The 115,343-nt window shown below is 33.0% G+C and carries 121 protein-coding genes, 1 other RNA gene, 1 pseudogene and 1 riboswitch (2 of these 124 running past the window's edge); of the genes and pseudogenes, 10 read left to right on the top strand and 113 right to left on the bottom strand.

Features of this window, described 5'->3' with window-relative positions; translation table 11 throughout:
- Window positions 1-1,122, top strand: the 3' portion of a protein-coding gene (gene zwf / locus QMO72_RS07040) for a glucose-6-phosphate dehydrogenase (protein WP_073504416.1). Its footprint begins 363 nt before the window's first position; only the last 1,122 of its 1,485 coding nucleotides appear in the window; its start codon lies off the left edge, out of view; the stop codon is at window positions 1,120-1,122.
- 280 nt (window positions 1,123-1,402) lie between these two features.
- A complete protein-coding gene (locus QMO72_RS07035; RefSeq protein ID WP_103267435.1) occupies window positions 1,403-2,275 on the top strand; it encodes an AraC family transcriptional regulator in 873 nt (290 codons plus the stop codon).
- A gap of 71 nt (window positions 2,276-2,346) precedes the next feature.
- On the opposite strand, the gene QMO72_RS07030 is transcribed toward QMO72_RS07035, so the two are convergent.
- From QMO72_RS07030 to QMO72_RS07015, 4 genes are all read right to left on the bottom strand, one after another.
- Entirely contained in the window at window positions 2,347-4,002 is a 1,656-nt protein-coding gene (locus QMO72_RS07030) for a glycoside hydrolase family 13 protein (protein WP_103267434.1), read from the bottom strand.
- Complete coding sequence (locus QMO72_RS07025; protein WP_103267433.1) at window positions 3,995-5,020, bottom strand: LacI family DNA-binding transcriptional regulator; 1,026 nt, start codon at window positions 5,018-5,020, stop codon at window positions 3,995-3,997. The genes QMO72_RS07030 and QMO72_RS07025 overlap by 8 nt, the downstream gene beginning before the upstream one ends.
- Before the next feature lie 171 nt (window positions 5,021-5,191).
- Window positions 5,192-6,601, bottom strand: coding sequence for an NADP-dependent phosphogluconate dehydrogenase (gene gnd, locus QMO72_RS07020; protein ID WP_103267432.1), 1,410 nt, complete (start codon window positions 6,599-6,601; stop codon window positions 5,192-5,194).
- A 68-nt stretch (window positions 6,602-6,669) separates the two neighbouring features.
- The gene (locus QMO72_RS07015) at window positions 6,670-7,806 is read right to left on the bottom strand and encodes a M20/M25/M40 family metallo-hydrolase (protein ID WP_103267431.1); all 1,137 of its coding nucleotides are present in this window, start codon (window positions 7,804-7,806) and stop codon (window positions 6,670-6,672) included.
- A 220-nt stretch (window positions 7,807-8,026) separates the two neighbouring features.
- Between QMO72_RS07015 and prli42 the strand changes: the two genes are divergently transcribed.
- The gene (prli42, locus tag QMO72_RS07010; protein ID WP_153019309.1) at window positions 8,027-8,125 is read left to right on the top strand and encodes a stressosome-associated protein Prli42; all 99 of its coding nucleotides are present in this window, start codon (window positions 8,027-8,029) and stop codon (window positions 8,123-8,125) included.
- Between the two features lie 240 nt (window positions 8,126-8,365).
- On the opposite strand, the gene QMO72_RS07005 is transcribed toward prli42, so the two are convergent.
- The 19 genes and pseudogenes from QMO72_RS07005 to QMO72_RS06920 form a co-directional block, all read right to left on the bottom strand.
- The gene (locus tag QMO72_RS07005; RefSeq protein WP_103267430.1) at window positions 8,366-9,358 is read right to left on the bottom strand and encodes an aromatic acid exporter family protein; all 993 of its coding nucleotides are present in this window, start codon (window positions 9,356-9,358) and stop codon (window positions 8,366-8,368) included.
- 9 nt (window positions 9,359-9,367) lie between these two features.
- On the bottom strand, window positions 9,368-9,805 hold the full coding sequence (brxB, locus tag QMO72_RS07000; protein ID WP_046836513.1) for a bacilliredoxin BrxB: 438 nt from the start codon (window positions 9,803-9,805) through the stop codon (window positions 9,368-9,370).
- 387 nt (window positions 9,806-10,192) lie between these two features.
- Window positions 10,193-11,449, bottom strand: a complete 1,257-nt coding sequence (locus QMO72_RS06995) for a dihydrolipoamide acetyltransferase family protein (protein ID WP_103266302.1) — start codon at window positions 11,447-11,449, stop codon at window positions 10,193-10,195.
- 12 nt (window positions 11,450-11,461) lie between these two features.
- A complete protein-coding gene (locus tag QMO72_RS06990; protein WP_046836515.1) occupies window positions 11,462-12,445 on the bottom strand; it encodes an alpha-ketoacid dehydrogenase subunit beta in 984 nt (327 codons plus the stop codon).
- Window positions 12,438-13,436: a thiamine pyrophosphate-dependent dehydrogenase E1 component subunit alpha gene (locus QMO72_RS06985; protein WP_103266301.1), complete on the bottom strand. Its 999-nt coding sequence runs from the start codon at window positions 13,434-13,436 to the stop codon at window positions 12,438-12,440. The genes QMO72_RS06990 and QMO72_RS06985 overlap by 8 nt, the downstream gene beginning before the upstream one ends.
- Window positions 13,437-13,452: 16 nt before the next feature.
- On the bottom strand, window positions 13,453-14,874 hold the full coding sequence (gene lpdA, locus QMO72_RS06980) for a dihydrolipoyl dehydrogenase (protein WP_103266300.1): 1,422 nt from the start codon (window positions 14,872-14,874) through the stop codon (window positions 13,453-13,455).
- Between the two features lie 447 nt (window positions 14,875-15,321).
- Window positions 15,322-16,218: a phosphate acyltransferase gene (locus QMO72_RS06975; RefSeq protein WP_103266299.1), complete on the bottom strand. Its 897-nt coding sequence runs from the start codon at window positions 16,216-16,218 to the stop codon at window positions 15,322-15,324.
- Window positions 16,219-16,287: 69 nt separating this feature from the next.
- Window positions 16,288-17,970, bottom strand: a complete 1,683-nt coding sequence (recN, locus tag QMO72_RS06970; RefSeq protein ID WP_103266298.1) for a DNA repair protein RecN — start codon at window positions 17,968-17,970, stop codon at window positions 16,288-16,290.
- A 21-nt stretch (window positions 17,971-17,991) separates the two neighbouring features.
- On the bottom strand, window positions 17,992-18,444 hold the full coding sequence (gene ahrC / locus QMO72_RS06965; protein WP_046836520.1) for a transcriptional regulator AhrC/ArgR: 453 nt from the start codon (window positions 18,442-18,444) through the stop codon (window positions 17,992-17,994).
- Between the two features lie 327 nt (window positions 18,445-18,771).
- Window positions 18,772-19,650 (bottom strand): polyprenyl synthetase family protein, encoded by an 879-nt coding sequence (locus QMO72_RS06960; protein ID WP_103266297.1) that lies wholly within the window; start codon window positions 19,648-19,650, stop codon window positions 18,772-18,774.
- On the bottom strand, window positions 19,634-19,870 hold the full coding sequence (locus QMO72_RS06955) for an exodeoxyribonuclease VII small subunit (protein ID WP_069823980.1): 237 nt from the start codon (window positions 19,868-19,870) through the stop codon (window positions 19,634-19,636). Before QMO72_RS06955 ends, QMO72_RS06960 begins: the two co-directional genes overlap by 17 nt.
- Complete coding sequence (xseA, locus tag QMO72_RS06950; protein ID WP_103266296.1) at window positions 19,863-21,200, bottom strand: exodeoxyribonuclease VII large subunit; 1,338 nt, start codon at window positions 21,198-21,200, stop codon at window positions 19,863-19,865. The genes QMO72_RS06955 and xseA overlap by 8 nt, the downstream gene beginning before the upstream one ends.
- Before the next feature lie 14 nt (window positions 21,201-21,214).
- The gene (gene nusB / locus QMO72_RS06945; RefSeq protein ID WP_046836524.1) at window positions 21,215-21,601 is read right to left on the bottom strand and encodes a transcription antitermination factor NusB; all 387 of its coding nucleotides are present in this window, start codon (window positions 21,599-21,601) and stop codon (window positions 21,215-21,217) included.
- Between the two features lie 24 nt (window positions 21,602-21,625).
- A pseudogene (locus QMO72_RS14100) lies at window positions 21,626-21,691 on the bottom strand (hypothetical protein); the annotation flags it as partial.
- A gap of 31 nt (window positions 21,692-21,722) precedes the next feature.
- On the bottom strand, window positions 21,723-22,085 hold the full coding sequence (locus tag QMO72_RS06940; RefSeq protein WP_103266295.1) for an Asp23/Gls24 family envelope stress response protein: 363 nt from the start codon (window positions 22,083-22,085) through the stop codon (window positions 21,723-21,725).
- Window positions 22,086-22,097: 12 nt separating this feature from the next.
- Window positions 22,098-23,456, bottom strand: coding sequence for an acetyl-CoA carboxylase biotin carboxylase subunit (gene accC / locus QMO72_RS06935; protein ID WP_069823977.1), 1,359 nt, complete (start codon window positions 23,454-23,456; stop codon window positions 22,098-22,100).
- Window positions 23,456-23,929 (bottom strand): acetyl-CoA carboxylase biotin carboxyl carrier protein, encoded by a 474-nt coding sequence (gene accB, locus QMO72_RS06930; RefSeq protein WP_103266294.1) that lies wholly within the window; start codon window positions 23,927-23,929, stop codon window positions 23,456-23,458. The genes accC and accB overlap by 1 nt, the downstream gene beginning before the upstream one ends.
- 454 nt (window positions 23,930-24,383) lie before the next feature.
- On the bottom strand, window positions 24,384-24,941 hold the full coding sequence (gene efp / locus QMO72_RS06925; RefSeq protein ID WP_103266293.1) for an elongation factor P: 558 nt from the start codon (window positions 24,939-24,941) through the stop codon (window positions 24,384-24,386).
- Between the two features lie 28 nt (window positions 24,942-24,969).
- Window positions 24,970-26,028 (bottom strand): M24 family metallopeptidase, encoded by a 1,059-nt coding sequence (locus QMO72_RS06920; RefSeq protein WP_103266292.1) that lies wholly within the window; start codon window positions 26,026-26,028, stop codon window positions 24,970-24,972.
- Window positions 26,029-26,135: 107 nt separating this feature from the next.
- Here QMO72_RS06920 and QMO72_RS06915 point away from each other — a divergent pair, with 107 nt between their 5' ends.
- Together QMO72_RS06915 and QMO72_RS06910 are read left to right on the top strand one after the other, a co-directional pair.
- Window positions 26,136-26,717, top strand: a complete 582-nt coding sequence (locus QMO72_RS06915) for a hypothetical protein (RefSeq protein WP_103266291.1) — start codon at window positions 26,136-26,138, stop codon at window positions 26,715-26,717.
- A gap of 28 nt (window positions 26,718-26,745) precedes the next feature.
- The gene (locus tag QMO72_RS06910; protein WP_046836531.1) at window positions 26,746-26,964 is read left to right on the top strand and encodes an SA1362 family protein; all 219 of its coding nucleotides are present in this window, start codon (window positions 26,746-26,748) and stop codon (window positions 26,962-26,964) included.
- A gap of 78 nt (window positions 26,965-27,042) precedes the next feature.
- Here QMO72_RS06910 and QMO72_RS06905 read toward each other — a convergent pair whose 3' ends face one another.
- Window positions 27,043-27,873 (bottom strand): lipoate--protein ligase family protein, encoded by an 831-nt coding sequence (locus QMO72_RS06905; RefSeq protein ID WP_103266290.1) that lies wholly within the window; start codon window positions 27,871-27,873, stop codon window positions 27,043-27,045.
- A 171-nt stretch (window positions 27,874-28,044) separates the two neighbouring features.
- Here QMO72_RS06905 and QMO72_RS06900 point away from each other — a divergent pair, with 171 nt between their 5' ends.
- Window positions 28,045-28,431, top strand: coding sequence for a rhodanese-like domain-containing protein (locus tag QMO72_RS06900; protein WP_046836533.1), 387 nt, complete (start codon window positions 28,045-28,047; stop codon window positions 28,429-28,431).
- A 234-nt stretch (window positions 28,432-28,665) separates the two neighbouring features.
- On the opposite strand, the gene gcvPB is transcribed toward QMO72_RS06900, so the two are convergent.
- The 32 genes from gcvPB to ccpN form a co-directional block, all read right to left on the bottom strand.
- Window positions 28,666-30,144 (bottom strand): aminomethyl-transferring glycine dehydrogenase subunit GcvPB, encoded by a 1,479-nt coding sequence (gene gcvPB / locus QMO72_RS06895; RefSeq protein ID WP_103266289.1) that lies wholly within the window; start codon window positions 30,142-30,144, stop codon window positions 28,666-28,668.
- The gene (gene gcvPA, locus QMO72_RS06890; RefSeq protein ID WP_103266288.1) at window positions 30,131-31,483 is read right to left on the bottom strand and encodes an aminomethyl-transferring glycine dehydrogenase subunit GcvPA; all 1,353 of its coding nucleotides are present in this window, start codon (window positions 31,481-31,483) and stop codon (window positions 30,131-30,133) included. Before gcvPA ends, gcvPB begins: the two co-directional genes overlap by 14 nt.
- A 17-nt stretch (window positions 31,484-31,500) precedes the next feature.
- Complete coding sequence (gene gcvT / locus QMO72_RS06885; protein WP_103266287.1) at window positions 31,501-32,592, bottom strand: glycine cleavage system aminomethyltransferase GcvT; 1,092 nt, start codon at window positions 32,590-32,592, stop codon at window positions 31,501-31,503.
- 77 nt (window positions 32,593-32,669) lie between these two features.
- Window positions 32,670-32,777, bottom strand: a riboswitch (glycine riboswitch).
- Window positions 32,774-33,289 carry a shikimate kinase gene (locus tag QMO72_RS06880; protein ID WP_103266286.1) on the bottom strand — a complete coding sequence of 172 codons (516 nt, stop codon included), beginning with the start codon at window positions 33,287-33,289 and terminating at the stop codon, window positions 32,774-32,776. Its footprint overlaps the riboswitch before it by 4 nt.
- A gap of 164 nt (window positions 33,290-33,453) precedes the next feature.
- A complete protein-coding gene (comGF, locus tag QMO72_RS06875) occupies window positions 33,454-33,897 on the bottom strand; it encodes a competence type IV pilus minor pilin ComGF (RefSeq protein ID WP_286093165.1) in 444 nt (147 codons plus the stop codon).
- Window positions 33,869-34,168, bottom strand: coding sequence for a hypothetical protein (locus QMO72_RS06870; RefSeq protein WP_103266285.1), 300 nt, complete (start codon window positions 34,166-34,168; stop codon window positions 33,869-33,871). The genes comGF and QMO72_RS06870 overlap by 29 nt, the downstream gene beginning before the upstream one ends.
- Window positions 34,155-34,598: a competence type IV pilus minor pilin ComGD gene (gene comGD, locus QMO72_RS06865; protein ID WP_286093269.1), complete on the bottom strand. Its 444-nt coding sequence runs from the start codon at window positions 34,596-34,598 to the stop codon at window positions 34,155-34,157. Before comGD ends, QMO72_RS06870 begins: the two co-directional genes overlap by 14 nt.
- Window positions 34,579-34,896 carry a competence type IV pilus major pilin ComGC gene (comGC, locus tag QMO72_RS06860; protein ID WP_107554245.1) on the bottom strand — a complete coding sequence of 106 codons (318 nt, stop codon included), beginning with the start codon at window positions 34,894-34,896 and terminating at the stop codon, window positions 34,579-34,581. Before comGC ends, comGD begins: the two co-directional genes overlap by 20 nt.
- Window positions 34,897-34,919: 23 nt before the next feature.
- Complete coding sequence (comGB, locus tag QMO72_RS06855; protein WP_103267791.1) at window positions 34,920-35,987, bottom strand: competence type IV pilus assembly protein ComGB; 1,068 nt, start codon at window positions 35,985-35,987, stop codon at window positions 34,920-34,922.
- A complete protein-coding gene (gene comGA / locus QMO72_RS06850; RefSeq protein WP_103267790.1) occupies window positions 35,959-36,933 on the bottom strand; it encodes a competence type IV pilus ATPase ComGA in 975 nt (324 codons plus the stop codon). Before comGA ends, comGB begins: the two co-directional genes overlap by 29 nt.
- A 133-nt stretch (window positions 36,934-37,066) precedes the next feature.
- Window positions 37,067-37,690, bottom strand: coding sequence for an MBL fold metallo-hydrolase (locus QMO72_RS06845; RefSeq protein ID WP_103267789.1), 624 nt, complete (start codon window positions 37,688-37,690; stop codon window positions 37,067-37,069).
- Window position 37,691: 1 nt separating this feature from the next.
- Window positions 37,692-38,015 carry an MTH1187 family thiamine-binding protein gene (locus tag QMO72_RS06840; protein ID WP_046836546.1) on the bottom strand — a complete coding sequence of 108 codons (324 nt, stop codon included), beginning with the start codon at window positions 38,013-38,015 and terminating at the stop codon, window positions 37,692-37,694.
- Window positions 38,015-39,001: a glucokinase gene (locus tag QMO72_RS06835; protein WP_103267788.1), complete on the bottom strand. Its 987-nt coding sequence runs from the start codon at window positions 38,999-39,001 to the stop codon at window positions 38,015-38,017. The genes QMO72_RS06840 and QMO72_RS06835 overlap by 1 nt, the downstream gene beginning before the upstream one ends.
- Window positions 39,002-39,682: 681 nt before the next feature.
- Window positions 39,683-40,507, bottom strand: a complete 825-nt coding sequence (locus QMO72_RS06830; protein ID WP_103267787.1) for an N-acyl homoserine lactonase family protein — start codon at window positions 40,505-40,507, stop codon at window positions 39,683-39,685.
- Window positions 40,500-40,943 (bottom strand): MarR family winged helix-turn-helix transcriptional regulator, encoded by a 444-nt coding sequence (locus tag QMO72_RS06825; RefSeq protein ID WP_103267786.1) that lies wholly within the window; start codon window positions 40,941-40,943, stop codon window positions 40,500-40,502. The genes QMO72_RS06830 and QMO72_RS06825 overlap by 8 nt, the downstream gene beginning before the upstream one ends.
- Before the next feature lie 255 nt (window positions 40,944-41,198).
- On the bottom strand, window positions 41,199-41,399 hold the full coding sequence (locus tag QMO72_RS06820; RefSeq protein ID WP_069824404.1) for a YqgQ family protein: 201 nt from the start codon (window positions 41,397-41,399) through the stop codon (window positions 41,199-41,201).
- Window positions 41,383-42,840, bottom strand: a complete 1,458-nt coding sequence (locus QMO72_RS06815) for a rhomboid family intramembrane serine protease (RefSeq protein WP_103267785.1) — start codon at window positions 42,838-42,840, stop codon at window positions 41,383-41,385. Before QMO72_RS06815 ends, QMO72_RS06820 begins: the two co-directional genes overlap by 17 nt.
- Window positions 42,841-42,851: 11 nt before the next feature.
- Window positions 42,852-43,394 carry a 5-formyltetrahydrofolate cyclo-ligase gene (locus QMO72_RS06810; RefSeq protein WP_103267784.1) on the bottom strand — a complete coding sequence of 181 codons (543 nt, stop codon included), beginning with the start codon at window positions 43,392-43,394 and terminating at the stop codon, window positions 42,852-42,854.
- A 149-nt stretch (window positions 43,395-43,543) separates the two neighbouring features.
- On the bottom strand, window positions 43,544-43,693 hold the full coding sequence (gene rpmG, locus QMO72_RS06805) for a 50S ribosomal protein L33 (protein ID WP_069823953.1): 150 nt from the start codon (window positions 43,691-43,693) through the stop codon (window positions 43,544-43,546).
- 132 nt (window positions 43,694-43,825) lie between these two features.
- A complete protein-coding gene (locus tag QMO72_RS06800; RefSeq protein ID WP_069823952.1) occupies window positions 43,826-45,877 on the bottom strand; it encodes a peptidoglycan D,D-transpeptidase FtsI family protein in 2,052 nt (683 codons plus the stop codon).
- Between the two features lie 121 nt (window positions 45,878-45,998).
- On the bottom strand, window positions 45,999-46,598 hold the full coding sequence (locus tag QMO72_RS06795) for a superoxide dismutase (RefSeq protein WP_046836552.1): 600 nt from the start codon (window positions 46,596-46,598) through the stop codon (window positions 45,999-46,001).
- A gap of 279 nt (window positions 46,599-46,877) precedes the next feature.
- Window positions 46,878-47,291 (bottom strand): Fur family transcriptional regulator, encoded by a 414-nt coding sequence (locus QMO72_RS06790; protein ID WP_069823951.1) that lies wholly within the window; start codon window positions 47,289-47,291, stop codon window positions 46,878-46,880.
- Window positions 47,269-48,141 (bottom strand): metal ABC transporter permease, encoded by an 873-nt coding sequence (locus QMO72_RS06785; RefSeq protein WP_069823950.1) that lies wholly within the window; start codon window positions 48,139-48,141, stop codon window positions 47,269-47,271. The genes QMO72_RS06790 and QMO72_RS06785 overlap by 23 nt, the downstream gene beginning before the upstream one ends.
- The gene (locus QMO72_RS06780; protein WP_103267783.1) at window positions 48,138-48,911 is read right to left on the bottom strand and encodes a metal ABC transporter ATP-binding protein; all 774 of its coding nucleotides are present in this window, start codon (window positions 48,909-48,911) and stop codon (window positions 48,138-48,140) included. Before QMO72_RS06780 ends, QMO72_RS06785 begins: the two co-directional genes overlap by 4 nt.
- A 120-nt stretch (window positions 48,912-49,031) precedes the next feature.
- Window positions 49,032-49,922, bottom strand: coding sequence for a deoxyribonuclease IV (locus QMO72_RS06775; protein WP_103267782.1), 891 nt, complete (start codon window positions 49,920-49,922; stop codon window positions 49,032-49,034).
- 9 nt (window positions 49,923-49,931) lie between these two features.
- Complete coding sequence (locus QMO72_RS06770) at window positions 49,932-51,272, bottom strand: DEAD/DEAH box helicase (protein ID WP_073504323.1); 1,341 nt, start codon at window positions 51,270-51,272, stop codon at window positions 49,932-49,934.
- Window positions 51,273-51,427: 155 nt separating this feature from the next.
- The gene (locus QMO72_RS06765) at window positions 51,428-52,531 is read right to left on the bottom strand and encodes a Nif3-like dinuclear metal center hexameric protein (RefSeq protein WP_103267781.1); all 1,104 of its coding nucleotides are present in this window, start codon (window positions 52,529-52,531) and stop codon (window positions 51,428-51,430) included.
- Window positions 52,532-53,209 (bottom strand): tRNA (adenine(22)-N(1))-methyltransferase, encoded by a 678-nt coding sequence (locus QMO72_RS06760; RefSeq protein ID WP_103267780.1) that lies wholly within the window; start codon window positions 53,207-53,209, stop codon window positions 52,532-52,534.
- A 66-nt stretch (window positions 53,210-53,275) separates the two neighbouring features.
- Window positions 53,276-54,382 carry an RNA polymerase sigma factor RpoD gene (gene rpoD, locus QMO72_RS06755; protein ID WP_069823945.1) on the bottom strand — a complete coding sequence of 369 codons (1,107 nt, stop codon included), beginning with the start codon at window positions 54,380-54,382 and terminating at the stop codon, window positions 53,276-53,278.
- Between the two features lie 135 nt (window positions 54,383-54,517).
- On the bottom strand, window positions 54,518-56,302 hold the full coding sequence (gene dnaG / locus QMO72_RS06750; RefSeq protein WP_069823944.1) for a DNA primase: 1,785 nt from the start codon (window positions 56,300-56,302) through the stop codon (window positions 54,518-54,520).
- A gap of 46 nt (window positions 56,303-56,348) precedes the next feature.
- On the bottom strand, window positions 56,349-57,170 hold the full coding sequence (locus tag QMO72_RS06745) for a pyruvate, water dikinase regulatory protein (protein WP_069823943.1): 822 nt from the start codon (window positions 57,168-57,170) through the stop codon (window positions 56,349-56,351).
- Window positions 57,171-57,182: 12 nt separating this feature from the next.
- Complete coding sequence (gene ccpN, locus QMO72_RS06740) at window positions 57,183-57,806, bottom strand: transcriptional regulator CcpN (protein WP_073504318.1); 624 nt, start codon at window positions 57,804-57,806, stop codon at window positions 57,183-57,185.
- A gap of 347 nt (window positions 57,807-58,153) precedes the next feature.
- Between ccpN and QMO72_RS06735 the strand changes: the two genes are divergently transcribed.
- Window positions 58,154-59,545 (top strand): glycine--tRNA ligase, encoded by a 1,392-nt coding sequence (locus tag QMO72_RS06735; RefSeq protein WP_103267965.1) that lies wholly within the window; start codon window positions 58,154-58,156, stop codon window positions 59,543-59,545.
- Between the two features lie 199 nt (window positions 59,546-59,744).
- Here the strand turns inward: QMO72_RS06735 and recO are convergent, their stop codons facing one another.
- The 18 genes from recO to lepA form a co-directional block, all read right to left on the bottom strand.
- Window positions 59,745-60,503, bottom strand: a complete 759-nt coding sequence (recO, locus tag QMO72_RS06730) for a DNA repair protein RecO (RefSeq protein WP_103267966.1) — start codon at window positions 60,501-60,503, stop codon at window positions 59,745-59,747.
- A 21-nt stretch (window positions 60,504-60,524) separates the two neighbouring features.
- Window positions 60,525-61,424, bottom strand: a complete 900-nt coding sequence (era, locus tag QMO72_RS06725; protein ID WP_069823939.1) for a GTPase Era — start codon at window positions 61,422-61,424, stop codon at window positions 60,525-60,527.
- On the bottom strand, window positions 61,424-61,885 hold the full coding sequence (cdd, locus tag QMO72_RS06720) for a cytidine deaminase (RefSeq protein ID WP_411848594.1): 462 nt from the start codon (window positions 61,883-61,885) through the stop codon (window positions 61,424-61,426). Before cdd ends, era begins: the two co-directional genes overlap by 1 nt.
- Before the next feature lie 22 nt (window positions 61,886-61,907).
- On the bottom strand, window positions 61,908-62,243 hold the full coding sequence (locus tag QMO72_RS06715; protein ID WP_103267968.1) for a diacylglycerol kinase family protein: 336 nt from the start codon (window positions 62,241-62,243) through the stop codon (window positions 61,908-61,910).
- A gap of 7 nt (window positions 62,244-62,250) precedes the next feature.
- Window positions 62,251-62,712, bottom strand: a complete 462-nt coding sequence (ybeY, locus tag QMO72_RS06710; RefSeq protein ID WP_103267969.1) for an rRNA maturation RNase YbeY — start codon at window positions 62,710-62,712, stop codon at window positions 62,251-62,253.
- Window positions 62,713-63,660 carry a PhoH family protein gene (locus tag QMO72_RS06705; RefSeq protein WP_046836570.1) on the bottom strand — a complete coding sequence of 316 codons (948 nt, stop codon included), beginning with the start codon at window positions 63,658-63,660 and terminating at the stop codon, window positions 62,713-62,715.
- Window positions 63,661-64,042: 382 nt separating this feature from the next.
- Window positions 64,043-64,711 (bottom strand): hypothetical protein, encoded by a 669-nt coding sequence (locus QMO72_RS06700; protein ID WP_069823935.1) that lies wholly within the window; start codon window positions 64,709-64,711, stop codon window positions 64,043-64,045.
- A 14-nt stretch (window positions 64,712-64,725) separates the two neighbouring features.
- On the bottom strand, window positions 64,726-65,709 hold the full coding sequence (gene floA / locus QMO72_RS06695; RefSeq protein WP_069823934.1) for a flotillin-like protein FloA: 984 nt from the start codon (window positions 65,707-65,709) through the stop codon (window positions 64,726-64,728).
- 12 nt (window positions 65,710-65,721) lie between these two features.
- On the bottom strand, window positions 65,722-66,432 hold the full coding sequence (locus tag QMO72_RS06690; protein ID WP_103267330.1) for an NfeD family protein: 711 nt from the start codon (window positions 66,430-66,432) through the stop codon (window positions 65,722-65,724).
- 387 nt (window positions 66,433-66,819) lie between these two features.
- A complete protein-coding gene (gene rpsU / locus QMO72_RS06685; RefSeq protein WP_046836574.1) occupies window positions 66,820-66,996 on the bottom strand; it encodes a 30S ribosomal protein S21 in 177 nt (58 codons plus the stop codon).
- Window positions 66,997-67,238: 242 nt separating this feature from the next.
- The gene (locus QMO72_RS06680) at window positions 67,239-67,991 is read right to left on the bottom strand and encodes a 16S rRNA (uracil(1498)-N(3))-methyltransferase (RefSeq protein ID WP_103267855.1); all 753 of its coding nucleotides are present in this window, start codon (window positions 67,989-67,991) and stop codon (window positions 67,239-67,241) included.
- 2 nt (window positions 67,992-67,993) lie between these two features.
- Window positions 67,994-68,932: a 50S ribosomal protein L11 methyltransferase gene (gene prmA / locus QMO72_RS06675; protein WP_069823931.1), complete on the bottom strand. Its 939-nt coding sequence runs from the start codon at window positions 68,930-68,932 to the stop codon at window positions 67,994-67,996.
- Between the two features lie 3 nt (window positions 68,933-68,935).
- Entirely contained in the window at window positions 68,936-70,069 is a 1,134-nt protein-coding gene (gene dnaJ / locus QMO72_RS06670; protein ID WP_069823930.1) for a molecular chaperone DnaJ, read from the bottom strand.
- A 146-nt stretch (window positions 70,070-70,215) separates the two neighbouring features.
- A complete protein-coding gene (gene dnaK / locus QMO72_RS06665; protein WP_069823929.1) occupies window positions 70,216-72,060 on the bottom strand; it encodes a molecular chaperone DnaK in 1,845 nt (614 codons plus the stop codon).
- Between the two features lie 59 nt (window positions 72,061-72,119).
- Window positions 72,120-72,749: a nucleotide exchange factor GrpE gene (grpE, locus tag QMO72_RS06660; RefSeq protein ID WP_103267856.1), complete on the bottom strand. Its 630-nt coding sequence runs from the start codon at window positions 72,747-72,749 to the stop codon at window positions 72,120-72,122.
- 26 nt (window positions 72,750-72,775) lie between these two features.
- Entirely contained in the window at window positions 72,776-73,756 is a 981-nt protein-coding gene (gene hrcA / locus QMO72_RS06655; protein WP_103267857.1) for a heat-inducible transcriptional repressor HrcA, read from the bottom strand.
- Between the two features lie 99 nt (window positions 73,757-73,855).
- Window positions 73,856-74,980 (bottom strand): radical SAM family heme chaperone HemW, encoded by a 1,125-nt coding sequence (gene hemW, locus QMO72_RS06650; RefSeq protein ID WP_069823926.1) that lies wholly within the window; start codon window positions 74,978-74,980, stop codon window positions 73,856-73,858.
- 98 nt (window positions 74,981-75,078) lie between these two features.
- Entirely contained in the window at window positions 75,079-76,902 is a 1,824-nt protein-coding gene (gene lepA / locus QMO72_RS06645) for a translation elongation factor 4 (RefSeq protein ID WP_069823925.1), read from the bottom strand.
- 319 nt (window positions 76,903-77,221) lie between these two features.
- Here lepA and rpsT point away from each other — a divergent pair, with 319 nt between their 5' ends.
- A complete protein-coding gene (rpsT, locus tag QMO72_RS06640) occupies window positions 77,222-77,473 on the top strand; it encodes a 30S ribosomal protein S20 (protein ID WP_046836583.1) in 252 nt (83 codons plus the stop codon).
- Window positions 77,474-77,557: 84 nt separating this feature from the next.
- Here rpsT and holA read toward each other — a convergent pair whose 3' ends face one another.
- The 33 genes from holA to sal all read right to left on the bottom strand — a co-directional run bounded on the left by holA (window position 77,558) and on the right by sal (window position 109,523).
- The gene (gene holA, locus QMO72_RS06635; RefSeq protein ID WP_103267858.1) at window positions 77,558-78,532 is read right to left on the bottom strand and encodes a DNA polymerase III subunit delta; all 975 of its coding nucleotides are present in this window, start codon (window positions 78,530-78,532) and stop codon (window positions 77,558-77,560) included.
- Between the two features lie 75 nt (window positions 78,533-78,607).
- Window positions 78,608-80,785: a DNA internalization-related competence protein ComEC/Rec2 gene (locus tag QMO72_RS06630; RefSeq protein WP_286093259.1), complete on the bottom strand. Its 2,178-nt coding sequence runs from the start codon at window positions 80,783-80,785 to the stop codon at window positions 78,608-78,610.
- A 36-nt stretch (window positions 80,786-80,821) separates the two neighbouring features.
- A complete protein-coding gene (locus QMO72_RS06625; protein WP_046836585.1) occupies window positions 80,822-81,283 on the bottom strand; it encodes a ComE operon protein 2 in 462 nt (153 codons plus the stop codon).
- A gap of 71 nt (window positions 81,284-81,354) precedes the next feature.
- Window positions 81,355-82,062 carry a helix-hairpin-helix domain-containing protein gene (locus QMO72_RS06620; RefSeq protein ID WP_103267859.1) on the bottom strand — a complete coding sequence of 236 codons (708 nt, stop codon included), beginning with the start codon at window positions 82,060-82,062 and terminating at the stop codon, window positions 81,355-81,357.
- Window positions 82,063-82,111: 49 nt separating this feature from the next.
- Window positions 82,112-82,828, bottom strand: coding sequence for a class I SAM-dependent DNA methyltransferase (locus tag QMO72_RS06615; RefSeq protein WP_103267860.1), 717 nt, complete (start codon window positions 82,826-82,828; stop codon window positions 82,112-82,114).
- A 2-nt stretch (window positions 82,829-82,830) separates the two neighbouring features.
- Complete coding sequence (gene rsfS / locus QMO72_RS06610; protein ID WP_069823920.1) at window positions 82,831-83,184, bottom strand: ribosome silencing factor; 354 nt, start codon at window positions 83,182-83,184, stop codon at window positions 82,831-82,833.
- Window positions 83,185-83,769 carry a bis(5'-nucleosyl)-tetraphosphatase (symmetrical) YqeK gene (gene yqeK, locus QMO72_RS06605; RefSeq protein WP_103267861.1) on the bottom strand — a complete coding sequence of 195 codons (585 nt, stop codon included), beginning with the start codon at window positions 83,767-83,769 and terminating at the stop codon, window positions 83,185-83,187. It abuts the gene before it with no gap.
- Window positions 83,759-84,331, bottom strand: coding sequence for a nicotinate (nicotinamide) nucleotide adenylyltransferase (gene nadD / locus QMO72_RS06600; protein WP_103267862.1), 573 nt, complete (start codon window positions 84,329-84,331; stop codon window positions 83,759-83,761). The genes yqeK and nadD overlap by 11 nt, the downstream gene beginning before the upstream one ends.
- On the bottom strand, window positions 84,331-84,621 hold the full coding sequence (yhbY, locus tag QMO72_RS06595) for a ribosome assembly RNA-binding protein YhbY (protein ID WP_046836591.1): 291 nt from the start codon (window positions 84,619-84,621) through the stop codon (window positions 84,331-84,333). The genes nadD and yhbY overlap by 1 nt, the downstream gene beginning before the upstream one ends.
- 13 nt (window positions 84,622-84,634) lie before the next feature.
- Window positions 84,635-85,432 (bottom strand): shikimate dehydrogenase, encoded by a 798-nt coding sequence (gene aroE, locus QMO72_RS06590; RefSeq protein ID WP_103267863.1) that lies wholly within the window; start codon window positions 85,430-85,432, stop codon window positions 84,635-84,637.
- 12 nt (window positions 85,433-85,444) lie between these two features.
- Window positions 85,445-86,551 carry a ribosome biogenesis GTPase YqeH gene (gene yqeH, locus QMO72_RS06585; protein ID WP_103267864.1) on the bottom strand — a complete coding sequence of 369 codons (1,107 nt, stop codon included), beginning with the start codon at window positions 86,549-86,551 and terminating at the stop codon, window positions 85,445-85,447.
- Window positions 86,552-87,079: a YqeG family HAD IIIA-type phosphatase gene (locus tag QMO72_RS06580; RefSeq protein WP_069823915.1), complete on the bottom strand. Its 528-nt coding sequence runs from the start codon at window positions 87,077-87,079 to the stop codon at window positions 86,552-86,554.
- A gap of 17 nt (window positions 87,080-87,096) precedes the next feature.
- Window positions 87,097-87,783 carry a 5'-methylthioadenosine/S-adenosylhomocysteine nucleosidase gene (mtnN, locus tag QMO72_RS06575; RefSeq protein WP_069823914.1) on the bottom strand — a complete coding sequence of 229 codons (687 nt, stop codon included), beginning with the start codon at window positions 87,781-87,783 and terminating at the stop codon, window positions 87,097-87,099.
- A 271-nt stretch (window positions 87,784-88,054) separates the two neighbouring features.
- On the bottom strand, window positions 88,055-89,287 hold the full coding sequence (locus QMO72_RS06570; RefSeq protein ID WP_103267865.1) for an NRAMP family divalent metal transporter: 1,233 nt from the start codon (window positions 89,285-89,287) through the stop codon (window positions 88,055-88,057).
- A 7-nt stretch (window positions 89,288-89,294) separates the two neighbouring features.
- Entirely contained in the window at window positions 89,295-90,053 is a 759-nt protein-coding gene (gene pxpA, locus QMO72_RS06565) for a 5-oxoprolinase subunit PxpA (protein WP_103267866.1), read from the bottom strand.
- Entirely contained in the window at window positions 90,053-91,411 is a 1,359-nt protein-coding gene (locus tag QMO72_RS06560) for an acetyl-CoA carboxylase biotin carboxylase subunit (RefSeq protein WP_103267867.1), read from the bottom strand. Before QMO72_RS06560 ends, pxpA begins: the two co-directional genes overlap by 1 nt.
- Window positions 91,412-91,434: 23 nt before the next feature.
- On the bottom strand, window positions 91,435-91,887 hold the full coding sequence (locus tag QMO72_RS06555) for an acetyl-CoA carboxylase biotin carboxyl carrier protein (RefSeq protein WP_103267868.1): 453 nt from the start codon (window positions 91,885-91,887) through the stop codon (window positions 91,435-91,437).
- Complete coding sequence (locus QMO72_RS06550) at window positions 91,884-92,894, bottom strand: 5-oxoprolinase subunit C family protein (RefSeq protein WP_103267869.1); 1,011 nt, start codon at window positions 92,892-92,894, stop codon at window positions 91,884-91,886. Before QMO72_RS06550 ends, QMO72_RS06555 begins: the two co-directional genes overlap by 4 nt.
- A gap of 1 nt (window position 92,895) precedes the next feature.
- A complete protein-coding gene (gene pxpB, locus QMO72_RS06545; protein WP_103267871.1) occupies window positions 92,896-93,618 on the bottom strand; it encodes a 5-oxoprolinase subunit PxpB in 723 nt (240 codons plus the stop codon).
- A 299-nt stretch (window positions 93,619-93,917) separates the two neighbouring features.
- Window positions 93,918-94,394: a transcription elongation factor GreA gene (gene greA, locus QMO72_RS06540; protein ID WP_069823908.1), complete on the bottom strand. Its 477-nt coding sequence runs from the start codon at window positions 94,392-94,394 to the stop codon at window positions 93,918-93,920.
- A 27-nt stretch (window positions 94,395-94,421) separates the two neighbouring features.
- Entirely contained in the window at window positions 94,422-95,045 is a 624-nt protein-coding gene (gene udk, locus QMO72_RS06535) for a uridine kinase (protein WP_046836603.1), read from the bottom strand.
- Entirely contained in the window at window positions 95,045-96,271 is a 1,227-nt protein-coding gene (locus QMO72_RS06530) for a peptidase U32 family protein (RefSeq protein ID WP_103267839.1), read from the bottom strand. The genes udk and QMO72_RS06530 overlap by 1 nt, the downstream gene beginning before the upstream one ends.
- Window positions 96,272-96,326: 55 nt before the next feature.
- A complete protein-coding gene (locus QMO72_RS06525) occupies window positions 96,327-97,250 on the bottom strand; it encodes a peptidase U32 family protein (protein WP_103267830.1) in 924 nt (307 codons plus the stop codon).
- Entirely contained in the window at window positions 97,247-97,888 is a 642-nt protein-coding gene (locus QMO72_RS06520; protein WP_103267831.1) for an O-methyltransferase, read from the bottom strand. Before QMO72_RS06520 ends, QMO72_RS06525 begins: the two co-directional genes overlap by 4 nt.
- A gap of 403 nt (window positions 97,889-98,291) precedes the next feature.
- Window positions 98,292-98,618 carry a DUF1292 domain-containing protein gene (locus QMO72_RS06515; RefSeq protein WP_069823904.1) on the bottom strand — a complete coding sequence of 109 codons (327 nt, stop codon included), beginning with the start codon at window positions 98,616-98,618 and terminating at the stop codon, window positions 98,292-98,294.
- A gap of 16 nt (window positions 98,619-98,634) precedes the next feature.
- On the bottom strand, window positions 98,635-99,063 hold the full coding sequence (gene ruvX / locus QMO72_RS06510) for a Holliday junction resolvase RuvX (RefSeq protein WP_046836608.1): 429 nt from the start codon (window positions 99,061-99,063) through the stop codon (window positions 98,635-98,637).
- 3 nt (window positions 99,064-99,066) lie between these two features.
- On the bottom strand, window positions 99,067-99,327 hold the full coding sequence (locus QMO72_RS06505) for an IreB family regulatory phosphoprotein (RefSeq protein ID WP_046836609.1): 261 nt from the start codon (window positions 99,325-99,327) through the stop codon (window positions 99,067-99,069).
- Between the two features lie 68 nt (window positions 99,328-99,395).
- A complete protein-coding gene (gene alaS, locus QMO72_RS06500; protein ID WP_103267832.1) occupies window positions 99,396-102,026 on the bottom strand; it encodes an alanine--tRNA ligase in 2,631 nt (876 codons plus the stop codon).
- 353 nt (window positions 102,027-102,379) lie between these two features.
- Window positions 102,380-104,767: an SF1B family DNA helicase RecD2 gene (gene recD2, locus QMO72_RS06495; RefSeq protein ID WP_103267833.1), complete on the bottom strand. Its 2,388-nt coding sequence runs from the start codon at window positions 104,765-104,767 to the stop codon at window positions 102,380-102,382.
- A gap of 3 nt (window positions 104,768-104,770) precedes the next feature.
- Complete coding sequence (locus tag QMO72_RS06490; RefSeq protein WP_103267834.1) at window positions 104,771-105,436, bottom strand: tetratricopeptide repeat protein; 666 nt, start codon at window positions 105,434-105,436, stop codon at window positions 104,771-104,773.
- A gap of 138 nt (window positions 105,437-105,574) precedes the next feature.
- Window positions 105,575-106,687 carry a tRNA 2-thiouridine(34) synthase MnmA gene (gene mnmA / locus QMO72_RS06485; protein ID WP_103267835.1) on the bottom strand — a complete coding sequence of 371 codons (1,113 nt, stop codon included), beginning with the start codon at window positions 106,685-106,687 and terminating at the stop codon, window positions 105,575-105,577.
- Complete coding sequence (locus QMO72_RS06480) at window positions 106,688-107,830, bottom strand: cysteine desulfurase family protein (RefSeq protein ID WP_103267836.1); 1,143 nt, start codon at window positions 107,828-107,830, stop codon at window positions 106,688-106,690.
- Window positions 107,831-107,891: 61 nt separating this feature from the next.
- Entirely contained in the window at window positions 107,892-109,523 is a 1,632-nt protein-coding gene (gene sal / locus QMO72_RS06475; RefSeq protein ID WP_103267837.1) for a Sal family ABC-F type ribosomal protection protein, read from the bottom strand.
- 290 nt (window positions 109,524-109,813) lie between these two features.
- Between sal and QMO72_RS06470 the strand changes: the two genes are divergently transcribed.
- Window positions 109,814-110,818: an LLM class flavin-dependent oxidoreductase gene (locus tag QMO72_RS06470; RefSeq protein ID WP_103267838.1), complete on the top strand. Its 1,005-nt coding sequence runs from the start codon at window positions 109,814-109,816 to the stop codon at window positions 110,816-110,818.
- Between the two features lie 124 nt (window positions 110,819-110,942).
- Here QMO72_RS06470 and QMO72_RS06465 read toward each other — a convergent pair whose 3' ends face one another.
- The 3 genes from QMO72_RS06465 to cymR form a co-directional block, all read right to left on the bottom strand.
- Window positions 110,943-111,104: a hypothetical protein gene (locus tag QMO72_RS06465; RefSeq protein WP_167693325.1), complete on the bottom strand. Its 162-nt coding sequence runs from the start codon at window positions 111,102-111,104 to the stop codon at window positions 110,943-110,945.
- Between the two features lie 32 nt (window positions 111,105-111,136).
- The gene (locus tag QMO72_RS06460; protein WP_046836616.1) at window positions 111,137-111,319 is read right to left on the bottom strand and encodes a CsbD family protein; all 183 of its coding nucleotides are present in this window, start codon (window positions 111,317-111,319) and stop codon (window positions 111,137-111,139) included.
- Between the two features lie 116 nt (window positions 111,320-111,435).
- Window positions 111,436-111,855: a cysteine metabolism transcriptional regulator CymR gene (gene cymR / locus QMO72_RS06455; protein WP_069823897.1), complete on the bottom strand. Its 420-nt coding sequence runs from the start codon at window positions 111,853-111,855 to the stop codon at window positions 111,436-111,438.
- An 86-nt stretch (window positions 111,856-111,941) separates the two neighbouring features.
- Between cymR and QMO72_RS06450 the strand changes: the two genes are divergently transcribed.
- The gene (locus QMO72_RS06450) at window positions 111,942-113,219 is read left to right on the top strand and encodes a replication-associated recombination protein A (protein ID WP_199196651.1); all 1,278 of its coding nucleotides are present in this window, start codon (window positions 111,942-111,944) and stop codon (window positions 113,217-113,219) included.
- A 297-nt stretch (window positions 113,220-113,516) separates the two neighbouring features.
- On the opposite strand, the gene QMO72_RS06445 is transcribed toward QMO72_RS06450, so the two are convergent.
- From QMO72_RS06445 to aspS, 3 genes are all read right to left on the bottom strand, one after another.
- Complete coding sequence (locus QMO72_RS06445; RefSeq protein ID WP_046836619.1) at window positions 113,517-114,287, bottom strand: tRNA threonylcarbamoyladenosine dehydratase; 771 nt, start codon at window positions 114,285-114,287, stop codon at window positions 113,517-113,519.
- Window positions 114,288-114,450: 163 nt separating this feature from the next.
- Window positions 114,451-114,641: non-coding RNA, 6S RNA (ssrS, locus tag QMO72_RS06440), on the bottom strand.
- Between the two features lie 62 nt (window positions 114,642-114,703).
- On the bottom strand, window positions 114,704-115,343 hold the 3' portion of the coding sequence (aspS, locus tag QMO72_RS06435) for an aspartate--tRNA ligase (protein ID WP_103267625.1). The gene runs 1,127 nt beyond the window's last position; 640 of the gene's 1,767 nt are visible here — the last part of the coding sequence; its start codon lies off the right edge, out of view; its stop codon occupies window positions 114,704-114,706.

The raw sequence follows: 115,343 nt of genomic DNA, 5'->3' as shown, positions 1-115,343 counted from the left end.
ATGGCACCGAAATTCTTTGGTGAAATTTCTGATTACTTAAAATCTTCTGGATTAACAAATACAGATGGTTTTAAACGTTTGGTTATTGAAAAACCATTTGGTAGTGATCTTGAATCCGCAGAACAATTAAATGAACAATTACGCCGTTCTTTTAAAGAAGAAGAAATTTACCGTATTGATCATTATTTAGGTAAAGATATGGTTCAAAATATAGAAGTACTTCGCTTTGCTAATGCAATGTTTGAACCACTATGGAATAATAAATACATTTCTAATATCCAAGTAACATCTTCAGAGGTCTTAGGTGTTGAAGATAGAGGTGGCTATTATGAATCTAGTGGCGCTTTAAAAGATATGGTTCAAAATCATATGCTACAAATGGTTGCACTTTTAGCTATGGAAGCTCCTATTAGTCTAAATAGTGCAGATATTAGAGCTGAAAAAGTAAAAGCATTAAAATCATTACGTAAGTTAGAAGCTGAAGAAGTTAGACAAAACTTTGTTCGCGGTCAATACGATGAAGGTACGATTAAAGGTGAAACAGTTAAGCGTTATAGAGACGAAGATCGTGTTTCGGAAGATTCAACGACGCCTACTTTTGTTGCTGGTAAATTAACGATTGATAACTTCAGATGGGCCGGCGTACCTTTCTATATTAGAACTGGTAAACGAATGAAGAGCAAGACCATACAAGTTGTAGTTGAATTTAAAGAAGTTCCTATGAATTTATACTATGAAACTGAGAAAAAATTAGACTCTAACTTACTTGTAATCAATATCCAGCCAAATGAAGGCGTTTCATTACATTTAAATGCGAAGAAAAATGTTCAAGGTATCGAAACAGAACCTGTTCAATTATCTTATGCTATGAGTGCTCAAGATAAGATGAATACTGTTGATGCATATGAAAATTTATTGTTTGATTGTTTAAATGGTGATGCAACAAACTTTACACATTGGGAAGAATTGAAATCTACATGGAAATTTGTAGACGCAATACAAGAAGAATGGGATCAAAATGAACCTGAATTCCCGAACTATCAATCCGGTTCTAATGGCCCACTCGAAAGTGATTTACTCTTAAGTAGAGATGGCTTTCATTGGTGGGATGATATTCATTAAACTACTATTTTAGTGAATATCATCATAGCAACAACACATGTGTAAAAATACATTCGTGTTGTTGCTTTTTTCTTATCCTAATTTTGTGTTATGATTTAATCTATTCAGTATCTATACTACATATCAAGGGATTTGTATTTACATTTTACCCTATTCAACTTTATTAGATGTAAGCAACACAATAATAATGTAAAATAAAATTACTTAAGTAATACTTAAATTAAAGGTATAAAGTTAAAAGATAGTTATAATAGTAATTGTAAAATTAGGAGTGAAAGTTTTGGACGTTATCAAGCAAATACAACAGGCAATTGTTTATATTGAAGATCATTTGCTAGAGCCTTTTCATTTGCAAAAACTCAGTGATTACGTTGGTCTTTCACCTTATCACCTCGATCAATCGTTTAAGATGATTGTAGGACAATCTCCAAGTGAATATGCAAGAGCGCGTCGTATGACGGTGGCTGCTAAGGAGATTATTAGTGGCTCAAGTCGTTTGATTGATATAGCTAAAAAATATCATTATAGTGATGCGAACGAATTTGCTAATGATTTTAGTGATTTTCATGGCGTTTCACCTATTCAAGTAAATACAAAACGCGAAGATCTTCACATGTTGCCTAGACTCTATATCAAACTGACTACCACAGAAAAACCACCATACCCCTATCGTTTGGAGCATACACCAAATCTTTCGCTTGTTGGTTACGCGCAATTTATCAATGCGAACGAGTTAGAAAATCCATTTAAAGTACCTGATATATTAGAAGACTTATTAATTGAAGGTAAGATAGAGGAGTTACAACACTATAATGATGTGAGTCCTCATGAATTATTTGTTGTGAATTGTCCTTTGGATCAAGGCATGGAAGTATTTGTAGGCGTTCCTAGCGAAAGATATCCAGATCATTTGGAAAATCGAATGCTTCCTGAAAGACAATACGCTAAGTTTAATTTACAAGGTGATATAGATTATGTCATCAATGAAGCTTGGTATTATATTGAAACAAGCCTACAAATGACACTTCCTTATGAGCGTGATAGTTTATATGTAGAAGTTTATCCCTTTAATTTATCTTTTGACCACAGTTTTACTAAAGTTCAATTATGGATGCCTGTAGACCAGGAACAGTATGATTATTATGATGAATAAAACATCCCTCTAACAAATGATAATGCGCTTAGAATTATATATGTTAGAGGGATGTTTTATATAGAATTGGATTACAAAGCCAGCATAAAGGCTTCATATGGTCTTAATCCATTTATATGAATAATGCTATCGTTATAATTATGAAGTAATACGCAGTTTGATGAGAAAATGAGTGTCTCCGGTAAGTTGAGTGTTGCCGTTTGTCCTGTTAAATTACCTACAATTAACATACGTTCACCATTGAATTCTCTTAAGTAAGCAAATACGTGTTCATTTTCCTCATCGACAAGTGTAAATGAACCATACGTTAAGATATCATGCGTTTTTTTGACTTGTATCATCGATCTATAAAAATTTAAAATTGAATTTGGATTTTGTTGTTGTGCTGCTACATTTATCTTTCTATAGTTTGGGTTAACTGGAAACCATGGTTCATGGTTAGAAAATCCAGCGAATGAACTATCATCCCATTGCATGGGTGTGCGTGAATTATCCCGGTTTTCCATCTTATGTTTTTCTAATAATGCATTAACATCACCGTTTTGAGCCTTAACAATGTTATATTCATTAACTACTGCAACATCATTAAATGTTTCTATATTTTCAAAAGGATAGTTTGTCATACCAATCTCTTGACCTTGGTAAATAAAGGGCGTTCCCTTTTGTAAGAAGTATACTAAGGCATGACTTGTAGCAGATTCATACCAAAAATTTTTATCATCCCCCCATGTTGAAACGCGACGAGGCTGATCGTGGTTTTCGATAAATAAAGCATTCCATCCTATGTCTTCTAAATTATTTTGCCAAGCATTCAAAACCGCTTTGTATGCTCTAACATCAAATTGTACATCTCCAGTGTTCCATAACCCTAAGTGTTCAAATTGGAAAATCATATTAAATTTCCCCTTTTCTTCGCCCACCCATGCTTCAGCATTGTTAGGCGTCACACCATTAGCTTCGCCTACAGTCATAATGTCATATTTACTCAATGATTTATCTTTCATTTCTTGAAGCCACGTTTGAATACCAGGTTGATTCATATCTACGTCAAATGCAGGGGCATACGTTTTCCCTTCAGGCACAGGCAGGTCACCAGCTTCAAACGTTTTTTTAATATGCGTAATAGCATCAACTCTAAAGCCATCTATACCTTTATCGAACCACCAGTTCATCATTTTATATATTGCTTCTCTTACATCAGGGTTAGACCAATTTAAATCAGGTTGTTTTTTACTAAATAGATGGAAATAATATTGTTCTGTTTGTGCATCATATTCCCATGTTGAACCATTAAATATACTTTCCCAATTATTGGGTTCTGAGCCATCTTCTTTTGGATCTTGCCATATATACCAATCTCTTTTAGGATTATTTTTATCAGATTTAGATTCTATAAACCATGGATGTTCATCAGATGTATGATTCACAACTAAGTCTAATATTAATTTCATCCCTCTTTGATGAATACCTGCTAATAATTGGTCAAAGTCATCCATAGTGCCAAATTCTGTCATGATGGCCTGATAATCACTAATATCATATCCATTATCATCATTAGGGGACTGATACATAGGGCTCAGCCAAATAACATCAATACCTAATGCTTCGATATAATCTAATTTTTCAATGAGACCTGGTATATCGCCAATACCATCATTATTGGAATCATTAAAACTACGAGGGTAAACTTGATATGCTACTGCTTCTTTCCACCATTGTTTATTCATCATATATCTCCTTCATTCGATTTTTTGTTGAAATTCGATGAACTATATTTGTTTTTATGAATCTATTGTATTGTTCTATAGGATGTCCTTGTATAAGATCGATAACTGACGCCCCGGCCACTTCTCCTAATAGTTTAGGGTTAATATTCACAGCAGTTTGAGGAGGAGAAGCAAATTCATTTAAATAGGAATCATTAAACGTCGCTGTGTGTAGATCATCTGGTATATTGATTTTTAATTCATATAACACGCTTAATACCATATGGTTCAGCATCGTATCAGATGTGATTATAGCAGTTGGTAACTGATTAGCGCTGCGTAATTTTTTAAAGTGTGTCAGTATATCATCGCGTTGCATATCAAAATGAATAATATTTGAAGTAATGTCATTTTGCTGAACAATATCTTTAAATCCCTCTATACGATCATTCACAACCTCATAATCGCCCTTTTCAGCGATAAATAGTATATTTGAATGCCTAGACTCAATCAACGATTGTGTGAGTTCTCTTGAAGCCTGTATATTATCATTATCAATATGTATTGCTTTATTTTTTCCAAGTGCTTTACCTATCACAACATAGGGGATTTCCTGTTCAATAAGAATATTTTCAATCTCATCATTTTGTTTAGAATATAATAAAATAAACCCATCTAAAGAATGATAATTAATCATCCGATCAACTTCATTTTGCAAATCTTCATAAGCTTCGCTAGTCGTAGATATTGTCGCATAGTTACACGCTTTGCATTTATTATAAATCCCAATAAGCACATCAATCATAAATGGGTTTTGTTTTATTTCATTATGTCCACTTTTTTGTATAATGCCTATTGTATTGGACTGTTTTGTAACTAAGGTCCTAGCCGCATTATTAGGTTGATAATCTAATTTTTTCATGGCAGCTTTAACCTTAATTTTAGTTTTCTTACTTATATGAGGATTATCACTCATTACACGCGAAACAGTAGATGGAGCTACGTTGGCAGCTTTTGCAACATCTTTAATTGTAACCAATAGAATCATCCTTTATCATTAATTTTAAAGCGCTTTCTTTTAACTATATTAGAGTGAAAGTATAATGTCAAAAGATAAATGCAAACGTTTGCAGTTATCTTTAAATTTTTTTAAAATAATTCATAAAAAAAGACCCGAAATAAATTTCGAGTCTTGAATAATACCTATAGTTTATTCTTCAATCCATTGCGTGTGGAATACGCCTTCACGATCTTTACGTTCATAAGTATGAGCACCAAAGTAATCGCGTTGTGCTTGAATTAAGTTTGCTGGTAAGTCCTCTGAACGATAACTATCATAGTAGTTGATACTTGCAGAGAAACCAGGTGTTGGTACACCATTTTGTACACCAGTTGCCACTACATCACGTAATGCATCTTGATAATTTGTAACGATATCTTTGAAGTAAGGATCTAATAATAAATTCTTTAATTCAGTATCATTGTCATACGCTTCTTTAATTTTTTGTAAGAATTGCGCACGAATAATACAACCTTCACGCCAAATCATTGCTAATTCTCCAAGTTTTAAATTCCATTCATTGTCATCACTAGCTTTTCTCATTTGAGCAAAACCTTGTGCATATGAACAAATTTTACTCATATAAAGTGCTTTACGAATTTTTTCTAAGAATTCTTCTTTATTACCTTCGAATTTAGAAGATGGTCCATTTAATTGTTTTGAAGCATTTACACGTTCTTCTTTAATTGATGAGATGAAACGAGCAAATACAGATTCAGTAATAATTGTTAATGGAATACCTAATTCTAAAGCGTTAATTGAAGTCCATTTACCTGTACCTTTTTGTCCAGCAGTATCTAAAATCTTTTCAACTAAAGGACCATTTGTTTCATCATCCAATTTAGTAAAGATATCACCAGTTATTTCAATTAGGTAACTTGAAAGTTCACCAGCATTCCAATCTTTAAAAGTTTTAGATATTTCTTCATGAGACATACCAAGTAAATCTTTCATCATAGCGTAACTTTCTGCAATTAATTGCATATCCGCATATTCAATACCGTTGTGCACCATTTTGACATAGTGTCCAGCACCGTTTGGACCAATATAAGCTACGCATGAAGCGCCATCTTTAGCTTTAGCTGAAATAGCTTCTAATATATCGCTTACTTTATCGAACGCTTCTTGTTGTCCACCTGGCATTAATGAAGGACCAGTTAAGGCACCAACTTCTCCGCCTGATACACCCATGCCGATAAAGTTCACACCACTTTCAGCTAATGCTTTATTACGTCTGATTGTATCTTGATAATTAGTGTTACCACCATCGATTAAGATATCATCATTATCTAATAATGGTAATAAGCTTTCTATTGTAGCATCCGTTGCAGGACCTGCTTTTACCATTAATAAAATCTTGCGGGGTTTTTCTAAAGAATTTACAAACTCCTCAATAGAGTATGTTGGATGGATATGCTTCCCTTCAGATTCTTTAACCATTTCATCTGTTTTTTCAGAAGAACGGTTAAAGACTGAAACGTTATATCCACGTGATTCAATATTCCAAGCAAGGTTCTTGCCCATTACAGCTAAACCTACTACACCAATTTGTTGTGCCATTATACTAACCTCTCTTATTAAAGTTTTCTAGTACATTGTATCATAAAGCGTATATAATAATCACTAAATCAGTTTTCAGATTTTTTTGTAATAATTTCTACTATTTTTAAAAGCTGTTCTGCCAACAGATTTAACGACTCGATTGGCATACGTTCATGTGTTGTATGAATATGCTCATATCCCACACCTAAGATTACTGTAGGTATACCTAAACTATTAATTATATTACCATCTGAACCACCACCTGCGACTGTTGTTTTAGGATTTAATCCTAATGAGACTGCGCTAGCTTTGGCAATATTTGTAACTGTTTCTGTATCTGATACTGTGAAACCAGGATAGCTTTTAGTAATTTGAACTTCTGCAGAGCCACCATATTTATTTGCTGCTTTTTCGAATACAGCTTTCATATGTTCGACTTGCGCTTGTATACTTTCATCCGAATGTGAACGAGCTTCAGCATTAAGGGTAACTTTATCAGCTACAATATTTGTAGCTGAACCTCCTTCAAAGCGCCCAATATTGGCCGTCGTATATTCATCAATTTTACCTAATTTCATTTCACTTACTGCTTTAGATGCAATATTAATTGCACTCACGCCTTTATCTGGCATACTAGCATGTGCTTTTTTACCATAAATGGTTGCATCAATCTTCATCTGTGTCGGCGCTCCAACTACAGTAGTGCCAACGGGCATGCTGGCATCAACTGCATATCCAAAATCAGCATCTAATAATGATTGATTTAAATGCTTAGCACCCTCTAATCCTATTTCTTCAGCTACAGTAATAACAAATTGGATTTGTCCATGTGAGATCTCCTGTTCATTAAGTGTTTGAACCATCTCTAATATAGACGCTAAACCAGCTTTATCATCTGCACCTAATATCGTTGTGCCGTCAGAATAAATGTAACCATCTTCTTTAATAATAGGTTTGACATCAATACCTGGTACAACTGTATCCATATGGCTAGTAAAATAAATTTTATTTATGTATGCATCATTAACATTGGATTTTAAAGTGCAAATTAAATTATTAGCACCAAGCCCTTCATATTCTCCTGCTTGATCTTCTACGACATCTAATCCTAATGCTGTGAATTTTGCTTTAAGTACTTTTTGTATTTCATTTTCATTACCACTTTCAGAATTAATTTGAACTAATTCTAAAAATGTATCTAATAGTCGCTGTTTATTTATCATGTATATCCCCCATCAATTATGTAAAATGATATAATCTCTTTTTTAAATTTTAAGTCATACCTTTAAGTATATCGAAATATCGAATAAATCAAAACTAATCTGTTTCTAATTTAACTTCATCCTATGATATAATACAATGGTAAATGCTGTATAGATAAGTAAATAATATTGCCATTAATGTACTATTATCTAATATATTTAGGATTTGGAGGAATAACCTTTGAGTAATAACAAAGTGTTGAGAGTTATTATCGTAGTGATGTTAATAGCTGTTATACTTGCCTTAGTTTTAACAAGTGTAGTTCCATTGGTAAACTAAGTATTAAATTTTATAAGTATACATCGAATCGAGTCTTTTTATTAATTAAATAACTTAACAATAACCACATTTTATTCTATTACTGTAAAGATGCATCTTATTAAATATTGATGTTTCGTTTACTCCTATGAATGATTTGTGGTTTTAATTCTTTCTTCTCTTAATATGCTAACCCCTATTTTCTTCTTAACCAATAAAAAAAGTAACCTCGAAATGATAATCGAAGTTACTTTTTATTTATTATAAGTAAGTTGCTTTAGCATCATTATGCAAAACTAGTGAACCAAATTGTGATTTTATGACTAAGTACTCTTCAAGTTCGTTAATAAGCTGTATTAAGCTAGCACGGGTCCTAAATGATGCATGAGAGTCAGGTAGTTCAAGGTCATTCATTTCTAACCGTATTTCATATAATGAGTGTAACCTTAAGACAGTATAATCATTGCTATTCACATTACTTGCAACTTCTGCAAACAAAGCAGATAGCTTGGATAATAGGCAATCCTTCGTTTCTATATTTTGAATCATTAAAGCCATTCTGCGTAATAATTCTAACTGTTCTTCTCTCATATCAAAATAATGATAATAAGAATTTTCATTACGGACAAAGTGATTTTTAACATCTCTAAATGCTATAGATTTCGCTTTTCTAATTGTGAATTTTAAATTTTCAAAAGATATATCTAAAGTTTGACTTGGATTTTGACAAGTCTTACTATATGTTTCAAAAATAGATGTAAATTGATCTTCAATTTGTTGTTTATATTGTTTTAAGGTGCTATCTAAACTTGGCATAATTAAATTCATTAAAAATGCAATCCCTAAACCTATGACCAATAATAGAATTTCATTAAAAATTAAGTGCATATCTATGATTTTAGCGTTAAAGACATGTAGTAAAATGACACAACTAGTGACTACACCTTCTTGTACATTAAAAACGACTGTAAGTGGGATAAATAATAATACGATTAGCCCTAAAACAATCGCATGTTGCCCTAATAAATTAAAAATTAATGAACCGAGAGCGAGTATCATAAGGCAAGATACAAAACGAGACACAATCGCTTGGACAGAATGCACTTTTGTATGTTTAATACAAAGCACAACTAATATTGCACTAGAAGCAAAATTATCTAGCCCTATTAATTTTGCAATAATGATCCCTAGTGCCATACCGATTGCAGTCTTGATCGTTCTAAATCCGATTCGATATGGATTTAAACGCTTCATATTCACTCCCTATCTTTCGTCACAATATGAATCAAATAAGTTTTGTAATTGTGAAATAACATCCATTACATCATGACCTTCAATTTGATGACGTTCAATCATTTGTGCAATTTTGCCGTCTTTAATTAATGCGAATGATGGGCTAGATGGTGCATAACCCTCAAAATAATCTCTAGCTTGTTGCGTTGCTTCTTTGTCTTGTCCCGCAAAAACTGTAACAAGACGGTCTGGTAATTTATCATAATGTAAGGCATGCGTAGCTGCTGGTCTTGCAATACCTCCAGCACAACCACATACAGAATTCACCATTACTAATGTAGTTCCTTGTTGTTGTAATACTTTATCAACTTCATCAGCAGTTGTTAATTGCTCATAACCTGCTTCTTCAATTTCATTTCGTGCTTGATTAACAACATCAGTCATATATAAATCAAAATTCAAATCCATAATAACGTCACCTTTCATTTCATAATTATTACTTTAATTCTACTAATATATATACAATAGTTCAACATGTGTGTTTAGTCTGATTAAATAAATTTGCAATTGATTTAAAAATTAAAGATAATCCACGTGAAAATTGTTCATTCTAGTCATGTCTTCACTAGAAAAAATTTTGAATTTAAAATCGAAAATTAAAGGTTAATAATTTGTATTTTTATCATTGAATGAACTGTCCTTAATAAAAGTTTTTGTTTTAAATATTTAACTATTAAGGGTAACATAACATAAATATAGGTAACTAATATCATTTAAAAAATACGCGCTTCGACTTATTTATCGAAGCGCGTATTTTAATATGGGTTAGATTGTGCTATAAAAACGTAAAATAATTTAATAAATACTTGTATGCTCAACTGAATATTGTTCAATACGTGTTTTGACAAAATTCATGAATCTACCTGCTTGTAAACCATCTAATATACGATGATCAATCGATAGACATAAATTGACCATATTGCGAATTGCGATCATATCATCAATTACAACGGGTTTCTTGATCACTGACTCAATTTGTAAAATTGCAGCTTGAGGATGATTGATGATACCCATTGATGATACAGAACCAAAAGTTCCAGTGTTATTTACTGTAAATGTACCGCCTTGCATGTCCTCCGAACGTAATTTTTTGTTACGTGCTTTCTGCGCAAGTTCATTAATTTCGCGTGCAATACCTTTAATTGATTTTTCATCTGCATTTTTAATCACTGGCACATATAATTTATCTTCATCTGCCACTGCAATAGAAACATTCACATCTTTATGCATAATAATTTCTGAATCCTGCCAACTACTATTTAGTAATGGATATGCTTTTAATGCTTCAGCGACAGCTTTAACGAAGAATGCAAAGAAAGTTAAGTTATATCCTTCACTTTCTTTGAAACTCTGTTTGTGATGATTACGTGTTTTTACTAGGTTTGTTGCATCAGCTTCAACCATCATCCAAGCATGTGGAATTTCATTCACACTGTTCACCATATTTTGAGCGATTTGTTTACGTACACCATTAACTGGTATTGAAGAGCCAGGAGAAGGTTCATTGTATTTTGCTTGATGCGTCACTTTCGGTGAATCTTTAGGCGCAACTGCTGTTGATGGTGTCTTATTTGTACCTTCTTTGATTACTTTCTCAATATCCTTTTTAGTTACGCGTCCTTCAAAGCCTGTACCTATAACTTGGGATAAATCAATTTGATTTTCCGAAGCAAGTTTAAAGACTACTGGCGAATATCGGCCATTATTTTTAGCTTCATTTCCATTCGCTGCGCTTTTGTGTTCAGATGAAGTATCAGTTGGTGTTGTTTCTTTAGGTGTGTCATTGTTATCATCTGTTGTGCTATCTTTTACGGGTTCTTCACCAGTATCAAGATGGCATATTACGCGTCCTACTTCAACAGTTGTACCTTCTTCTACTACAATTTCTTTGATTGTTCCAGCGTAAGATGATGGTACCTCTGCTGTCACTTTATCTGTAATAACTTCACATAAAGGGTCGTATTCTTCAACAGTATCGCCTACAGAGACAAGCCATTGTTCGATTGTACCTTCATGCACACTTTCGCCAAGTTTAGGCATTTTAATTTCCATGATTGTGCCTCCTTAGAATTCTGCAAGTTCTCGCATTTTAATTTTTATCTTATCGGGATTAATCATAAACTCGTCTTCAAGTGTCGGTGCAAAAGGCATTGAAGGTACATCAGGTCCTGCAAGCCTCATAATTGGTGCATCTAAATCAAACAAACAATTTTCAGAAATAATGGCAGAAACTTCCGAAATAATACTGCCTTCTAAATTATCTTCAGTTACAAGCAACACTTTACCTGTTAATTTGGCTCTTTCAATAATTGTTTCCTTATCTAATGGATAGACAGTACGTAAATCAACCACTTCAACATTGATACCATCTTCCGACAACATATCAGCAGCTTGGATGCAATAATTCACGCATAATCCATATGTAAATACTGTGATGTCATCACCTTCACGTTTCACATCTGCTTTTCCAATTGGTACCGTATAGTATGCTTCCGGAACTTCTTCTTTAAGCAAGCGATAAGCTTTTTTATGTTCAAAGTATAATACTGGGTCATTTGACTCAATAGATGCAAGAAGTAACCCTTTAGCATCATATGGTGATGATGGAATTACAATTGTTAAGCCTGGTGTAGAGGCAAAAATGGATTCTACACTTTGAGAATGATAAAGTGCACCATGAATACCTCCTCCAAATGGCGAACGAATCGTAATTGGACTATGGAAATCGTTATTAGAGCGATAACGCATTTTTGCAGCTTCACTCATGATTTGATTAGTAGCTGGCAAAATGTACTCTGCAAATTGAATTTCTGCAACTGGTCGCTTGCCTAACATTGCAGCACCAATACTCGTACCTACAATATTAGATTCTGCCAATGGTGTATCTAGCACACGTGCTTCTCCATACTTTTCTTGTAAGCCTAAAGTAACACCAAATACGCCACCTTTTTTACCTACATCTTCTCCTAAGATAAATACATCATTATCCTTTTCCATTGCTTGGTCTAAGCCTTGATGGATAGCGTCTAAGTAAGATAATTTAGCCATTATTTATGCTCCCTTCTTCATATACATGTGTATATGTTTCTTCTGGCGATGGATAAGGTGCTTTTTCAGCTTCTTTGGTAGCTTGATTAATAATATCTTTGTGTTCTTTTTCAATTTCTGATAACCAATTATTATCAATAATTCCTTCTTCAAGTAAAAATTCTTTGAATCTAAGATTACAATCTAAAGATTTTAATTCATCTCTTTCTTCTTTCGTACGATATTTGTCATCATCATCAGAAGAGTGTGCGGTCATTCTCGTACACATTGCTTCAATAAGTGTTGATCCACCACCATTTAAGCCACGTTCTCTCGCTTCTTTCATCGCTTTATACATTGCAATAGGGTCATTTCCATCCACTGTTTCACCATGCATACCATAACCGATAGCTCGATCTGATAGTTTTTCTGCACCATATTGTAATGAATTAGGAACTGAAATTGCATATTTATTGTTCTCAATCACACATATGAATGGTAAATTGTGAACACCAGCAAAATTTAAACCTTCATGAAAATCACCTTGATTTGAGCTTCCTTCACCCACTGTTGTCATTGCGATATTGGATTTATTATCCATTTTTAAAGCCAATGCAGCGCCAACAGCATGTACAATTTGTGTACCTACTGGTGAACTTTGTGAAAGTATACCTTTTTCTCTTTTACTAAAATGTGATGGCATTTGTTTACCACCCGAGCTAATATCATCTCGCTTACCAAACGCAGACAACATTGTTTCCAGAGGTGTCATGCCTAAATAAGTTACAAGCGCTAAATCTCGGTAATATGGTGAAGAAATATCTCCTTCTTCCATTGCATATGCCATGCCTATTTGGGCTGCTTCTTGGCCCTGACAGCTTATAACAAAGGGTATTTTGCCCGCGCGGTTTAATAACCACATACGTTCATCAATTTTTCGTCCTAAATCCATCCATTTATACATTGCTTGTAAGTCTGCTTTGTCAAGACCTACTGATTTATAATCAAACATGCTGATTCCTCCTTAATTAAACATGAATCGATCTATTTTCCACTTTCAAGCCTAATTCCATCAATACTTCAGATAGAGAAGGATGTGCGTGTGTTGTTAATCCAAGTTCTAATGTTGAACCATTCATAAACTGGAGTAAAGATACTTCATTGATAAGTTCTGTAACATGTGGTCCTATCATATTAAGTCCCAATACAGTATCCGTTTCTTGATCGATTACAATTTCACAAAAACCGCTTTGGTTTTTCGTATCTTCAATGACAGCTTTTCCTATTGCTTTAAATGGCACTTTAACAGAACGTGCCTTACTGTTTTCCGCTTTAGCTTGCTCAATATTTTTACCGATGCTTGCTACTTCCGGTTGAGTATATATACATCTAGGCATTTTATTATAATCAATTGGCAACGGGGATGCATCAAACATATGCTCAATTGCGATAATACCTTCTTTTGAACCTACATGTGCCAATTGTAACTGACCAATACAATCACCAGCAGCATATATATGAGCATCTTCAGTTTGTTGATATTCATTTACAATAATATGCTGTTTATCTGTTAACTTAATCTTAGTATTATTTAAACCAATATCATCTGTGTTAGGTTTACGACCAATTGAAACTAAGGCCTTTTCAAAAATCACATCGCTATCATTTAAAGTGATTGTAATTTGGTTGTCTTCCACTTTGATATGATCTGCTGACAACTGAGTATTTTCATAAAAAGTAACACCACGTTTAGTTAAGTCCTTTTTCAATGTTTGTGCAACTGATTTACTCTCCGTTGGTAAAATACGCTCGCCTGCTTCTATGATTGAAACTTCAACGCCAAAATCACTCATCAATGATGCAAATTCTAAACCTATAACTCCGCCACCGATAATTGCAAGGGATTGTGGTAGTTTTTCAATTTTTAAAATGTCATCACTAGATAACACTACATTATGGTCGAATGGTAAAAATGGTAGTGCCATTGGTGTAGAACCAGTACAAATTAATACATTATTGTTAGGTATTAATTCTGATTCTCCATCTTCATACTCTACTGAAATCGTTCCACTTTGGGGTGAAAAAATGGATGGCCCTAAAATACGTCCTGTTCCATTAAATACATCAATTTTATTATGTTTCATTAAATGATTCACACCATTATACATTTGGTTAACCACTTCATTTTTACGTTCTTGTATACGCGCAAAATTTAATTTGAACGCATCTATATCTATACCATATTCACTAGCTTTCGTTACTGTTTGCATCACTTCTGCTGATTTTAAAAGTGCTTTTGTAGGTATACATCCTTTATGTAAGCAAGTACCACCCAGCAGTGAATTTTCAACAAGCGCAACCTTTTTTCCAAGTTGCGACGCCCTAATTGCAGATACATAGCCTGCTGTACCACCACCAAGTATTACTAAGTCATATTGTTCTTCTGACATGTTTTGACTCCTAACTATTTGTTTTAGCTTAGTCATATGCATTTTTTATAAATAATATGCGGACTGCTAAAGTTATATTTCTTACTCACCGAGAAACATGATTACTCATCTATATAGAATGAATAATATCACTTATTTAACGTTAAAAAATAAGCGCTCAGTCATACTACGATCATTGTTTCATCTTAAAACGTAGCCGCTTTTAGTACATTACGTTTAAACATATGATACATTTCAGTATCATAATGGAATAGTTTGTCACCGGATTATTACACCAAGGTCAGTAATCCATTTATTTTAAACATAGCAATGAAACCACCTTCTATAATCAAAAAGTGATTCATTGATCTATTATATCCTCTTATAGTTTACATCAAATAACTGAGTTATAAAATTAAAAACCTATTTTTAATTAAAATTATTAACTATTTTAAATTTAACTAAAAACTAACTAATCACTCTAAGTGCTAATAATAAAGACTCTAATTTATTTTGCTTACTATCTGCCCTAGAAGTAAGTACAATTGGAAATTTTGCGCCTAACACTAGACTTGCAACACTTGCATTACCAAAGTATATGAAAGATTTATATAATGCATTCCCAACATCTATGTGGGGAACGATCAAAGCATCCACATCCCCAGCTACAGAGGATTTTACATTTTTCTTAATAACACTTTCCATACTTATAGCGTTATCAAATGCTAGTGGACCGTCCACAATAAGATGAGTACTATTGTCCCTATTAAACGTATACTTAATTTTTTCCGCATCTGTAGAGGAAGGGATTTTTCTTGATGGTGTTTCCACAGAAGATAATAAGCCCACTTTGAACTGTTGATAGCCTAAATCTTCACTGAATTTCGCTAAATTTTTTATAATTTGCTTTTTTTCCTCTACTGTTGGCATATGATTAAGTGCTACATCACTCAGCATCAAAGTCTTATGATAATTTGGAATATTAAAACACGCAACATGGTTTATAAAACCACGATCGCTTATAAAATTTCGATTACTCAGGATAAATGATAACATCGTTGAGGATTTCAAATTACCTTTCATAAGTAAATTAACCTTACCTCTTGATAAATCTTCAGCACAGGCTTTAAACATGTGATATTCATCTTCATACGTTAAGATATGAATTCTATTGAGGAGCTGTGCATCTACATCAAATGATCTAATGATTTCAGTCGGGTCTTGTGTATCATAAAGAAAAACGTCTATTTTTGTCATAGTGAGTGCCGACATAACGACGGATAGCATTTTTTCATCATTGGCATAAATTATAGCTACGTTACCGTCTAATGTCTCGGAATGTTCAATTAAATGTTGGTATTGCATTTAAATCAACACCTTTCTAATTTTATAAAGCAACTGCTAGACTAAATTTTATAGCGCTGTTGAGTACACCTATTGATTTTGCAAATGATTTTGATCAATCATCTCTTTCGCATTTTGGCGCGTTAATTTTGTGACGCTCGCACCAGATATCATTCTTGCTACTTCATCAATTCTTTCTTCTCCCGTAAGTTCTTTAACTTGCGTCGTCGTCCTATCATGATGAGCTGCCTTACTAATCAGTAAATGATGGTCACTCATTGTTGCAACTTGCGGTAAGTGAGAGATACAAATTACTTGAATATGTTGAGCTAAGTCTTTCATTTTTTCAGCCATTTTCTGAGCAGCTTGGCCCGAAACACCTGAATCTACTTCATCAAAAAGTATTGCTGTCTGTCCTCTTGATTTAACAAATATAGATTTAAGTGCAAGCATAATCCTAGAAAGTTCCCCGCCAGACGCTATTTTATTTAAACTTTTAAGTGGTTCTCCTTTGTTAGGACTAATTAAAAACTCTACATATTCAATACCTTCACGGTTAGGCTGATCTAAAGGTTGGAACGAAATTTCTAAATTAGCATCTTTCATTTGAAGATTCTGTATTTCATCAACAATATGGTCACGAAGGGTTTTGGCAACAATTTTCCTCTGTTGTGACAATTGTTGCCCTATCTCCATAATTTCATTGTAGAGTGTGTCAATTTCATCTCTCAATTGTGAGGTACTTTCTTCGTAATTCTCTATTTTATTAATTTCATTTTCTAATTTATCTTGGTAAGTAATCAGTTCATTAACATCTTTACCATATTTTCTTTTAAGGTTGTTTAAGACGTTCATTCTTTCTTCTAATTCATTGAGATACTGTTCATCAAATTCTGTATTCGTTATTTCATCGTACAACTGATGTTTGGCATCCTCTAATGTATAGTAGAATTGATCAACATCTTCTTTTAAGCGATCATATTTATCTGGTAAAATTTCACTCACTGACTGTAATTGATTACTCAATTCATATAAGCGATCTGTAATTGCGTGTTCATCTGTTAAAGTGAGATGCGCGTTATTCAATGCTAAGCTTAAATTTTCAGAGTTTTGAATTCGCTTGATGTCAGCTTCTAGCTTATCCACTTCCCCATCAATTAATTGTGCCTCTTTAATTTCTTCATGTTGAAATTTAAGCAAATCCAATCTTTGAAGCAACGCTTGATCTGCTGTTTCTAAATCTTCAAGTTCTTTCTTTTTAGCTTTATATTTATCAAAAGTCATAACATAAGTACTTAATATTGATGTATACGTATTTTCAGCGTAATTATCAAGTAACTGTAAATGATATTTTTGCTTTAGTAAAGATTGTGTCTCATGCTGCCCATGAATATCTAATAATTCTTGCATGATTTTCCTTAAATCATGCAAGGTTACGATTTGATTATTGATTCTACAAATACTCTTGCCTGAACTAAATATTTCTCTTTTTACTAATAAAAAGTCTTCATCTACATCTATTGATAAATCATGCAAGAGTGAAATAGCCTCTTTACTTTCATCAATATCAAATACGCCCTCAATAACAGCTTTTTTTTCACCATGTCTTACATAATTAGAAGAAGCACGCATTCCAATTAATTGGCCAATAGCATCGATGATGATAGATTTTCCTGAACCAGTTTCACCACTTAAGACGGTTAAACCGTCGCCAAAGTGTATTTCCAGCTCATCAATGATTGCAAATTGTTTAATGGATAAGGTCTGCAACATCCTTAAATCACTTCCTTATATTTATAATAAATTAAAGATGCGTGTTTTAATATTTTCACTTGCTGTTTCGTCTCTACAAATAATTAGACATGTATCGTCGCCACAAATCGTTCCTAAGACTTCTTCCCAGTCAATTTGATCTAAAATTGCACCGATAGACTGTGCGTTACCCGGTAATGTTTTTAATACTAATAAATTTCCTGTACCATCGATATTAACAAAAGAATCCATTAAATAACGCCCTAATTTTTCTAGAGGGTGATATTTTCTATCATTAGGTAAACTGTAAACATATTGTCCGGCTGGAGTTGGGACTTTTATGAGTTGAAGTTCTTTAATATCTCTAGATACTGTAGCTTGTGTCACATTCAATTCATATTCATTTAAACGTTTTACTAATTCATCTTGAGTTTCTATTTTTTCATTCGAGATTATTTCTCGTATTTTTATATGTCTTACTGATTTCTTAGCCATGTCATACACCTCTGTAAACGAATATTTATACATTGATTTTAACACATGGTTTTTAATACTACTACTAAAGTTCATCTGTAATTTTACTCAACACAAACTGTTATTACGCATATTATTGGTGAATAGAGGTGCTTATTAACTAGATAAAAGTACCATAACTGCACTGAAATTTAAGAATTTTTAGAAAATTGATGAATAATTATTAAATCATTTATAAATTACAAACAATAAAAAACCATACTACATTGACGCAGTATGATTTTCACTTGATGGATATATGTTTAAACCAAACATATCTTCGATTATAAATGATGCATATCAAACGTTTTAAGATTCTCTGTTATTAAAAAGTTGTATAATAGCTTCTAAATTTTCTGTATTATAACAATCAGGTAATTGGGCTAAGCACTGATGTGCCGCTTGAGTATGGTATGCTAATTTATCTTCTGCACCACTACGACCTAATAATGATACATACGTACTTTTATCATTCTCAATGTCACTACCTACTGCTTTACCTAATTTTTGCTCATCACCATAGATATCGAGCAAATCATCTTTAATTTGAAACATTAAACCTAAATGCTCACTATATTGTTCTAAAGCAGTAGCCACTAAATTTTCTGGTTCAGCAATATCAACTGCTGCCATGACAGCAAATTTGAGTAATGCACCTGTTTTAGCATTGTGTATTTGTTCTAGCGTAGTAAGATCAATTGCAGAACCTTCACTTTGCATGTCTAATGTTTGACCACCAACCATACCTAAATGTCCACTAGCAAATGATAAGCGTCGGATAAGCTTAACTTTAATCGCATCATTCAGTGTTGTATCATTTATAATCACATCAAACGCTTTAGTTAATAATGCGTCGCCAGCTAGAATCGCTTTCCACTCACCAAACACTTTATGATTTGTGAGTTTTCCTCTACGATAATCATCATCATCCATGGCCGGCAAATCGTCATGTATCAGCGAATACGTATGAATCATTTCTAAACCGAGCGCTGATGAAACCCCTAATTTATAATCCTTGGATAACATATCTAAAGTTAAAAGTAATAATACAGGTCTAATTCTTTTACCACCTGCATTTAATGAATAACGCATACTCTCTTCTAAATTAGTATCAAGTAAAGATGCTTCTATCGATGTTGCAAGTAGCTGATTAATTTCTTCTGTTAAATGATTAATCTTTTGATTCATCGTTATCTACTTCTTTCTCGGCATCATCGTCAGACATGAGTTCGTTTACTTTTTTTTCAGCGTCTCTCAAAGTTTCATCGCAAGTAGCTGATAATTTCATTCCACGTTGATATAAATTTAAAGATTCTTCTAATGATACATTTTCGTTATCAAGTTTTTGAACAATATCTTCCAGTTCTTTCATCATTTCTTCAAAACTTTGGGTATTACTATTACTCATCATTACACCTTACTTTCTTAACCTGTGCATCAACAACGCCATCTTTCATTGTTAATACAATGTTATCATTTTCACTTAAATCGTTTGTACTCGTAATTACATCGTCACCTTTATTCACAATCGTATAACCACGTAACATTGTATTTGTAGGACTTAGGTTATTTAATCCTTCTAGTTTCCTAGCCAAGTCATTTTTTTGATTGATAAAATAATTATGCATCACTTTATTTAATTCATTATATCTTTGCTTTGTTGTTAACTGTTCTCTGTTAATACTAGCTTTAAATTTTTTTAAATTAAACTGATTTTTCAACAATTCTAAACGCTGTTGCTCATTATTAATATTTTGATTAATTGTTAGCTTTAATTGTTTTTCCAAATCATCTCGTTTTTGTATTTGTTGGTCATACAACAATGTCGGTGTTTTAAATTTATAATAAGAGGATACATGCTCTAAGTGCTTTCGCTGTTGGTGTAAGTGTTGTTTAATAAAGCGTGTAAGCGATAAATTTGTTTGCTTTAAGTATTGACGTAGTTCGTATTGATCGGGCGTTGCAATGACTGCTGCTTGTGTTGGCGTAGCAGCTCTGACATCAGCCACAAAATCACTTAATGTATAATCTGTTTCATGGCCGACTGCAGAAATAACTGGTGTCCCACAATTATAGATTGCCTTAACAACGTCCTCTTCATTAAAATTCCACAAATCTTCTATAGAACCACCACCGCGGCCGATAATAATTGTATCAACATTTAATTCATCCGCTTGTTGAATCTTATCAATAATGTCATTCTTGGCTTGAGCCCCTTGAACTAATGTATTGATTTGTATTTGTTCAGCTAAAGGATATCTACTATTAATTGTAGTATGAATATCTCTAATAGCTGCACCAGTTCCTGCTGTTAAAACAGCTATTTTTTTAGGAAACTTAGGAATTAATTGCTTTTGACTTTGGTCAAAAAAGCCTTCTTTAGTTAACTTTTTCTTAAGTTGTTCTAATTTTTGATATAAGTTTCCTACACCATCTATATGCATTTTATTAACATAAATTTGATAATTACCTCTACGCTCATACACAGAAACACGTGCTTCCAAGAGAACTTCGTCACCTTCTTTAGGATCAAAGTCCATTTTAGAAGCATTACCTTTAAACATCATTGCACTAATGACGCTATTTTTATCTTTGACATTAAAGTATAAATGACCACTGCTGTGTTTTTTAAAGTTAGATAACTCACCTTTAATTAATACTGACTGAAGATGCGGGTCTTGATCAAACTTATACTTTATATATTTAGTTATTGCTGAAACACTTAAATAATCTGACATATTGTATCACTCTTTTATTCAATATTGCTCAATACACCATTGATAAATTTATAATGATCATCATCGCTGAATTGTTTTGCTAATTCAACAGCTTCATTTATGATTACTTTTTGTGGTGTTGAACTATGTAACAATTCAAATGTTGACATACGTAAAATAATACGGTCTGTTTTTAATAAACGCTCTAATTTCCAATCTTTTAAATGCGGTTGGATTTTTTCATCTAAAACTGTTTCGTGATCTTTAACACCTGTGACTAACCAATTAATAAATTCTAAATCTAAATCTTTATTTTCTTCTTTAATGAAACTAATCGCTTCTTCAATTGTTAAATCACTATTCATCATTTCAAGTTGAAATAGAGTTTGAAAGGCTTGCATTCTGGATTCTTTTCGACTCATTATAAACTCCTTCAAGCATTGTATTATTTGTAAATCATTAGTGAAGTCAACGATATATAAATAATCATTATATACTGATACTTCACTCAATGACTTTAAAGTAAATTTGCTTTATTTAATTTTAATTTTCTGGTTCTATATGTGTAATATGGACATTGATTTGACTTGGTTCGATTGTAGTCATTGTTGTTAAAGAGTTGAAAATAGCTTGTTGTATATTTTTAGCTGTAGCGGATATATTAACTCCGTAACTCAAAGCACAATACACATCAATAAAAATACCATTTTCTCTAGCATCAACTTTTACGCCTTTATTGAGTTGCTTTTTACTAATACTCTCAATATTCATATCTCGTAATTCTTTAAAATGACCTTGTATGCCTTTAACTTCTGCTGTTGCAATACTAGCTATAACTGCCAATACTTCTGGCGCTATTTCTATTTTTCCCAAGTTGGAATGTGAGGTTTCAGAAACTTTGACCATGTCACACGCCTCCTATTCAGTTTGTTCATCCATAATATTATAAGTTTCTAAAAACTTAGTATTAAACTCTCCGCTTCTAAAAATATCATTGTTTAATAGACGGATATGGAATGGAATTGTAGTATCAATACCTAATACTAGAAATTCATTTAATGCACGCAAACCTGTCATAATTGATTCGTCTCTAGTTGGTTCATGAACGATTAATTTTGCTACCATAGAATCATAATATGGAGGAATCGTATAATTAGTATAACATGCAGATTCAATTCTGACTCCAAAACCACCTGGAGCTAAATATTGTGTGATCTGCCCTGGAGATGGCATAAAGTTCTTATATGGATTCTCCGCATTAATTCGGAATTCAATAGCATGTCCGTTGATTTGAATATCTTGTTGTTTAAACGGTAACTTTTCACCCATAGCAACTTTTAGTTGTAATTTCACTAAGTCTATCCCTGTTACCATTTCTGTTACCGGATGCTCTACTTGGATTCGAGTATTCATTTCCATAAAGTAGAAGTCATTGGTATTCAAATCATAAATAAATTCTATCGTACCTGCATTTTCATAGTTAACAGCTTTTGCTGCTCTTACAGCCGCGTTACCCATTTCTTGGCGTTGCTCTGACGATAATATAGGAGATGGCGCTTCTTCCACAAGCTTTTGCATACGACGTTGAATCGTACAATCACGTTCTCCTAAATGTACAACATTACCAAAGCTGTCGCCAATCACTTGTATTTCGATATGTCTAAAGTTTTCTATGAATTTTTCTAGATAAAGCCCACCATTACCAAATGCTGTTTCAGCCTCTTGCTGGGTCATTTTAAAGCCGGTTTCTAATTCTTTTTCATCTCTAGCTACGCGGATACCTTTCCCACCACCACCAGCTGTTGCTTTGATGATAACTGGATAACCAATCTTGTTGGCAATGTTTTTAGCGTCTTGAATATCAACAACTAAACCTTCACTACCTGGCACAACGGGTACTTCTGCACGTTTCATTTCTTCTTTAGCTACATCTTTAATCCCCATTTTTTGAATGGATTCATAACTTGGACCGATAAATTTCAGTTGACAAGCATCACACAATTCTGCAAAATCACCATTTTCAGCTAAAAATCCGTATCCTGGATGGATACCATCACAACCCGTAGAAGTAGCAATAGACAATATGTTTGGGATATTAAGATAAGAATCTTTGGATTGAGTCGGGCCAACGCAATATGCTTCATCAGCAATTTGAGTATGTAACGCGTCTTTATCTCCTTCTGAGTAGATGGCCACAGTTTGTATTCCTAAGTCATGACATGCACGAATGATTCTTACCGCAATTTCTCCTCTATTTGCAATTAAAATTTTATTCATTATTTCACCTTAAATAACGGTTGGCCATACTCTACCATTTGACCGTCTTCTACTAAAATTTCAGTGATTTCTCCAGTTACTTCGGCTTGTATTTCATTAAATAGTTTCATTGCTTCTAAGATACATACCGTAGATTCATTAGTAACGGAATCACCTACTTGTACATAAGCACTTTCTTCTGGAGAAGGAGATTTATAAAATGTTCCAACCATCGGTGCATTTATTGTTTGTGAATCATCTGCAGTACTACTTTTTTGTGTATTGTCTGATTCTTGTGATCCAACAGGAGCTGATGCTACACCTTGTTGAGTTGCAACTTGTTGCATTGGTTGTTGATTAATTTGTGGTGTGATTATTTCAGTTTCTTTTTGTTTTTTTAAATTAACGACATTACCTTTATCTTCTATATTAATTTCAGTCAAGCTAGATTGATCAAGAATTTCTATTAATTCTTTAATTTCTTTAAAATTCATAAATTCTGACTCCTTTAGATTGTTATCATTTACCTATTTTATTTTACTTTAGTGAAATGTTCAATTCAAGCATATACATACTTTCTATAATAAAGAGATTATCTTAAATAGCGTTCTATTTATAAGTGTTTCATTAATTTTACTGTTAACGTTAACAAATATTATTATATTTGGCCTTACTTTCGTTTTGATTTAGTGATATACATGATAACCTGGAGTAGTTTATTTCAATCATTGCTTTGGAATTTATCAACATATATCAGTAGGTCGTAATGAAGTAATATCTATTATGACGCGTATTTACCATAATAGTCGTTTATTAATCTAAACATATGTCACTTTGAGTGAGATTGTCATAAAATAAAAACCTTTCCAAAACACATGTAATTGGAAAGGTTTAATACTCTTACTATTAACTCAAAGCGCTAACCAAATATTCAAATAAACTTTATGATTAAGCTCTTGAAATGTAACTACCGTCACCTGTGTTAATTAAAAGTACGTCACCTTCGTTAACAAACAAAGGTACGTTTAGTGAATAACCAGTTTCAACCGTTGCGGATTTAGTTGCCCCGTTAGCAGTATCACCTTTGATACCAGGTTCAGTTTCTGTAACTTCCAGTTCAACTGTTTTAGGTAATTCAATACCAATTGTTTCACCTTCATAAGTTTGAATTTGAACTTCCATATTAGCTTTTAAATATTTCAATTCATTTTCTAAGTAATCTTCTGGTAGCTCAGTTTGGTCAAAAGTTTGATTGTCCATAAATACATGAACATCTCCGTCAGCATAAAGGTATTGCATACGACGGTTTTCAATCATTGCTGGCTCAACTTTTTCCCCAGCTCTAAAAGTTTTTTCTTGAATCGCACCAGTTCTTAAATTACGTAATTTTGAACGCACAAATGCTGATCCTTTACCTGGTTTTACATGTTGGAAGTCTATAACTTTCCAAATTGCATTATCTACTGATATTGTTAAGCCTGTTTTAAAATCATTCACCGAAATCATTCAGTTTCCTCCTCGATTATAAGGTCTTCTATAAAATAATAAGGTTTTTAGAGCATTTAGTAAAGCATTCACAGCCATTTTCTGTAATTAAAATATCATCTTCTATACGAACGCCGCCTAAACCATCTAAATAAATGCCGGGTTCAATTGTAACACAGTTGTTTATTTCTAATTTAGACTCTGATTTTTTCGATAAATTAGGCCCTTCGTGAACATCTAAACCGATGCCATGTCCTAATGAGTGACCAAACGCATCACCATATCCTTGTGACGCTATATAATCTCTAGCCACAGCATCTAATTGTTTTCCTGTAATTCCCTTTTTAGCCGCCGCTATACCTTTCATATTAGCTTCTAATACTATATTATATATCTCTTTAAGTTTAGGGTCTGGTTCACCTATTGCGAACGTACGTGTTATATCTGAAGAATATCCTTTGTAATAAGCTCCAAAATCTAAAGTGATAAGTTCGCCTGTATTAATGACTTTTTCACTGGCAACACCATGTGGTAAAGCTCCTCTATGTCCAGAAGCGACAATTGTGTCAAAAGATGTGCCTTCAGCGCCAAGTTCTAGTAACTTGCTTTCTAATTTCGCTTTAAGTTGTTGCTCTGTCATGCCTGCTTGTGCAACTGTTAAAATATATTCATATGTTTCATCTACTATCTCGGAAGCTTTTTGTATAAGCTCAATTTCAGAATCATCTTTAACTTCTCTGATTTTTTCAATCAATCCAGAAATGCTTATTAAACTGATGTATGACTTACTTAATTGTAAATAGGTATCATAGCTCACAAGATGACCTTCAAACCCCACATTTTGCACATTCAAGCTTTCTAGTTGCGCTTTCACCTCATCGATTAAAGCACCACTTTGTTTGATAATTTCAAATCCTGGCGCTTGAGTAGTGGCTTGCTCTATGTATCTAAAATCTGTAATCAATAATTTATGCTCTTTTGTAATAATTAGCGCACCACTTGTGCCTGTAAAACCTGATAAATATCTTCTATTAAAATCCGTTAATACTACTACAGCTTCTAAATGTTTTGCTTCTAAGGCAGAATTTAGTTTTTCTATTCTAGTCATCTGTCTTCCTCCTATTCAATTAATTTGTACATTTTCCTTATATACATTAAAATGATAGCATATATATAATAAAAAATTATAGTTTTTGAATTAGGAGAATATATATAATGAAGAAAAAAATTGTAGCTATAATGAGTGCTTCATGTTTATTAGTTGGTTGTGGGAGTCAAAATTTAGGGCCATTAGAAGAAAAAACAACCAAACTACGTGATGATAATCATAAGCTAAAAAGTAATATTCAGGACTTAAAGCAAAATATCAGTAAAGAAAAAACAAATCTGAATTCCTTACAGAAAGATAAAGACAATTTAAGTAAAGCCAAAAGTAATAAAAAGAAAGTTACAAATTTGAAAGCTGCTTCTACATATTACCAAAATATAGCTAAAGCACTTGATCAATATAATCAGATTGAAAGTGATGTCACGCAAAACAAAGGTAATAAAGAGATTCAAAACAAACTCACTGATATTACGAATAAGATTGACACTGCAAAAACAACTTATAGCAACGACATCGACAAAGAAAAAATGAGTGCTGATGACAAAGCAAAAAACAAAAACATCAGTAAATTGAACAAAGAACTTAACTCTGCAATGACAGATATTCGTGATGGCTATAATGCTAAAGATAAGAAAAAGATTGAAAAAGGCCAAAAGTCATTATCATCTATCAGTATGACAAATGGATAAAGGTAACAATTAAATAGGAGTGTTAGAAGTGAAACAGGTTTTATTTTATATAGTGATTGCGATTGCTATAGTAGGCTTAGTGCTTAATTTAGATGCGTTTTTATTTAGCTTTGTGAGTATGGCAATTAGTTTCGCAATTTTTGCAGGAATTATATATTTAATATACTATTTCTTCTTTTTAACAGAAGATCAGAGGAAATATAAACGCGCACAAAGAAAATATAGAAAACAAAATAAAAAAAGATAATCCATATCATATAAAAAGTGGTCGAAGTCATGTATACTTCGACCACTTTTTATAATGTCACAGATTTTTATAACATCTTTATTTACGATAGTTCCATTCGTCAGCTTTATATTTCTCAGTCAATTCCTTGATTTCATTCTGTTGTTGTTGTGTTAATTCAAGCGGCTTAAAATCTATATTCAACCCTTTTCTAAATCCTTCTTCAAAAGCCACTTCCATATCTTCAATGGTGATATGACGATTAGAAATATCATTGATGGCAACAGCTTTTTCTACAAACGCTTGTTTCATTTTATCTTTCAGACGGTCATTTTTAAATTTAAACATATCGAACAAATCATCTACATCTACATCTTGAAGTAATGAGCCATGTTGAAGAATAACGCCTTTTTGACGTACTTGAGCACTACCAGCGATTTTTCTACCTTCTACAACTAATTCATACCAACTTGGCGCATCAAAACACACTGCACTTCGAGGCTGCTTTAATTTTTCTCGTTCTTCTTTAGAACGTGGAATAGCAAAGTAAGTATCGAAGCCCAATAATTTGAATCCTTCTAACAGCCCTTCCGAAATAACTCTATATGCTTCTGTAACGGTAGATGGCATCTCCGGGTGTGATTCTGGAACAATAACACTATATGTGAGTTCCTTATCGTGTAGCACGCCTCTACCGCCCGTTTGACGTCTAACCATGCCATAACCTTTTGCTTTTACTTTTTCAATATCTATTTCTTTAGTCAATCTTTGGAAATAACCAACAGATAAAGTTGCAGGATTCCATGTGTAGAACCTTATTACTGGGTCAATTTCACCTCTTGATACGAAATTGAGTAACGCTTCATCCATCGCCATATTATAATATGGATCATTGCTTCCTGTATTTATAAAATTCCATGTCTCAGTCACACTAAAAACTCCAATCGAAAAATTAAATTGTTATAATTGCTATTTTATGTTATCGTTTGCAATAATTGTCAAGTTTGTCAGCATTACCTTGGGTATCAGAATAAAATATTTTGATAAATTGTGCTAACAGTCTTATAATATATAATATCGGTTAATTAGGGAGGATGCAAGATGAGTAATTTTTGGTTTATAGCGTTAGCAGTTTTAATAATAATCATCGCTTACATGCTAATCAATTATCTTCTTAACAAGAGAGCAGTCACAGAATTAAACCAAAATGAATTCCATAATGGTTTGCGCAAAGCTCAAGTTATTGATGTAAGAGAAAAGGTTGATTATGAATACGGACACATTAATGGTGCTCGTAACATTCCAATCACTATGTTTAAACAAAGATATCAAGGTTTGAGAACAGATCAACCTATATACCTTTGTGATGCCAATGGAATTTCCAGTTATCGTGCCGCTCGTACGTTAAAGAAAAATGGTTATACAGACATTTACATGTTAAAAGGCGGTTACAAAAAATGGACTGGTAAAATTAAGTCAAAAAAATAAGTTATATCAATTTATTATAATTGAATGATATATGACGATAGTATTACAGTCTAATAGCGATAGGTTTCCTAGTAAATGGAAACCTATCGCTTTTTGCTATATGTAACTGTCTTTTCAGTTGAACAGTGTATCAAACCATTATCCTAAACTAGCCCAACTCAAACAGGGTGTATTCAGTTGAAGATTGAATACACCCTGTTTGAGTTGGATTAATCATTATATAGAGTTAAACTATCACTCTTTTTCAGAACGTAAATTTTCAAATTTCAATATTGGTTGACGTGCAGCTTTTGTCTCATCTAAACGATCAATAATTGTCGTGTGAGGCGCTTCCAGTACCTTGTCTGGATCCTCTTGTGCTTCGTTAGCAATTTGAATCATTGTATCGCAAAAGTAATCTAATGTCTCTTTAGATTCCGTTTCTGTTGGTTCTATCATCATACCTTCCTCAACATTTAATGGGAAATATATTGTAGGTGGATGAACACCAAAATCTAATAAGCGTTTCGCCATATCTAACGTACGCACACCATACTCTTTTTGTTTAGATCCGCTAAGTACAAATTCATGTTTGCAATATTGTTCATACGGAATTTCAAAGTGATCTTTCAAACGTGCTTTAATATAGTTTGCATTCAATACAGCCGCTTCCGATACTTCTTCTAAGCCTTTATTACCCATGGAACGTATATAAGTGTATGCTCTTAAGTAAATCCCGAAATTACCATAAAATGGTTTGACGCGACCAATTGAATTTTCAATATCATTATCGTATTTAAATTCATTATTTTCTTTAATAACCATCGGCTTTGGTAAATAACTGGCAAGTTCTTTTTTAACGCCTACCGGTCCAGATCCAGGGCCTCCACCGCCATGTGGCCCTGTAAATGTTTTGTGTAAATTTAAATGAACTGCATCAAATCCCATGTCCCCTGGTCTAACTTTATCCATAATTGCATTCAGATTTGCACCATCATAGTAAAGTAAGCCACCAGCTTCATGAACAATGTTACGTATATCCATAATGTTCTTTTCGAAAATACCTAATGTATTGGGATTTGTGAGCATAATTGCAGCTGTATGGTCATTGACTACGCGTTTTAAATCATCTATGTCGACTTCACCACGCTCATTTGACTTCACCGTAACTGCTTTAAATCCTGCAAAAGCAGCAGATGCTGGATTAGTACCATGTGCTGAATCAGGTACGATAACTTCATCTCTATGCCCTTCTCCAATTTTTTCATGATATGCTTTAAAAATCATTAAAGCAGTCCACTCACCGTGTGCGCCTGCAGCAGGTTGTAAAGTAACCTCATCCATTCCTGTAATTTCTTTTAACTCTTCTTGTAAGCTATAAATAATTTCTAACGACCCTTGAACTTGTGATTCATCCTGCAGTGGATGTGACTCAGCAAATCCAGGTATTCTAGCAATTTTTTCATTTATTTTTGGATTATATTTCATTGTACATGAACCCAATGGATAAAAACCTGAATCTACACCAAAGTTTTTATTAGAAAGCTCTGTATAATGGCGAACTAAATCTAATTCCGATACTTCGGGCAATTCTGCTTTATTTTTTCGAATGAATTTTTCATCTAATAAATGATTGACTGCATCATTTTCAATTTCCTTCTTAGGTAACGAATACGCATAACGATCTTTTTTAGAACGTTCAAAAATTAATGGACTCGATTTACTTACTACCATTTATTTCACCCGCTTTCTTCACAAATGTATCGATTTCATCTTTTGTTCTTAATTCTGTCACAGCAATGAGCATTTGGCTTTCAAATTCAGGTACAACTTCACCTAAATCAAATCCACCAATAATGCCCTCATCAAGTAACGCATCATTAACTTCTTTCACTGGCTTGTCATATTTCACAATAAATTCATTAAATGATGTTTCTTCTGACACTTCAAAACCTGCTTTTCTAAATTGATCTTTAGTATAATTAGCGTTTTCAAAATTTTGCTCAGCTATTTCATATATTCCCTGTTTGCCTAATGCAGACATACAAATAGACGAAGCTAAAGCATTTAATGCTTGATTCGAACAAATATTTGAAGTCGCTTTATCTCGTCGAATATGTTGTTCGCGCGCTTGTAAAGTAAGTACAAACCCTCTATGCCCATCAGCGTCTTCTGTTTGACCAACTAAACGACCCGGTATTTTTCTCATTAATTTCTTAGTCGTTGCAAAGAATCCACAGTGTGGCCCGCCAAATTGTGCTGGAATACCAAACGGTTGTGTATCTCCAACAACGATATCAGCACCGAAACTACCTGGTGGTGTTAATAAACCTAATGCTAGAGGATTACTATACACAATAAATAATGCTTTTTTATTTTCTATAAATGATTGGATTTTCTCTAAGTCTTCAATTGATCCATAAAAATTAGGATATTGTACAGCAACTGCGGCTGTATCATCGTCGATTGCTTTTTCTAATTTATCTAAATCCGTGATTGTACCATCTAAATCAACTTCTACTACTTCAAATTCGTCACGTGTTTTCACATAAGTGTGTAATACTTGCAAAGCTTGATAATGCAGCGCTTTAGATACTACAATTTTATTTTTACGCGTTTGATTGAATGCTAAAATACATGCTTCAGCAAAACTTGTGATACCGTCATACATTGAAGAATTTGCGATATCCATGTCAGTTAATTCACATATTAATGTTTGAAACTCAAAAATTGCCTGTAATTCGCCTTGTGAGATTTCTGGTTGATATGGCGTATATGCAGTATAGAATTCTGAGCGTGAAATCATTGCATCTACAACTGATGGTGTATAGTGATCATATACACCTGCCCCTAAGAATGATGTATGCGTCTCTTTAGTAATGTTTTTACTTGCAATTCTATTCAATCGTTTAGTTAGTGTCGTTTCAGCTTCTCCATCTGGAATTGCTAATTCTCTATCTAACAATATTTCTTTTGGCACATCTCCAAAAAGCTCACTAATAGAATTTGCGCCAATCGTATTTAACATTTCTTTTTTGTCTTGTTCAGTTAACGGTATATATCGATGACTCACAGTAACACCCCTTTGAATTATTTAGCGATTTGATTTTTCTTAACAATTTTTGCTTTAACTTTTCTTTTTCTTACTTGTACAATGACTTCTTTCCCCATTTCAAAAGCTTCACGATCAATTAAAGCTAATCCAATAGACTTGCCAGACAATGGAGATTGCGTACCAGAAGTGACTTCTCCTATTTCATTTTCTTCTGAATCATAAACGATATAGCCTGTTCTCGGTATACCTTTTTCTATCATTTCTATTCCAACAGTTCTGCGGTTTGAACCATTTTCTTTTTGATCTTTCAACACTTCTTTTCCAATGAAATCAGCCTCTATGAGTGGTTTAGCAGCAAAACCTATACCAGCTTCATAGGGTGAGATACTTTCATTCAAATCTTGTCCGTGCAATGGTAATCCGGCTTCTAATCGCAATGTGTCTCTTGCACCTAAACCACAAGGTTGAATATTATTTTCCAATAATTTTCCCCATAAATGTGGCGTATCTTCTGCTTTACAATAAATTTCAAATCCATCTTCACCTGTATAACCAGATTGTGAAAGCATTATATTTTTATCAAAAAACTTAACACCTTGTTTAAAATCAAAAGGCTTCATATCTGTTACTTCAACATCAACATGCGCTTTAACAAATTCACGAGTGGCTGGTCCTTGAATTGCTAGTTGGCCATATTCATTTGAAACATTGATAACTTCAACATCAAATTCAGTTGCATGCTGCTTCATCCATTCAAAATCTTTTTCAGTATTACCTGCATTAACAACTAATAAATACGTATCTTCTTCAAGCATATATGTAATTAAATCATCAATGATACCGCCACTTTCATTACATAATGCAGTATATTGCGCTTTGGTTGTCGTTAATTGCTCAGTATCATTCGAAAGCAAATATTGTACCAAGTGTTTGGCATCAGGGCCTTTTATAAGAATTTCTCCCATGTGACTGACATCAAATACGCCCATTTCAGTTCTAACAGCATTATGTTCTTCCTTAATACTTGAAAATTGAACTGGCATGGCCCAGCCACCAAATTCTACAATTTTAGCCCCAGCATCAACAAAGTTTTGATAAAGTGGTGTTCGTTTTAGTTCGTTAGACATGAAGAAACCTCCTAATATTTATAATAAAAAAACAGGGTAGACAACGTAGTCTACCCTGTTTAAATTTTCCAGGAATGCGTCACAATATTATCCTTTTGCCTGAGAGTTTCGTTAAACTTGCACCTTCGGCGATGGCATTATGTCATAATGAATTACAACATACCATTCTCTCTAATATTGATCATTCGCACATTAACTCTTCCATAATCCCATGTTGCAACTCTGAAAGAGGCTTATTACTATTCAATTTGATGAATGCGATTTCATTATATCTTGAAACTCTAGATGAATACAAGCTTTTTAATTCAAAAAGAGATTTATTATTTGCATTTGGTCGATTACTATCATTTTTTATTCTGTCATAGATGACTTCCAAATCACAATCTAACCAAATCACATGTTTTAAATGCTTTAAAAGATCAAAAGAATCATTTCCTTCAATGATACCACCACCTGTAGAGATGATATCAAAATGTGAAATACATTCTTTTAAGCAATGATGCTCTAATTTCCGAAAACCACTTTCTCCACTTTGTTCAAATATTTCAGGTATTGTTTTCTGTTGTTGTTGTACAATATAGGCATCTAAATCAACATAAGAAAGGTTATTATTTTTAGCAAGATATTCACCTAATGTTGTTTTACCAGTTCCCATAAAACCTACTAGTATTAATGGGTCTAAATTATCATTTTTCAAAAATATCTTCCTTTTTAATTAATATATTAATCTGTCTATCATAATAATGTTCAAGGTTGTCTAATGTTTTCAAGAACATAGTATTATGAAATAAATATGTAGCTATTAAAGATAAATATAGCATAAAAATTCCCAGTACAAAAGGATATAAATAAGCTGGAATATTATAAATATATTTCTTTTTCAATAACATAACCTTCTTCAAAGATTTTCAACGTTATCTTTATTGTTTTCAGCTTTAATATTTCAAAGTTGATTGCTGTTACATTATTTAACATTGTAATATTACCTCGCCCCTGAATTGTTTTAATAATTTTATTATTTTTCAACTCATAGCTTATTTCTTTTTCACCATTTGAAAACAGTAAATGTTTTCCATTTGCCTTTGTATGCATCGTTCCACTTCTTAATGCTATTAAATCGTTAGTTAAATCTCTTGCAAAGAATTCAATTTCAGTATTTATATGATATAGGTGCTGAGGTTTTAATAATGTAGTTGTTTTAATTAAACTTGGAATAGCAGATAAAATAATAACTGTAATCATTAGCGAAAATAGTAATTCAATATAGGTAAATGCTTTAATATTGTACTTGATAACAAATCTCACTTTTAGATGCCTTCTTTGTTATACATAATTTTTTATTACTCAGTATCAGGTAGTAATCATCTACTAATATACCGCGACTTAACGCTTTATAGTTATTATGATATAACGTATTAAGTAAAATGCGTTTCATTTCAATTTCATTCAATTTGTCCTTAACAGTATCATTCAATTGAAGTAATAGAGGTAAAAAGATTAAGCATATACTTGTAACAAGTGAAAAGGATATTAATGCATCTAGTAATAAAGAAGCTTCTAACTTAAACTTCTTCATAATGAACACGACCTTTTTCAATGTGAAATATAATTTTATAAAGTTGGTCATTACATGCTATATACACAGTTCCAAATTTATTTATATGACCATTTTTATCAAAGGTTAAATACTTTATATTAGTGCGGGGGTGTATAAAGCTGTTTTCTTTTAACTTTATAGTAGTACGAGGATGATTGGGTTCATTCAAAATGATTTCTTTTGAGAAATCATTGAAGATTAAAGTTATTGGTAAATTATCTTTTATTGCTTTAGCCTTCAAATAATTAAACTGCATGATTAAATTGTTTAAAAATTTATGGTTTGTAAAAGTCACTGTTTGATTAGTGGGAATATATTTGAATTGTAAAATAAGTAATATACTTACGATAGCAAGTACAAACACCATTTCTATATAAGTAAATGCTTTGCTAGTTCGCAATAGCTTCACCATTACTAATTGTTATCATAGCACCTGACTTACATTGTTTCTGATTTTCTTTTATGTAGCCTTCAGTGACCAAATCGTCTATAGATGTAGGTTTTTTATTGAATTTTAATGTATAAGCTTCTATTTGGCTGTCTATCATTTTAAGTTGCGCTTCACAACCTGTAGCTTGTATATGTTTAGATTGTTTTGCAATATTTGGAATAATTAAAATTAATAATAAACTAATAATGAGTAGTACTAGCAACATTTCAATTAATGTAAAAGCATCTTTGTTAAAAATTTTAAATTGTTTTTTCATATTCCAATACTCCTTGCCTTTATTTACTTGATTGTTTGCATTAAATCAAACATAGGTAACATAATGACTAAATACAAAGATATAATAAAAAAAGCTAATAACGTAAAAATACAAGGCTGTATAAATTTTATAAGAAATTGAAGATATTTTTCTATTTTAGATAATATCATTTCACTGTATAGTTTCAATTCAATATCAAGTCGCCCTTTCTTCTCCCCTTCTTTTATAAATAAAATGAGTTCTTTTTCAAAACAAGATACACGAGTCAATGTTTCACTAAGGTTGTATCCTTTTTGCGTTCCAATTTTAATTTCATTTGCTAAATATTTTAAAAATGCATCATCACTTTGATGCGTATATATATCCACTATTTTTTGTAAATTAATGCCATTTTTATAGAATAAAGAAAATTCTGACGCAATACGGTATGTCTTATAAAGTTTAAATATTTTACTTAATATAGGGACAGTTAAAACAAATTGATGTTTATACTTTATTGGCAATTTACGATATAGGATTTTTACTATCACAATAATCAATAATACCATGAATATAAAGTAGCATAGGATAGAGGGTAAATTAACAATAGTTTGAGTTAAATAAAATTGTACAGTTGATATTTGAACATCCATACTTTCATATAGGTCGTGAAATTCTGGAATGATAGTATGGTTTAAGACTACAAGCATAGTTATAAATACTGTCATTAATACTACAGGATATTGCACAGTCTTGATTAATGACTGTTTTGCTTTATAATTTCTAGCAAGATAATCTTGCGCATACATTAAGCTTTCACTTAAATCACTAAACATTTCAGCAAAGTATATTAGCATGACAACAGTATTGGGATACTTTAGTATTTTTAGTATTTGATAACAATTTGCTCCATTTCTTAATTCCGTGAGAATAGTTTGTGAGACTAATGCAGATTTTATCTTTATATGTTTAAATAAAAACTCAAATGATTCCGACAAGGTAAATCCATGATTCAGCAAGTCATATAACCTGTGGATTAATTCTATTTGATCCTTATCATTAAGCCTCTGAAATCTTGATAAGTTAAATATATCGATCCACGGTCTCTTCACAAATAACACCTGCTCTCGACATTCTGTTTAAGTAATAAGATAAGTTATTGAAATCTTTAGGTAATGAGTGATTGTTGTCAAAAAAATAATTAATATCTTGTTGGTTTAGCTGCTCATATATTAACTTTCTATTATGTTGCGATGTGGTAACCAGTCTTTGGTTAATGATGCTTTTTATAGATTGGCAGATTTCCTGAACACTGATATTCATTTCTCTTAACCTTAATAAGGCGCCTTTACAGTCATTAGCATGAATTGTGGATAGTACTAAATGCCCACTTAAACTCGCTTGAATAACATATTTCGCTATGGAGGCATCTCTTATCTCACCAATAAGAATCACATCTGGATCACACCTTAATATCGCTTTAAAAGACGTTTCATAATTAATACCAGCCTTTTCATTTATTGAAACCTGTGTCACACCTTTGATTAGCTGCTCTACTGGGTCTTCCACCGTGATGATATTTAAGTCTAATTGTTCTTTTGCGTACATTACCATGTGATACATTAACGTACTTTTTCCTGATCCAGTAGGACCACTAAATAAAATAAGTCCTTGTTTCTTATTCATTAACCTATACAAACTTTTAATACCACTACCGTGACTTTGCTTTTGAAAATATTGAGGGATGATTCTAATTACACAGCTTTCATTTCCTAAAGACAAAGGTAATGTCGAGATTCTTAAGTAAAATAATTGCTTCATTTTGTAGATATATCTTCCACTTTGTGCTGTATTATGATTGGAAACATCTAAGCCAGCTTGATATTTCATGTAAGTGAGTAACTTTCTATAAAGTTCTAATTGAATTGTGTCCTGTAATATTAAATTGTCTTGTATTCTAAACTTGATATAGACCTCCTGTTCGGAAGGAATGAAATGAACATCAGTCGTCTCGCTATCTATTGCTTTATTAATTACGTTTTTAAACAATAGCTTCAAAAAATCACCTCCTACATTTATACACGCAGGAGGTGATGCAATTACTTTATATAAAATTATATTATTTAATACTTAGCTATTATGCTGAATAGATTTGCGCTAGGTATAGGATTATAAAGTGAAGCTAGTAATGTTAACCATGCAAATAAGGGTTTAATTGCTCATCTTCAACGGTTGTATAATCTCCATGTCCTGGGAATAATGGTAAATCATCTTCAAGCGAAAATAATTTATCTTGTATCGCATCTACCAATGTCTCATAATCACCTTTATATAAATCCGTTCTACCAATACCTTGTTTAAACAAAGTATCTCCAACCACTGCAAATTCATCGAATACAAATGTTAAACTACCAGGAGAATGACCAGGTGTATGTAATACTTGAAATTCAAAGTTTGCAACCTGTGCTTGTCCTTCATCTAATGCTGTCGGAGTAACGTTACTAACCATTGACGGCATCCCATATTGTTTGAATTTCGAAGAACCATTTTTTTCAGTATCAGTTAAAAAATCAAATTCTGATTTATGCATATATACAGGAACATTATATTTATTAACGATATCATCTAAAGCGCCTATGTGATCGAAATGTGCATGTGTCAACAACACTGCTTGTAATGGTTTATTGATTTGATTTAACTTTTTAATGATTTGTTCGCTTTCACTAGCTGGATCTATGAGAATGACTTGTTCATCATTCTCGATAAAATACGCATTCGTATCAACTAGCCCTAATGTTAAACTGGAAATTCTCATTTTATTTGCCTCCATCAGTGAGATGGTCTTGCACAGCTTTAACTTTATCGTTCATCTTACGTGATTTATCACGGCGGTCATCAATTCTGATATTCGTACAAACACGATCCAATCCCTTATCAAACGGAAGCTCATGTATCGCTTGTACAACTTCGAATAAATCTTTTAATTCGCCTTCTATAAGTGTGTTCATCGGTGTTAGTTGATAATCAATCTTGCCTTGCGCTTTAAACTCTTTTAATTTTGTTTGTATTTCTGCAATATATTTACTAACACTCGGTCCATCTGTACCTACAGGTATAACAACAACATCAACAATAGCCATTACTTAACACCTTCCTTTTCAATAATATAAGTATAAATCAATCCTGCTGCGCCGGTAATACCAGCATCATTTCCAAGTTGCGCTTGAACAATTTCAGTTTCATCTTGTGCTGGTGTAAATGTTAAATTATGATATTCAGTTTTGATATTTTCAATTAAAATCAATCCTGCTGTAGACATACCGCCACCTAAAACAATATATTTAGGATTACTTGTAACACTAATGATACTACATAAGTAAGCTATATAATTGGCTACACGTTCAGTGATAAAGATACAGAACTGGTCACCCGCTTTAGCTGCATCAAATACTGCTTTAGCCGAAACTTTATTATCTTTAATCAACTGCAAGATAGATGATTTAAATGTTAACTTCGGATAATAAAAATTAACCAAATTAACTACACCAGTTGCAGAAGCTACGGTTTCGATACAGCCTGACTTACCACAATTACATTTAAAACGTTGGTCATGATCTACTCTAAAATGACCAATTTCAGCACCAGATCCATTGTGACCATGTACGATTTCTCCATTAGAAATAATACCACCACCAAGGCCTGTACCTAATGTAATCGCAACAACATCATCGGCGCCTTGTCCAGCTCCTTTATGTTTTTCCCCTAATGCAGCTACATTAGCATCATTATCTACATAGACAGGACAATCCACAAATTGTTTGAATATACTTCTCACATCTACATTGTCACTCCAATATAAATTGACTGCACCATGTACAATACCTGATTCAAAGTCTACTGGACCTGGTACGCCAATACCCACGCCTAAAACATCTGAAAAAGTATATTCTGAATCATCTACTTGTTGTACGAAAGAATCGTAAATATTTTTCAAAAGTAAATATCCTGTCGAATCAGATGTATCAGTATCTATAGTCCATTTAGATATGCGCTCTAGATTTCCATCAAAGATACCTAATTTACATGTTGTTCCACCAATATCTGCTGCTAATATAATTTTTTTCATTTATTTACTCATCCTTCTCTATTTTTAAATTGGATTTTATAGTATTTCACTACAGTTTAATTAAAGCTATCAAATCAACGTTTTGAGAAGCTTTCTCTATATATACATTTCATTGCTTTTAACTGTTTTAGAATATTTCACTTCTTAATTTGCCTTTAAAATCAATTTCATTTTAATAATGACAAAATTGTTTATGTCTCCTACTATAAGCTATTATTAAGACAATAACAAAGTAAGTTCATTGTAATAAGGCATATACATCTATTTTAATATTATTTGTTTCATAATTGCAATAATAATAGATTCTAATATTATGTTTTCAATAAATTAAAGTGACCTTTGTGATGAAAAAAACATCTTTGTAGTTGAACTGGCTCCAATTTATTGAAAATGACTATAAGTATCGTTAAAATTTAGAAATTATGTAAAAAAGCAAATCATTATTGCATGGTTGAAAGTACTATTGAACTATGTAATGAAATAATCATTAACTAATAAAGTCAACTAGGTAATATTCTATGTAAATAACGCGCTTAGCTAATCTAACTATTGTTTAAAAAATCAAAAATTAAGCTGCTTCTCTCCCGTAATATCCAGGAAATAAGCAGCTAGTAAATAGTGATTTTACTTCGTTTAGATTTTAATAAATCATTCCGTAAGTTGGTATTTTTATGTCATTCACTATATTTCAATAACATGTGGTGTAATATTTGGATCGTGATTGGCAATAGCTTCTCTACAATTTGGATCGTCAATTGTATGTCTTACCCAATCTAATGAGTGTTGTGCTTCTTTCTTATCAACTAAGACGCCTGGTGTAACATTCTTTTTCCAAGACTCAGCAGCATAACCAACATCTGAAGCTAACAATATAAATTCATCGCTATCCAAGCTTTTTACAATAGTAGAAGAAAGCCCTTTACTATGACCTGGTGCCCAAACCATCTGAATACTGCCATCTTCAAACAAATCAAATGATTTATTTTGGGGGCCTATATCAGATTTTTTTAAACTAAATGTTTGTATATCAACACCTTTCCATTCATGCGGTAAGTAATGTAACTTATCTTTTTTAATTGCGTCATACTCTTCTTCACTAAGTAATATATTTTTGGCATCTTTTACATGTCGTAAACCGTCTGCATGGTCACAGTGCATATGACTCATTAATACATAATCAATATCGCTCGTTTGATAGCCTAATTTTTCTAATTGCTCATGAACAGCTGCGCCTTTGGGTAATTCAGCTTTATTAACCGGATATTGAAACAACAAATTCCTAATTTGCTTAGTTCTGTTATCGGTATGCCACCCTGTATCTATCAATATTAACCCTTTAGGATGCTCAATCAAATAAACAGAAACAGGTAATTTTACTAAATGTTTCTTCGAACGGAATAACCCAGTCCATGCTAAGGGTCTATTATCCGAATAACCAAATGGCAATGCTTCATCAACTATAACACTGCCAGTATGCAAAATATGAATTTTTATTTTTTTATTCATTTTTTGTCTCCTTTATTTTTATTATATTATTGATTTCTTCTAAATACTTACTTAACTCATCTACTTCTTCATCACTAATATCTAATTTTTTAGCCATTCCTTCATAAAGTAGTTTTTGTCTACTTTCATAAAACTGGTACCCTTCTTCTGTCAATTCTATTAACTTTTCTCTTTTATCATCAGAGTTTATTTTTTTTATGAAACCTTTTTCTTCTAATTTTCTTACTCTTTTAGTAATAGCTGTCTTAAAGACGCCCTGCTTTTCTGCAATATCTTTTAATGTCATTGTTTTATGTTTCATTAACAATTTAAATACCCCAAGCTGTTCTCTTGAAATATTAATGTTCTGTTCTTCTATCACGTCATTAATCAGTTGGTTAATACGAATAAAAGCATGGTGGAATTGATTAAATTGCTCAAATGTTTTACTATTCATTGCATCACCTCCATTAAATAGTACACCTAGGTGTACTATTTTTCAAGTATTTCTTACTTTATTCTCAAATACCTAATAAGATCAAACTGTCATAATTGACGCTTCAATGCTATATAGTTATTTAAGAATCATCGATAAAATAATTTTGAAGTTAGTTGCTGCTTCTAGATCAATACGCTGTACTGTTACATATTTACAAACAAGCATCATAATAAAAACCCTCATAACCGTCGTAGCTATGAGGGAGGTTTAACTTTATTTACTTATCTTTCTTTGATTAATGATTAATCTACACTTCAAATAATCATCTTTAGATAATAACTCATATTGATATAGCGTTTTTATCTCTTGTTCCATCATTTCATACATATCTTTTTTATCTTTAAAATAAATAATAAATCCAAATTGCTTTAAAAGTTGAAGTACATCATAAAAATTGTCAATCTTTCGGTTCACTGTCATCGCTCAATTCTTTATCTAAATTGATATAATCATTATTTCCAGGATCTACCTTAAGCGCAGCTTTAATGTATTTTTTAGCTTTATCTTTATCACTTAAAGACCGATTAGCAATTGCAAGTTGATAATTCAATATCGCTGAGTCTGGATAGTATCTTAAGCCTCTCTCCCAATCAGAGATGCCTTCAGCTTTAGAACTTAATGTCGTAGTAATTAAGCCATTTAAATAATACGTTTCATCATCAGCATATTTCTTTTTTATCGTCTGTTTAACCATGGTCTTTGCTTCTTTATAATTTCCGTTTTTCATTTCATTAGAAATAATCGTATTATAAATATTATCTTCTTTAATTGTAAAAATTCTAATTTGTGAAGCTACAAATAGTGCAAGTGTAATTATAATTAAAATCCAAAAGCGATTTTGATTTCTCTTATAATAATATCCAATTAAAGTTATGAGTATACCACCCATAAAACCACCGATATGAGCTACAATGTTAATGTTTTGCATAAACAATGAAAGTCCAATCATAATGACAAGCACCATTAGTAGCTGACCAATCATTTTGCGATTAAATTGCTGACTCACATACATAAATGCAAAGATGGCGCCTATCAATCCAAATATGGCACCACTAGCGCCAGCTGAAACGGTATCAGTATTAAATGATAGTGAAGCAAAGTTACCAAATATGCCTGCTACAATATAAATCGTAAACATCCGCCAATGACCAACAATAGATTCTACAATCTTACCAAAAATAAATAAACTTAACATATTCATCAATATATGCTCAAAATTATAGTGTAAAAAGATTGAAGTAATCAGTCTATACCATTCTCCGTGAACAACATTAAAATGAACCAGTCCACCCACATCTAATAATTTTAAATCCGAAAAACGATTTAAAAATAATACCATAGATAACCAAATCAATATATTAATAACAATTAATGCATATGTAACTGGTGCAAATTTTATCATGTGCTTTTCTATCGGATTATTATTTAAAGCACGTTCTTTAAAATATGTTTTCGTTTGCTTGTGATTCCGATTATATATTTTCTTCATCACAAAGTTAGGCATGATTTTTTCTATTTGCTTGTCGTCCCGAATGATTTTCACTTTGAATTTCCGTGGATGTAATTCATCTAAATTCTCATCAGTAAAGGTTTTATCTGTAAATATATATAATTCATAACTTTTAGGCTGATAACCTAAAAAAGTAGTAATGTCTGCTTGATGATCTTGAATTCTACTCTTATCAAATCTAACTTCTTGAGTTGAATTCGCACCGTATTTAAATATGGTTATTGTCTGCTTTTTCTTATTTGATAACCATATTTCGTTATCGTCTTTATTACGATGCACGACATGATAGTTTAGATACTTGACCCAAGTATATATACACTTCCAAAAATGTTTCTCTGTAATCATTTCTGCCTCCATTATTTAGTTGTCGCAATTATTAATTTTTCAACAGGTTCATCGTGTGACTCTACCTCAAAGTCATCGAGTTGAAAGTCATAAAGCAAACTAATGGTGGATTGCTTATAAAAGCTTAAAAATTTATCAAAATAGCCACCACCATATCCTATGCGATATCCGATTGTATTAAACACTACGCCAGGTACGACTAACAAATCTAGTTGGTTTGTTATATCTGCTTCTACAGTCACATGATTAATGCCTTTTACATCTGGGCCAATACTTTCAAGGTGACTGAGTGCTTTAAACGACATCCTGCAATGCTCGTAATCCGTTTCTGGAACAAAAACGATTTTCCTATCATTTAACATATGCTCAATAATAGAATATGTATCTACTTCATGTGGCATTGATAACACAATGCCTATACGTTTTGCATTTTTATATTCACTAGTTTGATAAAGATGCTCAGCAAGATAGTGGTCTGATTCAACTTTATAACTATTTGATTGAAATGATTTCATTAATTTTAATTTCTCTTGGCGTAATGATTGTTTAGTCACAAAAACACCTTCCCATGGTTCATACTATTCTCATTATAACGTTATTAAATTATAATGTCATTAAACTGCAATCTTTTAAAGTGAACTAAACTCATATATTACGAAAAAAATAACCAGATTCTAAAATAGAATCTGGTTTAAAATAATCATTATTTTGTTTCACGGTGTATTGTGTGTTTGTTGTCACGAGCACAGTGTTTTTTCATTTCTATACGTTCAGGATTAGTACGTTTATTTTTTTTAGTAATGTAGTTTCTTTCTCCACACTCTGTGCAAGCTAGTGTTACGTTTACGCGCATGCTAATTCCTCCTTACCTTTTCAAAATACGACTTATTAATCATACCATTTACTCTTAAAATTGAAAAGTATTAATTTTTCAATAAAAGCCACTATATCAGTATTTCATTAAATTCAGTGGATAAAAACTTAATTAGTCTTTCTTTTCATCTTTAAAATAATAGTTAATAACATCTCTACCTAAATCTCCACCATTCAACCATGGTTCCGGTACAGGTTGGTTTGTATATACGATTGAAAAAGCAAGTTTAGGATTTTTAATTGGAGCATAGCCTATATAAGTTGAGTTAACTCTAGGTTCTCCATCTTGAAAGACTTCAGCTGTCCCTGTCTTACCAGCTGATGGTACGACAGTATCTTTAAAGCTTTGATATCCTGTACCATCCGCTTTATTAAATGCCATGTCGAATCCACCTTTCACTTCGTCAATTTCATCTTGCGAATTATTAACTTTATTCAATACTGTGCCCTTAACTTTTTCTTTAACAGGGCCTAACGTATCTTTATTCGTTGCTTTTCTGACTTCTAATCCAATATGTGGTTGAACTCTATAACCATTGTTACCTATTGTAGAAACATATTGAGATAACTGCATCGGCGTATAAGTGTCATACTGACCAATAGCTAAATCAAGGTAGTTACCAGGATTATTAGTAAGTGGTTCAGTCTGACCACTTGTTTCGTTCGGTAAGTCTATACCCGTTTTAACGCCAAGGCCGACTTGATTTAAGCCTTTGCGTAGTTTTTGACCAGCAGTAGTAATATCTGATGGTAATGTCATATTGGGCGTATAAGGTGTGCCTGCCATTTTCAACGCAGTTTTAAACATATAAACGTTTGATGAATGCATTAAAGCTTCTTTATCATTAATTCTTACTTTTCCATCTTGGTTAAAGTATGAATGTTTTGATAGACCACCAGCAAATTTCAATGGCTCATCAATCATTTCTTCGCCTATTTTAATTGCATTATTTTGATAGCCCGCTAATAATGTGCCACCTTTTACAGATGAGCCAACAGCATATTGTGCTGTAAATGTACCAATATCATAATCAGTTAAATCACCGTTCTTGTCGATTTGTTTACCAGCCATGGCTAAAATATCACCATTATTAGGATTTTGAACAACTATTAAAGCATTATCCATATCCTTCGCGCCTTCACTACGTAATTTTTGAATTTGTTCCTCTAAATATTTTTCAGTTTTTTTCTGAAGGTCAATGTCTATACTTAACACAAGATCATCACCGCGAGAACCTGGGTTAATTACTTTTGAATCAATGACATCTCCTGATTTATCCGTTGTGTATTTCATTTCTTTCTTTTTTCCTTTTAAAATATCATCATATTGATACTCTAAGTAAGATTTACCGACACGATCATTTCTTGAATATCCTTTAGATAAGTACTTTTCGGTTAACTCTTTAGGTATACCTTCTTCAGTGGTTGACACATCGCCGAAAATGCCTCTCAATGTATCGTCATAAGGATATTTTCGATCCCAATCTGTTGTGGTATTTACGCCTGGCAAATCAGAAAGTTTTTGTGAAACTGCCGCATATTCTTCATTGCTCACATCTTCATTTTTAATCGTTTGTGGGTCTAAAGTTGAGCCTGCCATCATCTCTCTATAAATTGCTAATATTTGTAAATCCTTATTAGTCAGGCTGTCCGTTTGTTTGGCACCCACTTTTTTATAAAGTGCTTTATCGTAATCATCTTGAGAAATGCTACCATCGTCAAGCAGTTGTTGCTCGGATTGCATCAAACTTTTGGCTTTATTAGGATGAATTTGTATCCAATAATCTTGTTTATCTCTGTCTGTAATTTTAATAGTATCCATTTTGATTAGTTTCGACAGATCCTTTGCGGTTTTCAACACTTCAGATTGTGACGTTTTTCTACCACGTGTATATGTAATTGCCTTTTTCGACGCATTGTCTACGAGCACTTTACCATTTCTATCTAAAATGCGTCCTCTAGGCACGGCTTCATTTACGGTTAAGTTTTCACTATTTTTTATAAGTTGTTTGTAATGAGAACCTTGTGCAATTTGCAAATAGCCTAATCTTAAAACAATTACTGCGAATATAAATACAATAACGCCAAATATAAAACCAATTCTCTTATTCATTGTATTACTAATTTTTTCGTCATTTGATTTCTCTTTTAATCTTTTCAACACAATAACATACCTCTATTCAAAAGTTCTCACTACAAATGATAAATGAAATTAGTGAATATTTCTATTATTTTACTAAAAAAAATGACGACCTTTGATAAGGCCGTCATAATCGCTTACTTAATTATTTAGCAGCGTTATATAATTCATCAACTTTTTCCCAATTTACTACATTCCAGAAAGCACCGATATAATCTGGACGTTTGTTTTGGTATTTAAGGTAATAAGCATGTTCCCAAACGTCTAAGCCTAGGATAGGTGTTTTACCTTCTGTTAATGGGTTGTCTTGGTTTGGTGTAGTAACGATTTCTAAGTTACCGTTATTTACTACTAACCATGCCCAACCTGAACCGAAACGTGCTGCAGCTTTATTCGCAAATTCTTCTTTAAATGCGTCTAAAGAACCCCATTGTTCTTTAATTTTATCTACTACAGTACCTTTTTCTTCAGAGTTAGGAGTTAATAATTCCCAGAATAATGAGTGGTTTAAGTGACCTCCACCATTATTGCGAACAGCTGTTTGAATGTTTTCTGGTACACTGTCTAAGTTAGCAACAATTTCTTCTATTGATTTAGATTCTAAATCAGTTCCTTCAACTGCTGCGTTTAATTTAGTTACATAAGTGTTATGGTGTTTGCCATGGTGAATTTCCATAGTTTCTTTGTCAATATGTGGTTCCAATGCATCGAAACCATAAGGTAAGTTTGGTAATTCAAAAGCCATAAATAATCATCCTCCTAATTAATCTTTAAATAAAGCATAACAAGTAATATGAATGACAACAATCAATATGCTTAAAAGCATTAAACTAAATTGTCATAAAATAATGTTTGTCATCTTTAGTTACTATATTAGTATATCTCAAATTAGTTATTTTTAAACATCATAAGCTAACAATTTCAAAAATTCTAACTAATTCATACTATTGACCTATGTTTAATTAACTCATCTAAAGTAGAAAGGATGTATTTGTGTATTTTCACACCCAAACATAATACACGCTTATGCTTGCTGACAAGATTCACACACGCCATAAACTTCCAATTTATGAGTATGAATAGCCACTTCTGGCAGATATTTTTTAACTTCTTCAATTGGACAAAAATCAATAACTTTAGTATCCCCACACGACTCACATATAAAATGGTGATGATGATGATCCTTACATGCAATTCTAAATTTCATTTCACCATCCATCTCAGTACCTTCAACAATACCTAAACTCTTAAACAAATGTAAATTACGATAAATTGTATCAAAAGAAATACCTGGGTAATTTTTATCCATACTTTGTTGAATATGTTTCGCATTAATATATTTATCTTCTGCTACGAATATATCTAACATTTCGCGTCTTTTATTCGTATATTTATGTCCATGTTCTTTAATAATGTTAATTGCTTCTTCTGTTTTCATTTTTAACATCACCTTTCATCGAGCTTACTTTGAACTTTTGATACATCATCGTAATCGCAAGAATAAGAACAAGTAATACTACAATTACACCACCCGGAGATATATTCATGTAAAACGCTAGCACTAAACCACCAACGACAGATAATTCTCCAATAATTACACTTAGAATAATAAGTTGTTTAAATCCTTTTGTAATTCTCATAGAAATTGCAACAGGCAAGGTAATTAAAGCACTAACCAACAGAATTCCTACTACACGCATAGATGCTGATATCACCATAGCAACTATGATAATAAACAAGAACTGTATCCATTTAGGTATGCCAATAACCTTACTGTATTCTTCATCGAATGATAGAATAAACATTTCTTTGTAAAGCGAAAGGATGAATATAAGTACAATTACAACGATAATGATAATTGTCGTTAAATCACTCTTTGTCACCGCACTAATAGATCCAAATAGTAAACCCACAATTTCTTGGTTAAAGCCATCTGCAAGTGATATAAAAATCGCACTTAATGCGATACCAGCACTCATAATAATCGGTATAGCAATCTCCTGATAATTACTATACGATGTTCTAAGATTTTCAATCAGTAACGCTCCTATAATTGCGAATAATATACCAAACCACATCGGGTTGATAAACGTAAGCATTGGAAATACAGTCACAACGAACATCCCGAATGATATACCTCCAAGTGTAACGTGACTGAGTGCATCTGCTATTAACGATAACCTTCGTACGACAATAAAAGCACCTATAAGTGGTGCAATGAGCCCAATAAGCACACCACTAATAAGAGAGTAGCGCATGAAATCAAAATTCATTAATGCATCTATCATGATGAACAACACTCCCTACTATGCTGATGATCAACAAATTGAATTGGATGTCCGTATATTTTAGAAATTTCAACTTCATCCAATGACTTGAAATCTTCCGTTGAACCATGAAAATGTAAATGTTTATTTAAACAAGCTACTTCTGTAGCTGTGTCAGCCACTACTCCAATATCATGAGTCACTAATATAATGGTTACCCCTTCATGTTTAAGTGTCTCTAATGTTTCATAAAATTCACTCACATGCTTTGCATCAATACCGCTGGTTGGTTCATCAAGAATGAGTACAGATGGATTACTAATCAATGCTCTTGCAATCAGCACACGTTGCTGTTGTCCTCCTGATAGTTCTGCTATATTTTTATCAATCAAATGTTCTATATTTAATCGTTTTAATACAGTATTCACTTTGGAAATATCTTTTTTGTTAAACCATTGCAATAATTTTTTGCGCTTTGTTAGTCCACTTAAGACCACTTCTTTAACACTTGCAGGAAAACCAGATTTAAATGCCTGTGCTTTTTGAGAAACATAACTAATTTTTAGTGTGGATTGTCTCCCGTTGTAATCCGTACCATCAACATAAATTTGGCCTTTTTGTATAGGCAATAATCCAAGTATAATTTTCAACAAAGTCGACTTACCGGCGCCATTAGGTCCAACAATTGCTAAAAATTCACCACGATTGATTTTTATGTTTATATTTTCTAGTACTTGTTTGTTGTCAAAATAATAATCAATATTTTTTAATTCGAATACTGGTGTAGACATGTTTTCACCTCGTTTAATACTATACAACGTGAAAACCATTATGTAAATAGTAATGTTTACGACTTAACAAAAAAACTAATCACTTTATACATATAGTAAAAGTGATTAGTTTTAAATATATTATTCTGCTAATAATTTGTTTTTTAATTCTGGATCGAATTGTTGCTGTTTTAACATTTCAATTTCTAGTTTGTAAGGAGGCTTTTTATTCTTTTTGTCTTCTCCTACAAACGGTGTTTCTAATATTTTAGGAATATCTTTAAAGGCATCGTGATGAACTACATAATTCAAAGCATCAAAGCCAATATATCCAAACCCTATGTTTTCATGTCTGTCTTTGTGCGCACCAATATCATTTTTACTATCGTTAACGTGAACAACCTTTATTCGATCTATGCCCACAATTTTATCAAATTCATTCAATACGCCATCAAAGTCTTCTTTGACATTATAACCAGCATCATGTGTATGACATGTGTCAAAACATACTGATAAGCGCTCGTTGTGGTTGACACCATCAATAATTTGAGCGATTTCTTCAAAGGTTCTTCCAATTTCAGAACCTTTGCCTGCCATAGTTTCTAAAGCAATTCTAACATTATTATCATTAGTTAAAACTTCATTAAGACCTTCAATAATTTTTTTTATGCCTACTTCTGATCCTTCACCTACATGAGAACCTGGATGGAGTACGATATCTTTTGCTCCAAGTGCTTGCGTGCGCTCGATTTCGCTTTGTAGGAATTCGACTCCAAGTTCAAATACATGTGGCTTTAACGTATTTGCAATATTAATAATGTAAGGCGCATGAACTACAATATTAGATAGTCCATGTGCCTCCATGATTTCATGACCTTTTGCAATATTTAATTCTTCGATTGGTTTTCTTCTAGTGTTTTGAGGAGCACCTGTATAAATCATGAAAGTAGATTCGCCGAGTCTATGTGCTTCTTCAGCAGAACCTTGCAACATTTTCTTACCATTCATAGATACATGAGAGCCTAATAACATAAAGGTCACCTATCCTTTTTTATTTTTTCTTTCTTGTCGATTTTGACGTTTGCTAAATTGCTTACGTTCTTTTTGTTTCAAATCATCTAATTCGCGTTTGAATTTCTTTTTATAACCAGGTTTAACTTTTTTCTTGTTACTTTTCACTTTATATTTTAATTGATTTGTTAAATGATCGTCTTTATTTTTACGTGTTTGACGTGTGTTATGTGCTTTAATTGGTTTTAGCTCATTATCTTTTATGTCAACGTTCTCAAAATGATATCCTTGTTGCTCAATTAAAGCTACATGTGCTTCTTCATCCGGACTATATAGTGTAATAGCTACACCTTTATATTGTCCACGTCCTGTACGTCCAACGCGATGCGTGAAAAAGTCTATATCTTTTGGCACGTCAAAATTAATTACATGACTCACACCATCTATATCAATACCACGAGAAGCGAGATCACTTGCGATTACAAACTGAAACTCTAAATTTCTGATACGTTTCATTTGTTGTTTACGTTCCCTTGGTGTAAGTCCACCATGAATCATACCCAGTTTAACTCCAGCAGCATTAAGTTGTTTCGCTAATTCATCCGCACTGTCTCTACTATTACAGAAAATAATACATAAATATGGATTTAGCACATCCATTAATTTTAAAGTTTTTTCTACTTTAGCTTCACCTTTAGTTGGTATTAAATAAAATTCAATGTTTTTCTTATTTTTCTCAGTATTTTCTATTTCAATAAACTCTGGATTTTCTAAATACTTTGTTAAAAATGGATGCAATGATCTTGGAATGGTAGCACTGAACACTGCGATATTTGTATTTTCATCTAATCTTGAAGCGATATGGTCTACTTCTTCAATTAAACCTAAGTCAATCATTAGATCGGCTTCATCAATGACTAAATAAGAAGCTAAGTGGACATGTAAATCACCATGTTTAGCTAAATCATTAATACGTGTTGGTGTGCCAATAATAAGTTGTGGTTGGCTCTTAGCACGTTGACGATCTTTCTCTATATCTGTTCCACCAATAAACAATTTCACAGACACTTCTTTTTTGAACTTAGCTAAATGACTTGCTACATCAAATAATTGCTGTGCTAATTCCCTAGTAGGCGCCACAATTATCGCTTGGGGTTCTTTTACATTAATATCAATAGAATGCATTAATGGTAATAAAAATGCATGTGATTTACCAGTACCTGTTTGCGATTGACCTATCAAACTTGCTTGTTTTATTATTTTTGGAATTACTCGCGTTTGAATTTCAGTCGGTTGACTAAAATTCAAGTCCTTCACAGCATCTATCAGACTTGGTTCTAAATTAAAATTCTCAAATGGGTGATTCGCCATGTCTTGGCCTCCTTAAATCTTCATCTTTACTATTATAAAGCATTCATCTACAATTTTGAACTAAATTATTATTTCATTTCAACTGATTGCGCTCATGCTCGTTGTATTTCACTCATTATAATGTATATTCAATGCCTCGCTAAAGACATGAATGATTACAGATATTCAAACGGGTCTGTATTTAAACGCGATGTTTTTATTTCACATTTAATATCTTCATCATATAACCATTTTGTTAATAACTGGTTTAGACCGTCTTTCATAACATATTCACTATAATGATTTATATCTAATAAATTGATACCTGCTATTTTGGCATCTAAAGCGTCATGATGTTTTATATCTCCAGTCACGAAAATATCAGCACCTTTACTCGCTGCAGCATATTCAAAGCCTATACCTGAACCACCTATGACTGCAACTGTTTGAATTGAGCTGTCTTGATTGCCTGTAAAACGTACACTAGGCATGTTTAATTGTGACTTAACTAAATTAACAAACGCTTGTACTGTCATCGGTTCTGAAAGTTCACCAATCATACCTAAGCCATAGTTTGCTTCTTTTTCCATTTCTATGAAATCGTACACTGGTGTTTCGTATGGATGGTGCGTGTGAATGAGTTGTTGTGTTACTTTCTTTTGTGATTGATCTATCATAAATTCTAATTTATATTCATTAACCTGCTCAATTTCATTCAAAACACCTAGGTGAGGATGCGCATCACCAACTGGTTTGAATTGCCCAGTACCTGAACTTTCGAAGAAACAATATTCATATTGTCCTTCTTTTGCTAATCCCGCTTCACTTATTTTATTTTTAAAAGTTTCAATATTATCTTTCGGTATAAATACTTGCACTTTATAGTAATTTACAATTTCTGGATTTAAAATTTGTTGATTCTGTAAGCCAAATTTATCTGCTAGCATCGCATTAACACCTTTAGGGTATACATCCAAATTTGTATGAAGTGCAATAAGATTAATATCATTTTGGATTAGTTTGCGTATAATTGCCCCATAACCTTCTTGCTGAGTTATATGTTTTACACCTTTGAAAATGAGTGGATGATGACAAATGATTGTATTACTTTGCGTAGTTATTGCTTCCTCAACAACTGCTTCGGTACAGTCTAAAGCAGTTAATATTCCTTCAACTTTAGCATTTTGGTCTCCAATAAGTAAACCAACATTATCCCAAGATTCTGCAGTATTTAATGGTACGTGTTTATCAATAATTCGCATTAATTTACCAATATTCATTTAAATCACCTCATTAATTAAATTAATTTCTTCATCAATTTCTTTTAAGCGATCGTGATGCTGTTGCGGATTTAAATTTTGCTTTATTTTATAAAGTGAGTTTAGTTCGTGCTTCCACTTTTTATAAAACAATTGATTTTTATTCATAATAAGTTCCGGTCCAAATTTCTCCTCAATTTCGGTTAATTGAATTTGTTGTTTAGTAAAATCTGCCACAATAATTTCGTATATATGACCTTTTTCTTCTAATATATCTTCAGCTATAATTTCATAATTTAATTGCGCCAAACATTTTCTAATCGCACTAGATTGAATATTGCTTTGTAAAATTAATCTAGGCTGATTTTGCAATTTATCGGAACCTTCACTAATAATTTTAGCAATTAAAGGCCCACCCATGCCGCATATCGTTATAGACGAAATAGCATCGTTCGCTTCAATCACAGATAATCCATCGCCTAACCTTACACCTATAACGGAATTCAATTGATGGTCACTTACGCTTCGCTTCGACGCATCATATGGTCCTTTAATTACTTCACCAGCAATTGCTGTTTTGACAATATTATTTTCAATAGCATAGATAGGTAAATAAGCATGATCTGAACCGATATCAGCCAAACAATCGCCTTTAATATAGGTACTTACTTTTTTTAATCTTTGATTTAATGGAATCATAATAGTTCTCCTCTATGTAAAAGTAAAAAGCTCTTTTGTACATCAATGTACAAAAGAGCTGGAAAATTAGTCCATAAAGTCTTTTAGACGTTTACTTCTGCTTGGGTGTCTTAATTTTCTAAGTGCTTTAGCTTCTATTTGACGAATTCGTTCTCTTGTAACACCAAAGACTTTACCAACTTCTTCTAATGTACGAGTTCTTCCATCATCTAAGCCAAAACGTAAGCGCAAGACATTTTCTTCACGATCAGTTAGCGTATCTAAAACATCTTCTAATTGTTCTTTTAATAACTCATAAGCTGCATGATCTGAAGGGCTTTGAGCCTCTTGGTCTTCTATGAAATCACCTAAATGACTGTCATCTTCCTCACCGATTGGCGTTTCTAATGAAACAGGTTCTTGTGCTATTTTTAGTATTTCTCTAACTTTTTCAGGTGGTAAATCCATTTCTTCACCAATTTCTTCTGGTGCTGGATCACGACCTAAATCTTGTAATAACTGTCTTTGCACACGAATCAATTTATTGATTGTTTCTACCATATGAACTGGAATACGAATGGTACGTGCTTGGTCAGCAATTGCACGTGTGATTGCTTGACGAATCCACCACGTTGCATAAGTTGAAAATTTAAACCCTTTACTGAAGTCAAATTTTTCAACCGCTTTAATTAAGCCCATATTTCCTTCTTGTATTAAGTCAAGGAATAACATACCGCGGCCTACATATCTTTTGGCAATACTAACTACCAAACGTAAGTTAGCTTCAGCTAAGCGAGACTTGGCAATTTCATCACCTTTTTCAATTTTCTTAGCTAATTCAATCTCTTCTGCCGCACTTAATAAATTCACACGTCCAATTTCTTTTAAATACATACGGACTGGATCATTTATTTTAACACCTGGAGGTGCACTTAAGTCATTAGGGTTTAATTTATCATCGGTATCAGAACTATCTTTTTCATTCACTAAACTAATATCATTATCAGTGAGTTGGTCAAAGAATTCGTCCATTTGATCAGAATCCATTTCAAAGTTTTGCATTTTCTCTGCAATTTTTTCATGGCTTAGGTGACCTTCTTTTTTACCTTTTTCAATCAATTGTTTTTTTACATCTTCCAAAGTTAGAGATGGGTCTATGGTTTGTTTTTTAACTTTAACTTTATTTCCAGACATGAAATGGCCTCCCGAATATAATATCAACTGAATACTAAAATATTTTTAAGACACAATAAGTGAAATCTACTCAAAATAACACCCTAGTACACATGTTGTTAATTCCATTAATATACAGATATATTCATTATCGAATTAATTCATTCTATTTTTATTATGATTTACAATTTTTTCTAAATAATATTTTTGCAATTCTAAATCACCTAACCTTGAAGCCTCCCGGAGCTTATGATTAAGCGATTCTATCGTTTCTTCATTTCTATTAGCTGTTAATGTATTTATATAGTCATCGATTTCATATTCAAATGGTTCTTCATTTATCATATAGTTGTCTAATGATATAAATGCTTCCTTGATTTCATTGGAATCGATGTATTGCAATACATCACTAATATTGAACGTATCATTTTCAGAGTAAAACTCGTGTAAAATATTAAATATACGCTTAAAAAACTGATTTGTAAAGTCTTCTAACTGAAGAGATTTGTGATAATTTAAGAAAATGTCTTTATCGTTCATAAAATGTTTAAGTAAAGCACGCTCTGCCTTTTCTTGTTTACTTAGATTATTAAATTGCGGAAGTGATGGCATTTGATAATTTTGAGGTTCATAATAATCTTGTTGGTGTCCTACTTCATTATTTAGACTATCCAAGCTAACTTTAAACAATTCAGATACGTCTTGCAATATCTTTTTACGTAGAATAGATGATTTCATTAAAGAAATGTCATTTGTAATCTCTTTTAAATATCTTTCATATGCTAGATCATTATTCTCAATTTCATCCTGATGAATATGAACTTTATATAAAATAAAAGATTTTTTTTCGTGTTCGACATAGTAATTAAAAGCATCAGATCCATGTTTACCAATATATTCATCTGGATCCATATCTTTGGGAAGTTGCACTACAAAAACATTAAACCCTTGCTGTAATAAAGCTTGTCCTGTTTTAATTGTGGCTTCACTACCTGCAAAATCTCCATCAAACATAAGTGTGACATTTGAAGTTAATTTTTTTATAAACGCTATATGCTCTTGTGATATTTGCGTTCCCATACTGGCTACAACTTGCTTTAAACCTGCTTGATCAGCTTTAATGACATCCATAAAACCTTCTAGTAATATAATTTCATCTACTTTACGTATTGTCTTACGCGCTTGGTCTACATTATAAAGAAGTCTACGCTTTTGGAAAATAGGTGTTTCTGGACTATTTAAATATTTAGGTTCTTGATTTGTATATGTTCTACCAGAATAACCTACCGTTCTTCCTTGAGCATTATTTAAAGGAAACATGATTCGATCTCTAAAACGATCATAGTAACTAAAGTTCTCCTCATTTCTAGATAACAAACCCGCTTCGTATGCTAATTGGATATCATAGCCTTTTTTCTGCAAGAAGTCATGGCAAAAGTGCGAAGTATTAGGCGCGTAACCAATTTTTCGTGCATCAATAAGCGCATCTGTAAACCCACGTTCTTTTAAATAATTTAACGCTGCTTCACCTTCGACTGTTTTCTTTAATGCATAGTGATAATATTCTTGCATGAGTTCATGCATTTCAATCATTTGCAAATCTTCAGAGGCAACTTGGTGCGTGGCTTCGTTATTAGCTGTGTGGGTGTCTGTCTCTACTTTAATATTTACCCGCTCACCTAGTTCTTTGACAGCTTCTGTAAAAGGAATATCTTTAATTTCTTGTGTAAACTGAAAGACATTCCCTCCTTTTTTACAGCCAAAGCAATGACATATTTGTTTATCTTCTGAAACAGTAAAAGAAGGTGTTTTTTCATCATGAAAAGGGCATAAACCAATATAATTACGCCCTCTTTTTTCTAATTTCACATACTCACTTACGAGATCAAGTATGTCAGTCTTGTCTTTTATTTCGTTTATTGTTGATTGTTCGATTCGCAAATTAATCACCTATAAAATATTAGTCATAATATTATAATCGTTTTCTTTATTTTTTAATACTATTTTGCTCAATAATACTGATAATATCATTAGCAGTTTCTTCTATTGCTTTGTCTGATACATCAATAATCGGACAACCAATTTTATCAACTAATTCATGAAAATAATTGAGTTCTTCTTCAATCCTCTGTTCTGTAGCATACCTCGCGCTATCACCAAGCCCTAATTGCTTTAAGCGCTCCTTACGAATTTTATTTAACTTTTCTTCACTTATTTTTAAGGCAATACATTTTGAAGCATCTGTATTAAATAATTCATCCGGTGGTGTAACCTCAGGGACAATAGGAATATTCATCACCTTATAACTTTTATGTGCAAGATACTGAGATAGAGGTGTTTTTGAAGTTCGAGAAATACCTAACAATACGATATCCGCTTTTGATAAACCTTTAGGGTCTTTACCATCATCATACTTTACTGCAAATTCAATGGCATCAATTTTTTTGAAATAAGCTTCATCTAATTGATGAACTAACCCTGGCTCAAAATAGGGTTGATCATCTATTTTATCTAGTAAGATATTCATCAGTGGACCCATGATATCTACAGATTTCACTTCAAATTCTTTTAATTTTGCTTCCATATACTTTCTTATTTCGGGCTTAACCAACGTATATACAACAATGGCATCTGTATCTTTCGCCACCTGTATCACTTCATCAACATTTTCCAAAGCTTCAATATAAGGATACCTACTTATTTCACTATCACATTGGTTTGGATTGAACTGTGATATACATGCTCTAGCTACTAATTCAGCTGTTTCTCCTACCGAGTCAGATGCGACTATAATTTTAATATTTTCCATATATATAACCACCTATTCGTTAAATAATGATACAAAAATTTTACTAATTGTCGTTTTAGAGACGCGACCTTTTACTTCATATTTACCATTCTCTTTTTTCGTCACTATAGGCAAGGAATCTATTTCCTTTTCTATCATAAGATTTGCAGCATGTATAACTCTCTCGTCTTCGAGAACAAAGTGTAAGTTAGGCATGCGTGTCATAATTATATTTACAGGCATAGTGTGTATATCTTCGCCAATCATAGATGCCCTTAACAAATCTTTACGGGAACAAACGCCTATAAAATCTCCATCATTATTAATGACGAATAATGTGCTTACATCTTCTAAAAATATAGTACATATCGCATCATAAATAGTCATTTCACTTTTTACTACAACTGGATGTGACGCGTAATCTTTTACAATATATTGTTTTAACTGATCAGCAATCAATTTATTTTTCGGCTTACCTGAATAATAGTAACCTACACGTGGTCTTGCTTCAAGAATTCCCGACATAGTAAGAATCGCTAAATCAGGTCTCAATGTTGCACGTGTCAAACTCAGTCGTTCTGCGATGTGCTCACCTGTAATAGGTCCATTGTTTTTGACAATCTCAACTATTTGTTGTTGCCTTTTACTCAGTTCTATACGACTTCACCCCTTTACTCATTCTTCTCAATTATACATTGAATTTTTAATTGCTACAAATACATATATTTACTTGCTTATAAACCATCAATACATTAAAATTATATTTGAAGCGAGTTAAGGATGGTGCAAGCTTAACAAGTAACAATGGCCACAATTAAATGATTATCAAAAGCGAGTGTACACACTAATTTGGGTGGAACCGCGGGTTAATAAGAAATTTTTAAATAAGCACATAATACATATGTGATTAAAAAAGATTAACTCGTCCCAAGACTTTGATAGAGCTTTCAGGCTCATTTCTTTGTCTTGGGGCGTTTTTATGTAAAAAAGGAGTGTATTTTTTAATGGCAAAAGATATGGAAACAATTGTCCAATTAGCGAAACATAGAGGTTTTGTATTCCCTGGTAGTGAAATTTATGGCGGTTTATCAAACACATGGGATTACGGTCCTCTCGGTGTAGAACTAAAAAATAATGTAAAAAAAGCATGGTGGCAAAAATTCATCACGCAATCTCCATATAACGTTGGTATAGATGCGGCTATTTTAATGAATCCGAAAACTTGGGAAGCTTCTGGTCACTTAGGTAACTTTAATGATCCAATGATCGATAACAAAGACAGTAAAATTCGTTACCGTGCTGATAAAATCATCGAAGATCACATGTTAAATGTTAAAGGTGATGAAAACTTTGTAGCTGATGGTCTTAGCTTCGATGAAATGAAACGCATCATTGATGAAGAAGGCATCGTTTGTCCTGTAAGTGGCACTGCAAATTGGACAGATATTCGTCAATTCAATTTAATGTTCAAAACATTCCAAGGTGTGACTGAAGATTCAACAAACGAAATCTTCCTACGCCCTGAAACTGCTCAAGGTATTTTTGTAAACTATAAAAATGTTCAACGTACGATGCGTAAAAAATTACCATTTGGTATTGGACAAATTGGTAAATCTTTCCGTAATGAAATTACACCTGGTAATTTCATCTTTAGAACACGTGAATTCGAACAAATGGAGTTAGAATTCTTCTGTAAACCTGGTGAAGACATTGAATGGCAAAATTATTGGAAGAACTTTGCTAGCCAATGGTTAAAAGACTTACATTTAAGCGAAGCGTATACACGTTTACGTGACCATGACGATGATGAGTTATCTCATTACTCTAACGCTACAACAGATATCGAATATCGCTTCCCATTTGGTTGGGGAGAATTATGGGGGATTGCAAGTCGTACAGACTTTGACCTGAAAAAACATAGCGAGCACTCTGGTGAAGATTTCCAATATCATGATCAAGAGACTGGCGAAAAATATATCCCTTATTGTATAGAGCCATCTTTAGGTGCTGACCGTGTAACATTAGCATTTTTATGTGATGCATATGACGAAGAAGGCGTTGAAGGAAGCAAAGAAGCTAGAACGGTTTTACGTTTCCATCCTGCATTAGCACCATATAAAGCGGCTGTATTACCATTAAGTAAAAAATTATCTGGCGAAGCGATTAAAGTATTTGAACAATTAAGCGCTAACTTCTCTATTGATTTTGATGAATCTCAATCAATTGGTAAACGTTACCGTCGTCAAGATGAAGTTGGTACACCATACTGTATTACATTTGACTTTGATTCATTAGAAGATCAACAAGTTACTGTACGTGATCGTGATTCAATGGAACAAGTGCGTATGCCAATTTCAGAATTAGAAGCATTTTTAACTGAAAAAGTTAAATTCTAATTTAACTTGATATCATATTAAAAGCTGATAGAGTGTCCATATGGTCATCTATCAGCTTTTTTTAATCATGAACTTGATGAATGAATAAAAAAATAGAATTTTAAAAGTGCAGCCCGTTTTATACGGACTGCACTTTTATTTTTGAACAAAACATTATATTTCATTACGCTATTCATATTTCAAATCATTAAACACTCACTCAAGAAAGATGATCTAATCTATGTAGCTGGTTGATTAACTTCTGACTTTTAAAATACATTCCAGCATATTCACTGTATAACATAATCATTAATTCAGACATCTCATCAATGATATGATCATGAATACGTAGCGCACTCATTTGATGAATTGGTAATTTTTGCAATATATCTAGAAGATACAGGGTTTTATTCGATAAAATAAGGGCGTGAGGATCTTCATACCTTGCACTTTCAGATATGGCACCATCAAACTTAAAGCTATAACCAATTAAATCAGATTGATTTGTATTACCTGTCACAATACATTTATCAAAAATAGCGTTAAATCCAAATTTTGTCATACATTTTAATAAGGCGAGCACTGACATAAGTTGGGCAGACACGCCCTCTTTAATTTTTTCTAAAATGAAATGCAATAAATCATAACTATATTGCGATACTTCCTCATGTTCAATAGATCGATCTATTACTTCTGTGCATAAACTAGCGAAGCTGCTTTCATATATATCTAGGCGGAGATGATAGTTTTGTTCTATTACATCAACAGAACTCAATGTCCCCATCCCTTTCCACTTAGAATAAATAAACAAGCCATACACAAATAATTGTGTATTAGCTTGTAAGCCACTCTTGCTTTTTTTAGCTCTTCGGACCATTAATGGAACTTTTGCACCAAATTCATTTAGAATCGTAACAATTTTATCGGATTCGCCATAATCAACCGTTTTTATAATAATACCTTTTTGTTTGATTAACACGTTAGCTCACCGACTCTCGAATTAGTCTTGATCTTCTAAATAACCCATTTGACGAATGAAATTTACCTTATTACGCCAATCTTTTTGTACTTTCACCCATAGCTCTAAGTAAACCTTAGACCCTAATAATCTCTCAATATCCTGTCTAGCGCGTTTACCGACTTCTTTAAGTTTTTTACCGCCTTTACCAATTACGATACCTTTTTGAGAATCTCTTTCTACATAAATCGTAGCTTCAATTCTCACTCTATCTTCATCTTCTTTAATCATACGATCCACATTGACGCCGATAGCATGAGGAATTTCTTCACTTGTTAAGTGTAAGATTTTTTCTCGGATGAGTTCCCCAACGACAAACTGCTCAGGATGATCTGAAATTTGATCGTCAGGGTAATACTTAGGTCCTTCAGGTAAATATGATTTTAATACACCAATAAAGTGATCTACGTTTAAACCTTCAAGTGCAGAAATTGGCACTATTTCTGTGAAGTCCATATACTTTTTATATTTTTCGATTCTTGGCATAAGTTCATCTGGATGAACTAAATCAATTTTATTTAATACTAAAAACACCGGTGTTTTAATCGATTTCAACATATCCATGATAAATTCATCGCCACGACCAATATCTTCATTAACATTGACCATAAACATGATGGCGTCTATTTCAGATAGTGTATTTTTAGCAACATTCATCATATAATCGCCAAGTTTGTGTTTAGGTTTATGAATACCTGGTGTATCTAAAAATATGATTTGAGCATCTTCTTGGGTCATAACGCCCTGTATTTTATTTCTTGTCGTTTGTGCTTTATCAGACATGATGGCTATTTTATGACCGATTACACGGTTCACAAAAGTAGATTTCCCAACATTGGGTCTGCCTATTATTGATATAAATCCTGATTTATGTGCTGTCATTAATTTAAATCCTTTCCAGAGAATCCTAGTGGTAATAAATCCCCCACTGTCGATTCTATTAAATCTCCATTTTGATTTGTCATATATACGGGCATGTCATCATCACAGAGCTCTTTCATAAATTGACGACATGCACCACATGGTGAAGATGGTTTATCCGCATCAACAGTAACAGTGATTGACTCAAAATCACCTGGCTTATAGCCTTCTGATATTGCAGATACTAAACTAGATCTTTCTGCACAAATAGCCATTGGATATGCTGCATTTTCGACATTGGCACCGTGAAATGCCTTTCCATCTTTCGTCCGCAAATAAGCACCCACTTTGAAATTACTGTAAGGTGCGTAAGCATTAGCTTGTGCAGTTCTAACTTCTGTTAAATAATGTGGTTGATATGCCACAGTTAATCTCTCCCATTCAGTGTTAATATTTAATAATTTATTACTTTTGGAAAACAACTTTATGAAAAATTACTATTATTTAAAATACATATGGCAGAAATACTAAAAGGCCTATAGCAAATGCAACAGCCGATGCAATCATTACACTAAAAGCTGCAACATCTTTAGCATTTTTTGCCAAAATATGATAATCATCTGTCACTAAATCAACCACATATTCCAATGCTGTATTGATCGCTTCGAAGGCAAGGACCATACCAATGGCTAAGATTATGAAAAGCCAATCTACACGCGATATACCAAAGCACACGCCACAGATGACTACAATGAGTGCACTTATTAAATGCAGCAAAAATTTATTGTCTTTTTTTAATAGCACATGCATACCTTGTAATGCATAATTAAATCGTTTCATATGTCCTCTAATCTCTCGTTAATCCATATGCGTTTAAAATTTGATCTTGGCGACCAAACATTTCTTTTTCATCTTGCTCATTCATATGATCGTAGCCTAATAAATGTAAGAATCCATGTAGCGCAAGGAAACCGAGTTCTCTTTCAAAAGAATGTCCATAAGATTCTGCTTGTTCATTCGCAACGTCAGTACAAATAATAATATCGCCCAATACTCTTGGCATGTCAAGCCCAGTAATTTCAGGCTCATCTTCTTCTAAAGCAAAAGAAATAACATCCGTTACTTTATCTTTATCACGATACATTTTATTTATTTCCTGAATTTCTACTTTATCCACAAAGGTAACTGAAAGTTCTGCTTCACCATCAATATGTTCCTGTGTTTTTGCAAATGTCAGAAGGTTATCTATTTGTTCAAACCATTCTTGTTTTACTAAATCTGTATGATCACTAAAATCTATAGTAAACATTTACTCCTCTCCCTCGTAACGATCAATAATTTTACTTACTAATGGATGACGTACAACATCGCTTTGATCTAAATGATGAATACTTAGCCCTTTAACATCTTTAAGTTTCTTTATAGCTTCCTTGAGGCCACTTTTTACGCCTTTAGGTAAATCTATTTGCGTATGGTCACCTGTCACTACCATTTTTGAACCAAAACCTAGTCGAGTTAAAAACATTTTCATTTGAGCGTGTGTCGTATTTTGTGCTTCATCTAATATCACAAACGCATCATCTAACGTTCTTCCTCTCATATAAGCTAAAGGTGCAATCTCGATTATGCCTCTATCTATAAATCTGGCTGTTTGTTCTCTACCTAAAACAGTGTTCAAACCATCATATAAAGGACGTAAATAAGGATCTACCTTTTCTTTTAAATCCCCAGGTAAGAAACCTAATGACTCACCAGCTTCTACTGCGGGTCTTGTCAGCACAATACGCTTTACATTTCCCTTACGTAATTGTTTAGCAGCATAGACAACCGCTAAGAATGTTTTTCCTGTTCCTGCTGGTCCCACGCCAAATACCAAATCATTGTGATGCATGGCATTTACGTATAAACGCTGTCCCATTGTCTTAGCGCGAATGGTCTTACCAAATGCATCTTTAGTAATTTCATCATCATATAAATCTAATAAGTATTGAATCGTCCCATTTTTCGCCATTTTAATAGCCGCTTCAACATCTTTTATAGAAATTGAAACACCTTGTTGAATTACTTTCAGAAGATTAATGAGTACTGATTCTGCTTTTTCTACATCCTCGATTACTTCACCTTTTACAGCAATTTCTTGACCTCGAGCATGTACAATGACATCAAACCCTTCCTCAATTGCTTTAAGGTGTTCGTCGTTATTACCAATGAGCGCTTGAGCTTCATTGATGTCATTTATTTGAATAATACCAGGCATATATGTGCTCCTTTACAAATATATTCGATTCATCTTATTTTATCTTATTAGATTTTAAGTTACAAAAATTATTATTCACTAGCATAGCATTTTCTAGCAATACGATAATGTATTTACTTGAAAAAAGCTATTGTATTTACATACCTATTATATCACGAATTGTCTATTTATTATTTCAAAGAGTTTTTAAATCGAGATATATTCATTAAATTTAACAACTATTTTACATATATGTATATAAATTCAATTAGGCTTTACTTTTTCGACTCATATTTAGATGTTGTTCAGTGTAATCAAATAACATTATATTTAAATTAAAAACACCTTACAAAGTCTATAGTTACTGACTTTGTAAGGTGTTGTTTTAAAGACTTATCCTATATTACAGTCTTTTAGGTCTATCTAATATTTCTGACCAAATAATACCATTCACAACCTCATCTTTATCAAATCTCAAACGTTCATTTGTACCTGAACTTTGTATAGCGTGCGCATTCATTAACTGTTTTAAACGATAACGTTTAGTTCTTTCAGATAAATTTTTATCTGCAATAATTGCACGCGCTTTTCTTTCAGTTCTTTGTAATTTTTTTTCGTTTTCACGATCTATTTCAGTACGTACATTTTGTAGTTTGCCTACTAGATCAGCTTCAAGTTGTCTCTGCAATTCCGAATTTTGTTGTTGCTTCGACATTTTCTCTTTTTCAGCTTCAGTTTGGTTGTCTGTTCTAGTTGTTCTTTGAGATGTTCTTTGCGATGTTCGTGGCTCTGGCGTTTCCATTTTTTCTACACGTGTCTCAGCTGGTTTAGTTGGTTGTGCTGGACGTTCTTCTTTCATTGTAGGTCCTTCATTCATTTGCTTTTCTATTTCTTTGAATGTTTTTCCTATTTCTTCAAGAAAACCGCGTTTTTCAGGTCGTTCGCCACGATTATTAGGTTGTTTGTTTACTGGTGGTTTTTGGTTTTGTCTTTCTTTGTGGCTTTTGTCATTAATAGCACCAATAATTGTTACTATTACAGATATTACAAAGATAATAATACCTATATTCATTTAATCACCCCTAATTATTTATCCGGTGATTCATCATCTTCTTGATTTGTTCGTTCGTTAATTGAATTTCTCATACCTGTATCTGCTTCGATATTTTTTAAATTGTAGTAATCTTTAACGCCAAGATTACCTGAACGTAGTGCTTCAGCCATCGCGAGTGGCACTTCTGCTTCTGCTTCAACAACTTTAGAACGCATTTCTTGAACTTTCGCTTTCATTTCTTGTTCTTGTGCAACAGCCATTGCTCTACGCTCTTCCGCTTTAGCTTGGGCGATATTTTTATCTGCAAGTGCCTGTTCAGTTTGTAAATCTGCACCAATATTTTTACTGATGTCTACATCAGCAATATCGATAGATAAAATTTCAAATGCGGTACCAGAATCTAGACCTTTACTTAAAACAGTTTTAGAAATGTTATCTGGGTTTTCTAATACTTGCGTATGGTGTTCACTAGAACCTATTGTAGATACAATACCTTCACCTACACGGGCAATAATTGTTTCTTCACCAGCACCACCGACTAAACGAGCGATGTTAGCACGTACAGTAATACGCGCCTTAGCTTTTACTTCGATACCATTCATAGCTACACCAGCAATAAATGGTGTTTCTATAACTTTTGGATTAACTGACATCTGCACAGCTTCTAATACATCACGACCAGCTAAATCAATAGCTGCGCCACGTTCAAACGGTAAATTGATATCTGCTCTTTGTGCTGCGATGTTCGCATCAACAACTCGATCAACGTTACCCCCAGCTAAGTAATGTGACTCTAATTGGTTTGTAGTTAAATTCAAACCAGCTTTGTGTGCTTTGATTAATGGTGAGATTACTCTACGTGGAGAAACTCTACGCAGTCTCATACCAACCAATGTTCCAATACCTACTTTTACTCCAGCAGCAATTGCTGAAATCCATAAGCCCACTGGAACAAATGAAAATAGTAATAAAAGTGCTATTACTACTATAACGACAATAATAATTAATCCGATCATACTTTCTCTCCTTTATGATTCATTTTCTCTTACAACAACTCTAGTACCTTCAACTTCTAATATAGTCACTTCTTTATTCCGTAAAATAAATGACCCATCAGAAACTGCGTCAATACGTTCATCATTGTATGTAATGATTCCTGCTGGTCTTAAATCTGTAGACGTTGTAGCAGTTTGCCCAACTAAATGAGAGCGATCTTCATGTGAAGTGTAGCCTGCCTCTGCATTTGTAGAATCTTTTAAAACAACTTTATCTAAAAATGGAATATTTCGCTTAAATATTCTCACAAGTACCACCCATTCTATGATTGATAATATTAATGCTACGACAACATTGGCAATCATAAAAACTAAATTGTCACCTAATGTAATAATACTGAAAACGATAAGGCCCATACCTATAATACCAATAATTGCACCTACGACAAAAAGTTCAATTATTATAAATATGACACCAACTCCAAATAAAACTACCGAATAAAAATTAACATCTCCTTTTACAAAAAAGCCCAAGAAGAAAATTAATAAGGCTAATGTAGCAATAATTCCCACAATATTGATTTTATTTGAATATAATTGATATAGAAAACCCATAAAAATAATACAAGTTAAAATTAAAGCGCTAAACGGATTGACAATTAGGCTTGCTGCGTTATCTATCCAGCTATTATTTTCAATAAAGTTGGACGAAAAGATATTATGTATACTACTCGAAGAAATCACTCTATCACCTCGCTCTCGATTTAATTATACATGAAATCAATGTGTGTTTATAGCGTTTGCATTATAAAATACCATTAAATTATAAATAGATTAACTTTGAAGTAATATAGTAATTATAGAATAGAATCTTTATTTGATAGATGGTCCATACATTGGGTTCAAATTTTAATAAGCTATCCTTGCTAATTGTTAGATTTCCTACAATTTACAAATAAAATTTTAAGACAATTATTCATTTTATATTTTTAACTCCGCTTAAATTCGCTTCGTTATCAAGGACTATTTCAAAAAATCTAAATAAAAAATAATAGCCTTCGTTGTTAAACAACGAAGGCTATTATGATTTATAATTAATGTTGGTGTTGAGGGAGTCAACGAAACAATTAATTATTTGAATTTACGTTTACGCGCAGCTTCAGATTTCTTTTTACGTTTAACGCTAGGTTTTTCGTAAAATTCACGTTTACGTACTTCTTGAATTGTACCGCTTTTAGAAACTGTACGTTTGAAACGACGTAACGCATCTTCAAGTGATTCGTTATTTTTGACTACTGTTTTAGACATGTGTATTTCCCTCCCTCCAAATATCAACGAAACTTTAGTATCATTACATGGTAATGAACCATGTATAATTTAGTATAATATATCTGATTAATGTGGTCAATTAGTAAATTTATTTTTTTAAATTTAAATCCAAACTGTGTACGCGCTTGTATTTGTAATATCATACACTAACGCGAAAAATCACACTTTTTCATGTAATTATTTAACATTTTTAGTTAAAATAGCAATACCTATATTACAAATTACCCCAACAATTCTTTTTGAAAACTTATAGCGCTAAGGACATATAATGGTGCTGTCTCAGCCCTTAAAATTCTAGGACCAAGCCCAATTTGAGAACCTGCTTCGTTAAACAAGCTTACTTCTTCTTCAGAAAGTCCACCTTCTGGACCAAAAATAACTAATATACGAGCGCCAGGTTTAAATTTTTGAACAAGTGCTTTAAAATTACTAATTTCTCCATTTTTCGCTGCATCTTCATAAGCAATAAGGACATAATCATATGTTTCAATATGATTATACATTATTTTTAAACTAGGTTGATAGGTTATGTTAGGGATAGTTAACCTATAACTTTGTTCAGCAGCTTCTTTAATAATTTTTTGCCAACGCTCTAATTTTTTGGCAACTTTGTCGTTATTTAACTTCACTACCGAACGTTCCATGCCGACAGCGATGAATTCACTCGCTCCTAGTTCTGTCGCTTTTTGTAGCATCCATTCATATTTATCAGCTTTAATTAAGCCACTACATATAGTAATACTTTGTGGTAATTCTGTATCTATGTTGAGATGTTCAACTAACGCCACTTCAATGCTATCTACGTTTATATTGGTAATCTTGCATTTGTAAACAGATTGATTAGCAAATGTGAGTATAATTTCATTATCTATTTGATGTCTCATGACATGAGTTATATGGTGGATATCACCTTTGTCTGTAATAAAAAAACGCTGATGTACATCAGCGTTTTGGTCAATAAAGTATCTTTGCATAATTATTCGCTCACTTTCTGGCCAACGATAGAAACCCAACTGTTATCGTGACTTATCGAAATAATTTTAAAACCGCTACGCTTCATATGGTCCAATATAGCTTCATGTTTTTCTTCAATAATACCAGACGTTATAAAATAACCACCTTGATTTAATGTATTATAAGCATCTTCAATCATTTCATCAATGATATGAGCTAAAATATTCGCAATAACAATATCGAATTTTTCTGTTTCGCCTTTAAGCAAGTTTCCCGGCACAGCTTCAATCGCTTTTTCACAATGATTCTTAGCAAAATTTTCTTTAGCAACTTTGACTGCCATTTCATCTACATCTAATGCCTTAATACGTTCAACACCAAGTAAATAAGAAGCTATACTTAAGATACCTGAACCTGTACCAACATCAATAACCGAATCACTAGGTTTTACATACGTCTCAATCGCTTTTAAGCACATACTCGTTGTTGGATGATCACCTGTACCAAATGCCATTCCAGGATCTAATTCAATACACAATTCACTATCATCTTCACGTTGATATGTTTCCCAACTTGGAACGATGGTAAATAATTTTGACGCACGGAAAGGATGAAAGTAGTTTTTCCATTCATTTTCCCAATCCGTTTCGCGAATTGTTTGTTCGTCAAATTTAAACAGGCTGTGATCTAATGACTCAATGGCAGAAATTCGACTGTATAAGTCATCTTTAAATTGCGTTGTATACTTCATTTCATTGAAATATGCCTTCAACCTTACCCCTTGTTCAGGGTAGTCAGTTTCACTGAGCTCATATATTTCACCAAATTTATCTTCAAAATCATGGTTTAAATCACTAGAATCTTCTATAACTACACCATTCGACCCAGAATCTTCTAATATATTAGAAATAATTGGTGATACCTCATGATTAGCAGTTATTGATACTTCGGTCCAGTTCATATACTAGTCTCCTTTAAAGAATCTTTTAGCTTTATCTCTAAAATTAGTAGGTTGTTCTGTAATTTCTTCCCCATCAATCTCTGAGAACTCTCTTAATAATTCTTTTTGTCGATCATTCATCTTAGTCGGAGTTACAACATTTATATTAATAAATAAATCGCCGTAGCCATAACCATGAACATTCTTGATACCTTTTTCTTTAAGACGGAATTGTTTTCCAGTTTGAGTACCTGATGGAATTGTCAACATAACACTACCTTTAAGTGTTGGTACTTTAACCTCATCACCTAATGATGCTTGTGCAATACTAATATTAAGTGAGTGATAGATATCGTCTCCATCTCTTTCAAATGTTTCTGAAGGTTTAACTCTGAACACAACATATAAATCACCTTGCGGACCGCCGTTTTCACCGGGAGCGCCTTCACCTGCTAAACGGATTTGCTGTTCATTATCTACACCTTCTGGAATTGTAACACTAATTTTGACACTTTTATTTTCAGTACCTTTACCTTTACATGTTGGACATGGTTCTTCAAATTCTTGACCTGAACCACTACATACTGGGCAAACTTTTTCAGTTCTAACTCTACCAAGTATTGTGTTTTGCTCTACTGAAACATGGCCTGCACCACTACAATATTCACACGTTTTTTTCTTAGTACCCGGTTTAGCACCTTCACCATGACAAGTATGACAAGACACATCTTTACGAATTGAAATTTCTTTTTCGCTACCAAAAACAGCTTCATCAAATGTTACTGTCATCGTATATTGTAAGTCGTCACCTTTTCTAGGCGCATTTGGATCACGTTGACGTCCGCCTCCAAAGAACGAACTAAATATATCCTCGAAACCGCCGCCTCCAAAGCCACTGAAATCTTGACCGCCAAAGCCTTGGCCTCCAAAACCACCTTGTGGGCCGTTATGTCCAAATTGGTCATAATTTGCACGCTTGTTATCGTCGCTTAAATTTTCATATGCTTCTGAGATTTCTTTGAATTTCTCGTCGGCACCTTCTTCTTTATTAATATCTGGATGATATTGTTTTGATAATTTACGGTAAGCCTTTTTAATTTCATCTTTAGAAGCATCTTTACTAACACCTAAGATTTCATAATAATCTCTTTTGGCCACTGTTATCTCTCCTTTTACTGTTTTGTTAAATCACTGATAAAAAAAGAAAAAGTCAAAGCCAATGTTCAATTGACTTTGACTTAATTTGGCTAAGCAATTGTGTCATATTTTTCTATCATTAACAATTAATTAGTCTATGACTCAACTTATTTTTGATTATCTTTGCTGTCGTCATCTTTCACTTCTTTGAAATCTGCATCTTCAACATTGCTATCTTGTGCTTCGTTTCCTTCTTCACCTTGAGCTTGTTGTTGAGCTTGCGCAGCTTGCTCGTAAACTTTTGTTGATAAGTCTTGAACAACTTTTTCTAATTCTTCTTTTTTAGCTTTGATATCTTCAATATCTTCGCCTTCAAGTGCTGATTTTAATGCATCTTTTTTATCTTCAGCATCTTTTTTATCTTCTTCACTGATGTTTTCGCCTAAGTCAGTAATTGTTTTTTCAACTTGGAATACTAAGCTATCAGCTTCGTTTCTTAAGTCACTTTCTTCACGGCGTTGTTTGTCAGCTTCAGCGTTTTCTTCAGCGTCTTTAACCATACGATCGATTTCATCATCTGATAGTGAAGAACTTGATTGAATTGTGATATTTTGTTCTTTATTTGTACCTAAGTCTTTCGCTGTAACGTTTACGATACCATTTTTATCAATATCAAATGTTACTTCGATTTGTGGCACACCACGTGGAGCTGGTGGAATGTCTGTTAATTGGAATCTTCCAAGTGTTTTATTGTCAGATGCCATTGGACGTTCACCTTGTAATACATGGATATCAACTGCTGGTTGGTTATCTGCTGCTGTTGAGTATACTTGTGATTTAGAAGTTGGAATAGTCGTATTTCTTTCGATAAGTGTATTCATACGTCCACCCATAATTTCAATACCTAATGATAATGGTGTTACGTCTAATAATACTACGTCTTTAACATCACCAGTGATTACGCCACCTTGAATTGATGCACCCATAGCTACTACTTCGTCTGGATTCACACCTTTATGAGGTTCTTTATTCACTTCTTTTTTAACTGCTTCTTGAACAGCTGGAATTCTAGTAGAACCACCAACTAAGATTACTTCATCAATATCAGAACTTGATAAACCAGCATCTTTCATTGCTTGACGAGTAGGTTCCATAGTTCTTCTAATTAATGAGTCAGCTAACTCTTCAAATTTAGAACGTGTTAAGTTAATTTCTAAATGTAATGGACCATTTTCTCCTGCTGAAATGAATGGTAATGAAATTTGTGTTTGAGATACACCAGATAAATCTTTTTTAGCTTTTTCAGCTGCGTCTTTTAGACGTTGTAATGCCATTTTATCTTGTGCTAAATCTACGCCGTTTTCTTTTTTAAATTCAGATACTAAATAGTCAATAATTACTTGGTCAAAGTCATCGCCACCAAGTTTATTATCTCCAGCAGTTGAAAGTACTTCAAATACACCGTCGCCTAATTCTAAAATAGAAACGTCGAATGTACCGCCACCTAAGTCGAATACTAATACTTTTTGGTCAGTTTCAGTTTTATCTAAACCATATGCTAAAGCAGCTGCTGTTGGTTCATTGATAATACGTTCTACTTCTAAGCCAGCAATTCTACCAGCATCTTTAGTAGCTTGACGTTCACTATCATTAAAGTATGCAGGAACAGTAATTACTGCTTTTTCTACTTTTTCACCTAGATAGTCTTCAGCTGTACTCTTAAGGTTTTGTAAAACCATTGCTGAAATTTCTTGTGGTGTATATGATTTACCTTCAACGTCAACTTTGTATTGTGTACCCATATGACGTTTGATTGATTGAATTGTGTTAGGGTTTGTGATTGCTTGACGTTTAGCAACTTCACCTACTTGAGTTTCACCATTTTTAAATGCTACTACAGATGGTGTAGTTCTAGCACCTTCTGGATTTTGGATTACTTTTGGCTCATCGCCTTCTAAAATTGCTACACATGAATTTGTTGTACCTAAGTCAATACCTATTACTTTACTCATAATTAATTTCCTCCTGTATGTTTGTTTAAAATTATTGGTATTTTCATCAATATTAAAGATTATTGATTTACTTTAACCATTGAAGGTCTTAATACTCTATCTTTTAATTTATAACCACGTTGCAATTCTTGAGTGATTTCTCCTGATTCAAAATCTGGATTATCATCTTGAACAACAGCTTGGTGAACATTCGGATCAAATTGTTGACCTTCAGTTTCAATTTTTTCTAAACCGTTATTTTTTAAAGCGTTAATTAAGCTTTCATGAACCATTTCAACACCTTTTTTCAGTGATTTGAATTGTTCATCTTCGCCATCGATTTGTAACGCACGCTCAATGTTATCGATAGTTGGTAAAATATCGTTCAACACATCTTGAGCTTTATATTCTTTCATCGTTTGATTTTCTTTTTGGATTCTACGTTTATAATTTTCGAATTCTGCGTATAATCTTAAGTATTTTTCTTCTTTTTCTTGAACATCTTTTTTCAATTGTTGAATTTCTTCATCTTTAGGATCTACATCTGATTCTTTCTCTTCTGTATTGTCCTCCTGCAGATTATCTTTTACTTTGTCATCATTAGTGTCGTCAGCATTTTCAACTGTTTCATTTTCAGATGTCTGAGATTGATCTTTAACTTCTTCATTTTCTGCAGCTTGATCAAATACTGATTCATTTTTTTCTGTCATTGTCTGCCCTCCAATACAATTCTTAATTACCAAATCGTATTTAGTAATCGTATTACGTTCTGATAATTCATTGCCGTAGGTCCAATAACCGCAATTTGACCTTTAAGCCTATCATCAATGTGATATTCACTTGTGATGATAGAAATATCACTCAAACTCGATTCAATTTCATGCCCTATTTTGACGTTAATCGTCGAATGAGACATATCATCAAGTAACTGGGTGATTTTATTTGATTCTATATATTGCAATATAGGTTGAATAGAGGAAACATTTGATTCATTTAATGCATCAATTAGTTTAACCTTTCCACCCATAAAAATGCCATTACTTTGATTATCAAAGTGGATTTCAATTGTGTGTAACATCTCTTTGATAAATTGCTTTTCAAGTTCTGATTTCACAAACGTATTTAATTCACTTTCAAATTGTTGATTATTCCATTTATTATATTTAGTAGTAACAAAATTCGATATCTTTGTGAGTTTATCATTAGATAACGGAACTTGCGTAGCTAAATGTAAATGTTCAACATGACCAGAAGTGAATACAACCACCATAATCACTAAGTGGGCATTTGCTCGAATCAAATGAATGTTGTTAATTATATCTATTTTATGATTTGGACGCATTACCAACGTTGTATATTGAGATGCAACCGAAAGTTCATTAGCAAATACACTCAATGTAGTAGAAATATCATAATGATTCTCGACTAGCAAATCTCTTAAACGTTGTATTTTAGTTTGTTGTTGATGAGATGTTTGTTGCAATAATTGATTCACATAATATCTAATACCTAACTCTGATGGTGAACGTCCTGACGAAGTATGTGTCTTCTCTATCAACTCTAAATCTTCGAGATGTTTCATCTCATTTCTAATAGTAGCAGGACTAACATTCAATTTGTGTCGTTCAATCAAAGTCTTAGAACCAATTGGCTGACCTAAATCAACATAATCTTCAACAATTGCATTAAGAATGCTCAATTGTCTATCACTAATCATGCTTTCACCTCATTAGCACTCTTTTGTTTCAAGTGCTAATTATAATTTATCAAATTGGTCAAAGTAAGTCAATGTTAAAGCATCGTTTTTTTTAAAATTTTAAACATTTAATAAAAACGACTCGAATACAACGTTTCCTATCACTTTTCCGCGTTCCGTCATCGAGATGTATCCTTCTTGTTCAATAATAAGTTCGCGTTCTATCAAATCATTGATAACTGTACCAAATATATCATCTATGCTTGTATTGAATTTTTGCTGGAACCTAGATTTATTAACTCCCTGATTCATTCTCAGTCCTAAAAACATTTCTTCTTCCATTTGTTCTGATAGGGTTGGAAACGTCGAATCTAAAATTGGTCGCTCCTTATTTTGGATTTTTTTAATATAATGGTTTACTGGATTAACATTATTATAACGTTCACCATTAACATAACCACTTGCACCTGCACCAAAACCATAATACCCTTCGTTTTTCCAATACACTTTATTATGTTCTGACTCATGCCCATCTTTTCCAAAATTAGAAATTTCGTACTGGTGCATATCAGATTGTTCCATTCTTTCTAATAGGTATTCATACATTTCTTCGCCAACATCTTCATTAGGGACTTTCAATTGGCCTTTACGGTACATATTATAAAATTTTGTCTTAGGTTCTAATATCAATCCATAGCTAGAAATGTGATCAATATCAAGAGCCAATGCCTTTTCTAAGCTATCTTTAAAATCTTCAATGGTTTGATGTGGTAAATGATACATCAAATCTAAACTAATGGAAGGTATGCCAACTTGACGTGCGTTGGCTACCGATTGGTAAATATCTTCTGTTTTATGTGTTCTTCCCAGAATTTCTAACAATTCTGGATTAAATGTTTGAACTCCCATAGACAATCGATTCACACCAAAATCTTTAAGTAATTGAACTTTTTCTATCGTTAATTCATCTGGGTTAGCTTCGAAACTAAACTCACCTTTGATTTTAAAAATACGCGTAATAGCTACGAGTAACTTTTTAAGTTGATCATAATTAAGTGCCGTTGGTGTGCCGCCGCCAACAAATACAGTTTCTAATTGTCTAACATCACTTTGTTCCATTTCTTCTATCAAGCAATCTAAATACTGATCTACCGGCTGATTTTGTATAAAATACTTATTAAAATCACAATAAGTACAAATTCTCACGCAAAAAGGAATATGGATATAAGCGCTTTTCACTTCCATATTGCGTTCACCTTCTTTCATTTTTTGAAGATAAGTCTATTCAACAAAAAACTGGGGCATAAATCGAATGGATTTAAGGCCCCAATGTTTAATTTATATTAATCTTCGTCCATCTTAAGCACAGCTAAAAACGCATCTTGAGGAATTTCAACATTACCTACTGCTTTCATTTTAGCTTTACCAGCTTTTTGTTTTTCTAATAATTTTCTCTTACGGCTAATATCTCCACCATAACATTTCGACAATACATTTTTACCCATTGACTTGATGTTTGTACGCGCAACAATTTTTTGTCCAACAGCTGCTTGAACTGGCACTTCAAACTGTTGTCTCGGAATAAGTTTTTTCAATTTATCAACCAACACTTTACCACGATCATAAGCAAATTCTTTATGTACAATAAAGCTTAATGCATCTACTTTTTCACCGTTTAATAAAATGTCCATTTTGACAAGATCGCTTTCTTTATTATCAATAAATTCATAATCAAATGAAGCATATCCTTTAGTATTAGATTTAAGTTGATCAAAGAAATCAAATACTACTTCTGACAACGGTATCTCATAAATGATATTCACTCGGATATCATCCATATATTCCATATTTACAAATTGACCACGTTTGCGCTGGCATAATTCCATTACTGCGCCTACATAATCATTAGGAACCATCATCGTAGCCCTAACAAAAGGTTCATAAATCGTTTCAATTTTATCTCTTTCAGGCATATTTGCTGGATTATCAACTGAGACTTCTTCTCCATTTTTCATAATACATTGGTAAATAACAGATGGTGCTGTTGCAATAAGTTCAATACCAAATTCACGCTCAATACGCTCTTGAATTATTTCCATGTGAAGCATACCTAAAAATCCTGTGCGATATCCAAACCCTAACGCTTGAGATGATTCTGGTTCAAATTCAAGTGAAGCATCATTGAGTTGTAATTTTTCTAATGCGTCACGTAAGTCGTTATAATCTTTATTATCTATTGGGAATAAACCACAGAAGACCATAGGATTCATTTTTTTATATCCTTGTAACGCTTGTTCAGCTGGTCGTTCTGCATGTGTAATCGTATCACCGACACGAGAATCATCTACGTTCTTAATACTAGCTATAATATAACCTACATCACCGACAGTTAGTTCCTCTACCGGCAATTGTTTGGGCGTATTAATACCCACTTCAGTTACTTCGAATTCTTTACCCGTCGCCATCATCTTAATACGGTCACCGGCTTTAACTACACCTTCCATGACTCTAATACCTGATACTACACCTCGATAAGGATCGTATTCAGAATCAAAAATCAAAGCCTTCAATGGCGCTTCAGGATCGCCCTCTGGTGGTGGTATAACTTCAACTATTTTTTCTAATATATCTTCAATACCAATATTAGATTTTGCACTTGCAAGAACCACATCATCTTGATCTATACCAATAACATCTTCTAATTCTTGTTTAACACGTTCTGGTTCAGCAGCAGGTAGGTCAATTTTATTAACAACAGGTAATAATTCTAAGTCATTATCCAATGCTAAATACACATTCGCTAAAGTTTGTGCTTCAATCCCCTGTGCAGAATCAACTACCAATATTGCGCCTTCACAAGCTGCTAATGATCTTGATACCTCATAAGTGAAATCTACATGCCCTGGTGTATCAATAAGATGGAATGTATATGTTTCGCCATCCTTAGCTTCATACTTTAATCGTACAGCATTTAATTTGATTGTAATACCGCGTTCTCTTTCTAAATCCATGGAATCTAGTAATTGTGCTTGCATATCTCTTGATTCAACTGATTTCGTATTTTCTAAGATTCTATCAGCTAAAGTAGATTTACCATGGTCTATATGTGCGATAATAGAAAAGTTTCTTATATTTTTACGTCTATTATAACGTTCTTGTTTATCCATGTATTATCCTTCCCACTTTCATAATTCTAGCCCGTATATGTATGACATTCTTTGATATGATAACGTTTTTGTTCTATAATTGCAAACTTACGACGCTTATACTTTAAGTTATATCATAAAAGTGGCTACTTAGTTTGCCATTCCTCTTTATAGTATAGAGTGAAAGTTGCTCATTTCCAAATAGAAATGTATTATTTTTACGCTTTTAAGCGCATTGCGTAAATAAATGATTGCAGAAACCGGCTGGTTTTGATAAAATATTTCTTGTTGTAATCAAATCAAATTTGATAGCGAAGTTCACTTTTAGGAGGTGACACACATGCCAAACATTAAATCTGCAATTAAACGTGTTAAAACTACTCACACTGCTGAGGAGCGCAACATTTCTCAAAAGAATGAAATGCGTACAGCGGTTAAGAGAGCTCAATCAGCTACTGCATCAAATGCTGATAACAAAGCTGAATTAGTTAGTTTTGCTTTGAAAAAAGTAGATAAAGCTGCGCAACGCAACTTAATCCACACAAACAAAGCTGCTCGTATCAAATCTTCACTAATGACAGCTAACAAATAATAAGAAAGTTCAAGCTATGGCTTGAACTTTTTTATTTATAGTTTGAAATAAAGCTTGTGAGTAATCAATGATTACTCACTTTTTTTATAAGGATAAAATAAAAAGTTCTAAAATAAGTTGTTTATCCATATAAGAAGACTTTAATTTATAATCTGTTTCTGCACAGCTATCCATAATATTTAACAAACTCTCTAAGTGATAATGCCTTGCTTGATTAAGTGCTAACTTCACTCTATAAGGGTGAACATTAATCGTTTTAGCAATTTGTTGGCCACTATACCCTTTTTGAGACAGTATTTTACTTTGATAGAAAAGTCGATAGTTACTCGTTATAAGCGCTAAAAGTTTAATCGGTTCTTCTTTCATCGCAATCAAATCTTTGACAAGTTGTATCGCTTTGACCTTATTATTTTTTTGAATATATTCTGTTAATAAAAATACATTTTGTTCTAAACTTCTATTTACAATTTGCTCCACATCTTGTTTATTAATTGTTGCTCTTTCACCTAGGAAAAGGACTAATTTTCCTATCTCTTGTTTAACGATATTAAAATTAATACCAGTTAGTTCAATAAATAAGTTTAATGCATCTTGTTTAATATCTTTATAGTTTGAATGCAGTTCATTTTTTATCCATTTTTTTATCTCTTCTTCTGACATTTGCTCTATTTTCTTTAATTGGGCTTTCTTTTTTAATGTTTTCACTAATTTTTTACGTTCGTCTAATTTGGGTTGATAGACTTCGAATACAATCATACTTTCACCATCATATTTTTCTATGAATTCTAAAAGCAAATCAATATTATGATTTAAATCTTTAGGTGGTTTTTCTCCAGTAAAGACGTATGCATTCTGTACTAAAACGGCCTTTTTATCAGAGAAAAAAGGCATTGTTAATGTCTCTTCTATTATGGAAGATAAATCACTGTCATATAAATTATATTTAACAAAGTTAAAATCATCTTTGGGAGCATCTAAATAATTTTCGATAATCTCGGTCGATTTTTTTTCAATCAATTCAGGTACTTCTCCGTATACTGTAATTATATTATCGCTCATATGTAGCACCCTTTCATCACTATTACACATTAAAACATTATAGCATGCAGCTATACATCTCACTAGTTAAAATCATTACTTCTCTTCTGTTTTGATATACATATTTTCTTTGAAATTAATTGTAACTTCTCCATGATTAGCTGTTTGATAAACTTGAGAATGATAACTAATTAATCGATTTATAGTTTCTTGATTGGGTAAGTTATATCGATTATTGTGCGCTACAGAAACCAAGCTTACCTTAGGGGTAATGGCTCGTATAAAGGCCTCACTCGTACTCGTTTTACTTCCATGATGTCCAACCTTCAGCACATCAACTGCTTTTAAGTCGAACTGCTTTAATAACTCATTTTCATTATTTGTGGTCGCATCGCCCATCAATAGCATTTTATATTTTTCATAGGTTATCAATGTCACAATAGAATGTTCGTTTAAATCATCTGATGCATTTATTGTTACATCTACTAAATTTATAACTGCTTTATCTAATTCAAAATTTTGTTTTTCTCTAAAATCATACAATTGTATTTCATTATTTTTACATTGTTTTTTTAAACTGTTTAACTGTTCACTTTTCATACTAGGACTATTCACTATAATGTTTTCGATTCTATATTTTTCAATTAAATAATTTAATTCTCCTATGTGATCTTGGTGCGGGTGGGTTATAATTAAATAATTAATTGTTTTTATGGCTCGCTTTTTTAAAGTTGGTAATATGTGGTATCTAGCGATATTATGTGTAGCCTTTTCACCCTTTTCAAGTAGCTTACCTCCAGTATCTATAAGCAACGTGTGCTGTTTATTTGTTTCAAATAAAATCGCATCACCTTGACCTACATTCAACATAGTGAGTCGATAATCATTAGAACGTGGTAATACTGTTACCGTGATATATATAAGTATCATTAGACCAGTCAAAATTTTGAGCTTTTTATGTACAATCGCTACTAATGCAGCTAATACCATTGCCAATGCTATTACTAAAAAATATTCATTCAATTCTGGTATATACCATTTATATAAGCTTAAACTATAGAATGTATCAACAACAATATCGTGTATTTTAATAACTAAGTTCAACAATCCTGTAAGTAATTGAATTTCAATTGGCAAATGATTGATAATGAAATAAATAAGTGTAAGAGGATATAATATAAAGACGTAAAAAGGCACAAAGAATAAATTAGATATAAAGCCTATCCATTGTATTTGGTTAAAATAATGTGCACTTATGATAAGAGACCCTAATTGAGCAATAAAAGTGATATAAAACGTAGATTTAAACGCGGTCGTCTTCTCTAGTAAAGGTAAAGATAATAAAATAAAGAAGGTAATCATGAATGAGAATTGAAATCCTATATGATAGATTAAAGATGGGTGAATTAAAGTCAACGTTATAAAACTAAACGCTAGAATATTCATAGTATTTCGGAATATTCTTTTTGGGAGAATAATGACTATGATAGTTACTATAACTGCCCTCATTGCACTCGGTGCTAATTCTGTATATAAGACATATAATGGCAGTAAAATTACAATTACAAATTTAATAAAAAACAGCGGCATTCTAAATAAGTTTAATACATAAAAAATAATAGTTACTATAATCCCTACATGAGTGCCACTAATTGCCAAGAGATGATAGATACCAATTTCTTTATACTTCTCTAAATCATTCACATCAACATTCGATGTATCACCGCTAATTAGCGCAATGATTTTTTCAGGACCTTTGATATGGGTCGCCTTCAATTTGTCGAATATAAAGGCCTTATGTCTTTCTAAAAGGTATTGATGGCCTGATTCATTACCTTTACAACTACCCAAATCTATCGCTCTAACAAACAGTGTAGCTTTATCATTGAACCGATTATTGATTGATGACAATTCTCCCCTAACAAAACATGATTTTTGGAATAATTTATTTTCTATATTCTCTTTGGTGCTATGCTTTAAATAGTAATAAAATGTAAAAATTTGGTGATCAATCTCCACTTTCCCTCGTAGTTTTTGATGCTTCAATACTGGTTTAGTTAGAAAATAAGCTTGGCTTTGTAAATGCGTATTGTTATATTGCGTAGTGCGTTGATCTCTTGTATGTACTAAATCATTTTGAAACATCATAAAACTTAAAATAGGGAGTATAACGATTGATATGAATTGAATCAACTTCAATTGTTTTCTAATTGCTATGAATAATAACAAAAAGAAAACAAATAGTGCCATTAACCTAACATGTAACCATAACATACCTACTAAATATGCAATTGCATAATAAATCATAATCTATTTATTAACGAGATATTGTGCTACATGTTCTTGATTAAATTCGATTTTTTTATAATCTATACCTGATTGTGTTAATAATTTCAATGCATATTGATGGTTGTGATAGTCTTCAGCGTAGTAGATCGTTTGAATACCTGCCTGTATAATGGATTTCGTGCAGTTCAAACAAGGGAAGTGTGTAACGTAAATAGTTGCTCCTTCTGTTGAAACACCTTGTTTAGCACATTGTAGCAACGCATTCATTTCTGCATGAATTGTACGTATACAGTGACCATCTTCTAATAAACACCCATCATCGATACAATGTACCTCTCCAGAGACAGAACCATTATATCCCCCAGCTATAATTCTATTATCCTTGACAATCGTTGCACCTACAGATAATCTTTCACAAGTAGAGCGTAAAGCTAGTAAGTGGCTTTGAGCCATAAAGTATTCTTCCCATTTAATGCGATCCATGGTGTTAAACCTCCGTTTAAATATGTATTATTAATAGAATAATTTTAATTGTAATATAAAGCAACCCATTTCTATACTGTAAAGTAACTACTCAATTTTTCAAATGTTTTATCACCAATACCTTTTATTTCTTTCAATTGCTCAACTGAATCAAAAGATCCTCGTTCTTCTCTGTATTCAATAATTGATTTAGCTTTCATAGGTCCTATACCAGGAATTGATAACAACTCTGTTTCAGTGACTTGATTTAAATTCAAAGTATCATTTGCCACCATCGAACGTGAGGTATTATTTTTACTATTATCTAAATTATTATGATTATTTGATATAGCTTTCTCACTTTCTCCCTTTTCAGGTATGTAAATCAACTTTTGATCTGATAGTTTTTCAGCAAGATTTACTTTATTTAAATCCGCTTTATTTGTGACGCCTGCTTTATCTAATAATTGTTTGACCCTATCTGTTGATTTCATTTCATATACATTAGGGTGTTTAACAGCACCTTTAATATCGACGAATACACTATCTGTATTGTGCTCATTCATTACTTGTCGCTTACTATTAGACAACCCGCCTTCTTTAGTTGAAGATGGCTTTGGCGATGTTGCTATGTTGTCATTGGATTTGTCAGTATATGCCTCAAAATCTGATTCATAGTCTTTTGTCATTATAAACTGGGAGATAATTAGCAATAAAGCTACGATACTTATCGACAAAATAGTGATCAGTAGCTTGTTTTTTATAATCAAGCCTTTTAAAATATCCCATTGATTAAACATAAAAAATCACTCCTCTATACTAAACACGTATAAGGGAGTGATTTTACTTTTATTTTTTAGCAATGAAAAACAATCTATATCCTTCATCACTTGAGTTATTTATATCAAAATCAACAAATGTATGAACTTTATTGAAACCTACACGCTCTAACATATCAACATACTCACGTTTTGTATAAGTGCGTTGGTAATGCGATTCGTTAAATCTAGCATATTGCTCATCCTTTTGCTTAATAAAGAATGACATATCATGCCAAACACTTAAAGGTTCTTCACCTTGAACCGCTTCCCAACCAAGAAACACACTTTCCGATTCATCTATATAGCTTTGGTTGTTAAATAAGGTATTCATTTTATAAACAGTATGAACATCAAACATAAATACCCCATCAGATGATAAATGCTCAAAAACTTGGTTGAAAGTTGCCAATACATCGTCTTGTTCAGGTAAATAATTCAGTGAATCACAAAATATTGTAATTACATCAAAAGACTGATTAAGACTGAATTCAGTCATATCGCCTTCAATCCAATTTACTTTTTTAGATTTTTGAGCTGCTATTGAAAGCATATCAACACTTAAATCCATACCCGTTACATCATCAAATTCTGTTAATAATGAAGTGAAACTGCCTGTCCCACAACCAATATCTAAAATAGATGACTTGTTCTCAGCAAAATGATTTACGATGTCTAGCCAAGATTCATAGGGCTGATCTAAGGTTAATTGATCATAAAACAAGCTCATTTCTTCATATTGGACCATAATTAATAAACAGCCTGTACGTAAGTTTCTAGTGGTGCATCACGATACAATTTCTCTAGATTGTAATAATCGCGCTCGTCTTTGTGGAATACATGCACAACAACTTCAGATAAGTCTATAAGAATCCATCTTGCTTCATTAAAGCCTTCCATTCGTTTAACTTCAATTTCTGCTTTGTTCGCTGCATCTTTAACTGCTCGAGCTATGGATTGTACTTGTCTTTCATTGTTTCCATGACATATCACAAAATAATCCGCTACATCACTTATTTCTTTCATTTTCAAAGAAATTATATCTTCTGCTTTTTTATTCTCTGTTGCTTCGACAGCTATGTTTAATAATTGATCTGAACTCATTTAATCATCCTTTACTCTTTCGTCACTATAATTGTAATAATTCAAGCATGCAATCGTCGCGTCATAAACATTAATATCTTTACTAATTAAATGCAAAACTGTGCGCTTAGAAATTTCATAAATTGCAATATCTAAGCTACCTTGATTGTATGCTAAATCTCTAATTTCTTCAACGCCTGGGGTCTGACGACCTGGCTCAATATAATCGGCAACAAACACAAGTTTCTCAGTTAGAGTCATTTGCGCCCTGCCAGTGGTATGATTTTTTATAGCAAGTAATATTTCCTCATCTTCAATATCATACTGTTCTTCCATAATTATAGCGCACACAGGCCCATGTAATATTTCTGATCCATAGCTTAATAAATTACTATCTAAATTGTGCTGTTGAACAATTTGATACATAGAACCTAAGTCGTCATATTTAGAATAATCATGAAGTATACCTGCAAGTTCAACTTTATCTTTATCACCATCATAGATGTCTGCTAACTTCACTGCAGTTTCAGCCACTCTTAGCGAATGATTAAAGCGTTTTTCAGGTAATTTTTCTTTAACTAAATCTATTGCTTGATCAATTTTCATATAATCCTTCCTCTCTGATATAACGTTCAACACTTTGAGGAACTAGCACTTGTATATTTTCTTTATTTCTAACTCTGTCTCTAATTAATGTTGAACTAATATCAATACGTGGAATATTAACTGCTAACATGTCGTGATCAACTTCTTGCGTCGATTGATCTCTATTAACAATGATAAAAGTAATCTTAGCTTTCAATTCATTAATCTTATACCATTTATCAAGTTGATTGTACTGATCTGTACCAATAACAAAATATATTTTAGCTTGAGGGTAATCCTTTAAAACATGCATCACTGTATCATAAGTATAACTTTGGCCTTCACGTTCAATCTCATCAAGATAAATTTCACCAAACCCAAGCTCACCAATAGCACATTGTATCATTTTTATTCTATCAGAAGCATTCAAGTATTCATTATGTACTTTTAACGGTGACATAAAGCTTGGTATAAAATAAAATTTATCTGGGTTAACGCTATGATGAACTTCACTTGCTACAGCCATATGAGCAGTATGAATCGGGTTGAATTGTCCACCATATAATACAATTGATTTAACCATTATGGTAATTGAATGTGTTTGTTGTCTTGTGATTCTTTGTACAATACAATCATTGACCCGATAACTTGAACGATATCACTGCGTGTTGCATCACTTAAACTTTGGGCTAAATCATTTTTATCCTCAGAGTTATTTTGCAATACATGTATTTTTATTAATTCTCTATTTTCTAATGTATCTTTAATTTGAGTAACCATATTGTCACTAATGCCTGATTTTCCTATTTGAAAAACTGGATCTACATTATGTGCCTTACTACGTAAAAACCTTTTTTGTTTACCTGTTAACATATTTTTTCTCCTTTTATAAGCGCTTTAAAACAGCATCTTTCATAACTTGAATTTGCGGTGTTTTTCCTGTCCATATTTTAAAACTCTCAGCGCCTTGATATACAAACATATCTAACCCATTGTGTACGGGGTTTCCTTTGGCCTCAGCAACTTCCAAAATAGGTGTTTTAAAAGGAATATACACGATATCACTCACCAAAGTATGTACTGACAATTGATCGAGACTGATAACGACCTCTTTATTATCTTTCATACCAGCTGGTGTAGTATTAATTACAATATCAAATTCAGAAAGCGCAGCTTCCGCTTCTTTTAAACTTATTTTATTTACTTCTAAATTCCAATGTTCAAATCTATCTAGAGATCTATTTGCGACAGTTAAAGTGGGTTGTACATATTTCGCTAGTTCACTAGCTATACCTTTACTTGCTCCGCCAGCGCCTATAATTAAAATATATGCACTTTTCAAATCTGGATAAACTTGTTTAAGACCAGTTACATATCCAATACCATCCGTATTATAACCAATCCATTTGCCATTTTCGATTTTCACAGTATTAACCGCACCTACTGTTTTGGCTTGATCATCTATATCATCTAAATACGGTATAATACGCTCTTTATGCGGTATCGTAACATTAAATCCAGATAAGGACTTTTCATTAATAATCTCTTTTATAAGATGAAATTGCTTTTCCGAGATATTAATTGCTTCATAAGTTGAATTATCATTTATCGCTTCAAAATTTGCATTATGCATAACTGGTGATAATGAATGATCAATAGGGTTACCTATTACTGCATACTTCATATTAAATCCACCTTACATTATTGAATTTCTTAAAACAACATCGACATTTTTCGGAACACGTACGATCACTTTAGCACCTTCGTCAATGGTAATAAATCCTAATCCAGAAATCATAACATCTCGTTTTTCCTTACCAGTTTCCAACCTAACCGCTTTAATATCTTCTAAATCAAAATTTTCAGGGTTATTAGGTGGTGCTAGCAATGAACCGAGTTGATTACGCCATAACTCATTCGCATTTTCTGTTTTTGTTCTATGGATATTAAGCTCATTTGAAAAATAACATACTAATGGTCTTCTGCCGCCACTCACATAATCTATACGCGCTAAACCGCCAAAAAATAAAGTTTGTCCTTCATTTAATTGGTATATGCGTTGTTTAATTTCTTTTTTAGGCATAATGGTTTTAAGTTCATTTTCGGTAACAAAATGTGTCATTTGATGTGCTTGTATCACACCTGGTGTATCATACATGAATGTTTTTTCATCCAATGGAATATCTATCATATCTAAAGTAGTACCCGGGAACCTTGAAGTCGTAACGACATCTTTCTCTCCCACACTACGTTCAATCAATTTATTGATTAATGTAGATTTCCCAACGTTTGTTGTACCAACAATATAAACATCTTCATGATTACGAAGTGTATTAATGGAAGTTAACAAGTCTTCAATGCCTTCATTCTTTTCAGCAGAAATTAATACCACATCTTCAGCTTCTAGGCCGTATTTACGTGCCGTTTTCTTAAGCCATTCTTTGACACGGCGTTTATTAATTTGTTTAGGTAATAAATCCATTTTATTGCCTACAAGTATAATCTTTTTGTTTCCAACAATTCTTTTAATCGCATTGATAAAAGAACCCTCAAAATCAAATACATCTACAACATTAACAATAATGCCATTTTTTTCTGCTAAACCATTCAATAGATTTAAAAAGTCCTCACTCTCTAAACCTACGTCCTGTACTTCATTATAATTTTTCAATCTAAAACATCTTTTACATATTACATCTTCTCGATATAAATTATGTTCAGGTACATATCCTGGTGCATCTGGATCTTCGGCTTGCAATGGCGCGCCGCATCCTATACATTTTAAAATTTCAGTTTCATTCAATCAATTTTCCTCCCATGTGATATATCCTTTTTTACGAAAATGCTGTAACAATCTTCGTTCAATCATTCTATTGAATTTAGTAATAAAACCATCTGTTTGTTTGACTGGCACTACCATTATTGTAAATAAGCCACGTCTATTTCCACCAAAAACATCTGTCAGCATTTGATCGCCAATAACCACTATTTCAGAAGGGTCTAATTGCATTGATTTTGCAGCTCGGTCAAATGCACGTCCACGTGGTTTTTTAGCTTTGAAAATATAATCAACATTTAATGACTTCGAAAAACTTCCTACGCGTTTTTCGTTATTATTAGAGACTATTGTTACAGTAATGCCTAATGCTCTAGCTTTATCAAACCAATTTTTAACCGCTTCTGTTGGTGCTGCTTCATCCCAACCTACTAACGTATTATCTAAGTCAGTAACAATACCTTTTACACCTGATGCTGCAAGTTTATGAAAATCGATTTGAAAAATCGACTGTACATATTCATTTGGCATAAAATAATTCTTTATCATACCCATTATTTATTTTCACCTTTTTATATAGATTTAATTAAGCTTTCTACAATTTTACTAGAAGAAATAGCTGCTTTTTCTAAAAATGCTTCAAAAGTAATACCCGCATCGCCATCAGCCAAATCAGAAATCGCACGAGTGATAATAAATGGCAAATTGAATTGATAACACGTTTGTGCAATTGCAGTAGCTTCCATTTCTGCAGCCATTGCTTGTGGGAAATTGGTTTTTATTTGTAGTCTTTGTTCAGTTGTTCCAATAAAACTATCACCACTTACAATCAAACCCGTTTTAGCAACAAGGTCTTGCTCATTAATTGCAACTATAGCCTTATCATAAAGTTGTTTATCCGCAGTAAATTGAGCCGGCATTTGTGGAATCTGACCCAATTGATATCCAAACGCTCTGGCATCTGCATCATGATAAGATACCATATCGCTCACTACAATATCACCAACATTTAACGATGTATCTAACGCGCCAGCTGATCCAGTGTTAATAACTAATTCTGGTTTGAATTTTTCAATTAGTAATGTAGTAGAAATGGCTACATTCACTTTACCTATACCACTTTGTGTGAGTACTACTTCTTTACCTTGTAATTTCCCTTTATAAAATATCACATGCGCAATATTGATTTCTTCTAATTCTATAAGTTTATCTTTTAAGATTGCTACCTCTTCTTCCATAGCACCTATAATACCTATCATTATAATTCACCTCATCTTAAAATCCTAGCCTTTGCTATTCTACCACATTTATATTGATACCTCGATCATTGTTACAATATTTATATTAAATTCTATGCATTCATTAGCTACCATATATATTACCTCAGTAACTACTTGTTATAACTGCTCTACCTAGGATAAATTATTACATAGATACTTACTAAATTTCATAAATTGTATACATAAAATCAAAAACTCTAAATAATACAGATTGGGCTGTACCATTTAGAGTCTTTTTAGAAATACGTATTTAACTACCCCATAATTCTGTTAAACCTTGAAGTGAAAAAATGCCTGTAACGAGTGTAACCACAACCGCAACAATTCCAAAAATCAACATCCAAGCTGGGTGGTGATAATCGCCAACTATAGATTTCCGTTTACTCGCTACTAATACTGTTCCTAAAGTAATCGGCAAAATCAAACCATTAAGCGCACCTGCAACAATAAGCAATGTAACTGGTTTGCCTAGTGACAAAAATACTAATGTAGAAATAACGATAAATGTTATGACAATGATATTCGTTTTATCATATACAGATTTATGCAGTGTCTTTAAAAACGTTGCACTTGTGTATGCAGATCCTATCACTGAAGACATTGCTGCAGCAAACAGTACTATACCGAATATATTTCTACCGACTGGGCCTAAAACATGTTCAAACACTGATGCAGGTGGATTTTCTGAACTTAACGAAACACCCGTCACAACTACACCAAGTACTGCTAAAAACAATAAGGTTCTCAATACGCCTGTAGTTAAAATTCCAGAAACTGCAGCTTTATTTACAAATGGTAAATATTCTTTACCTTTAATTCCAGAATCTAGTATTCTATGTGCACCTGCAAATGTAATATAACCTCCTACTGTCCCTCCAACCAATGTAATAATTGGTAATACAAGGGCTAGGGGTTGTTCAGGCATAACTAAATGCTTGGCTGCTTCTGCATATGGTGGATTCGCTTTAAACATAACAAATGCTACTACGACAATCATCAATATACCTAGAGACATAGTTACTACATCCATAATCTTCTGACCACTTTTACTTATAAATATACCAATTGATAAGATTGCAGTAAGCGCAGCGCCTATCTTAACATCTAAACCAAAAATTGCATTTAAGCCTAATCCTGCACCTGCAATATTTCCTATGTTAAATGCTAAACCACCAATAGCGATTAATATTGAAATAAAAGTGCCAAGACCACTAACAATTTCGTTTGCTACTTCTTGACCACGTTTACCTGTAACAACTAATACTCTCCAAATATTTATTTGTGCTCCGATATCTATAAGAATAGATAATAAAATAGCAAATGCAAAACTCGACGTAAATTGAGCCGTAAAAACCGCTGTTTGTGTTAAGAATGCTGGTCCTATCGCTGATGTTGCCATTAAAAATACTGAGCCTAATAGTAATCTTTTATGTTCTTTTGTAAACTCAAAATCTTTGTCTTGAGCTTTCAACTTTTTCCCCATAAGTGATTTATCCCCCTAATTTCGTTATAGAAACGCCTTCTTTCGATAATTTTTCCTTGATCTCAGAAACAAATTCAAGTGCACGTACGCCATCACCATGTACACAAATTGTATCTGCTTCTATGTCTATTTCCCGATTATTTTTTGTGGTTACGCTTTTCGACTTAACCATTTTAACTACTTGCGCTATTGCTTCTTTAGTATCAGTGATTAATGCATCATCTGCTTTACGGCTAACAAGTTGACCATCGTCTTCATATCGTCTATCTGCGAATACTTCGGAAGCTGTTTTAAGGCCAATGTTTTTGGCTTCTGAAATTAATAAAGTATTAGAAAGCCCTACATAGTATAGTGATGCATCAAAATCATATACCGCTTGAGCAATCGCATGTGCAATATCTTTATCTCTGGCTCCCATCTGATAAAGAGCACCATGTGGTTTCACATGATTAATTTTAACGTTATGAATTTTACAAAAACCACTTAATGCACCAAGTTGATAGATGACAATGTCATAGATTTCATCAGGCGATAAGTCCATATTCCGTCGTCCAAATCCTTGAAGATCCGGTAATCCCGGATGTGCGCCAATACCTATATCATGTTCCTTTGCAAGTTTAATCGTTTGATTCATGACATGCTGATCACCAGCATGAAAACCACATGCAACATTTGCAGAAGTAATAAGTGGAATAATTTGTTCGTCCCCGCCAAATGAATAATTACCGAATGCCTCACCTAAATCACAATTTAAATCAACTTTCATTATGATACCCCCTTGATAATTTGATGTCTGTCCAAAAATTTAATATCTACATCTTTAGCGTCCCCATCTGCATATAGCGGATAAGATAATACTGCATACAGAAAGTCGGCGGTCGTTGTAAATCCATCAATCACCATTTCATCCAACGTGACTTTTAATTTCTTTATAGCTAATTGACGATTCGGCGCTTTTACAATCACTTTAGCTACAAGTGAATCATAATGAGATGACACGGTGTAACCTTGATAAAGCAAACTATCCACGCGCACATTAAACCCTTGAGGTAAATGTAATTGTTTCACTGTGCCTGGAGAAGGTTGAAATTTACGTTCTGGATTTTCAGCATTAATTCTTGCTTCAATGACATGTCCGTCAAATTGCACATCCTCTTGGGTGAACGGTAATGTGCCATGTTGTAATAGGTATAATTGAGCCTGCAACAAGTCTCTATTCGCTCTCATCTCTGTCACAGTATGTTCTACTTGAATACGTGCATTCATTTCAATGAAAAAATAAGCCTCTTTTGTTACTAGAAATTCTATTGTTCCAGCACTTCTATAATTTGATGCTTTTGCAACTTTGACAGCATCCTTACACATAGCTACTCTCGTTTCTTCAGATATCGCAGCACAAGGTGATTCTTCGATTAATTTTTGATTCTTTCTCTGCACTGAACAATCTCTTTCGCCTAAGTGTATGTATGCGTTCCTACCATCACCCATGACTTGTACTTCTACGTGTTTGGCAACTGGTATAAAAGCTTCCACATAGATTCGATCATCATCAAAGTATTTTTTACCTTCACTCTTAGCTTCTCTATATGATTGTTCTAACATATCTTCTGATTTAACAATTCTGATACCTTTACCACCACCACCACTTGCCGCTTTTAATACAAGTGGAAAACCAATATCCTTAGCAATCGTCTTCACTTCAGCTAATGATTTGATATCATTCGTAGACCCAGGAATAATTGGAACGCCTGCTTTCTCAACAGTTTGACGAGCAGTTATTTTATCTCCCATCATTTCCATTGTTTTTTTAGTAGGACCAATAAAGTAAAGCCCATTCTCTTCAACTTTTTCAGCAAAGGATACGCTTTCTGATAAAAATCCATAACCTGGATGTATAGCATTGGCTCCACTAATTTTTGCAGCACTGATAATTCGATCTTGATTCAAATAACTATCTAATGGGTTAACATCACCTATACAAATAGCTTGATCCGCTAAACTCACATGTAAACTTGTTTCATCTCCTAAAGCATAAATAGCAACTGTTTTAATATCTAATTCTCTACATGCTCGAATAATACGCACAGCTATTTCACCTCTGTTTGCAATTAACACACGATACAATAAAAACACCCCTTTGTTTGAACTTATTTTACTTTGACGATCGTTTGATTGTATTCTACATTTGAACCATGTGTAACGAGGATTTCATCAATGACACCATCAACTTCACTTGTAACCTCATTCATGACTTTCATCGCTTCAATATAACCAATTGTATCCCCTTGTTTGATTGCATCTCCTACTTTAATTAATGGGTTGGTCAGTTCTTTTTCATCTTGTAGGAAGAATGTTCCTACCATAGGAGATTTTACTGTTTTGAATTGCGCTACACGTTGCGTTTGATTGGAATGATTGCCTTGTAATGCTGAGTCATTACTATATTGGCTTTCTAAAGTGCTTTGTTGAGCTGCCCATCTAGCTTCATTATTTTCAGTAAAATCGAGCTCTATTTCACTATCATGATCTTTATATTTAAATTTCTTTACATTATTAGATTTCACTAAATTTATTAATTGCTCTATTTTTTCAATGTTCATTGTGATTCTCCTTTTAATAAGTTTTTAATTCGCATCGATGTAGATCTCAGTTGTGACATATCATAAATTGGCATAGTTTCAATTCTTTCAAGTTGCGTTTTGAAATCAACTTCTTTTTGCTTTAATTTTTGAGTTGCTGCTTCTACAGAAATCCATTCAAAACAAATTGTGTCACCTGGTTTTTTCTGAGCCAAAATTTGTAAATCGATAGCACTAACTGTCGCAATTTTTGTATATCCGCCTACTGTTTGCTTATCATTAAGTAAAATAATAGGATTTCCATCGTTAGGTACTTGAATACTCCCTAAAGCTACAGGTTCAGAAATGATATCTGCACCATTTTGGGGAGGGATGGTTTCACCTTGCAAACGAAAACCCATGCGGTCTGATTTTTCAGAAATCTTATATTTTGTTGATGTTAAAGTAGTTATCTTATCTTGAGTAAAGGCGTTCATTTGCGGCCCTTCAATAATATAAATTGTCTGTTGTTTAAAAATATCTGTGTCTCGTTGAGCACTATATCCTAAATGCACTGCATAGTTTTCGTTGTAGAGACAATTAATGATATCATTTTGCTTTAGACTACGACCTTGAAAGCCACCAATTTTACTTCGCACATGCGTTGCATAACTATTAGCTACTTTGGGTATGTCCATCGGATTTCCGAACAAAATATAACCTCTAGCCCCTTCCATTGCAGACCCTAATGTCAAGACGTCTCCTTTTCTTGCTTTTATCACCGTATGACTAGGTATGTTGTAATCATTTAATTGGGAATTAAAGTCTGCACCGGTGATAACAAATGTATTTTCTTCTAAGAATTGAATGACAGGACCTATAACCGTACATTCTATTGCTGGCCCTTTATTACCAATCAATGTTTGGCCTAACATGAAAGCATAAGTATCTAAGGCTCCGGCAGTTGAAAAACCTTGATCTTGATAACCAATTCGCCCTTTATCTTGTACCGTACTAAACAACCCCGGTTTAATTATTTTTATACTCATATTAAATTTCCACCCACTTATCTATATTGAAATTATTATGTTTTTGTTCTTCCACTATTTCATGGTAGGTTGCTTCTGTTATAGAATAAAATTTAATATAGTCCCCAGCTGCATATAAACACATTGCTTCTCTGTTAATATCAAAGACATTGAGTGGTGTTCTTCCTATAATTTGCCACCCGCCTGGCGACTCTTTGGGATATAGTCCTGTCTGATTGTTCGCAATACCTACAGAACCTGCAGGTATTCGTGTTCTAGGATCTTGACGCCGCGGTGTATGCAACTTTGCATGCAAACCGCCTAAAAATGGAAATCCTGGCATAAAACCAAGCATATAAATTAAATATGTATTATTCGTATGCATTTGAACAACCTCATCGGTCGATATTTCATTATGGTTGGCTACTTCACCTAAATCTTGACCATACTCTCCTCCGTATAGTACTGGTATATGTACGGTTTTATGATGCGTCACTTCGTTGTTGAATTGCGCTAAATCAAGCTGGTCTAGTTTCAACTCAGATACAATTTTTTTAATATCACTTTGATTTGTATCTATGTACAACAAAATCGCTCGATACGAGGGCACCATTTCAATAATTGCTGGATTATTTTGTAATTTAATATATTGCTCTACTTGTTGTACTTTTTGGAACGTTTCGGCCTCGATGTGATTGTTAAAGTAAATCATAATCGACTGTTCATTAATAAACTTAAATTCCAACATATACTCCCCTTTGTTATATGCTCAATTAATTTTATAAAACAATAAATTGCACACTTAATATTTTCATTGTATCATTTAACAGAAAATAAACTTAATTCCAATAACTTATTACAAATAATAAATTCATTTAATAGTTAAATGTTTTAAATATATATCCCAGTAATTCAAAATAATTTTTAAGGTTTTAAATTGTTCATTGCTAATAATTTACCAAAAAATACATAACAAGTATATAAATATATCAACTAGTATAAAAATCCCCCTAACACATTAATGTGTTAGGGGGATTTTGTAATTTATTTAATATTAACTATTTTAACGTTAATTTCGCCACCATTTGGTAATGGCACACGCACTTCGTCGTCTAATTTTTTACCGATTAAACTTTTAGCTAAAGGTGATTCGTTAGAAATTTTACCTTTAAATGCATCTGATTCTGCTGAACCAACGATTTGGTAACTTTCCTCTTCATCTCCTGGTAATTCAACAAATGTCACTGTTTTACCGATTTGTACTTGGTTGTTATCACCAGTATCTTCAATAATAAGTGCATTACGTAGCATATGTTCTACGCGTTGGATATCTTGTTCGATAAAACCTTGCTCATCTTTAGCAGCATCATATTCTGAGTTCTCTGATAGATCGCCAAATGAACGAGCAATTTTAATTTTTTCAACAACTTCTGGTCGTTTAACTGTTTTTAACTCTTCAAGTTCAAGTTCTAATTTCTCAAAACCTTCTTGAGTCATTGGATATTGCTTTTGATTTTCCATTGTGTCATCTTCCTTTACATATACATACTATTGTTTACTTACTAATGTTTGAATCTTTGTTGTCATTATGTCGATAGCTACTTTATTGCTTCCACCTTCTGGAATAATAATGTCTGCATATCGCTTAGTTGGTTCTATAAACTGATTATGCATTGGTCGAACCACATTTAAATATTGATTAATAACAGACTCCATCGTACGACCTCTTTCTTCTGTATCTCGTAAGAGTCGTCTTAAAATACGTAAATCAGCATCCGTATCAACATAAATCTTAACATCCATTAAATCTCTTAATGTTTTGTTCTCTAGTGCAAATATACCTTCTACGATGATAACATCTTTTGGCTCAAATGCAATCGTTTCATCGCTTCTTGTATGGTTCGAATAATCATATGTTGGCACTTCAATTTGAATTCCATTTCTTAAATCATTTAAGTTATCTATTAATAAATCATTATCAAAAGCAAATGGATGATCATAATTGGTTTCCAAGCGCTCTTCAAATGTTAAATGTGATTGGTCTTTATAATAATAGTCTTGCGCTAATAGTGCAACACTATGACCTTCTAAATTTTTCATAATTTCGTTTGTTACTGATGTTTTGCCTGATCCAGAGCCACCAGCAATCCCAATAATAGTCGTACTTTTCATTATCCAATTTCCTTTCTCATCATGTTGTTCGTATAAATTGGATGATCGACTTTAATTTGCACGATTTGTAACGGGTGACGTGCAGCATCAAGTTCATTACCCTCTTCATCATAAATTGTATCTATTACCTGTCTAAATGTTTCGATTTCAGGACCAAAGAATTCTATTTCTTGACCCGGTTCAAATTTATTACGTTGTTGTACTGTAGCAATATGCGTCGTTTCATCATAGTCCAACACAAGACCACAAAAATCAAATGGTGATTTTTTAGCGCTTTGTTGACCAAACATCTGTTCTTCATAACCCGGGGTACCTACGATAAAGGATGAAGCAGTATCTCTATTTGCACATTTATCCAACTCTATTAGCCATTCACGCTTAATCGTGAAGTTTTCTGGGTCTTCCGCATAAGCATCAATCACTTTTCTATATACAGAAACAACTGTTGCAATATAATGAATTGATTTCATACGGCCTTCAATTTTAAGTGAATCAACCCCTATATCCATCATATTAGGTATAGATTCTATCAATTTTAAATCTTTAGGGCTCATCGCAAATGGTGTTACATCATTTGCGTCATAAAATAAATCTAATTCACCATCATCTTCAACTTTTAATAAATCATAATCCCAACGGCAACTTTGACAACAACCTCCACGGTTAGAGTCTCTTGCTGTCATATGATTACTTAATGTACATCTTCCAGAATACGCAATACACATAGCGCCATGTATGAATGATTCAATTTCTATATCGACCTTGGCTTTCATTTCTTTCATTTCCATAGCACCTGTTTCGCGTGCTAAAACCACTCTATCCAAACCTTCTTCTTTCCAAAACTCAACGGCTTTATAATTTGAAAGCGATTGTTGGGTAGATAAATGAATTTCTAATTTCGGTGCTACTCGTTTACACGTCTCAATTATCAGGGGATCTGCAACGATAATACCCGTTGCACCTGTTGACTCTAAGTCACGTAAATAATCATCTAGTCCTTCTATATTTTCATCATGTGCAATAATATTAGTCGTTACATAAATTTTGGCATCATAACGTTTGGCGAATTCTACGCCCTCTCTAATCTCTGCCATAGTGAAATTATCAGCATTTGATCTTAACCCATATTCTTGTCCACCAAGGAAAACAGCGTCTGCACCATAATGTACAGCTATTTTAAGTTTTTCCAAATTTCCTGCAGGCGCAAGCAGTTCAGGTTTTTTCATTTTAGGTTTTTTATTGGTATTTTCTTTTTCTAAAACTTTCACTGTTAAGCCTCCCTTAATATACAGTTTGTTTATATAAGAATCCTTCATCAAACGGTCTATGCTCTGGTTGAATTGCTTCAATTGGATCAACTAGCATGAATTTTTCATCTTCATAAGCTTCAGGGTCTTCAAGATATAAATCGATTGCTTCTCTATATTGTTCAGTGCACACATTAATATATTCTTCAGTGTGTAATACACCATCAATTTTCAAGGCGTCTATTCCAGCTTCTAACAGTGGATCTAATTCTTCAATTAAGCAAATGTCATTAGGAGACATGATATGCGTTCCGTTATAATCTTCATATACCGGATATTTATTGTCACGTTCCTCATCATAAAGTAACAATTCATTCGCTTCTTGATTTCTTTCAATTTTCATTTGGCGTTCTTGGAAAGTGTAATAATTACCTAACAACATACGTTTAGATTGGAACATACATGTCATCCCATGAATTTGTACTTCTATTTCAATGTTCGCATGCGCTTTAATGTTTACTATTTCTTCTAAACTTAATTCTCTTGCTAATTGTGCACGTGCAGCACCTTTTTCTCCCCAATAATTACATTGAAAGTAGTTTGTCACTAGCGTTTCAGCATCCCAATGTAGTGGAATTGGATGCTTTTGTTGTTTAACATACATCACAACTGCAGGATCTCCAAAAATAATTCGATCTACATTAATTTCGTGTAGAAAGTTAATGTACGATTCCAATGCATTCAAATGATAATTATGGAATATTCCATTCACAGCAGCATATGCCTTTTTACCATTTTTATGAATTAATTCGACAGCTTCTTTCATAGCTGCCTGATTAAATTCACCAGCAAGCCTTAAACCAAATTTTTGTTCACCAATAATAAATGCATCTGCGCCTTTTTCTATTAATGTTTCAATATGCCCAACAGTCTTGGGGGTTACTAATAATTCTGTCATATTGACACTCCTTTAATTGAAATTGCTAAACCATCATCTATATTTAAAAAGTTTGTAGTGTAATTTTTGTTACTTATTAACCAATCATTGTACTCTTGAACTTTTTTAACCATTTGACGTAAATTTCTTCTACGCACTACAGAAATGTCTGACACAAAACCATGGTAAAGAACGTTGTCAGTAATAACAACGCCACCTTCTCTTAATAGCGGTGTATAGAGTTCAAAAAACTTTTTGGATTGTGCTTTGGCAGCATCGATAAATATCATATCATAAGTGCAATCATTAACATTTTCAAATTGCTCTAATGCATCGCCTTCAATTAGCCTGACTTGATCCTTAAATCGATATGCCTCAAAGTGAGCTTTAGCTCTATCTATCATCTCGGTGTCACGTTCAATTGTAGTCACTTTAATATCCTTAGAAATCGATGCAAATTGCATAGCACTATAACCAATAGCTGACCCAATTTCTAATATGTGTTTGGGTTTATGTAATCTTATGACCTGTTTTATCATTTCTAATGTGATTCTATCAACTATTGGAACATGATTTTCTTCCGCATATGCTCTTAGAGATTCTATATTCGCATCAGTTTGTTCATGCAACTTTAATAAATATAACTGATTGTTATCCATTTTCAAAACTTCCTTCGTTGTAAAATGCTACTTTTATTTTAAACAATAAAATAAATCAGTCAGAATGAATGACTGATTACGGTAACGCAAGTAATTTAAATATAGGTCATTTTAATATGAGACATTACTTTAGTATTTAATGATTTATCTTAATACTATAATTCTTAATTATACGGTTGAAATTAACTTTATATATTTTACCATAAAGTTAGTCAGAATATAAGTGTAAATTGTGTGGCATAGCCTGTTCAATTAAAATAATAGTACATTTCTTTATTAAATTATGTATGCACTGTCTAAAATATATGATGTTGCACTATGAATGGATAGGTATACTGTTTAATTTTAATACATAAAAAGAAACCAAACTGAATTAATCAGCTTGGTTTCCCTATATACAAAATTATTCGTGATCGTGGTCGTGATCATCCATTTCCGTATTAACGATTTCTTCAATCATATCCCATTCTTCATCTGTTTCAACAGGTAAGAATTTGCCACCTTCACCATTTTCATCTGGTTCGTTAATCATTGGTACTAATTCTACTAAGTCATCGTCATCAGATTCTGCGCCTTCTTCAGCAAGAATCACATATTCTTTTTTGAATTCAGGGTGATAGAATTCTAAAACTTTACGATATAAAACTTCATTGCCTTCTTCATCGTATAAAGTTAATAATTCCTCTTCGTTGTTTATTTCTAATTCAGCATCATGATTGTGTTCTGTCATTATAAAACGCTCCTTTTTATTGAATAGAATCCAAATAACCTTGCAATATAAACACTGCTGCCATTTTATCTATTACTTTTTTTCTTTTCTGTCTTGAAACATCTGCCTCGAGTAACGAACGTTCCGCAGCCATAGTGCTTAATCGCTCATCCCACATGATTATCTCTAAAGATGGCAATGCTTCTTTAAGTTGCTCCTTGTATTGTAACGAAGCTTCGCCTCGAAATCCAATAGAATTATTCATATTTTTAGGCAAACCGATAACAACCGAACCCACGTTCTCTTTTTTTATGATTTCTACTAACTTATCTATACCTAATTCATTATTTTCTTCGTCTATACGGAGTGTGTCTAATCCTTGAGCTGTCCAACCCATAAGGTCACTAACTGCAATGCCAACAGTTTTACTACCAACGTCTAAACCTAAAATTTTATGTTTTAACATATTTTAATCGGGTTTCTCTTGTAAATAGTTCGATACTAATTCTTCCATGATATCGTCACGATCAATACGACGAATTTGGTTTCTTGCTTCATTGTGACGAGGAATGTAAGCTGGATCACCTGATAATAAGTAACCCACGATTTGGTTTACAGGATTATAGCCTTTTTCTTCAAGCGCATTATAGACATTTTGTAGTACTGTTTTGACATCTTCTTTTGGAATTTCATCATAATTAAATTTCATAGTTTTATCAAAGTTTTCCATTATTAAACACTCCTTTAATATCGGGTAAAAATCTAGTTAGTTACATTCTACATGACATCACATAGAAGTTATAGGGATTTAATGTAATTTTTAATGAAAAGTAATGATTCTGTTATGTTCTCTGGTTCTGTACCGCCACCTTGAGCCATGTCCGGACGGCCGCCGCCTTTTCCACCAACGATTGGAGCCATATTTTTGATAATATCACCAGCTTTTACTTTATCTGTTAATGATTGAGGTACTGTGGCAACTAATGATACCTTCCCATCTATATTACTTACTAGCACAATAACAGTGTCTTGTAATTTTGATTTAAAATCATCCATAGTCTCACGAATCGCTTTCGCATTCGCAACTTCAACTTCAGTAGCTAATACTTTTAAGCCATTGATATCTTCAACTTGGTCTGTGATATCTCCCATTTTTAATGAAGTGATTTCTTTGTTACGTTGTTCTAATTGCTTAGTTAATTCTTTTTCATCCAATTGCATTTGAACAACTTTATCCAGGACTTGGTCATCTGATTTAACTTTCACTTGTGATTTAACGGCATTAAACTTCTCTTGTACTGATTCTAAATAAAGGAAAGCCGATTTACCAGTAAATGCTTCTATACGACGTACACCTGCACCTGTACCTGACTCACTAACAATTTTAAATAATCCAATTTCTGATGTGTTATTTACATGTATACCACCACATAATTCAATAGAAAACGGTGCCATGTTTACAACTCTAACAATATCACCATATTTCTCACCAAATAAGGCCATTGCACCTAATGCCTTGGCATCAGAAATAGACATTTCTTGAATGCTCACTTCAATACTATTCCAAATTTCTTCGTTCACTCGACGTTCTACCTTATCTATTTCGTCTTCAGTCATCGGACCAAAATGAGAGAAATCAAATCTCAAACGATCTGGTTCAACTAATGAACCCGCTTGATTAACATGCGCACCTAATACTTCTTTTAATGCTGCGTGTAATAAGTGTGTTGCGCTATGGTTTTTCTCTATTGCACAGCGTTCAGTATGGTTTACACTAGCTGAAACTTCAGCCCCCGTGTTCACATTACCAAATTGTACTTCACCTTTATGCAAGTTTTGTCCATTTGGTGCTTTAGTTACTTCCGAAACAGTTATTTCGAAGTTTTCATTACTAATTGTACCTTTATCAGCCACTTGTCCACCACTTACAGCATAGAACGGCGTTTCTTTTAATACAAAATGAATACTGTCTCCAGCTTCAACTTCTTCAACCAATTCGCCATTATAAATAATATCTGTAATTGTAGTGGCTTTATCCATAACATCATAACCAACAAAATCACTTTGCGTAGTAATATTTTTTAACACTTCACTTTGAACTTGCATAGATTGTGAATTTTGACGTGCTTGTCTTGCTCGATCTCTTTGCTGTTGCATTTCTGCATCAAAAGTAGCCATATCCACAGAAAGATTTTCTTGGGTTGCGATTTCCTCTGTTAATTCAACTGGGAAACCATAAGTATCATACAATTTAAATGCATCTTTACCACTAATTTCTTTAGTTTCTACTTTTGCTTTAGCTACTAAATTATTTAGTATAGCTAATCCTTCTTCTAACGTTTCATGGAAACGTTCCTCTTCGGATTTAATTACACGTTTAATAAAGTCTGATTTTTCTTTAACATTAGGATAATAGGGTTCCATGATGTTAGCAACAATATCTACAAGTCTGTACATAAATGGTTCGTTTATATCTAGCGATTGGCTAAATCTCACCGCACGTCTTAATAAGCGACGTAAAACATAGCCTCTGCCTTCATTAGCTGGTAATGCGCCATCTGCAATAGCAAATGCAATTGTACGAATGTGATCAGAAATCACTTTGAATGCAACATCAAAGGCATCATTTTCTAAATACTTTTTATTTGAAACTTTTTCTACCTCATTGATAATAGGCATAAATAAGTCAGTTTCATAATTGGTGCGTACATTTTGTGCAATAGAAGCCATTCTTTCAAGCCCCATACCTGTATCAATATTTTTGTTTGGAAGTGGCGTGTACGTATGGTCTTTATTATGGTTGAATTCGCTAAATACTAAATTCCACACTTCTAAATAACGTTCATTTTCCCCACCTGGATACATTTCTTCTTTGGGATCATTTTGACCAAATTGATCACCACGATCATAGAAAATTTCTGTATTTGGACCTGACGGACCTTCACCTATATCCCAAAAATTGCCTTCGATACGTATAATTCTACTTTCTTCTAAACCAATATCTTCATTCCAAATACGATAAGCTTCAACATCTTCTGGATGAATCGTAACATATAAACGTTGTGGGTCCATTGCCATCCATTGTTCACTTGTTAAAAATTCCCAAGCGAATTCAATTGCCTCTTGTTTAAAATAGTCTCCTATTGAAAAGTTCCCTAGCATTTCAAAGAATGTATGATGTCTCGCTGTAAACCCAACATTCTCAATATCATTTGTACGTATCGCTTTTTGAGAGTTAACAATACGCGGCTTTTTAGGTGTTTCACGTCCATCGAAATATTTTTTCAATGTAGCTACACCCGAATTTATCCATAGTAACGAATCATCATCTATAGGTACTAATGGTGCAGAAGGCTCCACCATATGTCCTTTTTCTACAAAGTAATCAATAAAGTTCTGTCTAATCTCACTTGCTTTTAAGTTTTTCATCCTTAAATTTCCTCCATATTAAATCATGTTATATCAGTCATATAATAAAAACTGCAAATAAAAAACGCCCATCCTCATAAAAGGGACGAACGTTTCGCGGTACCACCCTAGTTATAAGCCTTAGCAAAATCTCATTCTATCCATGCTTTATGTCGTGCATATCATTCGATAGTTATTCAAAAATTTACTAATTTACACTTATCACTTAATTAGTCTTATGTTTACTGACACAAAGTAGCGTTCAACTCATATCACCCGTACTTTTCACCAACCAGTACATCTCTTTTTGTCTAATATAGTTTACTTTTCTTCATGCGAAGTTAATTATATTGTATTTATTTTCTTTACCAATGTCAATCTTCTACGAAATCATATGGAGAAATAGTTCCCATATTTATCATTGGGTCAATTTTAAACATTGTAGATTCTGTTAATACTGTTTCTGAATCAATACGTTGATTGATATCTTCCTCTTCTGAAATTACTTCATTATTGAAGTAAGCTTTCAAGAGTGAACATAGTTGTGTCATTCTCACTTGTCCATGTGTTTTCAATCCTATATCAAACGCTTGCGGGTCCCCCAAAAAGACTAAAGATTGCTTAGCTCGTGTAAGACCGGTATATAATATCGGTTTTTGTAACATTCTAAAATACTGTTTTACCATCGGCATGATCACAATTGGAAATTCAGAACCTTGCGATTTATGGATTGAGGTACAATAAGCATGTGTCAATTCCATTAAATCTTGACGTGTGAATGTAATTTCATTCCCCTCGAAATCAACTACAAGTACATCTTTATTCAAAGCATTTTCTTTTGCCCAGAATATGCCAACAATTTCGCCGATATCACCATTAAAAATATTATCACTCGGTCTATTTACCAGTTGCAACACTTTATCACCTTTTCTAAAGAAAACATCACCAAATTCTATTTCTCGTGTATCTTTTTCTTTAGGATTTAAGATATGTTGTAATACAGTATTCAACTTTTTAATACCGGCCGAACCTTTGTACATAGGAGCCAATACTTGTATATCACTCATGTCATAGCCTTTATTCACTGCACTTGATACTACTTTTTCTACGACAGATGGGATTTGATCTGTACTACAATTAATAAAATTACGATCATGGAATCGCTGTGTAATATCTATGGACTCACCTAATTTCATTCTGTGAGCCAATTCAATAATACTCGAGCCATCTTGTTGACGATAGACTTCGGTCAGATTCACACGAGGTATGACCTTAGAATCAATTAAATCTTTAAATACTTGTCCCGGTCCAACAGAAGGTAATTGATCTTCATCACCTACTAGAATGACTTGCGCATCTATCGGCACAGCACTCATAAATTGATGAAACAACCATGTATCAACCATAGACATTTCGTCTATAATGATCAGTTTGGCCGAAATTTCATTATCTAAAATATCTTCTGGTGATGTATCCTGATTCCATCCAATTAATCTATGAATTGTCATTGCTTCTAAGCCTGTAGCATCAGCCAATCGTTTTGAAGCTCTTCCGGTTGGTGCTGCTAAAACCACTGGATAATCATCGTTTTGATAATCATCATAATCCAAAGATAAACCATGAATTTCAGCGTATAACTCGACAATACCTTTTATCACTGTCGTTTTTCCTGTACCTGGCCCACCAGTAAGCAACATTACCTTAGAATTGATTGCAGTTTGTAACGCTTCTCTTTGTGAGTCAGCATATGACACTTTATTTCTTTCTTCAATATCGCCAATTTCAAGTAACAAATCTGATTGTTCGATTTCTTTTAATTTGTTAGTATAGCTGAAATTACGATATAAATTTTGCACACTTTTAAGTTCTGAATAATATAGGCTGGGTATAGCAATTTCATTCTCTTGTTGAATTAACTTAGTATCACTCACTAAATCTTGTAACACTGTTTCTAATTGTTGCGTGTCAATCATCTCAGCTGGTGGCTGCGATAACATATCTTGAGTCATTTCCAATACATTATTCGTTGGTAAATAGGTATGACCTTGTTTAATACACGCTTCTTCTAATACATATAGTAAGCCTGCCTTAAGACGCTCAGCATCATTAAACTGGATACCAACATTCCTAGCTAAAGTATCTGCCTTGTTAAAGCCAATACCTTTCACATCATAAACAAGTTGGTAGGGTTTACTTTCAACTATATCAAGTGTATCTCCCATATAAGCTTGATAAATAGCCATTGCAAGTTTAGGTCCAAATCCTAAATCATGTAAACGTATAATGATTTGTTCGGTTTCTTGATTGCTCGCAATCTGCTCAGCAATTTGCTTTTGTTTTTTCTTAGGTAACCCCGGTACTTTTTCTAATATTTCTGGATTATTTAAGATATCATTTATCGCATTTTCGCCTAATTTATTTACAATGCTTTGTGCTGTTTTTTTTCCTATACCTTTAAATAAATCACTAGATAAATAACTTATAATAGCTTCTTTCGTTTGTGGTAATTCCTTTTCAAACGTTTCAGCCTTTAATTGTTTGCCGTATTTTGAATGGGTAACAATTTGACCTTTAAAAGTATAGACATCGCCTTCAGTTATTTCTGGAAAAAACCCTACAATTGTAGGCATTGAATCGAATGATTCATTTGATTCAATCATATCTACTTTTAAAACTGTATAAAAGTTCTCTTTATTTTGAAATAAAATTGCATCAACAGTGCCTTTAATCATAGAACTCGTGAATAATGTAGGGTCTTCCATAAGTTAATCCTCCTCTGCGATAGCTTTAAATGTCTTAATAGCATGTTGACTCATAATGTGTTCTGGATTAATCGCAACTGCACGTTCAAAAAATTGTAATGCTTGTTGGGTATCTTCCGTTTGCATATACGTTGCTAAACCTAAGTTATATAAAGCGTCAGTATGAGTCTCATCTATAGTTAACACATGATCCAGTTGTATTACTGCGGCTTCAAACATTTCTAAATGACAAAGCACTAATCCATATTGAAATTGTACTTCAACATCCTTACGGTCATCTAACTCAGCTGCTGTCATTAAAAATGGCAGTGCTTCTTTAAATGCTTCTAATTGATTAAATGACATGCCTATCATGTAGTTAGTATCTACTTGGTCAACATTATATTTTAAAGCTTGTTGATATAGTTTAATCGCTTCATTAAATCGGTTCTCATTATAATATACATTGCCTAAATTATAATATATTGCACCATTATGAGGATCTAATGTTATTGCTTTTTGGAAGAATTTTTCTGCATTTGCTACTTCTCCAGCTTCAGCAATTAAAATACCTGCATTTATGTAATTTTCAACTTCTTGCGGATTTTGCTCAATATTCTCAAATAGTGCTTTAATTGCCGCTTCTATGTTACCTTGCTTGATTAATTTATAAATTTGTTCTTGATTCAATTTAAACCCTCTTTTCTGACTATCTATTATAACATTTGCTGATGGTTTTTAAACGCTATTTTACTAAAAAGAAATCGTCAGTCACTATAAATATATAGCTCAACTAACGATTTCCGAATAAATCTCTATCATATAATATTATACAACGTAGCTTAATTGACCTGATTGCTTATAGACATCATCAATTGTAGCCCCACCTAAGCATATATCGCCATCATATAATACTACAGCTTGCCCAGGCGTAATGGCACGTACTGGCACATCGAAAGTAACACGTATCGCGTCGTCGTTTTCTTTGGTTACAAATACTTTTGTATCTTTTTGACGATATCTAAATTTAGCAGTACATTCAAAACCATTTTCTAAATCAACATCATTTACAAAAGAAATATCTGATGCAATTAAATAATCACTGTAAAGCGCGTCATGATGGAAACCTTGCTCAACATATAAAATATTATCATTCAAATTTTTTCCAACAACAAACCATGGTTCACCATCTCCACCAATGCCAAGACCATGACGTTGACCGATTGTATAATACATCAGACCTGCATGTGTACCGATTTTTTCACCATCTAATGTACGCATGTCTCCAGATTGCGCTGGTAAATATTGCGATAAAAATTCTTTGAAATTACGTTCACCAATAAAACAAATACCAGTTGAATCTTTTTTCTTAGCCGTAGCTAAATCTTGTTCTTCAGCAATACGACGTACTTCCTTTTTCTCTATATCGCCGATTGGGAACATCACATGCGCTAATTGATCTTGTGATAATTGATTTAAGAAATAAGTTTGATCTTTGTTATTATCAATACCTCGCAACATTTCAACATGCCCATCTTCGTGACGCTGAATACGTGCATAATGACCTGTAGCTACATAATCAGCACCTAATTTCAACGCATGTTCTAAGAACGCTTTGAATTTAATTTCTTTATTGCACATTACATCCGGATTTGGTGTACGTCCTTTTTTATATTCATCTAGGAAATAAGTGAACACTTTATCCCAATATTCTTGTTCAAAATTAACCGCATAATATGGAATCCCTATTTGATTACATACTGCAATAACATCGTTATAATCTTCTGTCGCTGTACAAAAACCATTCTCATCTGTATCGTCCCAATTTTTCATGAAAATGCCTATGACATCGTAACCTTGTTCTTTTAATAAATGTGCAGTTACAGAACTATCTACGCCACCCGACATGCCTACAACAACACGTGTATCTTTATTTGACACTTATATGTCCTCCTTAAATTTGTGATAAATTTTATGAATTTCTGTCGCTATATACTTCACTTCTTGTTCCGTTGTTTGTTCGTTAAAACTAAAACGAACAGAATGTTTTGCTCTATCGTCATGCTCATACATTGCTACTAATACATGTGACGGCGTGGTAGTCCCCGCGGTACATGCAGACCCCGATGATACATAAATATTGGCTAAATCCAATAAGGTTAATATAGTTTCAACATCAATAAATGGAAAATATAAATTCACAATATGTCCCGTTGACTCAGTCATAGAGCCGTTTAATTCAAAGGGTATAGAACGCTCTTGGAGGGAAACTAGAAACTGATTTTTCAAATTCATAAGGTGTATGTTATTTTCGTTTAAATGTTGTGTTGCAAGCTTAAGCGCTTCCGCAAAGCCAACAATCTGCGGAAGGTTTTCAGTACCAGCTCTGCGTTTTGCTTCTTGTTCTCCACCTAATTGTAAAAATTGTAGTGGCGTACCTTCTTTGACTAGTAAGGCACCAACACCTTTAGGGCCTCCAAATTTATGCGCTGTTATACTCATTGCATCAATATTAAAATCATGAAAATTTATATCTAGATGACCAATTGCTTGCACGGCATCGACATGTAATAAGGCATTAGAATCGGCAACAATGCTATCAATTTCATACATTGGCTGTACTGTACCTATCTCATTATTGACAAACATTATTGACACTAAAATCGTCTGTTCTGTAATAGCTTCTTGCAATTGATCAAGTTGGACTAGACCTTGATGATCTACATCTAAATAAGTTACATCAAAGCCTTCTTTTTCAAGTTGTTCAAACACGTGCAGTACAGAGTGATGCTCAATTTTAGTAGTAATGATATGGTTACCCTTATAGCGCTGTGCATATGCAATACCTTTAATAGCTGTATTATTAGATTCTGTTGCGCCGCTTGTAAATATAATTTCATTTTGCTTTGCACCAAGAGCCTGTTTGACACTTCTACGTGAATCATCTAGATGCTTTCGTGCATTTCTCCCAACGCTATGAATAGAAGATGGGTTACCATAATGAACAGCGTATATATCCATCATTTTATCTACTACTTCCTGTTTGACAGGGGTTGTTGCAGCATAATCTGCATATACTTCCATGTTTGACACTCCTTACAATTTTTATCAATGTTCCAATGATAGCACCATCTAATTAATTTTTCTAGTTGTCTGTTTCAAAATGACCATTTTCATCAATAGCTTTATAATCATCTAATAATTTCAAGGTATCATTGACATTTAAATTTCTATCTTGCTTTAATGTTAAATTGTGTAGCTGCTTATTTCTAACTTCCCAGTGTGTAGCTTCAAATTGTGATTGCATGTATACATCATGCGTCACAATAAATACTTGACCATTAAAGCTTTGGACCATTTTCATAATTAAGTTTTGTGTAGCGATATCAAAATAGTTCGTTGGTTCATCTAATATGAGTAAATGAGGATTTGAGAAAAATAATAATACAAATTGAAGCCTACTCTTTTCTCCCATTGATAAATCTGCTATAGCATGCATTATTTTATCTTGGTTAAATCCAAATGAAGCTAAAATCGTTTGTGCATGACTGCGATTCATCCCCTCTAAGTCTAATACCATATTAAGTGGCGTTTCATCATAATCTAAATGATTATTTTGCTGATCAAAGTAGCCTATTTTAAGCGATGGTGTTATATGCACTTTTCCAATATCCGGTATCAATCGTTGTCTAATGATATCAATCAATAATGACTTCCCACTTCCATTGGGTCCAGTGAGTAATATATTTTCGCCATTTTTAATTTCAAAGTAAGCATTTTCATAAATAGAATTTTCATTCATGGTCACACTAAAGTGTTCTAAGCGTAGTAAGCTACGCTTACGCAAAACATCTTGGTTACTAAAATGAAAATGTCTATTATCCATTTCCGGTTCTTCAGAATTTGTATCATTACGTTTTTGGGTCAATTGCGTTTCTTTTATTTTAGATTTTTGAGCTAATTTGCTTAATCTTTTCTGTTCAATTGGATCTCTCACACTCGTTGATTGTTTAGCTGTGTGATGCCATTCTTTTACTCGGCTGATTGTCTGCTCAAGTTCCTTTATTTCTTTTTGATGTTTTTCATAAGCTTTAACTTGAGTTTGAAATTCTAAGTCTATAATTTCTTTATATTGCTTATAATTGCCTATGAATTTTCTAGTATGTTGGTTAGTAATTTCAATAATGTGGCTAGCAGTTTCATTCATAAATCCACGATGATGTGTGACATACAACAAAGTATGCTTTGATGTATTCATATATTGAACTAAGTCAGCTAACATTGCTTGATCAAGGTGATTCGTTGGTTCATCTAGCAAAATTAATTCCTTATCAGATATAACAGCTCGTAATAAAGCAACTTTTGTCTGTTGTCCTCCACTTAGCAAACCTATTGGTTGATCTAAATCATGTTCTGTCAAATTAAATTGCTTAGCTTTTGTAAGGATATGCTGCTCTATTTCATATCCATTTACAGCAATATAATCTGCAATACGCTCATAATTATACTGCATTGCTTTTTTTATATTTAAACATTCAGGATATAAAGACATGATATAATCCATCGCTATAACGTCATGATAAATCGTCATATCTTGCTTCATTAGATAAGCATTATCCTCATATTTTTTAAAAATTTCGTTTAACAATGACGTTTTACCCACGCCATTATCTCCTACAATTGCTATGTGTTCTCCTGGCTCAACACTGATATTCACGTGCTCTATTAACGTTTTACCATATTTTTCAAATGGTTTTTGCACAAAATAAAAAGACATATCAATTTCCCACTTTCACGGATATGATACATCATAAAATAGCCTAAAATAATAATGTAAAGTTGCTCGATTTTAAAGGAAGCTTATTTACGACATAGACATATCCCAGTAATTTTTTTATTTAGATGTAATTCATTTGAGTTAATCTTTTGAGAGTTATCCATTGTCTTAATTTAAGCCACCTAACGTTTTAATTTCATTTAGTATAACAGTGAGCAATTTTATTCGCAAGTTTTACTCCGCCTGTTATACTTCAATATATTAACAAGCTCAAGGAGGATAATATATTTATGAACCACTTAAAACTTTCCGCACTTAATCTTGTTCCCATTAGAGAGGGACATGATGATAAAGATGCTATTGATGATATGGTAACTTTAGCGCAAAATCTAGAATCATTAGATTACAATCGCTATTGGATTGCTGAACATCACAATGCTCCAAATTTAGTAAGCTCGGCAACATCACTACTCATACAACACACTTTAGAACACACTTCTAAAATTCGTGTTGGATCTGGCGGTATCATGCTACCAAACCATGCTCCATTAGTCGTCGCAGAGCAATTTGGTACAATGGCAACATTATTCCCGAATCGTTTAGACCTTGGGTTAGGTCGCGCACCAGGTACAGATATGATGACAGCCAGCGCATTACGAAGAGATCAGCATAATGGTGTTTATGATTTTCCAGAAGAAGTTGAACAACTGGCAACATATTTTGGTCCAGCAAACAAACAAGCTTATGTACGCGCCTATCCTGCCGTAGATAAAAATGTCCCTTTATATATCCTAGGCTCTTCTACTGATTCTGCGCATTTGGCAGCACGAAAAGGTCTACCTTATGTCTTTGCAGGACATTTTGCCCCACAACAAATGAAAGAAGCTATGCACATCTATAAAGAGTTGTTTGAACCTTCTGATGTACTTAACGCGCCTTATATGATTGTATGTCTTAATGCAATCGTTGCTGATACAGACGAACAAGCACATTATTTAGCAACAACTCAAGCGCAAGTGATGGTCAGTATCACTCGAGGTAAAATGCAACCTGTTCAACCTCCAACTGATAATTTAGGAGGCTTATTAACTCCTAGAGAATTAGAACTTGCCAAACAACGTATGAATCAATCACTCATAGGCTCAGAAGCAACGGTTAAGCAAAAGCTCAAAGCTTTTATTGCTGAATACGGTGAATTCGATGAACTTATGGCAATTAGTTATGTTTATGATCAAGATGCTCAATTAGAATCCTATCGTAAATTAAAAAATGTTATTACAAATCTTAATGATTAGTCTATAACTGTAAATACAATGTAATTTATGTTAAACGAAGAAAAAAAGCCCACTCCGTATTACGGAGTGGGCTTTAAAAATATAATAAACGATTAAATTTTTACGCATTTAAGACAAAAGCATTCTACTTTTCGTCTTTTTTATCGTTTTTATCGTTGTCACTGCCACCAGTGAATTTATCAATTTGTTCTGAAGCCTGTTTCGCTTTTTCGTTATCTGATCCTTTAAGTTTTTCAGATACTGTTTTCGCAGTATCTTTTGCTTTGTTTAAGAAATTTTCAGCCATGTGTATTTTCCCCTTTCAAAATGAGATGTTGCTTATTTTTTAAATTTATCAATAGCTTCGTTCGCTTTGTTTTTGGCATTTTCAACAAACTCTTTGGCTTTGCCAGAGTTTTTATCTTCTTTACCTTCTTTTTCTAAGTCTTTATTGTCAGTAGCATTACCGACTGTTTCTTTTACGTTACCTTTTGCTTGTTCAAATTTACTTTCATCAGCCATTTTGATAACCTCCTTAGCGATGTATATATAATCAATACCACTGTCTACGAAGCATTAAACATACAAAACGAAATTAATTCACTTTTATTTATATAAGCTACGTCACTATTTTCTTTTTAAATATAAAACATATAACCATCTAAATTATTAGTATCTTTATAATCTGCTAAATATTTCAATGAAGTATTATCAAGTACATCTCTAACTGCATCTCTCATTCTAATCCAAAGTTGCTTCTGTGCTGGTGGTTCTGATTCAATACTTTCTACAAATGTAATTGGACCTTCCAACAAACGAATAATATCACCAGCTGTTATTTCTTCTGCCGGTACTCTTAATTGATAACCACCTTTTGCACCACGAACACTTCGAATTAAACCTGCATTCCTTAAAGGACCCACTAACTGTTCTAGATATAGATCGCTTAAATTATTTTCTTCTGCAATTGATTTTAATGACACACACCCTTGACCTTCTTTTTTAGCTAGGGATATCATTAGTGTTAATCCATATCTTCCTTTTGTTGAAATTTTCATTATATAACCTCACTTAATTCGAATACTATATAATAACATTCTATCATTTTTTACGTTAATATAGAATCAGAAAGGTGTGACAAATCGTGACAAATGAGCCACTTGCATCAAGAATGCGACCAAATAACATAGATGAAGTCATTTCTCAAGAACATTTGGTAGGTCCAAAGGGTATTATTAGAAGAATGGTAGATACCAAACGCTTATCTTCAATGATCTTTTATGGCCCTCCTGGCATTGGGAAAACAAGTATTGCAAAAGCGATATCTGGCAGTACACAGTTTAAATTCAGACAGCTCAATGCCGTAACAAATACCAAAAAAGATATGCAATTAATTGTAGAAGAAGCGAAAATGTCTGGCCAAGTTATTTTACTTTTAGATGAAATTCACCGTTTAGATAAAGCGAAACAAGATTTTTTATTACCTCATTTAGAAAATGGAAAGATTGTATTGATTGGTGCTACAACATCAAATCCTTATCATGCAATCAATCCTGCAATTCGTTCTAGGGCGCAAATATTCGAGTTATATTCTTTAGATGAACATGACATCAGAGTTTCATTAGATAGAGCGTTAACTGATGAAACACGTGGCTTAGCAACTTACCATGCCCATGTTGACGAAGATGCCTTATTATATTTTTCAACCCAAAGTCAAGGTGATGTAAGAAGCGCTTTAAACGCTTTAGAGTTAGCAGTGTTAAGTTCTGAGGTAACTGATGGCATAAGACATATTACCTTACAAGATGCCAAAGATTGTTTGCAAAAAGGAGCTTTGGTTAGTGATAAAGATGGCGATATGCATTATGATGTTATGAGTGCTTTTCAGAAATCAATTAGAGGTAGTGATGTCAATGCTGCACTACATTATCTTGCTCGACTCATTGAAGCAGGCGACTTACCTACTATCGTACGCAGATTACTAGTGATTTCTTATGAAGATATAGGATTAGCTTCACCGGCAGCGGGACAACGTACACTTGCAGCTATAGAATCAGCTGAACGTCTAGGCTTTCCTGAAGCAAGAATCCCACTCAGTCAGGCAGTAATTGAGCTTTGTTTATCTCCAAAATCAAATTCTGGGATTACAGCGATTGATTCAGCTTTATCAGATATACGTAATGGGTTAGTTGGTCAAATACCAGACCACTTAAAAGATGGCCACTATGCTGGTGCTAAAGAATTGGGCCGCGCGATTGGATATAAATACCCACATAGTTATGACAATGGCTTTGTAGCACAACAATACCTACCTGATAAATTAAAGAATAAAATTTATTATGAACCTAAAACAACTTCTAAAAGTGAACAACAATTTAAGGCAGTATACGAAAATATCAAACAATCTCAATTTAAAAATTAAGACTGCGATTTAAGAAAAGATGATTTCTACTTTATTACTAGTAGAAATCATCTTTTTGTGCATTTCACCATTTAATGTTTATGTATTATTCTGTAGCCTAATATAAATATATAACAAGAAATTACAAGATAAAATTCCACTTTAAGCAAACATACACCATTTAAGTCATAAAATAATAATGATAAAAAGTACACCTCTATAAGAACATAGCGGTGTACTTTTTATCTTACTCCCGGACTTTTACACCCAGAATTATTTTTATGACTATATTTATTTTATTCTTTATTACTAACCTAATTATTTTTTGTCTTTGATACGTGTGACTGGTATCTCTTTCAAAATATCGTTAATCACATAACTCGCACAAATAAGTCCAACGACGCTTGGTACAAAAGCATTAGAGGATGGTGGTATTTGACCTTTTCTAGTTGGTGCGTTTGCATCTCCTACAGTATCTTTTACATCTTCCCTAATCACAATCGGACTTTCATCTGAAAAGACGACGGGTATACCTTTAGTAATACCGATTTTTTTTAATTTTCGTCTTATTATTTTTGCCATAGGATCCATATGTGTTTTGGAGATATCTGCTATTTGAAAACGCGTTGGATCTGTCTTATTAGCAGCACCCATACTCGAAATCACCTTAATGTCCCTATTTAAACATTCATTCATCAAATGTACTTTATACATAATCGTATCACTGGCATCTACAAAATAATCAATATCATAATGATTAAACAAATCTTCATAAGTCTCTTCGGTATAAAACATGTGTAACGATGTCACTTTACAGTCTGGATTAATTAATTTGATACGTTCTTCCATTAATGTCACTTTACTTTGCCCTATAGTCGAGGTAAGTGCATGTAGTTGACGATTAACATTAGTAATATCGACGTCATCTTTATCAATAAGTATGATGTGACCAATGTTCGTACGCGCTAATGCTTCTGCAGCAAATGAACCCACGCCGCCCACGCCAAGTACAACAACAGTTTTATTTTTTAATAAATCTAACCCTTCTTGTCCATAGGCTAATTCATTTCTAGAAAATTGATGTTTCATTTAAATACTCCTTATTCATAAAATATTTCTATATTAAAATCAGTATAACATTATCTTACTTATATATTTTAATAAAGCATTATAGTCTTTATTTTATTTAAATAATCTTATTTATTGGTAAAGATTTCAAAAAAAATACGCAAGACCGAAGTCTTGCGTACTGATAGAGTCCGTTAATGCCGTAGTTATAAGATGCTTGATCATTCGGCCTGCTTAAAACAGGTGGGTGCCCTGTTTCTTGTTTTGCAAGTCCTCCTATTGAGGCGTGTGCGCTGCAAGAAAACCCATTGGGCTCCCGGATCAAAGAGTGTTAGGCCCAAATATAAAGCAAACTTACGAACACTACAGATGACTATCTTATGGAATAATCATACCACAATATATAGATTTAGCAAGAATAAAACCTCTTATCCAAATTAATGACGAATACGCAATGAAAGTTCTTCTAATTGATTTTCTGAAACTTCACTTGGTGCATTTGTTAATAAACATGATGCTGATGCAGTTTTAGGGAATGCAATTGTATCACGTAAATTAGTTCGGCCAGTTAATAACATAACTAAACGGTCTAAACCTAATGCAATACCGCCATGTGGTGGCGCACCATATTTAAATGCATCTAATAAGAAACCAAATTGTTCTTTCGCTTGTTCATCAGTAAAACCTAATACTTCGAACATTTTTGATTGTAAGTCGGCATTGTGGATTCTGATTGAGCCACCACCTAATTCATAACCATTTAATACAACGTCATAAGCGTTTGCTTGTACATTCTCTGGTTCATTATCTAACTTATCAATATCTTCTTGTTTAGGTGCTGTGAATGGATGATGCGCTGCTGTATAACGCTTAGCATCTTCATCATACTCTAATAATGGCCAATCAGTCACCCATAAGAAATTCAATTTAGATTGATCAATTAAATCTAATTCTTTAGCTAATTTCAAGCGTAAAGCGCCTAAACTTTGAGCCACTACACTTGGTTTGTCAGCTACAAATAATACTAAGTCGCCGGCTTTAGCGCCTGTAAGTGATTGTAATTTTTCAACATGGTCA

The sequence above is a fragment of the Staphylococcus casei genome (assembly GCF_030294405.1).
In the GTDB taxonomy this organism is placed as follows: domain Bacteria; phylum Bacillota; class Bacilli; order Staphylococcales; family Staphylococcaceae; genus Staphylococcus; species Staphylococcus succinus.
Note: the sequence above shows the minus strand (reverse complement) of the source record. Positions and strands in the feature narration are given on the sequence as shown.

What these genes read in the sequence shown, in the direction of transcription:
- prmA (WP_069823931.1), bottom strand. Translation starts at nt 68,932, where the DNA reads ATGAACTGGACCGAAGTATCAATAACTGCTAATCATGAGGTATCACCA.
- gcvT (WP_103266287.1), bottom strand. Translation starts at nt 32,592, where the DNA reads ATGTCTAACGAACTAAAACGAACACCACTTTATCAAAACTTTGTTGAT.
- dnaK (WP_069823929.1), bottom strand. Translation starts at nt 72,060, where the DNA reads ATGAGTAAAGTAATAGGTATTGACTTAGGTACAACAAATTCATGTGTA.
- yhbY (WP_046836591.1), bottom strand. Translation starts at nt 84,621, where the DNA reads ATGTTAACAGGTAAACAAAAAAGGTTTTTACGTAGTAAGGCACATAAT.
- floA (WP_069823934.1), bottom strand. Translation starts at nt 65,709, where the DNA reads ATGATCGGATTAATTATTATTGTCGTTATAGTAGTAATAGCACTTTTA.
- recD2 (WP_103267833.1), bottom strand. Translation starts at nt 104,767, where the DNA reads ATGGAAGACCCTACATTATTCACGAGTTCTATGATTAAAGGCACTGTT.
- QMO72_RS06570 (WP_103267865.1), bottom strand. Translation starts at nt 89,287, where the DNA reads ATGGGGAAAAAGTTGAAAGCTCAAGACAAAGATTTTGAGTTTACAAAA.
- era (WP_069823939.1), bottom strand. Translation starts at nt 61,424, where the DNA reads ATGACAGCACATAAATCAGGATTTATATCAATAATAGGCAGACCCAAT.
- accB (WP_103266294.1), bottom strand. Translation starts at nt 23,929, where the DNA reads ATGAATTTTAAAGAAATTAAAGAATTAATAGAAATTCTTGATCAATCT.
- QMO72_RS06465 (WP_167693325.1), bottom strand. Translation starts at nt 111,104, where the DNA reads ATGGCTGAAAATTTCTTAAACAAAGCAAAAGATACTGCGAAAACAGTA.
- rpoD (WP_069823945.1), bottom strand. Translation starts at nt 54,382, where the DNA reads ATGTCTGGAAATAAAGTTAAAGTTAAAAAACAAACCATAGACCCATCT.
- holA (WP_103267858.1), bottom strand. Translation starts at nt 78,532, where the DNA reads ATGAGCGATAATATAATTACAGTATACGGAGAAGTACCTGAATTGATT.
- yqeK (WP_103267861.1), bottom strand. Translation starts at nt 83,769, where the DNA reads ATGAAAATTGATCAAGCAATAGATTTAGTTAAAGAAAAATTACCTGAA.
- ruvX (WP_046836608.1), bottom strand. Translation starts at nt 99,063, where the DNA reads ATGTTAAAACATAAAATTTTAGGTTTAGACGTTGGTAGTAAAACTGTT.
- hemW (WP_069823926.1), bottom strand. Translation starts at nt 74,980, where the DNA reads ATGGAAGTGAAAAGCGCTTATATCCATATTCCTTTTTGCGTGAGAATT.
- lpdA (WP_103266300.1), bottom strand. Translation starts at nt 14,874, where the DNA reads ATGTCAGAAGAACAATATGACTTAGTAATACTTGGTGGTGGTACAGCA.
- QMO72_RS06625 (WP_046836585.1), bottom strand. Translation starts at nt 81,283, where the DNA reads ATGGATCGCATTAAATGGGAAGAATACTTTATGGCTCAAAGCCACTTA.
- pxpA (WP_103267866.1), bottom strand. Translation starts at nt 90,053, where the DNA reads ATGAAAGTTGATTTAAATTGTGATTTAGGTGAGGCATTCGGTAATTAT.
- QMO72_RS06620 (WP_103267859.1), bottom strand. Translation starts at nt 82,062, where the DNA reads ATGTTTAATCAATGGGATATTTTAAAAGGCTTGATTATAAAAAACAAG.
- recN (WP_103266298.1), bottom strand. Translation starts at nt 17,970, where the DNA reads ATGTTGCAGACCTTATCCATTAAACAATTTGCAATCATTGATGAGCTG.
- QMO72_RS06830 (WP_103267787.1), bottom strand. Translation starts at nt 40,507, where the DNA reads ATGAATAAAAAAATAAAAATTCATATTTTGCATACTGGCAGTGTTATA.
- QMO72_RS06520 (WP_103267831.1), bottom strand. Translation starts at nt 97,888, where the DNA reads ATGGATAACAATCAGTTATATTTATTAAAGTTGCATGAACAAACTGAT.
- QMO72_RS06990 (WP_046836515.1), bottom strand. Translation starts at nt 12,445, where the DNA reads ATGGCTAAATTATCTTACTTAGACGCTATCCATCAAGGCTTAGACCAA.
- QMO72_RS06705 (WP_046836570.1), bottom strand. Translation starts at nt 63,660, where the DNA reads ATGCCTGGTATTATTCAAATAAATGACATCAATGAAGCTCAAGCGCTC.
- QMO72_RS06700 (WP_069823935.1), bottom strand. Translation starts at nt 64,711, where the DNA reads ATGAATATAGGTATTATTATCTTTGTAATATCTGTAATAGTAACAATT.
- QMO72_RS06955 (WP_069823980.1), bottom strand. Translation starts at nt 19,870, where the DNA reads ATGAGTAATAGTAATACCCAAAGTTTTGAAGAAATGATGAAAGAACTG.
- mtnN (WP_069823914.1), bottom strand. Translation starts at nt 87,783, where the DNA reads ATGATAGGTATTATAGGTGCTATGGAAGAAGAGGTAGCAATCTTAAAA.
- QMO72_RS06770 (WP_073504323.1), bottom strand. Translation starts at nt 51,272, where the DNA reads ATGGCGAATCACCCATTTGAGAATTTTAATTTAGAACCAAGTCTGATA.
- QMO72_RS06775 (WP_103267782.1), bottom strand. Translation starts at nt 49,922, where the DNA reads ATGTTATTAGGCTCTCATGTATCTATGAATGGTAAGAAAATGTTGCAA.
- QMO72_RS06940 (WP_103266295.1), bottom strand. Translation starts at nt 22,085, where the DNA reads ATGGTCAAAGTTTCTGAAACCTCACATTCCAACTTGGGAAAAATAGAA.
- QMO72_RS06790 (WP_069823951.1), bottom strand. Translation starts at nt 47,291, where the DNA reads ATGAAAACAGAAGAAGCAATTAACATTATTAAAGAACATGGACATAAA.
- QMO72_RS06975 (WP_103266299.1), bottom strand. Translation starts at nt 16,218, where the DNA reads ATGCAATACCAACATTTAATTGAACATTCCGAGACATTAGACGGTAAC.
- QMO72_RS06765 (WP_103267781.1), bottom strand. Translation starts at nt 52,531, where the DNA reads ATGAATATTGGTAAATTAATGCGAATTATTGATAAACACGTACCATTA.
- udk (WP_046836603.1), bottom strand. Translation starts at nt 95,045, where the DNA reads ATGAAAAGTACGACTATTATTGGGATTGCTGGTGGCTCTGGATCAGGC.
- QMO72_RS06985 (WP_103266301.1), bottom strand. Translation starts at nt 13,436, where the DNA reads ATGTTTGATTATAAATCAGTAGGTCTTGACAAAGCAGACTTACAAGCA.
- nusB (WP_046836524.1), bottom strand. Translation starts at nt 21,601, where the DNA reads ATGAGTCGAAAAGAATCCAGAATGCAAGCCTTTCAAACTCTATTTCAA.
- QMO72_RS06840 (WP_046836546.1), bottom strand. Translation starts at nt 38,015, where the DNA reads ATGGCTATTGTTGATGTTGTTGTTATACCTGTAGGTACAGATGGACCG.
- ahrC (WP_046836520.1), bottom strand. Translation starts at nt 18,444, where the DNA reads ATGGCTAAGAAATCAGTAAGACATATAAAAATACGAGAAATAATCTCG.
- accC (WP_069823977.1), bottom strand. Translation starts at nt 23,456, where the DNA reads ATGAATAAAATTTTAATTGCAAATAGAGGAGAAATTGCGGTAAGAATC.
- QMO72_RS07030 (WP_103267434.1), bottom strand. Translation starts at nt 4,002, where the DNA reads ATGAATAAACAATGGTGGAAAGAAGCAGTAGCATATCAAGTTTACCCT.
- QMO72_RS06870 (WP_103266285.1), bottom strand. Translation starts at nt 34,168, where the DNA reads ATGAAGAAGTTTAAGTTAGAAGCTTCTTTATTACTAGATGCATTAATA.
- QMO72_RS06995 (WP_103266302.1), bottom strand. Translation starts at nt 11,449, where the DNA reads ATGGAAATTAAAATGCCTAAACTTGGCGAAAGTGTGCATGAAGGTACA.
- aroE (WP_103267863.1), bottom strand. Translation starts at nt 85,432, where the DNA reads ATGAAGTATGCAGTAATAGGTAACCCTATTGATCATTCATTATCACCA.
- QMO72_RS06525 (WP_103267830.1), bottom strand. Translation starts at nt 97,250, where the DNA reads ATGACAGAATTATTAGTAACCCCCAAGACTGTTGGGCATATTGAAACA.
- QMO72_RS06445 (WP_046836619.1), bottom strand. Translation starts at nt 114,287, where the DNA reads ATGAAACATCAATTTTCTAGAAATGAATTAGCCTATGGACAAGAAGGG.
- greA (WP_069823908.1), bottom strand. Translation starts at nt 94,394, where the DNA reads ATGGAAAATCAAAAGCAATATCCAATGACTCAAGAAGGTTTTGAGAAA.
- QMO72_RS06835 (WP_103267788.1), bottom strand. Translation starts at nt 39,001, where the DNA reads ATGAAAAAAATTATATTAGCAGCAGATATTGGTGGAACAACATGTAAA.
- QMO72_RS06780 (WP_103267783.1), bottom strand. Translation starts at nt 48,911, where the DNA reads ATGTCTACACCAGTATTCGAATTAAAAAATATTGATTATTATTTTGAC.
- nadD (WP_103267862.1), bottom strand. Translation starts at nt 84,331, where the DNA reads ATGGTTAAATCAATTGTATTATATGGTGGACAATTCAACCCGATTCAT.
- QMO72_RS07015 (WP_103267431.1), bottom strand. Translation starts at nt 7,806, where the DNA reads ATGATAAATAAACAGCGACTATTAGATACATTTTTAGAATTAGTTCAA.
- QMO72_RS06900 (WP_046836533.1), top strand. Translation starts at nt 28,045, where the DNA reads ATGAGTAATTTTTGGTTTATAGCGTTAGCAGTTTTAATAATAATCATC.
- QMO72_RS06550 (WP_103267869.1), bottom strand. Translation starts at nt 92,894, where the DNA reads ATGAGTATAAAAATAATTAAACCGGGGTTGTTTAGTACGGTACAAGAT.
- QMO72_RS06680 (WP_103267855.1), bottom strand. Translation starts at nt 67,991, where the DNA reads ATGCAAAGATACTTTATTGACCAAAACGCTGATGTACATCAGCGTTTT.
- lepA (WP_069823925.1), bottom strand. Translation starts at nt 76,902, where the DNA reads ATGGATAAACAAGAACGTTATAATAGACGTAAAAATATAAGAAACTTT.
- QMO72_RS06480 (WP_103267836.1), bottom strand. Translation starts at nt 107,830, where the DNA reads ATGGAAGTATATGCAGATTATGCTGCAACAACCCCTGTCAAACAGGAA.
- QMO72_RS06715 (WP_103267968.1), bottom strand. Translation starts at nt 62,243, where the DNA reads ATGAAACGATTTAATTATGCATTACAAGGTATGCATGTGCTATTAAAA.
- QMO72_RS06470 (WP_103267838.1), top strand. Translation starts at nt 109,814, where the DNA reads ATGAACCACTTAAAACTTTCCGCACTTAATCTTGTTCCCATTAGAGAG.
- QMO72_RS06505 (WP_046836609.1), bottom strand. Translation starts at nt 99,327, where the DNA reads ATGGAAAACTTTGATAAAACTATGAAATTTAATTATGATGAAATTCCA.
- rpsT (WP_046836583.1), top strand. Translation starts at nt 77,222, where the DNA reads ATGCCAAACATTAAATCTGCAATTAAACGTGTTAAAACTACTCACACT.
- rpsU (WP_046836574.1), bottom strand. Translation starts at nt 66,996, where the DNA reads ATGTCTAAAACAGTAGTCAAAAATAACGAATCACTTGAAGATGCGTTA.
- efp (WP_103266293.1), bottom strand. Translation starts at nt 24,941, where the DNA reads ATGATTTCGGTGAATGATTTTAAAACAGGCTTAACAATATCAGTAGAT.
- QMO72_RS06460 (WP_046836616.1), bottom strand. Translation starts at nt 111,319, where the DNA reads ATGGCTGATGAAAGTAAATTTGAACAAGCAAAAGGTAACGTAAAAGAA.
- QMO72_RS06735 (WP_103267965.1), top strand. Translation starts at nt 58,154, where the DNA reads ATGGCAAAAGATATGGAAACAATTGTCCAATTAGCGAAACATAGAGGT.
- QMO72_RS06515 (WP_069823904.1), bottom strand. Translation starts at nt 98,618, where the DNA reads ATGACAGAACACAATCATGATGCTGAATTAGAAATAAACAACGAAGAG.
- QMO72_RS06960 (WP_103266297.1), bottom strand. Translation starts at nt 19,650, where the DNA reads ATGAATCAAAAGATTAATCATTTAACAGAAGAAATTAATCAGCTACTT.
- brxB (WP_046836513.1), bottom strand. Translation starts at nt 9,805, where the DNA reads ATGGATTTGAATTTTGATTTATATATGACTGATGTTGTTAATCAAGCA.
- alaS (WP_103267832.1), bottom strand. Translation starts at nt 102,026, where the DNA reads ATGAAAAACTTAAAAGCAAGTGAGATTAGACAGAACTTTATTGATTAC.
- QMO72_RS06920 (WP_103266292.1), bottom strand. Translation starts at nt 26,028, where the DNA reads ATGACTAGAATAGAAAAACTAAATTCTGCCTTAGAAGCAAAACATTTA.
- QMO72_RS06915 (WP_103266291.1), top strand. Translation starts at nt 26,136, where the DNA reads ATGAAGAAAAAAATTGTAGCTATAATGAGTGCTTCATGTTTATTAGTT.
- QMO72_RS06815 (WP_103267785.1), bottom strand. Translation starts at nt 42,840, where the DNA reads ATGATTACAGAGAAACATTTTTGGAAGTGTATATATACTTGGGTCAAG.
- QMO72_RS06760 (WP_103267780.1), bottom strand. Translation starts at nt 53,209, where the DNA reads ATGATTCCATTAAATCAAAGATTAAAAAAAGTAAGTACCTATATTAAA.
- QMO72_RS06745 (WP_069823943.1), bottom strand. Translation starts at nt 57,170, where the DNA reads ATGGAAAATATTAAAATTATAGTCGCATCTGACTCGGTAGGAGAAACA.
- sal (WP_103267837.1), bottom strand. Translation starts at nt 109,523, where the DNA reads ATGTCTTTTTATTTTGTGCAAAAACCATTTGAAAAATATGGTAAAACG.
- QMO72_RS06795 (WP_046836552.1), bottom strand. Translation starts at nt 46,598, where the DNA reads ATGGCTTTTGAATTACCAAACTTACCTTATGGTTTCGATGCATTGGAA.
- QMO72_RS07005 (WP_103267430.1), bottom strand. Translation starts at nt 9,358, where the DNA reads ATGAAGCGTTTAAATCCATATCGAATCGGATTTAGAACGATCAAGACT.
- ybeY (WP_103267969.1), bottom strand. Translation starts at nt 62,712, where the DNA reads ATGTTTACTATAGATTTTAGTGATCATACAGATTTAGTAAAACAAGAA.
- QMO72_RS06530 (WP_103267839.1), bottom strand. Translation starts at nt 96,271, where the DNA reads ATGAAAAAACCTGAACTGCTTGCGCCTGCAGGAAATTTGGAAAAACTT.
- rsfS (WP_069823920.1), bottom strand. Translation starts at nt 83,184, where the DNA reads ATGAGTTCAGATCAATTATTAAACATAGCTGTCGAAGCAACAGAGAAT.
- QMO72_RS06825 (WP_103267786.1), bottom strand. Translation starts at nt 40,943, where the DNA reads ATGAATAGTAAAACATTTGAGCAATTTAATCAATTCCACCATGCTTTT.
- QMO72_RS06615 (WP_103267860.1), bottom strand. Translation starts at nt 82,828, where the DNA reads ATGGTCCAATATGAAGAAATGAGCTTGTTTTATGATCAATTAACCTTA.
- gcvPB (WP_103266289.1), bottom strand. Translation starts at nt 30,144, where the DNA reads ATGGTAGTAAGTAAATCGAGTCCATTAATTTTTGAACGTTCTAAAAAA.
- comGC (WP_107554245.1), bottom strand. Translation starts at nt 34,896, where the DNA reads ATGAAAAAACAATTTAAAATTTTTAACAAAGATGCTTTTACATTAATT.
- gnd (WP_103267432.1), bottom strand. Translation starts at nt 6,601, where the DNA reads ATGGCACAACAAATTGGTGTAGTAGGTTTAGCTGTAATGGGCAAGAAC.
- QMO72_RS06630 (WP_286093259.1), bottom strand. Translation starts at nt 80,785, where the DNA reads ATGTTATGGTTACATGTTAGGTTAATGGCACTATTTGTTTTCTTTTTG.
- xseA (WP_103266296.1), bottom strand. Translation starts at nt 21,200, where the DNA reads ATGTCAGATTATTTAAGTGTTTCAGCAATAACTAAATATATAAAGTAT.
- cymR (WP_069823897.1), bottom strand. Translation starts at nt 111,855, where the DNA reads ATGAAAATTTCAACAAAAGGAAGATATGGATTAACACTAATGATATCC.
- rpmG (WP_069823953.1), bottom strand. Translation starts at nt 43,693, where the DNA reads ATGCGCGTAAACGTAACACTAGCTTGCACAGAGTGTGGAGAAAGAAAC.
- QMO72_RS06580 (WP_069823915.1), bottom strand. Translation starts at nt 87,079, where the DNA reads ATGGGTATGATAAAGAATTATTTTATGCCAAATGAATATGTACAGTCG.
- QMO72_RS06555 (WP_103267868.1), bottom strand. Translation starts at nt 91,887, where the DNA reads ATGAACATTGAAAAAATAGAGCAATTAATAAATTTAGTGAAATCTAAT.
- grpE (WP_103267856.1), bottom strand. Translation starts at nt 72,749, where the DNA reads ATGACAGAAAAAAATGAATCAGTATTTGATCAAGCTGCAGAAAATGAA.
- QMO72_RS06785 (WP_069823950.1), bottom strand. Translation starts at nt 48,141, where the DNA reads ATGATAGATGCATTAATGAATTTTGATTTCATGCGCTACTCTCTTATT.
- QMO72_RS06845 (WP_103267789.1), bottom strand. Translation starts at nt 37,690, where the DNA reads ATGAGAATTTCCAGTTTAACATTAGGGCTAGTTGATACGAATGCGTAT.
- hrcA (WP_103267857.1), bottom strand. Translation starts at nt 73,756, where the DNA reads ATGATTAGTGATAGACAATTGAGCATTCTTAATGCAATTGTTGAAGAT.